Source organism: Escherichia sp. MOD1-EC5189 (assembly GCF_002966045.1).
Classification (GTDB): domain Bacteria; phylum Pseudomonadota; class Gammaproteobacteria; order Enterobacterales; family Enterobacteriaceae; genus Escherichia; species Escherichia coli_F.
In genome coordinates, this window is record NZ_PTRX01000017.1 from 1 (window position 1) to 115,343 (window position 115,343).

Annotated in this window: 105 protein-coding genes, 5 tRNA genes and 2 pseudogenes (1 of these 112 running past the window's edge); 76 read left to right on the top strand and 36 right to left on the bottom strand. The window is 51.2% G+C overall.

The annotated features are described in order from the left end of the window. Positions 1-58 precede the first annotated feature (58 nt). Both ATB02_RS15185 and ATB02_RS15190 read right to left on the bottom strand, forming a co-directional pair. Positions 59-262, bottom strand: a pseudogene (locus ATB02_RS15185) (DcrB-related protein); the annotation flags it as partial. An 806-nt stretch (positions 263-1,068) separates the two neighbouring features. After that, positions 1,069-1,275, bottom strand: coding sequence for a YbfA family protein (locus ATB02_RS15190; RefSeq protein WP_000424924.1), 207 nt, complete (start codon positions 1,273-1,275; stop codon positions 1,069-1,071). Between the two features lie 312 nt (positions 1,276-1,587). Here ATB02_RS15190 and kdpF point away from each other — a divergent pair, with 312 nt between their 5' ends. The 10 genes from kdpF (at position 1,588) to potE (ending at position 13,557) form a co-directional block, all read left to right on the top strand. Next, complete coding sequence (gene kdpF, locus ATB02_RS15195; protein WP_001272653.1) at positions 1,588-1,677, top strand: K(+)-transporting ATPase subunit F; 90 nt, start codon at positions 1,588-1,590, stop codon at positions 1,675-1,677. Further along, entirely contained in the window at positions 1,677-3,350 is a 1,674-nt protein-coding gene (gene kdpA, locus ATB02_RS15200; RefSeq protein ID WP_105271844.1) for a potassium-transporting ATPase subunit KdpA, read from the top strand. The genes kdpF and kdpA overlap by 1 nt, the downstream gene beginning before the upstream one ends. A 22-nt stretch (positions 3,351-3,372) precedes the next feature. Beyond that, complete coding sequence (kdpB, locus tag ATB02_RS15205; RefSeq protein ID WP_105271845.1) at positions 3,373-5,421, top strand: potassium-transporting ATPase subunit KdpB; 2,049 nt, start codon at positions 3,373-3,375, stop codon at positions 5,419-5,421. 8 nt (positions 5,422-5,429) lie between these two features. Next, the gene (gene kdpC / locus ATB02_RS15210) at positions 5,430-6,002 is read left to right on the top strand and encodes a K(+)-transporting ATPase subunit C (RefSeq protein ID WP_001353357.1); all 573 of its coding nucleotides are present in this window, start codon (positions 5,430-5,432) and stop codon (positions 6,000-6,002) included. Beyond that, on the top strand, positions 5,995-8,679 hold the full coding sequence (kdpD, locus tag ATB02_RS15215; RefSeq protein WP_105271846.1) for a two-component system sensor histidine kinase KdpD: 2,685 nt from the start codon (positions 5,995-5,997) through the stop codon (positions 8,677-8,679). Before kdpC ends, kdpD begins: the two co-directional genes overlap by 8 nt. Further along, complete coding sequence (gene kdpE / locus ATB02_RS15220; protein ID WP_105271847.1) at positions 8,676-9,353, top strand: two-component system response regulator KdpE; 678 nt, start codon at positions 8,676-8,678, stop codon at positions 9,351-9,353. Before kdpD ends, kdpE begins: the two co-directional genes overlap by 4 nt. 164 nt (positions 9,354-9,517) lie before the next feature. Then, positions 9,518-9,649, top strand: a complete 132-nt coding sequence (locus ATB02_RS26995; RefSeq protein WP_103253904.1) for a TonB-dependent receptor — start codon at positions 9,518-9,520, stop codon at positions 9,647-9,649. Beyond that, entirely contained in the window at positions 9,628-9,732 is a 105-nt protein-coding gene (gene speFL / locus ATB02_RS26150; RefSeq protein ID WP_001312672.1) for a leader peptide SpeFL, read from the top strand. The genes ATB02_RS26995 and speFL overlap by 22 nt, the downstream gene beginning before the upstream one ends. Before the next feature lie 310 nt (positions 9,733-10,042). Further along, positions 10,043-12,241 (top strand): ornithine decarboxylase SpeF, encoded by a 2,199-nt coding sequence (gene speF / locus ATB02_RS15230; RefSeq protein ID WP_105271848.1) that lies wholly within the window; start codon positions 10,043-10,045, stop codon positions 12,239-12,241. Continuing rightward, a complete protein-coding gene (gene potE, locus ATB02_RS15235; protein ID WP_105271849.1) occupies positions 12,238-13,557 on the top strand; it encodes a putrescine-ornithine antiporter in 1,320 nt (439 codons plus the stop codon). Before speF ends, potE begins: the two co-directional genes overlap by 4 nt. Before the next feature lie 223 nt (positions 13,558-13,780). Here the strand turns inward: potE and pgm are convergent, their stop codons facing one another. Both pgm and seqA read right to left on the bottom strand, forming a co-directional pair. Continuing rightward, a complete protein-coding gene (gene pgm, locus ATB02_RS15240) occupies positions 13,781-15,421 on the bottom strand; it encodes a phosphoglucomutase (alpha-D-glucose-1,6-bisphosphate-dependent) (RefSeq protein WP_105271850.1) in 1,641 nt (546 codons plus the stop codon). A gap of 25 nt (positions 15,422-15,446) precedes the next feature. Beyond that, a complete protein-coding gene (seqA, locus tag ATB02_RS15245; protein WP_002431422.1) occupies positions 15,447-15,992 on the bottom strand; it encodes a replication initiation negative regulator SeqA in 546 nt (181 codons plus the stop codon). Positions 15,993-16,176: 184 nt separating this feature from the next. Between seqA and ybfF the strand changes: the two genes are divergently transcribed. The 5 genes from ybfF to fur all read left to right on the top strand — a co-directional run bounded on the left by ybfF (position 16,177) and on the right by fur (position 18,779). Beyond that, on the top strand, positions 16,177-16,941 hold the full coding sequence (gene ybfF / locus ATB02_RS15250) for an esterase (RefSeq protein WP_105271851.1): 765 nt from the start codon (positions 16,177-16,179) through the stop codon (positions 16,939-16,941). Between the two features lie 139 nt (positions 16,942-17,080). Beyond that, complete coding sequence (ybfE, locus tag ATB02_RS15255; protein ID WP_001300829.1) at positions 17,081-17,374, top strand: LexA regulated protein; 294 nt, start codon at positions 17,081-17,083, stop codon at positions 17,372-17,374. Positions 17,375-17,513: 139 nt separating this feature from the next. Then, positions 17,514-18,044: a flavodoxin FldA gene (gene fldA, locus ATB02_RS15260; RefSeq protein WP_001018618.1), complete on the top strand. Its 531-nt coding sequence runs from the start codon at positions 17,514-17,516 to the stop codon at positions 18,042-18,044. Positions 18,045-18,253: 209 nt separating this feature from the next. Then, a complete protein-coding gene (gene uof, locus ATB02_RS15265) occupies positions 18,254-18,340 on the top strand; it encodes a fur leader peptide (protein ID WP_001406816.1) in 87 nt (28 codons plus the stop codon). Further along, complete coding sequence (gene fur / locus ATB02_RS15270; protein ID WP_000131702.1) at positions 18,333-18,779, top strand: ferric iron uptake transcriptional regulator; 447 nt, start codon at positions 18,333-18,335, stop codon at positions 18,777-18,779. Before uof ends, fur begins: the two co-directional genes overlap by 8 nt. Positions 18,780-18,862: 83 nt before the next feature. Here fur and chiQ read toward each other — a convergent pair whose 3' ends face one another. From chiQ to nagE, 4 genes are all read right to left on the bottom strand, one after another. After that, positions 18,863-19,189 carry a ChiQ/YbfN family lipoprotein gene (chiQ, locus tag ATB02_RS15275; RefSeq protein WP_105271852.1) on the bottom strand — a complete coding sequence of 109 codons (327 nt, stop codon included), beginning with the start codon at positions 19,187-19,189 and terminating at the stop codon, positions 18,863-18,865. Between the two features lie 49 nt (positions 19,190-19,238). Further along, positions 19,239-20,645, bottom strand: a complete 1,407-nt coding sequence (chiP, locus tag ATB02_RS15280) for a chitoporin ChiP (RefSeq protein ID WP_105271853.1) — start codon at positions 20,643-20,645, stop codon at positions 19,239-19,241. A gap of 579 nt (positions 20,646-21,224) precedes the next feature. Further along, positions 21,225-22,889 (bottom strand): glutamine--tRNA ligase, encoded by a 1,665-nt coding sequence (glnS, locus tag ATB02_RS15285; RefSeq protein ID WP_039021216.1) that lies wholly within the window; start codon positions 22,887-22,889, stop codon positions 21,225-21,227. A 267-nt stretch (positions 22,890-23,156) separates the two neighbouring features. Beyond that, on the bottom strand, positions 23,157-25,103 hold the full coding sequence (nagE, locus tag ATB02_RS15290; RefSeq protein ID WP_001023131.1) for a PTS N-acetyl glucosamine transporter subunit IIABC: 1,947 nt from the start codon (positions 25,101-25,103) through the stop codon (positions 23,157-23,159). A gap of 333 nt (positions 25,104-25,436) precedes the next feature. Between nagE and nagB the strand changes: the two genes are divergently transcribed. The 5 genes from nagB to asnB all read left to right on the top strand — a co-directional run bounded on the left by nagB (position 25,437) and on the right by asnB (position 31,536). Continuing rightward, the gene (gene nagB, locus ATB02_RS15295; RefSeq protein WP_001237072.1) at positions 25,437-26,237 is read left to right on the top strand and encodes a glucosamine-6-phosphate deaminase; all 801 of its coding nucleotides are present in this window, start codon (positions 25,437-25,439) and stop codon (positions 26,235-26,237) included. A 60-nt stretch (positions 26,238-26,297) separates the two neighbouring features. Then, positions 26,298-27,446 carry an N-acetylglucosamine-6-phosphate deacetylase gene (gene nagA, locus ATB02_RS15300; RefSeq protein WP_000271153.1) on the top strand — a complete coding sequence of 383 codons (1,149 nt, stop codon included), beginning with the start codon at positions 26,298-26,300 and terminating at the stop codon, positions 27,444-27,446. Between the two features lie 8 nt (positions 27,447-27,454). Beyond that, positions 27,455-28,675, top strand: coding sequence for a DNA-binding transcriptional regulator NagC (gene nagC, locus ATB02_RS15305; protein ID WP_032183659.1), 1,221 nt, complete (start codon positions 27,455-27,457; stop codon positions 28,673-28,675). Between the two features lie 47 nt (positions 28,676-28,722). Next, positions 28,723-29,475, top strand: coding sequence for a ribonucleotide monophosphatase NagD (nagD, locus tag ATB02_RS15310; RefSeq protein WP_000153129.1), 753 nt, complete (start codon positions 28,723-28,725; stop codon positions 29,473-29,475). A 396-nt stretch (positions 29,476-29,871) separates the two neighbouring features. Then, a complete protein-coding gene (gene asnB, locus ATB02_RS15320; RefSeq protein WP_000337081.1) occupies positions 29,872-31,536 on the top strand; it encodes an asparagine synthase B in 1,665 nt (554 codons plus the stop codon). Between the two features lie 41 nt (positions 31,537-31,577). On the opposite strand, the gene ATB02_RS26155 is transcribed toward asnB, so the two are convergent. Continuing rightward, positions 31,578-32,015 carry a hypothetical protein gene (locus tag ATB02_RS26155; protein WP_032183630.1) on the bottom strand — a complete coding sequence of 146 codons (438 nt, stop codon included), beginning with the start codon at positions 32,013-32,015 and terminating at the stop codon, positions 31,578-31,580. 331 nt (positions 32,016-32,346) lie between these two features. Here ATB02_RS26155 and ATB02_RS15335 point away from each other — a divergent pair. The 5 genes from ATB02_RS15335 (at position 32,347) to ATB02_RS15355 (ending at position 32,829) form a co-directional block, all read left to right on the top strand. Then, a tRNA-Met gene (locus ATB02_RS15335) sits at positions 32,347-32,423 on the top strand. Between the two features lie 8 nt (positions 32,424-32,431). Then, positions 32,432-32,516, top strand: a tRNA-Leu gene (locus ATB02_RS15340). Between the two features lie 23 nt (positions 32,517-32,539). Further along, a tRNA-Gln gene (locus ATB02_RS15345) sits at positions 32,540-32,614 on the top strand. A gap of 15 nt (positions 32,615-32,629) precedes the next feature. Continuing rightward, a tRNA-Met gene (locus ATB02_RS15350) sits at positions 32,630-32,706 on the top strand. 48 nt (positions 32,707-32,754) lie between these two features. Continuing rightward, positions 32,755-32,829: transfer RNA gene (locus ATB02_RS15355), tRNA-Gln, on the top strand. Positions 32,830-32,982: 153 nt separating this feature from the next. Here ATB02_RS15355 and ubiF read toward each other — a convergent pair. Beyond that, positions 32,983-34,158 (bottom strand): 3-demethoxyubiquinol 3-hydroxylase, encoded by a 1,176-nt coding sequence (gene ubiF, locus ATB02_RS15360; RefSeq protein ID WP_105271854.1) that lies wholly within the window; start codon positions 34,156-34,158, stop codon positions 32,983-32,985. A gap of 145 nt (positions 34,159-34,303) precedes the next feature. On the opposite strand from ubiF, the gene miaB reads away from it, so the two are divergent. From miaB to hscC, 11 genes are all read left to right on the top strand, one after another. Further along, entirely contained in the window at positions 34,304-35,728 is a 1,425-nt protein-coding gene (miaB, locus tag ATB02_RS15365; RefSeq protein ID WP_000162740.1) for a tRNA (N6-isopentenyl adenosine(37)-C2)-methylthiotransferase MiaB, read from the top strand. Between the two features lie 152 nt (positions 35,729-35,880). Next, positions 35,881-36,921, top strand: a complete 1,041-nt coding sequence (locus ATB02_RS15370; RefSeq protein WP_001018040.1) for a PhoH family protein — start codon at positions 35,881-35,883, stop codon at positions 36,919-36,921. Beyond that, entirely contained in the window at positions 36,918-37,385 is a 468-nt protein-coding gene (gene ybeY / locus ATB02_RS15375) for an rRNA maturation RNase YbeY (protein WP_032250167.1), read from the top strand. Before ATB02_RS15370 ends, ybeY begins: the two co-directional genes overlap by 4 nt. Positions 37,386-37,474: 89 nt before the next feature. Continuing rightward, positions 37,475-38,353, top strand: a complete 879-nt coding sequence (gene corC / locus ATB02_RS15380) for a CNNM family magnesium/cobalt transport protein CorC (protein ID WP_001278605.1) — start codon at positions 37,475-37,477, stop codon at positions 38,351-38,353. Positions 38,354-38,377: 24 nt separating this feature from the next. Next, positions 38,378-39,916 carry an apolipoprotein N-acyltransferase gene (gene lnt, locus ATB02_RS15385; protein WP_000853010.1) on the top strand — a complete coding sequence of 513 codons (1,539 nt, stop codon included), beginning with the start codon at positions 38,378-38,380 and terminating at the stop codon, positions 39,914-39,916. Between the two features lie 396 nt (positions 39,917-40,312). Next, complete coding sequence (gene gltI / locus ATB02_RS15390; protein ID WP_001177085.1) at positions 40,313-41,221, top strand: glutamate/aspartate ABC transporter substrate-binding protein GltI; 909 nt, start codon at positions 40,313-40,315, stop codon at positions 41,219-41,221. Between the two features lie 169 nt (positions 41,222-41,390). Continuing rightward, positions 41,391-42,131 (top strand): glutamate/aspartate ABC transporter permease GltJ, encoded by a 741-nt coding sequence (gene gltJ, locus ATB02_RS15395; RefSeq protein WP_000020941.1) that lies wholly within the window; start codon positions 41,391-41,393, stop codon positions 42,129-42,131. Next, complete coding sequence (gltK, locus tag ATB02_RS15400; protein WP_000272807.1) at positions 42,131-42,805, top strand: glutamate/aspartate ABC transporter permease GltK; 675 nt, start codon at positions 42,131-42,133, stop codon at positions 42,803-42,805. Before gltJ ends, gltK begins: the two co-directional genes overlap by 1 nt. Then, on the top strand, positions 42,805-43,530 hold the full coding sequence (gene gltL / locus ATB02_RS15405) for a glutamate/aspartate ABC transporter ATP-binding protein GltL (protein ID WP_000631384.1): 726 nt from the start codon (positions 42,805-42,807) through the stop codon (positions 43,528-43,530). The genes gltK and gltL overlap by 1 nt, the downstream gene beginning before the upstream one ends. Positions 43,531-43,647: 117 nt before the next feature. Beyond that, the gene (gene rihA, locus ATB02_RS15410) at positions 43,648-44,583 is read left to right on the top strand and encodes a pyrimidine-specific ribonucleoside hydrolase RihA (protein ID WP_105271855.1); all 936 of its coding nucleotides are present in this window, start codon (positions 43,648-43,650) and stop codon (positions 44,581-44,583) included. An 83-nt stretch (positions 44,584-44,666) separates the two neighbouring features. Next, positions 44,667-46,337, top strand: coding sequence for a molecular chaperone HscC (gene hscC / locus ATB02_RS15415; RefSeq protein WP_105271856.1), 1,671 nt, complete (start codon positions 44,667-44,669; stop codon positions 46,335-46,337). A 59-nt stretch (positions 46,338-46,396) separates the two neighbouring features. Here hscC and djlC read toward each other — a convergent pair whose 3' ends face one another. Then, complete coding sequence (djlC, locus tag ATB02_RS15420) at positions 46,397-47,848, bottom strand: co-chaperone DjlC (RefSeq protein ID WP_105271857.1); 1,452 nt, start codon at positions 47,846-47,848, stop codon at positions 46,397-46,399. Beyond that, positions 47,845-48,552 (bottom strand): DUF1266 domain-containing protein, encoded by a 708-nt coding sequence (locus tag ATB02_RS15425; protein ID WP_105271858.1) that lies wholly within the window; start codon positions 48,550-48,552, stop codon positions 47,845-47,847. Before ATB02_RS15425 ends, djlC begins: the two co-directional genes overlap by 4 nt. Positions 48,553-48,652: 100 nt before the next feature. Between ATB02_RS15425 and ATB02_RS15430 the strand changes: the two genes are divergently transcribed. Further along, entirely contained in the window at positions 48,653-49,207 is a 555-nt protein-coding gene (locus ATB02_RS15430) for a tetratricopeptide repeat protein (protein ID WP_105268407.1), read from the top strand. A 9-nt stretch (positions 49,208-49,216) separates the two neighbouring features. Here the strand turns inward: ATB02_RS15430 and ATB02_RS15435 are convergent, their stop codons facing one another. Both ATB02_RS15435 and ATB02_RS15440 read right to left on the bottom strand, forming a co-directional pair. Then, positions 49,217-50,644 (bottom strand): J domain-containing protein, encoded by a 1,428-nt coding sequence (locus tag ATB02_RS15435; RefSeq protein WP_105271859.1) that lies wholly within the window; start codon positions 50,642-50,644, stop codon positions 49,217-49,219. Continuing rightward, a complete protein-coding gene (locus tag ATB02_RS15440; protein WP_105271860.1) occupies positions 50,641-51,348 on the bottom strand; it encodes a DUF1266 domain-containing protein in 708 nt (235 codons plus the stop codon). Before ATB02_RS15440 ends, ATB02_RS15435 begins: the two co-directional genes overlap by 4 nt. A 163-nt stretch (positions 51,349-51,511) precedes the next feature. On the opposite strand from ATB02_RS15440, the gene ybeQ reads away from it, so the two are divergent. Beyond that, positions 51,512-52,489: a Sel1 family TPR-like repeat protein YbeQ gene (gene ybeQ, locus ATB02_RS15445; protein ID WP_105271861.1), complete on the top strand. Its 978-nt coding sequence runs from the start codon at positions 51,512-51,514 to the stop codon at positions 52,487-52,489. 69 nt (positions 52,490-52,558) lie between these two features. Here the strand turns inward: ybeQ and ATB02_RS15450 are convergent, their stop codons facing one another. Further along, positions 52,559-53,041 (bottom strand): zinc ribbon-containing protein, encoded by a 483-nt coding sequence (locus ATB02_RS15450; protein ID WP_001044880.1) that lies wholly within the window; start codon positions 53,039-53,041, stop codon positions 52,559-52,561. A gap of 235 nt (positions 53,042-53,276) precedes the next feature. Here ATB02_RS15450 and leuS point away from each other — a divergent pair, with 235 nt between their 5' ends. The 15 genes from leuS (at position 53,277) to lipA (ending at position 68,811) form a co-directional block, all read left to right on the top strand. Then, positions 53,277-55,859, top strand: coding sequence for a leucine--tRNA ligase (gene leuS, locus ATB02_RS15455; RefSeq protein WP_105271862.1), 2,583 nt, complete (start codon positions 53,277-53,279; stop codon positions 55,857-55,859). Positions 55,860-55,873: 14 nt separating this feature from the next. After that, positions 55,874-56,455 (top strand): LPS assembly lipoprotein LptE, encoded by a 582-nt coding sequence (lptE, locus tag ATB02_RS15460; protein WP_105271863.1) that lies wholly within the window; start codon positions 55,874-55,876, stop codon positions 56,453-56,455. Further along, complete coding sequence (gene holA / locus ATB02_RS15465; RefSeq protein WP_032183615.1) at positions 56,455-57,486, top strand: DNA polymerase III subunit delta; 1,032 nt, start codon at positions 56,455-56,457, stop codon at positions 57,484-57,486. Before lptE ends, holA begins: the two co-directional genes overlap by 1 nt. Before the next feature lies 1 nt (position 57,487). After that, positions 57,488-58,129 (top strand): nicotinate-nucleotide adenylyltransferase, encoded by a 642-nt coding sequence (nadD, locus tag ATB02_RS15470; protein WP_032183614.1) that lies wholly within the window; start codon positions 57,488-57,490, stop codon positions 58,127-58,129. A 23-nt stretch (positions 58,130-58,152) separates the two neighbouring features. Next, complete coding sequence (locus ATB02_RS15475) at positions 58,153-58,764, top strand: adenosylcobalamin/alpha-ribazole phosphatase (RefSeq protein ID WP_105271864.1); 612 nt, start codon at positions 58,153-58,155, stop codon at positions 58,762-58,764. A 259-nt stretch (positions 58,765-59,023) separates the two neighbouring features. Further along, positions 59,024-59,341 carry a ribosome silencing factor gene (gene rsfS / locus ATB02_RS15480; protein WP_001161664.1) on the top strand — a complete coding sequence of 106 codons (318 nt, stop codon included), beginning with the start codon at positions 59,024-59,026 and terminating at the stop codon, positions 59,339-59,341. Positions 59,342-59,344: 3 nt separating this feature from the next. Next, positions 59,345-59,812 carry a 23S rRNA (pseudouridine(1915)-N(3))-methyltransferase RlmH gene (gene rlmH / locus ATB02_RS15485; protein ID WP_000776104.1) on the top strand — a complete coding sequence of 156 codons (468 nt, stop codon included), beginning with the start codon at positions 59,345-59,347 and terminating at the stop codon, positions 59,810-59,812. A gap of 30 nt (positions 59,813-59,842) precedes the next feature. Next, on the top strand, positions 59,843-61,744 hold the full coding sequence (gene mrdA / locus ATB02_RS15490; protein ID WP_000776191.1) for a peptidoglycan DD-transpeptidase MrdA: 1,902 nt from the start codon (positions 59,843-59,845) through the stop codon (positions 61,742-61,744). A gap of 2 nt (positions 61,745-61,746) precedes the next feature. Next, the gene (mrdB, locus tag ATB02_RS15495; protein ID WP_000131719.1) at positions 61,747-62,859 is read left to right on the top strand and encodes a peptidoglycan glycosyltransferase MrdB; all 1,113 of its coding nucleotides are present in this window, start codon (positions 61,747-61,749) and stop codon (positions 62,857-62,859) included. 10 nt (positions 62,860-62,869) lie between these two features. Continuing rightward, the gene (rlpA, locus tag ATB02_RS15500) at positions 62,870-63,958 is read left to right on the top strand and encodes an endolytic peptidoglycan transglycosylase RlpA (RefSeq protein WP_001231428.1); all 1,089 of its coding nucleotides are present in this window, start codon (positions 62,870-62,872) and stop codon (positions 63,956-63,958) included. 139 nt (positions 63,959-64,097) lie between these two features. After that, complete coding sequence (dacA, locus tag ATB02_RS15505; protein ID WP_001092082.1) at positions 64,098-65,309, top strand: D-alanyl-D-alanine carboxypeptidase DacA; 1,212 nt, start codon at positions 64,098-64,100, stop codon at positions 65,307-65,309. Between the two features lie 109 nt (positions 65,310-65,418). Continuing rightward, a complete protein-coding gene (gene ybeD / locus ATB02_RS15510) occupies positions 65,419-65,682 on the top strand; it encodes a DUF493 family protein YbeD (RefSeq protein WP_000850550.1) in 264 nt (87 codons plus the stop codon). A 100-nt stretch (positions 65,683-65,782) separates the two neighbouring features. Next, positions 65,783-66,424, top strand: coding sequence for a lipoyl(octanoyl) transferase LipB (lipB, locus tag ATB02_RS15515; protein ID WP_105271865.1), 642 nt, complete (start codon positions 65,783-65,785; stop codon positions 66,422-66,424). A 259-nt stretch (positions 66,425-66,683) separates the two neighbouring features. Continuing rightward, entirely contained in the window at positions 66,684-67,637 is a 954-nt protein-coding gene (locus ATB02_RS15525) for a YbeF family transcriptional regulator (RefSeq protein WP_105271866.1), read from the top strand. Between the two features lie 208 nt (positions 67,638-67,845). Further along, on the top strand, positions 67,846-68,811 hold the full coding sequence (lipA, locus tag ATB02_RS15535) for a lipoyl synthase (protein WP_000042632.1): 966 nt from the start codon (positions 67,846-67,848) through the stop codon (positions 68,809-68,811). Between the two features lie 100 nt (positions 68,812-68,911). On the opposite strand, the gene tatE is transcribed toward lipA, so the two are convergent. Both tatE and ATB02_RS15545 read right to left on the bottom strand, forming a co-directional pair. Continuing rightward, positions 68,912-69,115 carry a twin-arginine translocase subunit TatE gene (gene tatE, locus ATB02_RS15540; protein ID WP_000503931.1) on the bottom strand — a complete coding sequence of 68 codons (204 nt, stop codon included), beginning with the start codon at positions 69,113-69,115 and terminating at the stop codon, positions 68,912-68,914. A gap of 128 nt (positions 69,116-69,243) precedes the next feature. Beyond that, the gene (locus tag ATB02_RS15545; protein ID WP_001305561.1) at positions 69,244-70,032 is read right to left on the bottom strand and encodes a deaminated glutathione amidase; all 789 of its coding nucleotides are present in this window, start codon (positions 70,030-70,032) and stop codon (positions 69,244-69,246) included. A gap of 95 nt (positions 70,033-70,127) precedes the next feature. Between ATB02_RS15545 and crcB the strand changes: the two genes are divergently transcribed. After that, positions 70,128-70,511, top strand: coding sequence for a fluoride efflux transporter CrcB (gene crcB, locus ATB02_RS15550; RefSeq protein ID WP_032183608.1), 384 nt, complete (start codon positions 70,128-70,130; stop codon positions 70,509-70,511). 53 nt (positions 70,512-70,564) lie between these two features. Here the strand turns inward: crcB and cspE are convergent, their stop codons facing one another. Continuing rightward, positions 70,565-70,774: a transcription antiterminator/RNA stability regulator CspE gene (gene cspE / locus ATB02_RS15555; RefSeq protein WP_000034825.1), complete on the bottom strand. Its 210-nt coding sequence runs from the start codon at positions 70,772-70,774 to the stop codon at positions 70,565-70,567. Positions 70,775-70,948: 174 nt separating this feature from the next. Continuing rightward, complete coding sequence (pagP, locus tag ATB02_RS15560) at positions 70,949-71,509, bottom strand: lipid IV(A) palmitoyltransferase PagP (protein ID WP_032183607.1); 561 nt, start codon at positions 71,507-71,509, stop codon at positions 70,949-70,951. A 588-nt stretch (positions 71,510-72,097) separates the two neighbouring features. Here pagP and dcuC point away from each other — a divergent pair. Further along, positions 72,098-73,483 carry an anaerobic C4-dicarboxylate transporter DcuC gene (dcuC, locus tag ATB02_RS15570; RefSeq protein ID WP_105271867.1) on the top strand — a complete coding sequence of 462 codons (1,386 nt, stop codon included), beginning with the start codon at positions 72,098-72,100 and terminating at the stop codon, positions 73,481-73,483. 40 nt (positions 73,484-73,523) lie between these two features. Here dcuC and dpiA read toward each other — a convergent pair whose 3' ends face one another. Both dpiA and dpiB read right to left on the bottom strand, forming a co-directional pair. Further along, on the bottom strand, positions 73,524-74,204 hold the full coding sequence (gene dpiA / locus ATB02_RS15575) for a two-component response regulator DpiA (RefSeq protein WP_000126500.1): 681 nt from the start codon (positions 74,202-74,204) through the stop codon (positions 73,524-73,526). Beyond that, positions 74,173-75,831 carry a sensor histidine kinase DpiB gene (dpiB, locus tag ATB02_RS15580; RefSeq protein WP_105271868.1) on the bottom strand — a complete coding sequence of 553 codons (1,659 nt, stop codon included), beginning with the start codon at positions 75,829-75,831 and terminating at the stop codon, positions 74,173-74,175. The genes dpiA and dpiB overlap by 32 nt, the downstream gene beginning before the upstream one ends. Before the next feature lie 379 nt (positions 75,832-76,210). On the opposite strand from dpiB, the gene citC reads away from it, so the two are divergent. The 11 genes from citC to uspG all read left to right on the top strand — a co-directional run bounded on the left by citC (position 76,211) and on the right by uspG (position 85,294). Then, a complete protein-coding gene (citC, locus tag ATB02_RS15585) occupies positions 76,211-77,269 on the top strand; it encodes a [citrate (pro-3S)-lyase] ligase (protein WP_000467704.1) in 1,059 nt (352 codons plus the stop codon). 14 nt (positions 77,270-77,283) lie between these two features. Then, positions 77,284-77,580 carry a citrate lyase acyl carrier protein gene (gene citD, locus ATB02_RS15590; RefSeq protein WP_000700703.1) on the top strand — a complete coding sequence of 99 codons (297 nt, stop codon included), beginning with the start codon at positions 77,284-77,286 and terminating at the stop codon, positions 77,578-77,580. Beyond that, a complete protein-coding gene (gene citE / locus ATB02_RS15595; RefSeq protein ID WP_000622357.1) occupies positions 77,577-78,485 on the top strand; it encodes a citrate (pro-3S)-lyase subunit beta in 909 nt (302 codons plus the stop codon). The genes citD and citE overlap by 4 nt, the downstream gene beginning before the upstream one ends. Before the next feature lie 10 nt (positions 78,486-78,495). Further along, positions 78,496-80,028 (top strand): citrate lyase subunit alpha, encoded by a 1,533-nt coding sequence (gene citF / locus ATB02_RS15600; RefSeq protein ID WP_000192245.1) that lies wholly within the window; start codon positions 78,496-78,498, stop codon positions 80,026-80,028. 3 nt (positions 80,029-80,031) lie between these two features. Next, positions 80,032-80,583, top strand: a complete 552-nt coding sequence (gene citX, locus ATB02_RS15605; RefSeq protein ID WP_000550422.1) for a citrate lyase holo-[acyl-carrier protein] synthase — start codon at positions 80,032-80,034, stop codon at positions 80,581-80,583. Further along, positions 80,558-81,436 carry a triphosphoribosyl-dephospho-CoA synthase CitG gene (gene citG, locus ATB02_RS15610; RefSeq protein ID WP_000062467.1) on the top strand — a complete coding sequence of 293 codons (879 nt, stop codon included), beginning with the start codon at positions 80,558-80,560 and terminating at the stop codon, positions 81,434-81,436. Before citX ends, citG begins: the two co-directional genes overlap by 26 nt. A 50-nt stretch (positions 81,437-81,486) precedes the next feature. Then, positions 81,487-82,950: a citrate/succinate antiporter CitT gene (gene citT, locus ATB02_RS15615; RefSeq protein WP_000050323.1), complete on the top strand. Its 1,464-nt coding sequence runs from the start codon at positions 81,487-81,489 to the stop codon at positions 82,948-82,950. 113 nt (positions 82,951-83,063) lie between these two features. Beyond that, entirely contained in the window at positions 83,064-83,870 is an 807-nt protein-coding gene (rna, locus tag ATB02_RS15620) for a ribonuclease I (protein ID WP_032183602.1), read from the top strand. A gap of 229 nt (positions 83,871-84,099) precedes the next feature. Further along, positions 84,100-84,510, top strand: a complete 411-nt coding sequence (gene rnk / locus ATB02_RS15630; RefSeq protein WP_000089731.1) for a nucleoside diphosphate kinase regulator — start codon at positions 84,100-84,102, stop codon at positions 84,508-84,510. A gap of 142 nt (positions 84,511-84,652) precedes the next feature. Then, positions 84,653-84,742, top strand: a complete 90-nt coding sequence (yldA, locus tag ATB02_RS27085) for a small membrane protein YldA (RefSeq protein WP_349813939.1) — start codon at positions 84,653-84,655, stop codon at positions 84,740-84,742. Between the two features lie 123 nt (positions 84,743-84,865). Then, the gene (gene uspG / locus ATB02_RS15635; RefSeq protein WP_077166794.1) at positions 84,866-85,294 is read left to right on the top strand and encodes a universal stress protein UspG; all 429 of its coding nucleotides are present in this window, start codon (positions 84,866-84,868) and stop codon (positions 85,292-85,294) included. Between the two features lie 121 nt (positions 85,295-85,415). Here the strand turns inward: uspG and ahpF are convergent, their stop codons facing one another. Then, positions 85,416-86,981: an alkyl hydroperoxide reductase subunit F gene (gene ahpF / locus ATB02_RS15640; RefSeq protein ID WP_032183601.1), complete on the bottom strand. Its 1,566-nt coding sequence runs from the start codon at positions 86,979-86,981 to the stop codon at positions 85,416-85,418. Positions 86,982-87,151: 170 nt separating this feature from the next. Beyond that, positions 87,152-87,715, bottom strand: a complete 564-nt coding sequence (ahpC, locus tag ATB02_RS15645; protein ID WP_000052796.1) for an alkyl hydroperoxide reductase subunit C — start codon at positions 87,713-87,715, stop codon at positions 87,152-87,154. Between the two features lie 372 nt (positions 87,716-88,087). Here ahpC and dsbG point away from each other — a divergent pair, with 372 nt between their 5' ends. From dsbG to ATB02_RS15665, 4 genes and pseudogenes are all read left to right on the top strand, one after another. Further along, a complete protein-coding gene (dsbG, locus tag ATB02_RS15650; protein ID WP_105271869.1) occupies positions 88,088-88,834 on the top strand; it encodes a thiol:disulfide interchange protein DsbG in 747 nt (248 codons plus the stop codon). A 207-nt stretch (positions 88,835-89,041) separates the two neighbouring features. Next, on the top strand, positions 89,042-89,944 hold the full coding sequence (gene citR, locus ATB02_RS15655) for a DNA-binding transcriptional repressor CitR (RefSeq protein ID WP_001353365.1): 903 nt from the start codon (positions 89,042-89,044) through the stop codon (positions 89,942-89,944). A gap of 144 nt (positions 89,945-90,088) precedes the next feature. Beyond that, positions 90,089-91,308: pseudogene (locus tag ATB02_RS15660) on the top strand (phosphoadenosine phosphosulfate reductase). Further along, positions 91,281-91,910 carry an IbrB-like domain-containing protein gene (locus ATB02_RS15665; RefSeq protein WP_000528558.1) on the top strand — a complete coding sequence of 210 codons (630 nt, stop codon included), beginning with the start codon at positions 91,281-91,283 and terminating at the stop codon, positions 91,908-91,910. The pseudogene ATB02_RS15660 and the gene ATB02_RS15665 overlap by 28 nt, the downstream one beginning before the upstream one ends. Here the strand turns inward: ATB02_RS15665 and ybdL are convergent, their stop codons facing one another. Beyond that, positions 91,911-93,071: a methionine-oxo-acid transaminase gene (gene ybdL, locus ATB02_RS15670; RefSeq protein ID WP_105271871.1), complete on the bottom strand. Its 1,161-nt coding sequence runs from the start codon at positions 93,069-93,071 to the stop codon at positions 91,911-91,913. Between the two features lie 108 nt (positions 93,072-93,179). On the opposite strand from ybdL, the gene hcxA reads away from it, so the two are divergent. Then, complete coding sequence (gene hcxA, locus ATB02_RS15675; protein WP_105267479.1) at positions 93,180-94,268, top strand: hydroxycarboxylate dehydrogenase HcxA; 1,089 nt, start codon at positions 93,180-93,182, stop codon at positions 94,266-94,268. A gap of 9 nt (positions 94,269-94,277) precedes the next feature. Here the strand turns inward: hcxA and ATB02_RS15680 are convergent, their stop codons facing one another. The 7 genes from ATB02_RS15680 to entC form a co-directional block, all read right to left on the bottom strand. Continuing rightward, the gene (locus tag ATB02_RS15680) at positions 94,278-94,475 is read right to left on the bottom strand and encodes a YbdD/YjiX family protein (RefSeq protein ID WP_000460431.1); all 198 of its coding nucleotides are present in this window, start codon (positions 94,473-94,475) and stop codon (positions 94,278-94,280) included. Positions 94,476-94,617: 142 nt separating this feature from the next. Then, on the bottom strand, positions 94,618-96,723 hold the full coding sequence (cstA, locus tag ATB02_RS15685) for a pyruvate/proton symporter CstA (protein WP_001043156.1): 2,106 nt from the start codon (positions 96,721-96,723) through the stop codon (positions 94,618-94,620). A 180-nt stretch (positions 96,724-96,903) separates the two neighbouring features. Next, complete coding sequence (gene entH, locus ATB02_RS15690; protein WP_000637953.1) at positions 96,904-97,317, bottom strand: proofreading thioesterase EntH; 414 nt, start codon at positions 97,315-97,317, stop codon at positions 96,904-96,906. A 2-nt stretch (positions 97,318-97,319) separates the two neighbouring features. After that, complete coding sequence (gene entA / locus ATB02_RS15695; protein WP_000347644.1) at positions 97,320-98,066, bottom strand: 2,3-dihydro-2,3-dihydroxybenzoate dehydrogenase EntA; 747 nt, start codon at positions 98,064-98,066, stop codon at positions 97,320-97,322. Then, on the bottom strand, positions 98,066-98,923 hold the full coding sequence (gene entB, locus ATB02_RS15700; RefSeq protein WP_001007113.1) for an enterobactin biosynthesis bifunctional isochorismatase/aryl carrier protein EntB: 858 nt from the start codon (positions 98,921-98,923) through the stop codon (positions 98,066-98,068). The genes entA and entB overlap by 1 nt, the downstream gene beginning before the upstream one ends. A gap of 13 nt (positions 98,924-98,936) precedes the next feature. Further along, positions 98,937-100,547 carry a (2,3-dihydroxybenzoyl)adenylate synthase EntE gene (gene entE / locus ATB02_RS15705; protein ID WP_105271872.1) on the bottom strand — a complete coding sequence of 537 codons (1,611 nt, stop codon included), beginning with the start codon at positions 100,545-100,547 and terminating at the stop codon, positions 98,937-98,939. 9 nt (positions 100,548-100,556) lie between these two features. Further along, positions 100,557-101,732, bottom strand: coding sequence for an isochorismate synthase EntC (gene entC, locus ATB02_RS15710; protein WP_002431411.1), 1,176 nt, complete (start codon positions 101,730-101,732; stop codon positions 100,557-100,559). Positions 101,733-101,920: 188 nt separating this feature from the next. On the opposite strand from entC, the gene fepB reads away from it, so the two are divergent. Beyond that, positions 101,921-102,877 carry a Fe2+-enterobactin ABC transporter substrate-binding protein gene (fepB, locus tag ATB02_RS15715; RefSeq protein ID WP_001234337.1) on the top strand — a complete coding sequence of 319 codons (957 nt, stop codon included), beginning with the start codon at positions 101,921-101,923 and terminating at the stop codon, positions 102,875-102,877. Between the two features lie 3 nt (positions 102,878-102,880). On the opposite strand, the gene entS is transcribed toward fepB, so the two are convergent. After that, positions 102,881-104,131 carry an enterobactin transporter EntS gene (gene entS / locus ATB02_RS15720; RefSeq protein ID WP_105271873.1) on the bottom strand — a complete coding sequence of 417 codons (1,251 nt, stop codon included), beginning with the start codon at positions 104,129-104,131 and terminating at the stop codon, positions 102,881-102,883. 110 nt (positions 104,132-104,241) lie between these two features. Here entS and fepD point away from each other — a divergent pair, with 110 nt between their 5' ends. Genes fepD through fepC form a run of 3 tightly spaced genes read left to right on the top strand, consistent with a single transcriptional unit; the run spans position 104,242 to position 107,047 of the window. Next, entirely contained in the window at positions 104,242-105,246 is a 1,005-nt protein-coding gene (fepD, locus tag ATB02_RS15725; RefSeq protein ID WP_001295314.1) for a Fe(3+)-siderophore ABC transporter permease, read from the top strand. Continuing rightward, the gene (gene fepG, locus ATB02_RS15730; RefSeq protein ID WP_105271874.1) at positions 105,243-106,235 is read left to right on the top strand and encodes an iron-enterobactin ABC transporter permease; all 993 of its coding nucleotides are present in this window, start codon (positions 105,243-105,245) and stop codon (positions 106,233-106,235) included. Before fepD ends, fepG begins: the two co-directional genes overlap by 4 nt. Next, entirely contained in the window at positions 106,232-107,047 is an 816-nt protein-coding gene (gene fepC, locus ATB02_RS15735; protein ID WP_039021062.1) for an iron-enterobactin ABC transporter ATP-binding protein, read from the top strand. Before fepG ends, fepC begins: the two co-directional genes overlap by 4 nt. Here the strand turns inward: fepC and wzz(fepE) are convergent. The 4 genes from wzz(fepE) to fes form a co-directional block, all read right to left on the bottom strand. Further along, positions 107,044-108,177, bottom strand: a complete 1,134-nt coding sequence (wzz(fepE), locus tag ATB02_RS15740; RefSeq protein ID WP_000096729.1) for an LPS O-antigen length regulator Wzz(fepE) — start codon at positions 108,175-108,177, stop codon at positions 107,044-107,046. The two genes, fepC and wzz(fepE), sit on opposite strands and share 4 nt — an antisense overlap. Before the next feature lie 215 nt (positions 108,178-108,392). Continuing rightward, positions 108,393-112,274, bottom strand: coding sequence for an enterobactin non-ribosomal peptide synthetase EntF (gene entF / locus ATB02_RS15745; RefSeq protein WP_105271875.1), 3,882 nt, complete (start codon positions 112,272-112,274; stop codon positions 108,393-108,395). Then, on the bottom strand, positions 112,271-112,489 hold the full coding sequence (locus tag ATB02_RS15750; protein WP_000885808.1) for an MbtH family protein: 219 nt from the start codon (positions 112,487-112,489) through the stop codon (positions 112,271-112,273). The genes entF and ATB02_RS15750 overlap by 4 nt, the downstream gene beginning before the upstream one ends. 2 nt (positions 112,490-112,491) lie before the next feature. Then, the gene (gene fes / locus ATB02_RS15755; protein ID WP_105271876.1) at positions 112,492-113,694 is read right to left on the bottom strand and encodes an enterochelin esterase; all 1,203 of its coding nucleotides are present in this window, start codon (positions 113,692-113,694) and stop codon (positions 112,492-112,494) included. A gap of 242 nt (positions 113,695-113,936) precedes the next feature. On the opposite strand from fes, the gene fepA reads away from it, so the two are divergent. Then, positions 113,937-115,343, top strand: the 5' portion of a protein-coding gene (gene fepA / locus ATB02_RS15760) for a siderophore enterobactin receptor FepA (RefSeq protein ID WP_001034928.1). 834 nt of this gene lie beyond the right edge of the window; 1,407 of the gene's 2,241 nt are visible here — the first part of the coding sequence; it begins with the start codon at positions 113,937-113,939; the stop codon falls past the right edge of the window.

The window sequence follows — 115,343 nt, forward strand, 5'->3', positions numbered from 1 at the left end:
GGGCATCACCCTGCCTTGCCGCCCAGAATGCCTCTTCCATGTCCCGTTCCCTGTGTGATTAATTCGTCCCGGCTTCCTGCCGCATCCTGAAGCGCAGATTCTTTTTAATTTCAGCCCAGCGCGTCATATCTGGCGGGGTCAGCGGTGTGGTTCTGGCATAGGTGAAGGCCATCATGACCCGCTCACCCGGCAATACAAATGCCACCTGACACTGGTACACCTGCTCGTTACCCCGGAGAAACTGGCTCTGTATTTCAAAACCGCCTCATTGAGATAATATTCCGTCATAATAGAAGTCGTCCTTTTTAATAAATGAATTATTTATTGACAGGTTCTGTTTTTTAATCATGAATGTAATATCTATCACCGCTTTACAGCACTCTTTATCTTTCAAGCCGTAATCATTAATAACATTAAGCAATTACCCATATTTACAATGACCGGAACTGATATGCCGTTATGTATTTAACAATCCCAACATATTCACCATACCAATAAAATCACGAGTAACAAACACACTACCGCCTCCATATAAAAATGGACAGCTTATAAAATTGCATCTTGCATAGAAAGGGCTGAGATATCGAGTGTATTTTAATTATCAACCATAAATCTTGAATATTTTCATTAACAGAAACACATCTTATCCCATTAGATATGTTAACAATCAATTATTCTTAACATATCACTAAAGTATATATTACTCTCTTTACTATCTTTTTTTATTGCGGTAGCGATATTAATAGCAAAATTCGGAATTTATTTAGATGCTGGAATAAGAAAAAGTGATGGCGGCTTTCTCACCTTACCCTGAAGTTTCAGGAAAGTGTGTAAGGAAGGATGCAACCTAACTGGAGATTTCTGATGATCTAGTTGCTTAGAGCGACAATGAAGGTGAACGCATCCTGGGTAGCCCTATGAAAGGATACTATTGAAACTTGATGCTAAAACAGTGATGAAATGAATAACAAGATGGAAACGTCTTCCATGTTAATTATCATGGAAGACGTTGATGTTGAACACCTAAACCAGCCCCCTGATACGAGGCTGGCTTAAGCGCGCAGGCTATCAGTAAAAATCACCGGTTGCCTTTTCGGCCTGATCCATCCACACCGGTTTATCGCTGGTTTTCGACCAGACGCGATGCAAGTAGCTGTAAAAGCGGGCGCGGTCTTTCCAGAAAAGCATGAAAGGCAGCGCCAGGACGCCCGCTGCAACCGCATAAGTACGGCGTAAAAAGATAAGCCATGCAGGATATTCTCTGTAGAGTTCCATACTTTTCTCCCCCTTTTGTATCTACCCGGTGAATGGCACCGGAAAAATGAATTTGTTTATCTGATGAAAATAGTACCGCCTTTTGTGTAATTTTACTACTCATCCGACCACTTATTTTTGCTTATTGATGGTTTATTTACATTCACCCTGTAATTAAGTTACACAAAAGTTAAATTAATACTAAACATTAGTTAAATCATGGCTTTTGCCATTTTTATACTTTTTTTACACCCCGTCCGCAGATTTTTGCGAAATCTTTGCAGCCAGAATTCTACCCTTCCGGTATCACTTTTAGGCCACTGGAGGTGCACTGTGAGTGCAGGCGTGATAACCGGCGTATTGCTGGTGTTTTTATTACTGGGTTATCTGGTTTATGCCCTGATCAATGCGGAGGCGTTCTGATGGCTGCGCAAGGATTCTTACTGATTGCCACGTTTTTACTGGTATTAATGGTACTGTCGCGTCCTTTAGGCAGCGGGCTGGCGCGGCTGATTAATGACATACCTCTTCCCGGTACAGCGGGCGTTGAGCGCGTACTTTTTCGTTTACCTGGCGTCTCTGACCGTGAGATGAACTGGAAGCAATATCTCTGTGCCATTCTCGGCCTGAACATGCTGGGGCTGGCGGTGCTGTTTTTCATGCTGCTCGGTCAGCACTATCTACCGCTTAATCCACAGCAGTTGCCGGGGCTGTCATGGGATCTGGCGCTGAATACCGCCGTCAGTTTTGTCACGAATACCAACTGGCAATCTTACAGCGGTGAAACCACGTTGAGCTATTTCAGCCAGATGGCAGGCTTAACGGTGCAAAACTTTCTTTCTGCCGCCAGCGGGATTGCGGTGATTTTTGCCCTCATTCGTGCATTTACCCGCCAGAGCATGAGCACACTCGGGAATGCCTGGGTCGATCTGCTACGCATCACGTTATGGGTGCTAGTCCCTGTGGCGTTGTTGATCGCACTATTTTTTATTCAACAAGGTGCGCTGCAAAACTTTCTGCCCTATCAGGCGGTGAATACCGTTGAAGGAGCGCAACAGCTGTTACCCATGGGGCCTGTAGCTTCTCAGGAAGCGATCAAGATGCTCGGTACTAACGGCGGTGGCTTCTTTAATGCCAACTCGTCGCATCCGTTTGAAAACCCAACCGCACTGACCAACTTCGTGCAGATGCTGGCGATCTTCTTGATCCCAACAGCGCTGTGCTTTGCCTTTGGTGAAGTGGCAGGCGATCGCCGCCAGGGGCGCATGTTGCTGTGGGCGATGTCGGTGATTTTTGTCATCTGCGTAGGCGTGGTGATGTGGGCAGAAGTTCAGGGTAATCCTCATCTGCTGGCACTGGGCGCGGACAGCAGCATCAATATGGAAGGTAAAGAGAGCCGTTTCGGCGTGCTGGTCAGTAGCCTGTTTGCGGTCGTGACCACGGCGGCTTCCTGCGGTGCAGTGATTGCGATGCATGATTCGTTTACCGCTCTCGGTGGCATGGTACCGATGTGGTTGATGCAAATTGGTGAGGTGGTATTCGGCGGCGTCGGTTCTGGTCTTTACGGCATGATGCTGTTCGTTCTGCTGGCGGTGTTTATTGCCGGGCTGATGATTGGTCGTACGCCGGAATATCTGGGTAAAAAAATCGACGTACGCGAGATGAAACTGACCGCACTGGCGATTCTGGTCACCCCAACGCTGGTACTGATGGGCGCAGCACTGGCGATGATGACCGACGCCGGACGTAGCGCCATGCTCAACCCTGGCCCGCATGGTTTTAGCGAAGTGCTGTACGCCGTGTCGTCCGCCGCTAACAACAACGGCAGCGCCTTTGCCGGATTAAGCGCCAACTCTCCATTCTGGAACTGTTTGCTGGCGTTCTGCATGTTTGTCGGTCGCTTCGGGGTAATTATCCCGGTGATGGCAATTGCCGGTTCGCTGGTGAGTAAAAAGAGCCAGCCCGCCAGCTCCGGCACGCTGCCAACGCACGGCCCGCTGTTTGTTGGCCTGTTAATCGGCACCGTGTTGCTGGTTGGCGCACTGACCTTTATCCCTGCCCTGGCGCTTGGTCCGGTGGCGGAATATCTCTCCTGATGATATTGAGTGAGCACTGAATATGAGTCGTAAACAACTGGCGCTATTCGAACCAACACTTGTCGTTCAGGCGCTGAAAGAAGCGGTGAAAAAATTAAACCCGCAGGCGCAATGGCGCAATCCGGTGATGTTTATCGTCTGGATCGGCAGTCTGCTGACCACCTGTATTAGCATCGCGATGGCAAGCGGTGCGATGCCTGGCAATGCGCTGTTTAGCGCGGCAATTAGCGCATGGCTGTGGGTCACCGTACTGTTCGCAAATTTCGCCGAAGCGCTGGCTGAAGGCCGCAGTAAAGCGCAGGCTAACAGTCTGAAAGGAGTGAAAAAAACCGCCTTTGCCCGCAAACTGCGCGAACCGAAATATGGCGCTGCGACAGACAAAGTTCCTGCCGATCAGCTGCGTAAAGGCGATATCGTGCTGGTAGAAGCGGGCGATATTATCCCCTGCGATGGCGAAGTTATTGAAGGTGGTGCATCGGTCGATGAAAGCGCCATCACTGGGGAATCGGCACCAGTGATCCGTGAATCCGGTGGCGATTTTGCCTCCGTCACTGGCGGCACGCGTATTCTTTCTGACTGGCTGGTGATTGAGTGCAGCGTTAACCCCGGCGAGACATTTCTGGATCGAATGATCGCGATGGTGGAAGGCGCACAGCGACGCAAAACGCCAAACGAGATTGCCCTGACCATCCTGCTGATTGCCCTGACTATCGTCTTTTTACTGGCAACCGCCACGCTGTGGCCATTTACCGCCTGGGGCGGCAACGCGGTCAGCGTAACGGTACTGGTGGCGCTGCTGGTCTGTCTGATCCCAACCACCATCGGCGGCCTGTTGTCAGCTATCGGCGTCGCCGGGATGAGCCGGATGCTGGGCGCGAATGTGATTGCCACCAGCGGGCGTGCAGTTGAAGCGGCGGGCGACGTGGACGTCCTGCTGCTGGATAAAACCGGTACCATCACCCTCGGTAACCGTCAGGCATCAGAGTTTATCCCTGCGCAGGGCGTAGAGGAAAAAACGCTGGCCGACGCAGCACAACTGGCTTCGCTGGCCGACGAAACGCCGGAAGGCCGCAGTATTGTGATCCTCGCCAAGCAGCGTTTTAACCTGCGCGAGCGCGATGTGCAGTCGCTTCACGCCACTTTTGTACCGTTTACTGCGCAAAGTCGAATGAGCGGGATCAATATCGACAACCGTATGATCCGTAAAGGTTCTGTCGATGCCATTCGCCGCCATGTTGAGGCTAACGGTGGTCACTTCCCTGCCGATGTTGATCAAAAAGTCGATCAGGTTGCGCGTCAGGGAGCCACGCCGCTGGTGGTGGTGGAAGGTTCTCGTGTGCTGGGCGTTATTGCGCTGAAAGATATCGTCAAAGGCGGTATTAAAGAGCGCTTCGCCCAACTGCGCAAAATGGGCATTAAAACGGTGATGATTACCGGTGATAACCGTCTGACTGCCGCCGCCATTGCTGCGGAAGCGGGCGTCGATGATTTTCTCGCTGAAGCGACACCGGAGGCCAAGCTGGCATTGATCCGTCAGTATCAGGCGGAAGGCCGTTTGGTGGCGATGACCGGCGACGGCACCAACGATGCTCCGGCGCTGGCGCAGGCAGATGTCGCGGTGGCGATGAACTCTGGTACTCAGGCGGCGAAAGAAGCGGGCAATATGGTGGATCTCGACTCTAACCCGACCAAGTTGATCGAAGTGGTGCATATTGGCAAACAGATGCTGATGACCCGTGGCTCGCTGACCACCTTCAGCATTGCCAACGATGTGGCGAAATACTTCGCCATTATTCCGGCGGCGTTCGCGGCAACGTATCCGCAGTTAAATGCGCTGAACATCATGCGCCTGCATTCGCCCGACTCCGCCATTCTCAGTGCGGTCATTTTCAACGCCTTGATTATCGTCTTTTTGATTCCCCTGGCGTTAAAAGGCGTGAGTTATAAACCGCTTACCGCTTCTGCCATGTTGCGCCGTAACTTATGGATTTACGGTCTGGGTGGGCTGCTGGTGCCGTTTATTGGTATCAAAGTCATTGATTTACTGCTGACCGTTTGCGGTCTGGTGTGAGGTTTACCATGCGTGGATTACGTCCGGCATTATCAACATTTCTCTTTTTGTTACTGATTACTGGCGGTGTTTACCCGCTGCTGACCACCGCGCTGGGGCAATGGTGGTTTCCCTGGCAGGCCAATGGTTCGTTGATTCGCGAAGGTGATACGGTGCGCGGCTCGGCATTAATCGGGCAGAATTTTACCGGCAACGGCTATTTTCATGGTCGCCCGTCGGCAACGGCAGAAATGCCCTATAATCCACAGGCTTCTGGCGGGAGCAATCTGGCGGTCAGTAACCCTGAGCTGGATAAACTAATAGCCGCACGCGTTGCTGCATTACGGGCCGCTAACCCGGATGCCAGCGCGAACGTTCCGGTTGAACTGGTGACGGCGTCGGCAAGCGGGCTGGACAATAACATCACCCCGCAAGCGGCGGCCTGGCAGATCCCACGCGTGGCGAAAGCGCGTAATCTCAGCGTTGAACAGCTCACGCAGCTGATCGCAAAATATAGCCAACAACCGCTGGTGAAATATATCGGCCAGCCGGTCGTCAACATTGTCGAACTCAATCTGGCGCTGGATAAGCTTGATGAATAACGAACCCTTACGTCCCGACCCCGATCGTCTGCTGGAACAAACTGCCGCGCCGCATCGGGGGAAGCTGAAAGTTTTTTTCGGTGCCTGTGCAGGCGTCGGGAAGACCTGGGCGATGCTGGCAGAAGCCCAGCGACTGCGGGCGCAAGGGCTGGATATTGTGGTTGGCGTGGTTGAAACTCACGGACGGAAAGATACCGCCGCAATGCTGGAAGGGCTGGCTGTTCTGCCGCTAAAACGCCAGGCGTACCGTGGGCGGCATATCAGCGAGTTTGATCTCGATGCCGCCCTCGCCCGCCGTCCGGCGCTGATCTTAATGGACGAACTGGCGCACAGTAATGCGCCAGGTTCTCGTCATCCTAAACGCTGGCAGGACATCGAAGAGCTGCTGGAAGCGGGCATTGATGTTTTCACGACCGTCAACGTTCAACATCTGGAAAGCCTGAACGATGTGGTCAGCGGCGTCACCGGAATTCAGGTGCGGGAAACCGTGCCCGATCCCTTTTTTGATGCTGCCGACGACGTAGTGCTGGTGGACTTGCCCCCGGACGATCTGCGTCAACGGCTGAAAGAAGGCAAAGTCTATATTGCCGGGCAGGCGGAGCGCGCCATTGAACATTTTTTCCGCAAAGGCAATCTGATCGCCCTGCGCGAACTGGCACTGCGCCGTACTGCCGATCGCGTAGATGAGCAAATGCGCGCCTGGCGGGGGCATCCTGGCGAAGAGAAAGTCTGGCACACGCGCGACGCGATTCTTTTATGTATTGGGCATAACACCGGCAGTGAGAAACTGGTCCGCGCGGCGGCGCGGCTGGCATCGCGCCTTGGGAGCGTCTGGCACGCGGTGTATGTTGAAACCCCTGCCCTGCATCGCTTACCGGAGAAAAAACGTCGGGCAATTCTCAGCGCCTTACGTCTGGCGCAGGAGCTGGGCGCGGAGACAGCAACACTTTCTGATCCGGCGGAAGAAAAAGCCGTAGTGCGTTATGCCCGTGAACATAATCTCGGCAAGATTATTCTCGGTCGCCCGGCCTCGCGCCGCTGGTGGCGTCGGGAAACGTTTGCTGACCGACTGGCGCGCATCGCCCCCGATCTCGATCAGGTGCTGGTCGCGCTTGATGAACCACCCGCCCGCCCGCTTAATAACGCGCCGGATAGCCGCTCTTTTAAAGACAAATGGCGGGTACAGATTCAGGGATGCGTGGTTGCCGCCGCGTTATGCGCCGTTATCACCTTAATTGCCATGCAGTGGCTGATGGCGTTTGATGCCGCCAACCTGGTGATGCTGTATCTGCTTGGCGTGGTGGTGGTGGCGCTATTTTATGGACGCTGGCCCTCGGTGGTTGCTACCGTCATTAATGTGGTGAGTTTCGATCTCTTTTTTATCGCCCCACGCGGCACGCTCGCCGTCTCTGATGTGCAGTATCTGCTGACTTTCGCGGTGATGTTAACCGTCGGGCTGGTGATCGGGAATCTTACTGCTGGCGTACGTTATCAGGCGCGGGTAGCCCGTTACCGCGAGCAACGCACACGACACTTATATGAAATGTCGAAAGCTCTGGCTGTGGGACGCAGTCCGCAGGACATCGCCGCCACCAGCGAACAATTTATTGCTTCCACGTTTCATGCCCGCAGTCAGGTGTTGTTGCCCGATGACAACGGCAAATTGCAGCCGTTGACACATCCGCAAGGAATGACGCCGTGGGACGATGCCATCGCGCAGTGGAGTTTTGATAAAGGCCTGCCTGCGGGCGCGGGCACCGACACGTTACCCGGTGTGCCATACCAGATTTTGCCGTTAAAAAGCGGCGAGAAAACCTACGGACTGGTGGTGGTGGAACCGGGGAATCTGCGCCAGTTGATGATCCCGGAACAGCAACGCCTGCTGGAGACGTTCACGCTGTTAGTTGCCAATGCCCTGGAACGCCTGGCGCTGACCGCCAGCGAAGAACAGGCGCGGATGGCAAGCGAACGAGAACAGATCCGCAACGCCCTGCTGGCGGCGCTTTCGCATGATTTACGCACGCCGCTTACGGTGCTGTTCGGTCAGGCAGAAATCTTAACGCTCGATCTGGCAAGCGAAGAATCGCCTCACGCCCGCCAGGCCAGCGAGATTCGTCAGCATGTGCTGAACACGACCCGACTGGTGAATAATCTACTGGATATGGCGCGAATTCAGTCCGGCGGCTTTAATTTGAAGAAAGAGTGGTTAACGCTGGAAGAAGTGGTCGGCAGCGCGCTGAAAATGCTGGAACCGGGTTTATCCTCGCCCATCAATCTTTCTCTGCCAGAACCGCTGACCTTAATCCACGTTGACGGGCCACTCTTTGAACGGGTGCTGATTAATCTGCTGGAGAACGCGGTGAAATACGCGGGTGCGCAGGCCGAAATTGGTATCGATGCCCACGTTGAGGGCGAAAATCTACAACTGGATGTCTGGGATAACGGCCCCGGTCTTCCACAAGGCCTGGAGCAGACGATATTCGATAAGTTTGCTCGTGGAAATAAAGAGTCGGCAGTGCCGGGCGTCGGGCTTGGGCTGGCAATTTGTCGGGCGATTGTGGATGTACACGGCGGCACCATTACCGCGTTCAACCGACCGGAAGGTGGTGCCTGTTTTCGTGTTACACTTCCCCAGCAAACTGCCCCTGAACTTGAAGAATTTCATGAGGATATGTGACAAACGTTCTAATTGTTGAAGATGAACAGGCTATTCGTCGCTTTCTGCGCACGGCGCTGGAGGGTGACGGTATGCGCGTTTTTGAAGCCGAAACGCTGCAACGGGGGCTGCTGGAAGCGGCAACCCGTAAGCCAGATTTGATTATTCTCGATCTCGGCCTGCCAGACGGTGATGGGATTGAGTTTATCCGCGACCTGCGCCAGTGGAGCGCGGTGCCAGTAATTGTGCTTTCCGCCCGCAGCGAAGAGAGCGACAAAATCGCTGCGCTGGATGCTGGAGCGGATGATTATCTGAGTAAACCATTTGGCATTGGTGAATTGCAGGCGCGTCTGCGCGTCGCCTTACGCCGCCACTCTGCTACCACCGCGACCGATCCGCTGGTGAAATTTTCTGATGTTACCGTCGATTTAGCCGCCCGCGTGATTCACCGCAGTGAGGAAGAGGTGCATCTCACCCCGATTGAATTCCGCCTGCTGGCGGTGCTGCTCAACAATGCCGGAAAAGTGCTCACCCAGCGCCAGCTTCTCAACCAGGTGTGGGGACCAAACGCGGTCGAACACAGCCACTATTTGCGTATTTATATGGGGCATCTGCGACAAAAACTGGAGCAAGATCCCGCCCGCCCTCGCCATTTTATTACTGAAACCGGTATTGGGTATCGGTTTATGCCATGAATTATTATTCAATAAATACGCTTAACTAATTATTAATTTATTATTAAACCTGCCCCGAAAATTATTATTTGGCAGGTTTAATTTCTTAATGAAAATATAACCTACGAAATTGCAACATTTAAACAACAAAACAGCATCTAATATGGCGCTATTCATAATTAACGATTTATTATTTGGGGTGTGATCGTTTTTTGTTGATCTTCTTCACAGTTTATAGCCTTTTCATGGATAGAATAACTCTACCTTCAACTGACACAGCAAAAGGTAAAGGTAAATGGAAAATAATAACCGCTTAATGCCTCATATAAGGCGGACAACCCATATCATGAAGTTTGCCCATCGTAATAGTTTTGACTTTCATTTCTTTAATGCCCGTTAGTCTTCTGACTAAAGGGCACCCCAGCGTACAGGTCTCCCTGACTTTAAGCATTACAGGTTAATACCTGTATCCCTCGGTGCTCATATACTGCTAACCCTTTTAAACTCTAAATAATTCAAGTCGCAGCACTAGCAACTTGAAGTATGACGAGTATAGCCAGTTACCGGGCTGGTCTGGGTTATTGCATCTGCAAAAAGCAAACTACTGATTTATTTATCAGCGGTGGAGTTTTGCTTTTTTTCCGGCGTGATCGATTTCTCCTTTGAGAAATTGAGGACCTGCTATTACCTGAAATAAAGAGATGAACAAAATGTCAGAATTAAAAATTGCCGTTAGTCGTTCTTGCCCGGATTGTTTTTCCACTCATCGTGCATGCGTGAATATTGACGAAAGTAATTATATTGACGTTGCCGCCATTATTTTATCAGTCAATGATGTTGAACGTGGAAAACTCGATGAAATAGACGCTACTGGCTATGGCATTCCTGTTTTTATTGCAACGGAAAATGAAGAACGTGTACCAGCAGAATATCTGCCACGTATTACTGGTGTCTTCGAGCATTGCGAATCACGGAAAGAATTTTACGGACGTCAGTTAGAAACCGCCGCCAGCCATTATGAAACGCAGCTGCGCCCGCCCTTCTTCCGCGCACTGGTCGATTATGTCAATCAGGGCAATAGCGCTTTTGACTGCCCGGGTCATCAGGGGGGTGAGTTTTTCCGTCGCCATCCGGCAGGCAATCAGTTCGTGGAATATTTTGGCGAAATGCTCTTCCGCTCCGACTTGTGTAATGCCGACGTAGCAATGGGCGATCTACTGATTCATGAAGGTGCGCCATGCATTGCACAGCAACATGCAGCTAAAGTGTTTAATGCCGATAAAACGTACTTTGTTTTAAACGGCACCTCCTCTTCCAACAAAGTGGTTTTAAACGCCCTGCTAACACCGGGTGATCTGGTGCTGTTTGACCGCAATAACCATAAGTCTAACCACCACGGGGCCTTGCTACAGGCTGGTGCAACACCGGTTTATCTGGAAACAGCACGTAACCCGTATGGTTTTATCGGTGGTATTGATGCGCACTGCTTCGAAGAAAGTTATCTGCGTGAACTGATTAGAGAAGTTGCACCGCAACGGGCAAAAGAGGCGCGTCCGTTCCGCCTCGCTGTGATTCAGTTAGGCACCTACGACGGTACTATTTATAACGCCCGCCAGGTGGTGGATAAAATCGGTCATCTGTGTGACTACATCCTGTTTGACTCAGCATGGGTCGGCTATGAACAGTTTATTCCGATGATGGCGGACTGTTCGCCGCTGCTACTGGAGCTTAATGAGAACGATCCGGGTATTCTGGTTACGCAATCTGTACATAAGCAGCAGGCTGGTTTTTCTCAGACTTCACAAATTCATAAAAAAGACAGCCATATCAAAGGGCAACAGCGTTATGTACCGCACAAACGCATGAACAACGCCTTTATGATGCACGCCTCCACCAGCCCGTTCTATCCGCTGTTTGCCGCACTGGATATTAACGCCAAAATGCATGAAGGTGTCAGCGGTCGTAATATGTGGATGGATTGTGTGGTTAACGGTATTAATGCCCGCAAATTGATCCTCGATAACTGCCAGCACATTCGTCCGTTCGTTCCTGAACTGGTGGATGGTAAACCCTGGCAATCGTATGAAACAGCGCAAATTGCGGTTGATCTGCGCTTCTTTAAATTTGTACCCGGTGAGCACTGGCATTCTTTTGAAGGTTACGCAGAGAATCAATACTTTGTCGATCCGTGCAAACTGTTGCTGACAACCCCAGGTATTGATGCACGTAACGGCGAATACGAAGCGTTCGGTGTACCCGCGACGATTCTTGCTAACTTCCTGCGCGAAAATGGCGTAGTGCCGGAAAAATGCGATCTTAACTCCATCCTCTTCCTGCTGACTCCGGCAGAAGATATGGCCAAACTGCAGCAACTTGTTGCCCTGCTGGTACGCTTCGAAAAACTACTGGAAGCTGATGCGCCTCTGGCGGAAGTATTGCCTTCCATCTACAAACAGCATGAAGAGCGCTACGCCGGTTATACCCTGCGTCAGTTGTGCCAGGAAATGCATGATTTGTATGCCCGTCACAACGTGAAACAACTGCAAAAAGAGATGTTCCGTAAGGAACACTTCCCACGCGTCAGCATGAATCCACAGGAAGCCAACTATGCCTACTTACGCGGTGAAGTGGAATTGGTTCGTCTGCCGGATGCAGAAGGCCGTATCGCAGCCGAAGGTGCGCTTCCTTATCCTCCGGGTGTGCTGTGTGTTGTTCCGGGTGAAATCTGGGGTGGTGCTGTTCTGCGTTACTTCAGCGCTCTGGAAGAAGGGATCAACCTGCTGCCAGGTTTTGCACCGGAGCTGCAGGGTGTCTATATCGAAGAACATGATGGTCGTAAGCAAGTTTGGTGCAATGTCATCAAGCCTCGTGATGCGCAAAGCACCCTGTTGAAAGGGGAAAAATTATGAGTCAGGCTAAATCGAACAAAATGGGCGTCGTTCAGTTAACCATACTGACGATGGTCAACATGATGGGCTCCGGCATCATCATGCTGCCGACAAAGCTTGCCGAAGTTGGGACAATCTCAATAATCTCCTGGCTGGTGACAGCCGTAGGCTCAATGGCGCTGGCATGGGCATTCGCAAAATGCGGTATGTTCAGCCGTAAATCAGGCGGTATGGGCGGTTATGCCGAGTATGCTTTCGGTAAATCCGGTAACTTTATGGCGAACTATACCTACGGCGTCTCGCTGCTGATTGCTAACGTGGCGATTGCTATTTCGGCAGTTGGTTACGGCACCGAACTGCTTGGCGCGAGTTTGTCGCCAGTGCAGATTGGTCTGGCGACCATCGGAGTGCTGTGGATTTGTACCGTGGCTAACTTTGGTGGTGCGCGCATTACCGGGCAAATCAGTAGCATTACCGTGTGGGGAGTCATTATTCCGGTGGTAGGCCTGTGCGTTATCGGCTGGTTCTGGTTTAGCCCGACACTTTACGTTGATTCCTGGAATCCGCATCATGCACCGTTCTTCAGTGCGGTAGGTTCTTCCATCGCCATGACGCTGTGGGCTTTTCTTGGTCTGGAGTCTGCGTGTGCGAATACTGATGTAGTGGAAAACCCGGAACGTAATGTGCCAATCGCGGTACTCGGCGGTACGTTAGGTGCGGCGGTGATTTATATCGTCTCCACCAACGTGATTGCCGGGATTGTGCCCAATATGGAGCTGGCAAATTCAACGGCACCATTTGGTCTGGCCTTCGCGCAAATGTTCACACCGGAAGTGGGTAAAGTCATTATGGCGCTGATGGTGATGTCCTGCTGCGGTTCGCTACTTGGCTGGCAGTTCACCATTGCCCAGGTGTTTAAATCTTCATCTGATGAAGGCTACTTCCCTAAAATTTTCTCCCGTGTAACCAAAGTGGATGCACCGGTTCAGGGGATATTGACCATTGTGATTATTCAGAGTGGATTGGCACTGATGACCATTAGCCCGTCACTGAACAGCCAGTTCAACGTGCTGGTTAACTTGGCCGTGGTGACCAATATCATCCCATATATTCTGTCGATGGCGGCATTAGTCATTATTCAGAAGGTCGCCAATGTGCCACCCTCAAAAGCGAAAGTAGCAAACTTTGTTGCCTTTGTTGGTGCGATGTACAGTTTCTATGCGCTGTACTCATCCGGGGAAGAAGCCATGCTGTACGGTTCCATCGTGACCTTCCTTGGTTGGACACTGTATGGTCTGGTATCACCACGCTTTGAACTGAAAAACAAACACGGTTAAAAAAAGCGAAATAAAAAAGGGCGATTGAATGATCGCCCTTTCAGATTATTAACAAAGTGCTCGTTGTTCATGCCGGATGCGGCGTGAACGCCTTATCCGTCCTACAAAATAGTGCAAATTCAATATATTGCACCATCCTCGTAGGCCTGATGAACGTAGCGTATCAGGCTATCATAAGTAAAAAGGGCGATCTTCCGACCGCCCTTTTTCTTATTTAATGTGTTTACGCGTTTTTCAGAACTTCGCTAACAATCTCAACCGCTTCTTTCTCAATCTGCTTGCGATGTTCTTCACCAAGGAAGCTTTCGCAGTAGATTTTGTATGCGTCTTCTGTGCCTGACGGACGCGCGGCGAACCAACCGTTGTCAGTCATCACTTTCAGACCGCCAATAGAAGCACCGTTGCCCGGTGCCACCGTCAGGCGCGCGGTGATCGGGTCACCAGCCAGGGTGCTGGCGCTCACCATTTCCGGAGACAGCTTAGACAGCGCCGCTTTTTGTGCGGAAGTCGCAGCTGCCTGCAAACGGTTATAGCTCGGCGCACCAAAGCGTTTTGCCAGTTCGTTGTAGTGTTCCTGCGGGTTCTTACCGGTGACCGCGGTGATTTCTGCCGCCAGCAGACACATGATGATGCCGTCTTTATCAGTAGACCACGGCGTGCCGTCGAAACGCAGGAAGGAAGCCCCTGCGCTCTCTTCGCCGCCAAAGCCGAAGCTGCCGTCGAACAGACCATCAACAAACCATTTGAAGCCTACCGGGACTTCTACCAGCTTACGGCCCAAATCATTGACCACACGGTCGATCATCGCAGATGAAACCAGCGTTTTACCGACAGCAACATCTTTGCCCCACTGCGGACGATGCTGGAACAGGTAGTTGATCGCCACTGCCAGGTAATGGTTAGGATTCATCAAACCTGCCGGAGTGACGATACCGTGACGGTCATAATCCGGGTCGTTAGCAAATGCCAGATCGAACTTATCACGCAGTGCCAGCAGGCCCGCCATTGCACACTCGGAGGAACAGTCCATACGGATCGCGCCGTCTTTATCGAGGTGCATAAAGCGGAAGGTTTGATCGACCTGATCGTTAACGATGGTCAGGTTAAGGTTGTAATACTCGCCAATACGCTTCCAGTATTCGATACCGGAACCGCCCAGCGGATCAACGCCCAGCGTCAGGCCCGCTTTCTGAATCGCCGCCATATCAACGATATCGGCCAGACCTTCCACAAACGGCTGCACCAGATCCTGCTCTTTCACATGACCGGATGCCATCGCTTCGTCGAGGGAGATACGCTTCACACCTTTCAGGCCATCGGCCATCAGTGCGTTGGCCCTGTCTTCCACCACTTTGGTGACGTTAGTATCAGCCGGGCCACCATTTGGCGGATTGTACTTAATACCACCATCTTCCGGCGGGTTATGGGACGGTGTAATCACGATACCGTCTGCCAGCGGACCACCTTTTTTATTGTGAACCAGAATGGCATTGGAAACGGCAGGCGTCGGAGTGAAGCCATTGTTTTCCTGCACAATGACATCAACACCGTTCGCTGCCAGCACTTCCAGTACGGAAATGAACGCAGGCTCGGACAGAGCGTGAGTATCTTTACCCACATAGCAAGGGCCAGTGATGCCGTTTTTCGCACGTTCTTCAGCAATTGCCTGAGCGATCGCCAGAATGTGCGGCTCGTTAAAGCTGTGGCGCGCTGCACTGCCACGGTGACCGGAAGTACCGAATTTCACCGCGTGCTCCGCATTCCCTGCTTCTGGTTTCAGTACATAATATTGCGCCGTCAGTTGGGCGACGTTAATCAAATCACTCTGTTGTGCAGGTTGGCCTGCACGGTTGTGGATAGCCATTGCTTTGTCCTTTATTTGCAACGTTTTAGATAGTTCCGCAAACCTTCTCAATCAATTCCGCCGGGAATTGCATCGACTGCATGATGTGTTCGATCATGCTGCATTTACGGCCGGTGTTGGTGTTGGTGATCACCCAATATGGCGTGCCTGGCACATGTTTCGGCTTGGTCTGATTACCATTTTTCAGCAGCGTTTGTTCATCTGCCGCAAAGTAAACGCGTGTACGACCGTGCAACGATTCCGTGGCCTCGGCAAACGCCTGGGCGTCAAGAGAATATAGTGTAGACAACAGCAGCATGAAGCGATTGACCGCTCGCTTTTGCTCTGCGTATTCATCCGAAAGCAGAAGTTCACGCATTGCGCGAACCTTGTCTTTAATCGTTTTGACCGGCTTCGCTTCGACGATAACAGGTGACGCAACGCGAACCTCTTTCGTCACCGGAGCAGCAGGCTGTGATGCGGCGGAAAATTTCAACATACGCCGTAAAATGTCGGATGCGCTCTCGCCGATATGCTTAGTGTGGCTGGCAATATAGCTGTAGAGTTCATCATCAACTTCAATCGTTTTCATCTTAATCCAGTGCAGTGTCTTAGCTGAATACAAGTCGCCAGGAGTATATGAATAAATCCCGGCAGCGGATAGCGTCAAGCCTGGCTTGCAGAAAAACTCGGATTAAACCTTATTTGTTGCAGCCCTGTGGCACAATGGTCAACATAATACCCTAACCCGACAACGCGAAAAAAAGAACTTTGCCATGAAATTGAATATCCGCGCGCAAACTGCACAAAACCAGCACAATAATTCTCCCATCGTTCTTGTCCATGGTCTGTTTGGCAGCCTCGACAACCTTGGCGTACTGGCTCGCGATCTGGTAAACGATCACAATATCATCCAGGTTGATATGCGTAACCACGGTCTTTCACCGAGAGATCCGGTGATGAATTACCCGGCGATGGCGCAGGATCTTGTTGATACCCTGGATGCACTGCAGATCGATAAAGCGACATTTATTGGACACTCAATGGGCGGCAAAGCGGTGATGGCACTGACTGCACTGGCCCCCGATCGCATCGATAAACTGGTGGCGATTGATATCGCGCCGGTCGACTATCACGTACGCCGTCATGATGAGATTTTCGCGGCTATCAACGCAGTCAGTGAATCCGACGCGCAAACTCGCCAGCAAGCAGCGGCAGTAATGCGCCAGCATCTTAATGAAGAAGGGGTGATTCAGTTTCTGTTGAAATCTTTTGTTGACGGGGAGTGGCGCTTTAACGTGCCGGTATTGTGGGATCAGTATCCGCATATTGTGGGTTGGGAGAAAATCCCGGCATGGGATCACCCTGCCCTGTTTATCCCTGGTGGCAATTCTCCGTATGTTAGCGAGCAGTATCGTGATGATTTACTGACACAATTTCCACAGGCACGAGCGCATGTGATTGCTGGCGCGGGTCACTGGGTCCATGCTGAAAAACCGGATGCTGTATTACGCGCTATCCGTCGCTATCTCAATGATTAACGTAACTGATTAAAAACCCAGCGTCCGCGTCGCTTTCCGCGCGTGGGCGTTGGCGTGACTCATCGCGCTGATGTATTATGGCGCGCTATCCATCCGGGCAGGCGCCTGGCTGATTGTTTCCCCCGAAGTCACCAAGATCATGGCCAAAGAACAAACGGACCGTACGACATTAGATCTGTTCGCGCACGAGCGTCGACCGGGACGACCGAAAACTAATCCGCTTTCGCGCGATGAACAGCTGCGTATTAATAAACGCAACCAGCTAAAACGCGACAAAGTACGTGGCCTTAAGCGTGTCGAACTGAAGCTGAACGCGGAAGCTGTCGAGGCGCTGAACGAGCTGGCGGAATCGCGCAATATGAGCCGTAGCGAACTGATCGAAGAGATGTTAATGCAGCAACTGGCGGCGCTGCGTAGTCAGGGCATCGTTTAAATTTCCACTTTCATGTAGCACAGTGTGCAGTCCTGCTCGTTTGCTGATTCCGCAAGACTGCCTGTTCTGCTATGATTGCCTTTATCCGTGGGCAATTTTCCACCCCCATTTCAATAAGTTTCAAGAGGTTATTTCACTCATGGCTATCACTGGCATCTTTTTCGGCAGCGACACCGGTAATACCGAAAATATCGCAAAAATGATTCAAAAACAGCTTGGTAAAGACGTTGCCGATGTCCATGACATTGCAAAAAGCAGCAAAGAAGATCTGGAAGCATATGACATTCTGCTGCTGGGCATCCCAACCTGGTATTACGGCGAAGCACAGTGTGACTGGGATGACTTCTTCCCGACTCTCGAAGAGATTGATTTCAATGGTAAACTGGTTGCGCTGTTTGGTTGTGGCGACCAGGAAGATTACGCTGAATATTTCTGCGATGCATTGGGCACCATCCGCGACATCATTGAACCGCGCGGCGCAACTATCGTTGGTCACTGGCCAACTGCGGGCTACCACTTCGAAGCGTCAAAAGGTCTGGCAGATGACGACCACTTTGTCGGACTGGCTATCGACGAAGATCGTCAGCCGGAACTGACCGCTGAACGTGTAGAAAAATGGGTTAAACAGATTTCTGAAGAGCTGCATCTCGACGAAATTCTCAATGCCTGATGTAATACGGCGTAGACTCATGTCTACGCCGTATTAATAGATAATGCCAATCAAAATAATTGCTACAAATTTGTAACTTTTGCCGTGGTACCTGTACAATGTTCCGGTGTTCAAGTGGCCTTGCCGTTGTAAATGTAAGCTGAGCCACGTTTTTATTAACAATATTTGCCAGGGACTTGTGGTTTTCATTTAGGCGTGGCAATTCTATAATGATACGCATTATCTCAAGAGCAAATTCTGTCACTTCTTCTAATGAAGTGAACCGCTTAGTAACAGGACAGATTCCGCATGACTGATAACAATACCGCCCTAAAGAAAGCTGGCCTGAAAGTAACGCTTCCTCGCTTGAAAATCCTGGAAGTTCTTCAGGAGCCGGACAACCATCACGTCAGTGCGGAAGATTTATACAAACGTCTGATCGATATGGGTGAAGAAATTGGTCTGGCTACGGTTTATCGCGTACTGAACCAGTTCGACGACGCTGGCATCGTCACCCGCCACAATTTTGAAGGCGGTAAATCCGTATTTGAACTGACACAGCAACATCACCACGATCACCTGATCTGCCTCGACTGCGGCAAGGTTATCGAGTTTAGTGATGATTCCATCGAAGCGCGTCAGCGTGAAATTGCCGCAAAACATGGCATTCGCCTGACTAACCACAGTCTCTATCTTTACGGTCACTGTGCCGAAGGCGATTGCCGCGAAGATGAGCACGCGCACGAAGGCAAATAAGCCAGTCTGAACGAGAAAAGCCAACCTGCGGGTTGGCTTTTTTATGCAAGGGAAATAAGAAAAGCGAGAGTTACAGCTCTCACTTATTTGTTATTACTGCGAATTTCCTGCCAGACTTTATCACAATAGGCTTTCACCGCCTGATCATTTCCGGTTTGCGTTGCACGCAGACACTGCTGATAATCCAGTACGCGTACACTTTCCTGCTCGGCAAACTGCTGATGTTGTTTCTCTTTCTTCAGCACGTTTAACACGCTCTGACAGGCTTCAATTTTTTCCGGCGAACCTTGCGCGGTGTTGATACAGGCGCTGTAAGCTTCTTTCAGATGGCTGTCTTCCTGTGGCGCGGTGGATTGTGCACAAGCCACCAGCCCCGATGCCATCATGGCGATGAGAATCAGTTTTTTCATTGCAAATTCCTCAAACGTGCGGCAGGCACAAAACCTGCCGCGTCGGGCATCAGAAGATGGTGAATGGTGCGATTACCATAAATTTCACGTCACGCTCATCCTGGAAGATGTTACCGTAACCACCGCCCCAGCTTGGGATGTCGGAGTGGTTGTCGTATTCGGTGAAGTGCAGTTTGAACATCGTGCCTTTAGCACGACCGTCCTGAATGGTGTAGACCGCATCCAGGCTGTATGCAGACTCTTCAATAGTCCGGTTTTTGTCGTAGTACGCATCCGGATTGCTCTGCCAGGTAGCGGGTTTAGCATCCCATGCGTAAACGTAGGAAGCGCCGATGGCGAAGCCTGGAAGATTCCAGTTTTTCAGGTCATACATCGCACCGAAGAAGACCGCTTTTTCGCCGTTAGCGTTGAAGTCAGAACGGTTATCCCACCAGATATCCAGGCGACCGTTCGAGGAAGCGTAGGTTGGAGTCATACGTTGCAGGAGGTATCCCTGCTGACCGTCAGCCTTAACCCAGGTGCCTTCGAGGCGCAAATCCACTACATCAGCCGCCCGGTAACCAAAGGTCAACGCTTGCAGCCAGGCAGTACCGTCGTAAAGGTCGTTGACGCTGCGATCGTCAACTTTATCGCGCGTACCATAGAACTGGTAGCTGGTGGTTAACGGGCTACCGGCGATATCAAATTTGTAGCTGGCTTTGGCAAAATATTGATCTATATACCCTTCTGCCTGACCAAATGCCGCTTCCAGTACAAAGTTATTTTTGAAGTCGTACTTCGCACCGATGGAGTGCAGATAATCAACTTTGGTGGTTTTATCGTTCTGATAAAACTCATCCATTTCCAGATGCCACGGCGCTTTATATTCGTTGGTCCACATGTAGGAGAAACTCAACGCACCAGCATCGCCGTAATCAAAATTCGCCCCCGCTTCCGCCCCCTGATAAGTACCCGGCATAAAGCTCCAGTGCGGCGCTAACAGCGTCTGACCGGTTGGCTGAATATAACCTGCCCGCGCCCACACCGGACCGTATTTAAATTTGGCCGCTGCTTTATACAGGCTTATACCGCTTTTATCGCCGGACCAGTCTTCGTCATAGGCTTTATTGCTTTTTGAAAACGCGATTTCGTTCGGGTGAGAACTGTCGCCGTTTTCCGCCATTTCAATCGCCGTAAACGCCGCAATATCAAGGCCGAACATATCAGCAGCATAACCAGACTGAAAATCGAGGTTGGCATTCCAGGTGGAGTGAGAAAGGTTGGTTTTGTATTTGTCGCCGTCGGTAACGTCTTTACGGTCGCGTTCACGCTGCCAGTAATAGATACCGCCGGTTAAGGTTGAATCGTCGATGAATCCTTCGGCGCGAGCCTCCGGCATTGCCATAAAGCCCGACATTGCTGTAACACTGGCGATAGCCAGCGCCAGCGTACTACGTTTGCCACTAAACGTACGCATGGGTTAATCCTCTTTGACGTATAAATTGCTGCACCAAAGGTGAACAGCGAAAAAAATAAAAATTAAAAAAGTAGCGTTGAGAAAAGTCTCGCTGACTACAGGAACAGACTATTTTTCGCGACGCGAATTATCAATCTCTTTCTGTAACCAGAATGTAAGAACATGAGCAACCGCACATATTTTGATGATTTTTGTTACAAGGCTTAAGTTTGCAGTTGAAAGGCTTGCAGAAGAATAAAAGCGTGAATTTCCAGCAAGATGAAAACGGTTACATTTTATTTAATTATGGTTTGTGATTTTAAATTTGTTTTATGGATAAATTGCGAAGCGGAATTAATTCGCGAAGAAAAGTAGAAAAAAACGCCGCAGAGCGCGGCGTTTTGGATTTGTTTGCTATTTCTTGCCGGATGCGGCGTGAACGCCTTATCCGGCCTACAAAAGCACGCAAATTCAATATATGGCAGAGATCATGTAGGCCTGATAAGCGTAGCGCATCAGGCAATTTAGCGTTTGAAACTGTTTCTATGTTTCTTGCCGGATGCGACGTAAACGCCTCACCCGGCCTGGTAGAACTTAAAATTACTCGCCTACTTTCGCCCAGGTATCACGCAGCCCAACGGTGCGGTTAAATACCGGTTTTTCCGCCGTAGAATGGCGGCTGTCGAGGCAGAAATAACCTTCACGCTCAAACTGGAATGCTTTACCCGCTACCGCATCTTTCAGCGAAGGTTCAGCAAAGCCCTGTTTGATCACCAACGATTCCGGGTTAATCACCGACAGGAAATCATCCGCAGCACCTGGGTTCGGCACGCTGAACAGACGATCGTACAGACGAATTTCTACCGGCAGCGCATGTGCCGCGCTCACCCAGTGAATAACACCTTTGACTTTACGACCATCTGCCGGATCTTTGCTTAAGGTGTCAGCATCATAAGTACAGAAGATAGTGGTGATATTGCCTTCGGCATCTTTCTCCACGCGCTCTGCCTTAATAACGTAAGCATTACGCAGACGCACTTCTTTACCCAGCACCAGACGTTTGTACTGCTTGTTAGCTTCTTCGCGGAAATCGGCGCGATCGATCCAAATCTCACCGCTAAACGGCACCTGACGGCTACCCATTTCCGGTTTGTTTGGATGGTTCGGCATGGTAACCATTTCGCCTTCGCCCTGGTAGTTTTCGATAACCAGTTTCACCGGATCGATAACCGCCATTGCGCGCGGGGCGTTTTCGTTGAGATCTTCACGAATGCAGGATTCCAGCGACGCCATCTCAATGGTGTTGTCCTGCTTGGTCACGCCAATGCGTTTGCAGAACTCACGAATAGAAGCCGCCGTGTAACCACGACGACGCAGACCGGAAATAGTCGGCATACGCGGATCATCCCAGCCTTCAACGTGCTTGTCGGTCACCAGCAGGTTCAGCTTACGCTTGGACATCACGGTGTATTCCAGATTCAGGCGCGAGAATTCGTACTGGCGCGGATGAACAGGAATGGTGATGTTGTCCAGTACCCAGTCATACAGACGACGGTTGTCCTGGAACTCCAGCGTACACAGAGAGTGTGTAATACCTTCCAGCGCATCGCTGATGCAGTGGGTGAAGTCGTACATCGGGTAGATGCACCACTTGTTACCGGTCTGGTGGTGTTCAGCAAATTTAATGCGGTACAGCACCGGATCGCGCATTACGATAAATGGCGACGCCATGTCGATTTTCGCACGCAGGCAGGCTTTACCTTCTTCAAAACCGCCGGTACGCATTTTTTCGAACAGCGCCAGGTTCTCTTCAACGCTGCGGTCGCGGTACGGGCTGTTTTTACCCGGCTGCGTCAGGGTGCCGCGGTATTCGCGGATCTGTTCCGGCGTCAGCTCATCAACATACGCCAGGCCTTTATTGATCAGTTCAACAGCATAGGCGTGGAGCTGATCAAAATAATCGGAGGAGTAACGGACGTTACCAGACCAGTGAAAACCTAACCACTCTACGTCGTTTTTGATCGAATCGACATACTCGATATCTTCTTTTACCGGGTTAGTGTCGTCGAAACGCAGGTTGCACTGGCCTTTATAGTCCTGGGCGATCCCGAAGTTCAGGCAGATAGATTTCGCATGGCCAATATGCAGATAGCCATTCGGCTCCGGCGGGAAACGGGTGTGTACTGTGGTGTGCTTACCACTGGCCAGATCTTCATCGATGATCTGACGGATAAAGTTAGTCGGGCGGGCTTCTGCCTCACTCATCGTGGATTCCTCAAAGCGTAAACAACGTATAACGGCGTATGATCTTATAAGCGGGACAGGCTGACAACTGTTAGTTAGTGAAAATCGAAAATCTCACTGAGATTATGGGGATGATTGATGAAAAAAAAAGCGGCAGAGAAGATCTCCACCGCTTTTGCCAGTCCTGCGTCATTGTTGGATGCGACGCTTAAGCGTCTTATCCAACCTGGACTGAGCTTTTGTAGGCCTGATAAGACGCGTCATGCGTCGCATCAGGCATGAAGCAGATTACTTTTTGATTTCATACAGCGGCGTTTGACCCGCCACAACATGACCCTGAGCTTTAATGATAAGGCCGCTGAAATCGTCGATATTGCTGCAAACCACCGGGCTAATCATCGAACGGGCGTTAGCGTTCAGGTAATCCAGATCCATTTCCAGAATCGGTTGCCCTGCGCTTACTTGCGCCCCCTCTTCCACCAAACGTTTAAAGCCTTTGCCTTCCAGCGCTACGGTGTCGATACCCATATGGACGACAATCTCAGCGCCTTTTTCGGTTTCCAGGCAGAACGCGTGATTGGTGTTGAAGATTTTTACGATTGTCCCTGCGGCTGGCGATACGACGATTTTATCCGTCGGTTTCACCGCCACACCGTCACCCACCGCTTTGCTGGCAAATGCTTCGTCAGGAACCTGATCCAGCGCCACAACATCACCGGTAATCGGCGATACCAGCTCCGCGACAGACACCGCGTTTGGTACGGCCTGCGGTTTTGCTACAGGCACGGTAGTTGCAGGCGCAGTTTCAGCAGAGGCGGCTGCTACCGGACCACGGGCAACGACTTTCTTCATTGCATCGCCAATGGATTCCGCTTTCGCGCCAACAATCACCTGAATAGTCTGTTTGTTCAGTTTTACCACCCCAGAAGCACCCAGACGTTTACACATCGCATCGTTGACGCGAGCTGAGTCAGCCACCGTCAGGCGCAGACGAGTAATACAGGCGTCAATGGCTTTCAGGTTGTCAGTGCCGCCAACCGCAGCAATATAGTTGGTCGCCAGTTGATTGAGACCTTCTTCAGTGTTGCTGTTGGCTTCTTCAGTAACGATCTCGTCTTCTTTATCTTCGCGACCCGGCGTTTTCAGATTGAACATGCGGATAACCACACTGAACACCACGAAGTAGATAGCGAAGAACACAACCCCCATCACCAGCAGCATCCAGACGTTCTGGCTGGCGGCCGGCAGGTTATACATCAACGCGTAGTCGATAGCCCCCGCAGAGAAGGAGAAGCCAGCATGGATACCCAGCAGCGTTGCCACAAACAGGCTGATACCCGTCAGCAGTGCGTGCAGGAGGTACAGCAGCGGTGCAAGGAACATGAACAGGAATTCCAGCGGCTCAGTCACACCGGTCAGGAACGCAGTAACAGCAACAGAAAGCAGCATACCGCCAACCATCGGACGACGCTCTTTCGGTGCTGCGAAGTACATCGCCAGCGCCGCGCCCGGCAGACCGAACATCATAATCGGGAAGAAGCCGGACATGAACATCCCTGCCGTGCCGTCACCGGCATAGAAGCGGTTGATGTCGCCGTGGAAAACCGTACCCGCCGCGTTGGTGAATTCACCAATCTGGAACCAGGCGATGGTGTTCAGCACCTGATGCAGACCGGTTGGGATCAGCAGACGGTTGATGAAACCAAAGATACCGGAACCCAGCGCGCCCGCAGAAACGATCCATTCGCCGCCTGCATGGATAGCGTGCTGTACCGGTGGCCAGACGTAACCAAAAATGGCCGCCAGCACCAGGCAGAAGAAGCCGGTGGCGATCGGCACAAAACGTTTGCCGCCGAAGAAGCTCAGGAAGTCCGGCAGTTTAATATCGGACCAACGGTTATAGGCAGCACCACCGACCAGACCGGTAATGATACCCGCCAGTACACCCATGTTAATTTCTGGGTTGATGGTCACCATCGCTTTGGTTAACACAAAGTAACCGACCGCACCCGCCAGCGCCGCCGCACCTGCGCTGTCTTTCGACCAGCTGGATGCCACACCGATGGCGAAGATTAATGCGAGGTTATCAAAAATCGCACCGCCCGCCTGGGCAATAAACGCAACGTTAAGTAAATCTGGCTGACCGAATCGCAGCAACAGCGCCGCCACCGGCAGCACCGCGATAGGGAGCTGTAACGCCCTACCGAGTCGCTGGAAAAAACCTAAAATATTCATCTTATTCCCCCTACGAGAACCCTATTTGGCTCGTTTAAAGCCGTATTTTTATTTTGCTGCAAATTGTACTGCCGATGTTCTGTAATCAGATTGTTAGATCATCTGCTACAGAGTGTGTGAAAATTTAATTCGTATCGCAAATTAAACGCGTGTCTTTTGTGAGTTTTGTCACCAAATATCGTTATCATCACTCCCTTTTACTGGCTAAACCAGAAAACTTATTTTATCATTCAAAAAATCAGGTCGGATTGACGCCTGTCTGCGCAAATCCAGGTTACGCTTAAAGATGCCTAATCCGCCAACGGCTTACTTTTTACTTACTTGAGGTGAATAATGAGACTGATCCCCCTGACTACCGCTGAACAGGTCGGCAAATGGGCTGCTCGCCATATCGTCAATCGTATCAATGCGTTCAAACCGACTGCCGATCGTCCGTTTGTTCTGGGCCTGCCGACTGGCGGCACGCCGATGACCACCTATAAAGCGTTAGTCGAAATGCATAAAGCAGGCCAGGTCAGCTTTAAGCACGTTGTCACCTTCAACATGGACGAATATGTCGGTCTGCCGAAAGAGCATCCGGAAAGCTACTACAGCTTTATGCACCGTAACTTCTTCGATCACGTTGATATTCCAGCAGAAAACATCAATCTTCTCAACGGCAACGCCCCGGATATCGACGCCGAGTGCCGCCAGTATGAAGAAAAAATCCGTTCTTACGGAAAAATTCATCTGTTTATGGGCGGTGTAGGTAACGACGGTCATATTGCATTTAACGAACCAGCGTCTTCTCTGGCTTCTCGTACTCGTATCAAAACCCTGACTCATGACACTCGCGTCGCGAACTCTCGTTTCTTTGATAACGATGTCAATCAGGTGCCAAAATATGCCCTGACTGTCGGTGTTGGTACATTGTTGGATGCCGAAGAAGTAATGATTCTGGTGCTGGGCAGCCAGAAAGCACTGGCGCTGCAAGCCGCCGTTGAAGGTTGCGTGAACCACATGTGGACCATCAGCTGTCTGCAACTGCATCCGAAAGCCATCATGGTGTGCGATGAACCTTCCACCATGGAGCTGAAAGTTAAGACTTTAAGATATTTCAATGAGTTAGAAGCAGAAAATATCAAAGGTCTGTAATTATTATCCCTGCCCTGACGCATTGCTCAGGGCAATATTTTTTTTAAATCGGGGGTCAGAATGTATGCATTAACCCAGGGCCGAATCTTTACCGGCCACGAATTTCTTGATGACCACGCGGTTGTTATCGCTGATGGCCTGATTAAAAGCGTCTGTCCGGTAGCGGAACTGCCGCCAGAGATCGAACAACGTTCACTGAACGGGGCCATTCTCTCCCCCGGTTTTATCGATGTGCAGTTAAACGGCTGCGGCGGCGTGCAGTTTAACGATACTGCTGAAGCAGTCAGCGTAGAAACGCTGGAAATCATGCAGAAAGCCAATGAGAAATCAGGCTGTACTAACTATTTGCCGACGCTTATCACCACCAGCGACGAGCTGATGAAACAGGGCGTGCGCGTTATGCGCGAGTACCTGGCAAAACATCCGAATCAGGCGTTAGGTCTGCATCTGGAAGGTCCGTGGCTGAATCTGGTAAAAAAAGGCACCCATAATCCGAATTTTGTGCGTAAGCCTGATGCCGCGCTGGTCGATTTCCTGTGTGAGAACGCCGACGTCATTACCAAAGTGACGCTGGCACCGGAAATGGTTCCTGCGGAAGTGATCAGTAAACTGGCAAATGCCGGGATTGTAGTGTCTGCTGGTCACTCAAACGCGACGTTAAAAGAAGCGAAAGCTGGTTTCCGCGCGGGGATTACCTTTGCCACCCATCTCTATAACGCGATGCCTTATATCACCGGTCGTGAACCGGGTCTGGCGGGCGCGATCCTCGACGAAGCTGACATTTATTGCGGTATTATCGCTGATGGCCTGCATGTTGATTACGCCAATATTCGTAACGCTAAACGTCTGAAAGGCGACAAACTGTGTCTGGTTACCGACGCCACTGCGCCAGCCGGTGCCAACATTGAACAGTTCATTTTTGCGGGTAAAACAATATACTACCGTAACGGACTTTGTGTGGATGAGAATGGTACGTTAAGCGGTTCATCCTTAACCATGATTGAAGGCGTGCGTAATCTGGTCGAACATTGCGGTATCGCACTGGATGAAGTGCTGCGTATGGCGACGCTCTATCCGGCGCGTGCGATTGGCGTTGAAAAACGTCTCGGCACGCTCGCCGCTGGTAAAGTAGCCAACCTGACTGCATTCACACCTGATTTTAAAATCACCAAGACCATCGTTAACGGTAACGAGGTCGTAACTCAATAAGAGAAAGTATGACACCAGGCGGACAAGCTCAGATAGGTAATGTTGATCTCGTAAAACAGCTTAACAGCGCGGCGGTTTATCGCCTGATTGACCAGTACGGGCCAATCTCGCGGATTCAGATTGCCGAGCAAAGCCAGCTTGCCCCCGCCAGCGTAACAAAAATTACGCGTCAGCTTATCGAACGCGGGCTGATTAAAGAAGTTGATCAGCAGGCCTCCACCGGGGGCCGCCGCGCTATCTCTATCGTCACCGAAACCCGCAATTTCCACGCAATCGGCGTACGGCTTGGTCGTCACGACGCCACCATCACCCTGTTTGATCTCAGTAGCAAAGTGCTGGCAGAGGAACATTACCCGTTGCCTGAACGCACTCAGCAAACGCTGGAACATGCCCTGCTGAATGCCATTGCTCAGTTTATTGATAGCTACCAGCGCAAACTGCGCGAGCTGATCGCCATTTCCGTGATCCTGCCAGGGCTTGTTGACCCGGACAGTGGCAAAATTCATTACATGCCGCATATTCAGGTAGAAAACTGGGGACTGGTAGAAGCACTGGAAGAACGTTTTAAAGTGACCTGTTTTGTCGGCCACGATATCCGCAGTCTGGCACTGGCAGAGCACTACTTCGGTGCAAGCCAGGATTGCGAAGACTCCATTCTGGTGCGTGTGCATCGCGGAACCGGGGCAGGGATTATCTCTAACGGGCGCATTTTTATCGGGCGCAACGGCAACGTCGGTGAAATTGGTCATATTCAGGTCGAACCGTTGGGTGAACGCTGCCACTGCGGCAACTTTGGCTGCCTGGAAACTATCGCCGCCAACGCTGCCATTGAACAACGAGTGTTAAATCTGTTAAAGCAGGGCTACCAGAGCCGTGTGCCACTGGACGACTGCACCATCAAAACTATCTGCAAAGCCGCGAACAAAGGCGACGGTCTGGCGTCGGAAGTGATTGAATATGTTGGTCGTCATCTGGGTAAAACCATCGCCATTGCTATCAACTTATTTAATCCGCAAAAAATTGTTATTGCCGGTGAAATCACCGAAGCCGATAAAGTGCTGCTCCCTGCTATTGAAAGCTGCATTAATACCCAGTCGCTGAAGGCGTTTCGTACTAATCTGCCGGTGGTACGTTCTGAGCTGGATCACCGCTCGGCAATCGGCGCTTTTGCGCTGGTAAAACGCGCCATGCTCAACGGTATTTTGCTCCAGCATTTGCTGGAAAATTAATGTGCTTTTATAGTGGCGCTTATTGTTGTCAATATTCTGGGTAGTCCATGACCATTAAAAATGTAATTTGCGATATCGACGGCGTGCTGATGCACGATAACGTCGCCGTACCGGGTGCAGCGGAATTTTTGCACGGGATTATGGATAAAGGCCTGCCGCTGGTGTTGCTGACCAACTATCCTTCGCAGACCGGGCAAGATCTGGCGAACCGCTTTGCCACTGCGGGTGTCGATGTGCCGGACAGCGTGTTTTATACCTCCGCGATGGCGACCGCCGATTTCCTGCGTCGCCAGGAAGGTAAGAAAGCGTATGTGGTGGGCGAAGGCGCACTGATTCATGAACTGTACAAAGCCGGTTTCACTATTACCGATGTGAACCCTGATTTTGTGATTGTTGGCGAAACGCGTTCCTACAACTGGGACATGATGCATAAAGCAGCCTATTTCGTCGCTAACGGTGCACGCTTTATCGCCACCAACCCGGACACCCACGGGCGCGGTTTTTATCCGGCCTGTGGCGCGCTATGCGCGGGGATCGAAAAAATCTCCGGACGTAAACCGTTCTATGTTGGTAAGCCGAGTCCGTGGATCATCCGCGCAGCATTAAACAAAATGCAGGCGCATTCGGAAGAAACGGTGATTGTCGGCGATAACTTGCGCACCGACATTCTGGCGGGCTTCCAGGCCGGTCTGGAGACGATTCTGGTGCTTTCTGGTGTTTCATCGCTCGACGATATCGACAGTATGCCGTTCCGCCCAAGCTGGATTTACCCGTCAGTCGCTGAAATCGACGTTATCTGAATACCACCCACGTCTGCGGACGTGGTTGGCTCTGATGACAAACGCCAAACTGCCTGATGCGCTACGCTTATCAGGCCTACGCAGCTCCTGCAATATATTAAATTTTCATGCTTTTGTAGGCAGGATAAGGCGTTCACGCCGCATCCGGCATGAACAAATCGCACTTTGTCAGCAATTTGGCCCCCGTAAAATATAACCATTTAATAAAACCCGCTAAAAATTATCGATTCATCAATAAATACATCCTCACACCAGACCTTTTTTCACCAATCGACAATCACCATTACGTTTTTTATTCCCCCCCTGCCAAATCGCTTGCGCACAGTGCTGCTTTGCGGCATTTTTTTAAACAAGCAAACACAACAAGCAACAAATACCAGGTTAACGGAGAAGGTTATGTGTTCAATTTTTGGCGTATTCGATATCAAAACAGACGCAGTTGAGCTGCGTAAGAAAGCACTCGAGCTGTCACGCCTGATGCGTCATCGTGGCCCGGACTGGTCCGGTATTTATGCCAGCGATAACGCCATTCTCGCCCACGAACGTCTGTCCATTGTTGACGTTAACGCGGGGGCGCAACCTCTCTACAACCAACAAAAAACTCATGTGCTGGCAGTAAACGGTGAAATCTACAACCACCAGGCATTGCGCGCTGAATATGGCGATCGTTACCAGTTCCAGACCGGGTCTGACTGTGAAGTGATCCTCGCGCTGTATCAGGAAAAAGGGCCGGAATTTCTCGACGATTTGCAGGGCATGTTCGCTTTTGCCCTATACGACAGCGAAAAAGATGCGTATCTGATTGGTCGCGACCATCTGGGGATCATCCCACTGTATATGGGCTATGACGAACATGGTCAGCTGTATGTGGCCTCAGAAATGAAAGCCCTGGTGCCGGTATGCCGCACGATTAAAGAGTTCCCGGCGGGAAGCTATTTGTGGAGTCAGGACGGCGAAATCCGTTCTTATTATCACCGCGACTGGTTCGACTACGATGCGGTGAAAGATAACGTGACCGACAAAAACGAGCTGCGTCAGGCACTGGAAGATTCCGTTAAAAGCCATCTGATGTCTGATGTGCCTTACGGTGTGCTGCTTTCTGGTGGTCTGGATTCCTCAATTATTTCCGCGATCACCAAGAAATACGCCGCCCGTCGCGTGGAAGATCAGGAACGCTCTGAAGCCTGGTGGCCGCAGCTGCACTCCTTTGCTGTAGGTCTGCCGGGTTCACCGGATCTGAAGGCAGCCCAGGAAGTGGCAAACCATCTGGGCACTGTGCATCATGAAATTCACTTCACTGTACAGGAAGGTCTGGACGCCATCCGCGATGTTATTTACCACATTGAAACCTATGATGTGACCACTATTCGCGCTTCAACACCGATGTATTTAATGTCGCGTAAGATCAAAGCGATGGGCATTAAAATGGTACTGTCCGGTGAAGGTTCTGATGAAGTGTTTGGCGGTTATCTCTACTTCCACAAAGCGCCGAACGCTAAAGAACTGCATGAAGAGACGGTGCGTAAACTGCTGGCCCTGCATATGTATGACTGCGCGCGTGCCAACAAAGCGATGTCAGCCTGGGGCGTGGAAGCACGCGTTCCGTTCCTCGACAAAAAATTCCTTGATGTGGCGATGCGCATTAACCCGCAGGATAAAATGTGCGGTAACGGCAAGATGGAAAAACACATCCTGCGTGAATGTTTTGAGTCGTACCTGCCTGCAAGTGTGGCCTGGCGTCAGAAAGAGCAGTTTTCCGATGGCGTCGGTTACAGCTGGATAGACACTCTGAAAGAAGTGGCGGCGCAGCAGGTTTCTGATCAACAGCTGGAAACTGCCCGTTTCCGCTTCCCGTACAACACGCCGACCTCAAAAGAAGCGTATCTGTACCGGGAGATCTTTGAAGAACTGTTCCCGCTACCGAGCGCCGCTGAGTGTGTACCGGGCGGCCCGTCCGTCGCGTGTTCTTCCGCTAAAGCGATTGAGTGGGATGAGGCGTTCAAGAAAATGGACGATCCGTCTGGTCGTGCGGTTGGTGTTCACCAGTCGGCGTATAAGTAAGAAATGCGGTACTGCCCCGGAGAAATCCGGGGCTGTTTCAGTTATTGATCTGCTTGTTGATTCTGATATGCAGTAAGGAAATGTTCCGGGTTTGCCACATCACTGTTTGACAACTCATCACTGTAGGCCACCGACCAGGTCGCCTGCTCATCCGGAATATGCAGGCTGCCATTCCCCTCTTTCAGGCGTAATAACTCAAAAGATTTGCCCTTAATTACGGCGGTATAGGATTTTTCACCTTCCTGTAATGCTTTCACTTTGCAGCGAAAAATCTGGCCATCGATGTCATTATCAACATGCGATACCTGAATGAGGGCTTCATTAGAGGCTTTCGGCCCTATCCGCATCATCCACACCACAGCGCCTTCCTGCCCACGATAGCCAAAAACATATTTACCGATTTCCGGTTTGACCGTATCGGCAAACGCAGATTGCATGAGTAATAACGCCCCCATCAGCGCCGTCATAAAACGCAGCATAGTATTCCCTCAATAAATCGCCTGAAGTGGTAGCAGAGATGCAGGCGTAGCGATCCCTGCCCTGTCCTGTTGCAACGGGCCAGTATTTCATAGATTAATTTCTTACCACCATTGTTGAATTCCGAATTTCATCCTGTATGACAAAAGAATGGCTGTAGGGTGGGGAAAAAACACAAAGTAAACAATAATTGACGAATATAGCGCCACGCTGTTCGCAACCTAACCAAACAGTCACTTTCGAGCAATTTTCCTTGAAAAAGAGGTTGACGCTGCAAGGCTCTATACGCATAATGCGCCCCGCAACGCCGATAAGGTATCGCGAAAAAAAGATGGCTACGTAGCTCAGTTGGTTAGAGCACATCACTCATAATGATGGGGTCACAGGTTCGAATCCCGTCGTAGCCACCATCTTTTTTGCGGGAGTGGCGAAATTGGTAGACGCACCAGATTTAGGTTCTGGCGCCGCAAGGTGTGCGAGTTCAAGTCTCGCCTCCCGCACCATTCACCAGAAAGCGTTGTACGGATGGGGTATCGCCAAGCGGTAAGGCACCGGTTTTTGATACCGGCATTCCCTGGTTCGAATCCAGGTACCCCAGCCATCGAAGAAACAATCTGGCTACGTAGCTCAGTTGGTTAGAGCACATCACTCATAATGATGGGGTCACAGGTTCGAATCCCGTCGTAGCCACCAAATTCTGAATGTGTCGAATGCGTTCGGCAAATTCACAAACCAATTTGTTGGGGTATCGCCAAGCGGTAAGGCACCGGATTCTGATTCCGGCATTCCGAGGTTCGAATCCTCGTACCCCAGCCACATTAAAAAAGCTCGCTTCGGCGAGCTTTTTGCTTTTCTGCGTATATTCAATGTCGAATGCGATGTTGACACGTCTTATTCTTCAAAGTCGGATGCGACGCTGATGCGTCTTATCCGACCTACAGTTGGCATGCATCCGGCAATGTTGTAAGGCTATAACCCTAACGCATATTTCAGCGCCTGCCGTTTCAACACGCCAGCACGCTCCGCCGCCATCAAACCAAGATTACGCACAAAACGCAGTGGCGGCAGATTATTGCTGAATCCGGCATAAAACAGATCCATACCGCTTTGCATAATGAAGTTATCTGCCATACGCCGCATCTGGTAACGCTTGAGGACAGGATAACTGGCCCACGCTTCGCCGTAGCTGCGGGCATTCACCAGAACGTCAATCAGGGCATCGACATCACGATAACCAAGATTCACCCCCTGCCCCGCCAGCGGATGAATGGTGTGCGCCGCATCGCCCACCAGCGCAAGCCCTGGCTGCACATACTGCAACGCATGGCGGCGCGTAAGCGGAAACGCACCAGCAGCAAGCGGCGTTACATAACCCAGACGTGACGGGAAATGCTTCGCGATTTCCGCCTGGAGCTGCGCCATATTCATATTCTGCAACTGGCGAATACGCGCTGGTGAATCGTACCACACCAGCGATGCCCAGTTATCAAACAGCGGCAGAAACGCGCGCGGCCCGTCCGGAGTAAACTGCTGCCAGGTGCTGTCGCCGGGATCATTCTCGCACTGTACGCTAATCAACATACACGACTGCGCATACTGCCAGGCATGAACGCCAATTCCCGCCATTTGCCGCACCTGCGAATTTGCACCGTCAGCGCCAATCACCAGCTTCGCCTGGATCACTTCGCCCCCCTTCAGTTCCAGTTCCTGAAGATCATTATGGCGATGCAGAGCAATCAGTGAGCCTGGCACACGTAACGTTACTTTCGGATGCGCTTCCAGCGCCTGCCACAGCGCCTGTTGCAGGACAGTGTTTTCCACCATATAGCCAAGCAACGGCAGCTTCAATTCGGCTGCATCAAACACCACATGCGCCGTTTCCCACTCCCACGTTTCCAGTCTGCGATAAGGATGGCAACGCATGGCCTGTACTGCGTCCCAGACGCCTAAACCTTTAAGCAATGATACCGAAGCCGCGCTGATCGCCGAGATCCGCACGTCAGGCTGGCTGTCAGCGACAAACGGTGCAGGTTGGGCATGTTCGATAACCGTTACCGAAAATCCGTGCTGAGCCAGTCCCAGCGCCAGTGCGCCGCCGACCATTCCTCCGCCGACAATGGCAATTTCCGTTGGTTGATTTGTCATGGTCAATCATCCTGTTAGCAATATGCTTTAAGTTTACAGGATTTTTACCCCCAAGGGCTGATAACGCTCATACTGGTCACAACGGCAGCAAAGCATTACACTATGCGCCCTGCATTCCTGGCTACTATTTCGCAAGAGCAAGTCGATGACCAAAAAACTCCATATTAAAACCTGGGGCTGTCAGATGAACGAGTACGATTCATCGAAGATGGCCGATCTGCTGGATGCCACCCACGGCTATCAACTGACCGACGTGGCGGAAGAAGCGGATGTGCTGCTGCTGAACACCTGCTCAATCCGCGAGAAGGCTCAGGAAAAAGTCTTCCATCAGTTGGGTCGCTGGAAACTGTTAAAAGAGAAGAATCCAGACCTGATTATCGGCGTCGGCGGCTGCGTGGCATCGCAAGAAGGCGAGCACATTCGCCAGCGCGCCCACTATGTCGATATTATTTTTGGGCCGCAAACGCTGCACCGTCTACCAGAGATGATCAACTCCGTACGCGGCGACCGCAGCCCGGTTGTAGATATCAGCTTCCCGGAAATCGAGAAGTTTGACCGTCTGCCGGAACCGCGTGCCGAAGGACCGACCGCGTTTGTCTCCATCATGGAAGGCTGCAATAAATATTGCACCTACTGCGTAGTGCCTTACACCCGTGGTGAAGAGGTAAGCCGTCCTTCCGACGATATTCTGTTTGAGATTGCCCAGCTTGCTGCTCAGGGCGTGCGTGAAGTTAACCTGCTCGGCCAGAACGTGAACGCCTGGCGCGGTGAGAACTACGACGGCACCACCGGATCGTTTGCCGATCTGCTGCGTCTGGTTGCTGCGATCGACGGGATCGATCGTATTCGCTTTACCACCAGCCATCCGATCGAATTCACCGACGATATCATCGAAGTGTATCGCGACACGCCGGAGCTGGTGAGCTTCCTGCACCTGCCGGTACAGAGCGGTTCCGATCGCATTCTGAACCTGATGGGACGTACCCATACAGCGCTGGAGTACAAAGCGATCATCCGTAAACTGCGTGCGGCGCGTCCGGATATTCAGATCAGTTCTGACTTCATTGTCGGCTTCCCGGGCGAAACCACCGAAGACTTCGAAAAAACGATGAAGCTGATTGCCGACGTCAATTTCGACATGAGCTACAGCTTTATCTTCTCCGCTCGTCCAGGAACGCCTGCCGCCGATATGGTTGATGATGTTCCGGAAGAAGAGAAGAAGCAGCGTCTGTATATTCTGCAAGAGCGCATTAATCAGCAAGCGATGGCATGGAGCCGCCGTATGCTCGGCACCACCCAGCGTATTCTGGTAGAAGGTACATCGCGTAAGAGCATCATGGAGCTTTCCGGTCGTACTGAAAATAACCGCGTGGTCAACTTCGAAGGTACGCCGGATATGATCGGTAAATTCGTCGATGTAGAAATTACCGACGTCTACCCGAACTCTCTGCGCGGTAAAGTGGTGCGTACTGAAGATGAAATGGGTCTGCGCGTGGCAGAAACACCGGAATCGGTGATTGCCCGTACCCGCAAAGAAAATGATCTGGGCGTGGGTTATTATCAGCCGTAATTCTCAGGCCCGCCGTTCCGGTGGGCCTTGTTTTTTCTCTCTTTATCCCCATCTTTATCGCAATGCTTGCGCCTTTTTCCTATGGCGTGAATAATTTCCTTATAGGCCGGTGAATGTTCAGCTTCCGGCGGCATACAGATAAGAGGAACGGTTTGAACATAGACACTCGCGAAATCACTCTGGAGCCAGCAGACAACGCACGTCTGTTGAGCCTGTGCGGCCCGTTTGATGACAACATCAAACAACTCGAACGCCGTCTCGGCATCGAAATCAATCGCCGCGATAACCACTTTAAACTGACCGGCCGTCCGATTTGCGTCACCGCTGCGGCAGACATTCTGCGTAGCCTGTATGTCGATACCGCCCCGATGCGCGGTCAGATTCAGGATATCGAGCCGGAACAGATCCACCTGGCGATTAAAGAAGCACGCGTGCTGGAACAAAGTGCGGAGAGCGTGCCGGAGTATGGCAAAGCGGTCAATATCAAGACCAAACGCGGTGTAATTAAACCGCGCACGCCAAACCAGGCGCAGTACATCGCCAATATTCTCGACCATGACATTACCTTCGGCGTTGGCCCGGCGGGTACGGGTAAAACCTACCTGGCAGTGGCTGCGGCAGTTGATGCCCTGGAGCGTCAGGAAATTCGCCGTATTCTGCTGACTCGTCCGGCGGTAGAAGCCGGTGAGAAACTGGGCTTCCTGCCTGGCGATTTAAGTCAGAAAGTGGACCCGTATCTGCGCCCGCTATATGACGCGCTGTTTGAAATGCTGGGCTTTGAAAAAGTCGAGAAGCTGATTGAGCGCAACGTTATTGAAGTCGCACCACTGGCCTATATGCGTGGTCGTACGCTGAACGACGCGTTTATCATTCTCGATGAAAGCCAGAACACCACCATCGAACAGATGAAGATGTTCCTGACTCGTATCGGTTTTAACTCAAAAGCGGTTATTACCGGCGATGTCACGCAGATCGACTTACCGCGTAATACTAAATCAGGTTTACGTCACGCTATCGAAGTGTTAGCCGATGTCGAAGAGATCAGCTTTAACTTCTTCCACAGCGAAGACGTGGTTCGTCACCCGGTGGTAGCGCGTATCGTTAACGCTTATGAAGCCTGGGAAGAAGCCGAACAAAAACGAAAAGCGGCGCTGGCAGCAGAACGCAAGCGCGAAGAACAGGAACAAAAATGAGTCAGGTGATCCTCGATTTACAACTGGCATGTGAAGATAATTCCGGGTTACCGGAAGAGAGCCAGTTTCAGACATGGCTGAATGCGGTGATCCCGCAGTTTCAGGAAGAATCGGAAGTGACTATTCGCGTGGTCGATACCGCCGAAAGCCACAGCCTCAATCTGACCTATCGCGGTAAGGATAAGCCGACCAACGTGCTCTCCTTCCCGTTTGAAGTACCGCCTGGCATGGAGATGTCGCTGCTGGGCGATCTGGTTATCTGCCGCCAGGTCGTTGAGAAGGAAGCACAGGAGCAAGGCAAACCACTGGAAGCGCACTGGGCGCATATGGTGGTGCACGGCAGTCTGCATTTGTTAGGTTACGATCACATCAAAGACGACGAAGCAGAAGAAATGGAAGCCCTCGAAACAGAGATTATGCTTGCTCTGGGCTATGAGGATCCGTACATTGCCGAGAAAGAATAATTTGCCAGGCATTTGACTGGCAGACGTCCCCGCCGTTGGTGATTAACGACGGCGTTTTGATTAACTAACATGAGAACCCATACGACGCCATGAGCGACGACAATTCACACAGTAGTGACACGATAAGCAACAAGAAGGGATTTTTCTCCCTGTTACTCAGCCAACTTTTCCACGGTGAACCGAAAAACCGTGACGAACTGCTGGCGCTGATCCGTGATTCCGGGCAGAACGACCTTATCGACGAAGATACGCGCGATATGCTCGAAGGGGTGATGGACATCGCAGACCAACGCGTTCGCGACATCATGATCCCCCGCTCCCAGATGATTACCCTGAAACGCAACCAGACGCTGGACGAATGCCTTGATGTCATCATCGAGTCCGCCCACTCACGTTTCCCGGTGATTAGCGAAGACAAAGATCACATTGAAGGGATTCTGATGGCGAAAGACTTGCTGCCGTTTATGCGCAGCGATGCAGAAGCCTTCAGCATGGACAAAGTGTTACGTCAGGCGGTTGTCGTTCCTGAAAGTAAGCGCGTAGACCGGATGCTGAAAGAGTTTCGCTCTCAGCGTTACCACATGGCGATCGTCATTGACGAATTCGGTGGGGTTTCCGGTCTGGTGACCATTGAAGATATCCTGGAACTGATTGTTGGTGAGATTGAAGACGAGTATGACGAAGAAGATGATATCGACTTCCGTCAGCTGAGTCGTCATACCTGGACCGTGCGCGCACTGGCTTCCATCGAAGATTTCAACGAAGCCTTCGGCACCCACTTTAGCGATGAAGAAGTCGACACCATCGGAGGTCTGGTGATGCAGGCATTTGGGCATCTCCCGGCGCGTGGCGAAACCATCGACATCGACGGTTACCAGTTCAAAGTGGCGATGGCTGACAGTCGGCGTATTATTCAGGTTCATGTCAAAATCCCGGATGACTCACCCCAGCCAAAGCTGGATGAATAAAACCGAAACTGGATAGATAACTACATGGCTTTTGCCTCATTAATTGAACGCCAGCGCATTCGCCTGCTGCTGGCGTTATTATTCGGTGCCTGCGGAACGCTGGCCTTCTCTCCTTACGATGTCTGGCCTGCGGCGATTATTTCGCTGATGGGGCTTCAGGCGCTGACCTTTAACCGCCGTCCACTCCAGTCTGCCGCTATTGGCTTTTGCTGGGGATTTGGCCTGTTTGGCAGCGGTATTAACTGGGTCTATGTCAGCATCGCGACCTTTGGCGGAATGCCTGGCCCGGTTAACATCTTCCTGGTGATACTGCTGGCAGCGTATTTGTCGCTGTATACCGGACTGTTTGCTGGCGTGCTGTCGCGTCTGTGGCCGAAAACCACCTGGCTACGCGTGGCGATTGCCGCCCCTGCTCTCTGGCAAGTGACCGAGTTTCTGCGCGGTTGGGTGCTGACTGGCTTCCCGTGGTTGCAGTTCGGCTATAGCCAGATTGACGGTCCGTTAAAAGGACTGGCACCGATAATGGGCGTGGAAGCCATTAACTTCCTGCTGATGATGGTAAGCGGCCTGCTGGCACTGGCGTTGGTCAAACGCAACTGGCGTCCGCTGGTGGTGGCCGTCGTGCTGTTTGCCCTTCCCTTCCCGCTACGTTACATCCAGTGGTTTACCCCGCAACCGGAGAAAACCATTCAGGTTTCGATGGTTCAGGGCGACATTCCGCAATCGCTGAAGTGGGATGAAGGCCAGCTTCTCAATACGCTGAAGATTTACTACAACGCAACGGCACCGCTGATGGGCAAGTCATCGCTGATTATCTGGCCTGAGTCGGCGATAACCGACCTGGAAATTAATCAGCAGCCGTTCCTCAAAGCACTGGACGGTGAGTTGCGTGATAAAGGTAGCTCGCTGGTCACCGGGATTGTCGACGCGCGTCTCAATAAGCAGAATCGCTACGATACCTACAACACCATCATCACGCTGGGTAAAGGTGCACCGTATAGCTACGAATCAGCCGATCGCTATAACAAAAACCATCTGGTACCGTTTGGCGAGTTTGTCCCGCTGGAGTCGATTCTGCGTCCGTTAGCACCGTTCTTTGATCTGCCGATGTCGTCATTCAGCCGTGGACCATATATCCAACCACCGCTGTCGGTAAATGGTATTGAGCTTACTGCGGCTATTTGCTACGAGATCATTCTCGGCGAGCAAGTGCGCGATAACTTCCGCCCGGATACCGACTATCTGCTGACTATCTCCAACGATGCGTGGTTTGGTAAGTCTATTGGCCCATGGCAGCACTTTCAGATGGCGCGAATGCGTGCGCTGGAGCTGGCGCGCCCGCTGCTGCGTAGCACCAACAACGGCATTACGGCGGTGATTGGCCCGCAGGGTGAGATTCAGGCGATGATCCCGCAATTCACCCGCGAGGTGTTAACCACTAATGTGACGCCGACCACCGGACTCACACCGTACGCACGTACCGGCAACTGGCCGCTGTGGGTACTGACGGCACTGTTTGGTTTTGCCGCTGTGTTGATGAGTCTGCGTCAACGACGTAAATAATCCCTTCTTATCGTGCCGGAATACATCCCGTATTACGGCACGCTCGCCGGATGTGGTATCAGTGCGTTATCCGGATGACAAAATTCCCCTATCCAACTTTGGCACATCTATTGCTTTGTTATACAAGGCAAAGCTTGAACCCGCGTCAGTACAACCCGGTTGCACCACAGCAATCCACCGGTAGCACCAAAAGAGTGCATTTTAAGAATTTTGCTTCGGAATGGTGCGGCGCATCTCGCAAAAACAAACAATAAAACATCAATATCTTTACATTTAGCCAAACTAAATGTTACCTAACAAATACAACACTGCACAATAAAGTTGCAGATGATAACAACACAAACACTCACAACGGGTATCCATGCGTTCTTAACGCAGAAGATAAAGGAGTTGGATATGCAATTACGTAAACCTGCCACAGCAATCCTGGCCCTGGCGCTTTCCGCAGGCCTGGCACAGGCAGATGACGCCGCCCCGGCAGCGGGCAGTACGCTGGACAAAATCGCCAAAAACGGTGTGATTGTCGTCGGTCACCGTGAATCTTCAGTACCTTTCTCTTATTACGATAATCAGCAAAAAGTGGTGGGTTACTCGCAGGATTACTCCAACGCCATTGTTGAAGCAGTGAAAAAGAAACTCAACAAACCGGACTTGCAGGTGAAACTGATTCCGATCACCTCACAAAACCGTATTCCTCTGCTGCAAAACGGCACTTTCGATTTTGAATGTGGTTCAACCACCAACAACGTCGAACGCCAAAAACAGGCGGCTTTCTCTGACACTATTTTCGTGGTCGGTACGCGCCTGCTGACCAAAAAGGGCGGCGATATCAAAGATTTTGCCGACCTGAAAGGCAAAGCCGTAGTCGTTACTTCCGGCACTACCTCTGAAGTTTTGCTCAACAAACTGAATGAAGAGCAAAAAATGAATATGCGCATCATCAGCGCCAAAGATCACGGTGACTCTTTCCGCACCCTGGAAAGCGGTCGTGCCGTTGCCTTTATGATGGATGACGCTCTGTTAGCCGGTGAGCGAGCGAAAGCGAAGAAACCAGACAACTGGGAAATCGTCGGCAAGCCGCAGTCTCAGGAAGCCTACGGTTGCATGTTGCGTAAAGACGATCCGCAGTTCAAAAAGCTGATGGATGACACTATCGCTCAGGTGCAGACCTCCGGTGAAGCGGAAAAATGGTTTGATAAGTGGTTCAAAAATCCAATTCCGCCGAAAAACCTGAACATGAATTTCGAACTGTCGGACGAAATGAAAGCACTGTTCAAAGAACCGAATGACAAGGCACTGAACTAATTACAAGAACCAGGGGCGGAAATTCCAGCCCTCTCGATTGTTACGTAGCACGGACAGACTATACGCCTGATGGTCGTTCCCCATCGGGCCTGAAAACCGCAATACGCTGGGTAACAATCTTCGAGGGTAGCAGTTAACGCTGCTACCCTCTTTTTTCTGGAGTAGATTTATGTCTATAGACTGGAACTGGGGTATTTTTTTACAACAAGCCCCGTTCGGCAACACCACCTATCTTGGTTGGATCTGGAGTGGTTTTCAGGTGACGATCGCTTTGTCGATCTGCGCCTGGATTATCGCTTTCCTCGTCGGTTCATTTTTCGGCATTTTACGTACCGTTCCAAACCGTTTTCTCTCCGGTCTGGGTACGTTGTATGTCGAACTGTTCCGCAACGTGCCGTTGATTGTGCAATTCTTTACCTGGTATCTGGTTATCCCTGAACTGTTGCCGGAAAAAATCGGCATGTGGTTTAAGGCAGAACTAGACCCCAATATTCAGTTTTTCCTCTCCTCCATGCTCTGTCTGGGACTGTTTACTGCAGCTCGTGTTTGCGAACAAGTACGCGCCGCGATTCAGTCGCTGCCGCGTGGGCAAAAAAATGCCGCGCTGGCGATGGGTCTGACGCTACCGCAGGCTTACCGCTACGTACTGTTGCCTAACGCTTATCGCGTTATCGTCCCGCCAATGACCTCTGAGATGATGAACCTGGTGAAAAACTCCGCCATCGCCTCGACTATCGGTCTGGTGGATATGGCGGCGCAGGCCGGTAAATTGCTCGATTACTCAGCCCACGCCTGGGAGTCATTTACCGCCATTACGCTGGCGTATGTGTTGATTAACGCTTTTATCATGCTGGTGATGACGCTGGTTGAACGTAAAGTTCGCCTGCCCGGCAACATGGGGGGCAAATAATGTACGAGTTTGACTGGAGTTCCATTGTTCCTTCCCTGCCATATCTGCTCGACGGGCTGGTGATCACCCTGAAAATCACCATCACGGCGGTGGTCATTGGTATTTTGTGGGGTACGATGCTGGCAGTGATGCGCTTGTCCAGCTTTGCGCCGATTGCCTGGTTTGCCAAAGCCTACGTTAACGTGTTCCGTTCGATCCCGTTAGTCATGGTTTTGCTATGGTTTTACCTGATTGTGCCGGGATTTCTGCAAAACGTGCTGGGATTATCGCCAAAAAATGATATCCGTTTAATTTCGGCGATGGTGGCGTTTTCGATGTTTGAAGCGGCCTACTATTCAGAGATTATCCGTGCCGGTATTCAAAGTATTTCCCGTGGGCAGTCGAGCGCCGCGCTGGCGTTGGGGATGACTCACTGGCAGTCGATGAAACTGATTATTCTGCCGCAGGCGTTCCGCGCGATGGTGCCGCTGCTGCTCACTCAGGGCATCGTACTTTTCCAGGATACCTCGCTGGTGTATGTGTTATCTCTGGCCGATTTCTTCCGTACCGCCTCAACCATTGGTGAGCGTGATGGTACACAGGTCGAAATGATTCTGTTTGCCGGGTTTGTTTATTTCGTTATTAGCCTTAGCGCATCGTTGTTGGTCAGCTACTTGAAAAGAAGGACAGCATAATGATTACCCTGAAAAATGTTTCAAAATGGTATGGTCACTTTCAGGTGCTGACCGACTGCTCAACCGAAGTGAAAAAAGGTGAAGTAGTGGTGGTTTGTGGCCCGTCAGGCTCCGGCAAATCAACACTGATTAAAACCGTCAACGGCCTCGAACCGGTGCAGCAAGGTGAAATCACCGTCGATGGCATCGTGGTTAATGATAAGAAAACCGATCTGGCAAAGCTGCGTTCCCGCGTCGGGATGGTGTTCCAGCATTTCGAGCTGTTCCCTCATTTGTCGATTATTGAAAACCTGACCCTGGCGCAGGTAAAAGTGCTTAAACGCGATAAAGCGCCCGCTCGTGAAAAAGCCCTGAAATTACTGGAGCGCGTGGGACTTTCCGCACATGCCAATAAGTTTCCGGCGCAGCTTTCCGGCGGTCAGCAGCAGCGTGTGGCGATCGCTCGCGCATTGTGCATGGATCCTATCGCGATGCTGTTCGACGAACCGACATCGGCGCTTGACCCGGAGATGATCAACGAAGTGCTGGACGTGATGGTCGAACTGGCGAACGAAGGAATGACCATGATGGTGGTGACCCACGAAATGGGCTTTGCCCGCAAAGTGGCGAATCGGGTGATCTTTATGGATGAAGGTAAAATTGTCGAAGACTCACCGAAAGACGCTTTCTTCGATGATCCGAAATCGGACCGCGCAAAAGACTTCCTCGCGAAAATCCTGCACTAATCCTTCTGGCGCGCATACCGAGGTGCGCGCCATCTCACGCTTTATCGTTTCGGCCCTCGTATCTGTTACATCCTGGCGGTACCCTTGTCGCAAAGAAGCACACAACAAGGAGCAACAATGGCACTGCCAATTCTGTTAGATTGCGACCCAGGTCATGACGACGCTATCGCAATAGTTCTCGCCCTCGCCTCACCAGAGCTTGATGTCAAAGCAATTACGTCTTCCGCCGGAAACCAGACACCAGAAAAAACCTTACGCAATGTTCTGCGTATGCTGACCTTGCTTAATCGCACCGATATTCCGGTAGCAGGCGGCGCGGTAAAACCGTTAATGCGTGAGTTGATTATCGCGGACAATGTGCACGGCGAAAGCGGTCTCGACGGCCCGGCATTACCGGAACCGACGTTCGCACCGCAAAACTGTACGGCGGTGGAGCTGATGGCGAAAACGCTGCGTGAAAGTGCGGAACCTGTCACGATTGTTTCTACCGGGCCGCAAACTAACGTTGCCTTGCTGCTCAATAGCCATCCGGAACTGCATAGAAAAATCGCCCGTATCGTGATTATGGGCGGCGCAATGGGGCTTGGTAACTGGACGCCAGCCGCCGAGTTTAATATTTATGTTGACCCGGAAGCGGCAGAAATTGTTTTCCAGTCAGGGATCCCGGTGGTGATGGCCGGTCTGGATGTTACCCACAAAGCACAAATCCACGTTGAAGACACCGAGCGTTTCCGCGCGATTGGCAACCCTGTTTCAACCATTGTTGCCGAACTGCTGGATTTCTTCCTCGAATATCATAAAGACGAAAAATGGGGCTTTGTGGGCGCACCGCTGCATGACCCATGCACCATCGCCTGGCTGTTAAAACCGGAGTTGTTTACCACTGTTGAGCGCTGGGTTGGCGTGGAAACACAGGGGAAATATACTCAGGGCATGACGGTTGTTGATTATTATTATCTGACAGGCAATAAACCGAATGCCACTGTAATGGTCGATATTGATCGTCAGGGCTTTGTTGATTTACTGGCTGAGCGTCTGAAATTTTACGCTTAACACACCACATTGATTAAGATCACCACGCTTTCACAGGGTGGTCTTAATCTGTTTATCTCTTTTTCTTTCAAGATATAAATGCAATGGATAATGCAGAACTCGCCATTGGTATCGATCTCGGCACTACCAATAGTTTAATTGCCGTCTGGAAAGACGGTGCCGCGCAATTAATTCCAAATAAGTTCGGTGAATATTTAACACCATCCATAATTAGCATGGATGAAAATAATCATATTTTAGTCGGAAAACCCGCTGTATCACGGCGCACTTCGCATCCGGATAAAACGGCAGCGTTATTTAAACGTGCAATGGGCAGTAATACCAACTGGCGGTTAGGCAGCGACACATTTAACGCACCAGAACTGTCCTCTTTGGTATTACGCTCATTAAAAGAAGATGCCGAAGAATTTCTGCAACGTCCGATTAAAGATGTGGTGATCTCCGTTCCGGCTTATTTCAGCGATGAACAACGCAAGCATACCCGTTTAGCAGCGGAGTTAGCCGGGTTAAATGCGGTACGCTTAATTAATGAACCCACAGCAGCTGCGATGGCATATGGCCTGCATACGCAACAAAATACCCGCTCGCTGGTTTTTGATCTCGGTGGCGGCACGTTTGACGTCACGGTGCTCGAATACGCCACGCCGGTGATTGAAGTTCACGCCTCCGCTGGCGACAACTTTCTTGGCGGCGAAGATTTTACTCATATGCTGGTGGATGAAGTTTTAAAACGCTCCGCAGTGGCTAAAAACATGCTCAACGAAAGTGAGCTGGCAGCCCTGTACACCAGCGTGGAAGCGGCAAAATGCAGCAATCAATTACCGCTGCAAATTAGCTGGCAGTATCAGGAAGAAACGCGTGAGTGCGAATTTTACGAGAACGAACTGGAAGATTTGTGGTTGCCGCTGCTCAATCGCTTGCGAGTGCCGATTGAACAGGCGTTGCGCGATGCACGTCTGAAGCCAAGTCAAATCGACAGTCTGGTGCTGGTTGGTGGCGCATCACAAATGCCGCTGGTGCAGCGAATCGCCGTGCGTCTGTTTGGCAAATTACCATATCAAAGTTACGATCCGAGTACTATTGTCGCGCTGGGCGCAACGATCCAGGCCGCCTGCCGCTTACGCAGCGAAGACATTGAAGAAGTGATCCTCACCGATATTTGCCCCTACTCCTTAGGTGTTGAAGTTAACCGCCAGGGCGTTTCCGGCATTTTCTCACCGATTATTGAACGAAACACCACTGTACCGGTGTCGCGTGTAGAAACTTACTCGACCATGCACCCGGAACAGGATTCAATTACGGTTAACGTCTATCAGGGAGAAAACCACAAAGTTAAAAATAACATTCTGGTGGAATCCTTCGATGTGCCGTTGAAGAAAACCGGGGCTTATCAGTCGATTGATATTCGCTTTAGTTATGATATCAACGGGTTGCTTGAAGTTGACGTGCTTCTGGAAGACGGCAGCGTTAAGTCCAGAGTCATTAATCACAGTCCTGTAACATTGAGCGCACAGCAGATTGAAGAGAGTCGGACGCGGTTATCCGCATTGAAAATTTATCCGCGCGATATGCTCATCAACCGCACCTTTAAGGCCAAACTGGAAGAGTTGTGGGCGCGGGCGCTGGGTGACGAGCGAGAAGAGATCGGCCGGGTGATCACCGATTTTGATGCGGCGTTGCAGTCAAACGATATGGCCCGCGTCGATGAAGTTCGGCGACGGGCGAGCGATTATTTGGCTATTGAGATCCCTTAAACACGGCTGCCGGATGCGGCATAAACGCTGCATCCGGCATCGGCGCAAAAAACACATCCTCAGCTAAACAACATCGCGATTTTTCCGAGAGCATAACCTATCACCAGCACCGTTAAGCTGATTTTGATAATGCTGGTAATGCTCTGTGGTTTTTCATCCTCATCATTTTTTTCTTCGTGGTTTTCAGGTGTTGGCTCATCGACATCTTCATCCTCCGGCTCGAGTTTCACTTTCGTCAACAGCATCCGCGTGATAATAGCCTCTAATGGATGAGCATCTCCACCTCCCAGCCTTGTATTAAGACGGGCCAGCATCTCTTGTTTCGGGAACGCTTCCAGCACAACCTGTTCCGCTACCCGATACAAATCCAGTAACGGTGAATCTTGTTCTGTCTCGCTACCGACTCTCGATTTCCACCATGCCCATGCTTTGCGCTTGAAGAATAACGACTCAATAAACGATTGACCTAACGGCGATAATTTTCCGCTATGTAAAATTTCCGCCCATAACAGACTCGTCCGGGCGCTCTCACCAGGAACATATTTCAGCGGCTTGCCTTGCGCATCAACCATGCTTCGCGCTTCGATAACCATCACTAACAGCGCGAAGTAATCCGGGCAATGTTGCGCACTCCACTGCAGTAATAAATTATCGGCTTGTGTAGATGGATAACTTTCCCAGTAACCACAGAGATCGGCAAGCATGCTTTCACCCTCGCCGCAGTATAACCGTTGCGCACACTGGTAATATCGGGCATCTTCACTTTCTGGTTCTTCCGTTTGCCACTGTTGCGCTACAGAAATGAGTTCCGCCATACCTGTTTGCACCGAGCTATACCAGCGCAACAATTTGCGATGCAACTTCGCATCATCGGGAATGAACCACGGACCTTCCATCGCCAAAAACGCAGTGACATAGTCAGGGTGATAACGGCAGCAGCGTTCCAATGCGAAGTAATACTCAACAGTCTGGTTCTGCAACGCGACGGGATATTCCAGAAGGCTTAGAAAATCGAAACAATCACCAGCCTGAATGGCCTCAAGAAAAGCCTCCCTTTCTTCCTCATCCATTCCTTCGCTGTCATTAAACGAATGCCAGTTCAAACGCTCTGCCAGCAAAGAAGCACAATTTAATGAAAGATATCGCGCTTCTATAGCGACTGCACACAGCGGCCAGCGTAATTGATCGACATCCTCCATGTTCCAGGTATTTAATTGCTGAATAAATTTCTGCCAGGCGGAGGGCTGAAAACGATCACTTTCAGAATCCAGTAATGCCCTGAATGCACGTAGTATTTCATGTTCAGCGGCGGCATCTTTTTCTTCATCATCTGCTTCCTCGACAGGATTTACCGCCAGTCGCAGCGCCTCTTCATAGGCCTGGCGTAATGCTTTAAACCCCTGCGGATCGGTTTCGGGATGACACAACGGTAAGCGAGCAAGATAAGCCTGGCGGATAATGTCTATTTGCGTCGTGCTTTCAATTTCGAGGATTTGCCAACATGTTTTCATAGGTCGCTCACATCCTTAAGCGTTACCGGGCATTCAGGCTGGACAATTAATGGCTGCCAGGGAAGCGTGGCATAGAAACGATCGCTTCCCGCTGCCAACTCCTCGAACATCCGACTCCCGGCGTTATCGTATTTGTACAGGGTTAGCGCCTCGCGTAGCGAAGCGTTGTCTTCACACTGGGAAGATTGCCAGTAGAGACGTCCTAATGAATAGGCGGCAAAATAGTGAATCCAGCTGTGATAATAATGGTGAGCTCGTACATAAACGCGCGATTGCAGCCATAAACTCTCTTCTTCCGTCAGCCAATTGTTGAGCACACCGACCCGCGATAAAAACCCCATCCGCACATAATCCCAGGCTTTGATTCCCCCTTCCCCACAACACATAGCGGTTTGCGCAACAAATTGGGTATAAATCAGCCCTCTATCAGAGCCACCAGCAATTAATGCTTTCCACTCTTCAGGGGAAAAGCGATGCCATGTCAGATATAAGCCAGCTAAATCATTTGCGTGACCATCATCGGTCATTTGGTAAATAGTCTGAATTAAATCATCACGATTATTTATTCCCCAGGATGATGACAGATCAAATTCTTTTATTCCGGTATACATTTTTGGCGAGTCATGTGCAGGCTTGCATCCCTGATTAAGTATTTCCATGGGTGCAGAAAGCGCAAAAAGAAGATATTGTTCTTCCTTATTCATTTGTTAATAATCCCTTAAGTGCATTAACTGACTACTTTTTTATTATCGATGAGTATAAACTTGACGTTTTCAAAATAAAAGAAAATAGAAGTATTCATGCATGAATAAAAAATTAATATATATATTCGCAATATTTATAGTTGCGGCAATTACCTGTATTAGCCAACCCAACAAAACGACCCTGCGCGATAAAGCTATGGCGAATTATGTCTTTGATTATTTAAGCTCACCGGGCAGTCTTCCGTTTACCACGGCAGCAACAGAGCTTTCCGCCATTCATGGTCACTCAACGTCGCAATATAGACTTGGCGAATTTTATCTTCATGGTAGCGATGGTAAGCCTCTGGATTATACAAAGGCGAGATACTGGTATGAGCAATCAGCGGAACAGGAAAATCCACGCGCGCAAAGTCAACTGGGATGGATCTACCTGAAAGGTTTGGGAGTCAATCCCGATACCCGTAAAGCAATTCTCTGGTATAAGGAAGCAGCTGAACAAGGGCATGTTCATGCACAATACACGTTGGGTTTGATCTACAGAAACGGCACGGGCATTAGCACCAACAATTATGAAGCTCGCAAATGGTTAGAACTGGCGGCAGAGCAACATTATAAAAATGCGGAAAGATTACTTGCAGAGCTTCCCGCACATTAACGTCGACTGTCACCCGAACAGATGGAGTATTTTCCCTATCAAACCGGCAAAGATAAAAATGTAGAAAATAATTTTGATGACGCCCAGGCAGCCCGGCCCACCATCGTCAACGGGCATTGGCTGCGGTTGCGGCTCCGGCTCGATGGTTTGTTGCCCGGCAAAATTCGCCGACTGAATTAATAATCGTCGAATTATTAATGCTTCCAGAGGACAACGATCTTCTGCATCAAGGCGGGCGACGATCGGCATCAATGATTCTTCTGTAGGTTGGCTGGTCTGCACTAATTGTTTAGCAACTAAATATAATGTCCATAAGGGATGCTGTGTATCACGCGTGAGTGAGATTCGCGGCTTACGCCCTTTGTGCAAAACCATCTCGACCAGAGAACGCCCCAGCGCAGAGAGTTTTTCATCACTGAGTATTTCGTATAAATGAAAACGCGTACGAGCACTGTCACCAGGGACATAAAGTAGCGGTTTTCCCTGATCGTTAACCAGATCACGCGCTTCAATCATCATCACCACTAACGGGTAATAATCGACCCGATGCTGACGGCACCATTGCAACATTAAAGCATCCGCCTGGGTGGAGGGATACTCGCGCCAGTAGTCACAAAGTTCTGCCAGCAGGCTTTCGCCTTCTCCACAATAGACGCGTTGCGCGTATTCATAATAACGCGCATCTTCATTATCAGGTTCAGCTTCCCGCCACGACCGGGCGTAATCCAGAAGTTCGGGGATATCCAGACGGCTTGTGCTATACCAGCGGAGTAAATTTCTGTGCAAATTTGCATCATCGGGGATAATCACTGCGCGATGTTGCGCTAAATGCAATGTCAGCCATTCTGGATGCGATGACCAAATCCGCGCGAACATTTGGTAAAAATCAATGGTTTCATTTTGCACGGCAACAGGCAGATGCAGAATGGTCTGGAAGTTAAAAACATTCCCCTTCGCAATGGCATATAAAAAGGATTCCAGTTCTTCTTCGTCTATTTCCCCGACGTTTTCCTCCTGCAACCACCGCAATCTTTCTGCTAATAACACCACGCACTCGAAGGATAAATGGGCAGTGTTCATGGCTATTGTGCACAGCGACCAGCGTAATTCATCAATATCTTCCATCGAGCAATAATTTAATTGCTGAATGAATCGCTGCCAGGCAGAGGGCAGAAAACGTTCGCTATCAGAGGCGAGTAACGCACGAAAGGCGAGCAGAATTTCATGTTCTGCAACTTCATGTTCTTCTGGTTGCCAAACAGATTTAGCAGGCGACTGCGCAATCCGTAGCGCGTCCTCATACGCCTGACGAAGTTGTTTAAAACCCTGCGGATCGGTTTCTGGATGAAAGGACGGTAACAGCGCCAGATAAGCGCGGCGGATAATATCGACGTCAGTCGTTTCCTCTATGCCGAGGATATTCCAGCAATTTTTCATAGGTCGCTCATATCCTTAAGCGTTTCCGGACATGTGGGGTAGTCAGCCAGTGGTTGCCAGGGTAAGGTCGCGTAATATGCATCGTCACTGGCAAGTAATTGATAAAACATATCATTGCCGGAATCGTCGTATTCTTTGCGTGCCAATGTTTCCCGCAATAACGGTAAATTGTCATCATCAGGAGACTGCCAGTATTGCCGGCCAAAGGTATAACCGGCAAAATACTGCCGCCAGCTGGTATAATAACGTAGAGCCCGTAGATGAATGCGCGACTGGATCCACAGGCTTTCTTCTTCACTCAACCAGTTATTAAGTACGCCCATTCGGCCTAAAAAACCCATCCGGACATAATCCCAGGCTTTAATTCCTCCCTCACCACAGCATTCGGCGGTGCTGGCGACAAATTGCGCATAAGCCTGACCTTGCTCATTTAGTTCAGCAAGATAGTCACGCCATTCACATGGAGAATAACGAAACCAGCGGTGATAAAAACCAGCCAACCGCGCAGCATGACCGTTATCCATCATTCGATGAATTGTCCGCAACAGGTCTTCACGGTCATCAATTCCCCATGAGGAAGAAAGGTCAAAAAAGCATGTACCTAAATACATTTTGGGGGATGAATGCGAAGGTAAACAGCATTCATTGCGTATTTCCATCGGAGTGGAAAGTGCAAACAATATTTTTTGCGACTCCATGTCCATATAATTTATCCTTAAACATTCATTTAATGAATGTAAACTACATTGCGAGACTCAGTTATTTATACTTTTCTGACGCAACATAATACGCATAAAATAAGGCTTAAGCAAAAATGGAATACATAAAAATATAATATGTTTTATCTACAACCATAAGGAAATGATAATGATTTTTACGTCAAGTTGCTGCGATAATTTATCAATAGATGAGATTATCGAACGTGCTGAAAAAGGCGATTGCGAGGCTCAATATATTGTTGGGTTTTATTATAATCGCGATAGCGCAATTGACTCTCCGGACGACGAAAAGGCCTTTTACTGGCTGAAGCTGGCCGCTGAGCAAGGTCATTGTGAAGCACAATATTCCTTAGGGCAAAAGTATACCGAGGATAAAAGCCGTCATAAAGATAATGGGCAAGCCATCTTTTGGCTGAAAAAAGCTGCCCTACAAGGCCATACTTTCGCTTCCAACGCCCTTGGCTGGATACTGGATCGTGGAGAAGACCCCAACTATAAAGAAGCGGTTGTCTGGTATCAGATAGCCGCGGAGAGCGGAATGTCTTATGCGCAAAATAATCTTGGGTGGATGTACAGAAATGGCAAAGGAGTCGCACAAGACTATGCGCTGGCATTTTTCTGGTACAAACAAGCTGCATTGCAAGGCCATAGTTACGCACAAGACAATCTGGCCGATCTTTATGAAGACGGTAAAGGTGTTGCCCAAAACAAAGCTCTTGCCGCATTCTGGTATTTGAAAAGCGCACAGCAAGGTAATCGGCACGCTCAATTTCAAATTGCGTGGGATTATAACTCTGGCGAAGGGGTTGACCAGGACTATAAGCAAGCAATGTACTGGTATCTGAAGGCTGCCGCTCAGGAAAGCGTCGGCGCTTACGTTAACATCGGCTATATGTATAAACACGGTCAAGGCGTTGAGAAGGATTATCAGGCCGCCTTTGAATGGTTTACGAAAGCCGCTGAATGCGATAATGCCACTGCCTGGTATAACCTTGCCATTATGTATCATTACGGAGAAGGAAGACCTGTCGATCTCCGACAGGCTCTCGATCTGTATCGTAAAGTTCAGTCATCCGGTACCAGGGATGTCAGTCAAAAAATCCGTGAGATTGAAGATTTACTGTAGAGATAAAAACAAGGGCCGGGGAATTTTATTCGGCCCATATTCTCTTTATTGCTGTTTGAAATCGGACCATTAAGGCTCGAACGGGCGTCTCTGGAACTGATCATGACCACATTTCGGGCATAGCGTCAGCACTTCCGGTGTGTAGATTGGGAGATGGAAGTGACATTTCTCGCAGACCAGATTCCCCAGACCTACGACTTCCCCGCTGTGATAAACCCCGTGATGATTGAGGTCCTGGAAAACTTCGCGCCATTCAAGCTGCGTTTTATCGGTGATGTCTGCCAGTTCCTGCCACAAGCTTTCTTTAATCACCCGCATAAAGACGCTGTCAGACTCTTCTTTCAGGCTCTCTTCATAGCTCATGGCGAACTCTTCCAGGTCACGTCTGACAGCTCGCGTCAGCTCATCGACCTCGGTTCGCGTTAACTCCCCTGTTTTTATTACGCGCTCGCGCGCCTGTTCCACCAGTGCGTCGATATCACGTTCGCCATTACGCAGGCGTTCGCTCAGTGACGCGACCAGTTCACGGTAATATTGAGCAACCTTGTTCATCGTTTCATCTCCCGGGTCGTTAACTGACTATAATAATAGACGTTCTTTGTTCCTTGCTTTGCTATTACGCCCACAAACTCTGTAAATTAATGTATGAATAATCCGGGCATCATTTCAACGTCGAGTGCGCGAAAGGCTGTTTTGACGCGGACGTTTGGGCTATGCTATGCGGATCTGAAAAACCACCTCTAACGCTACTTTTGTAGCCGTATTGAAAACAGGACCACTGGCTGCCATGCAAGAGCAATACCGCCCGGAAGAGATAGAATCCAAAGTACAGCTTCATTGGGATGAGAAGCGCACATTTGAAGTAACAGAAGACGAGAGCAAAGAGAAGTATTACTGCCTGTCTATGCTTCCCTATCCTTCTGGTCGACTACACATGGGCCACGTACGTAACTACACCATCGGTGACGTGATCGCCCGTTACCAGCGCATGCTGGGCAAAAACGTTCTGCAGCCGATCGGCTGGGACGCGTTTGGTCTGCCTGCGGAAGGCGCAGCGGTGAAAAATAACACCGCGCCAGCACCGTGGACGTACGACAACATCGCGTACATGAAAAACCAGCTCAAAATGCTGGGCTTTGGTTATGACTGGAGCCGCGAGCTGGCAACCTGTACACCGGAATACTACCGTTGGGAACAGAAATTCTTCACCGAGCTGTATAAAAAAGGCCTGGTATATAAGAAGACTTCTGCGGTCAACTGGTGCCCGAACGACCAGACCGTACTGGCGAACGAACAGGTTATCGACGGCTGCTGCTGGCGCTGCGATACCAAAGTTGAGCGTAAAGAGATCCCGCAGTGGTTTATCAAAATCACCGCTTACGCTGACGAGCTGCTCAACGATCTGGATAAACTGGATCACTGGCCAGACACCGTTAAAACCATGCAGCGTAACTGGATCGGTCGTTCCGAAGGAGTGGAAATCACCTTCAACGTTAACGACTATGACAACACGCTGACCGTTTACACTACCCGCCCGGACACCTTTATGGGTTGTACCTACCTGGCGGTAGCGGCAGGTCATCCGCTGGCACAGAAAGCGGCGGAAAATAATCCTGAACTGGCCGCCTTTATTGACGAATGCCGTAACACCAAAGTTGCCGAAGCTGAAATGGCGACGATGGAGAAAAAAGGCGTCGATACTGGCTTTAAAGCGGTTCACCCATTAACGGGCGAAGAAATTCCCGTTTGGGCAGCAAACTTCGTATTGATGGAATACGGCACGGGCGCAGTTATGGCGGTTCCGGGTCACGACCAGCGCGACTACGAGTTTGCCTCTAAATACGGCCTGAATATCAAACCGGTTATCCTGGCAGCTGACGGTTCTGAGCCAGATCTTTCTCAGCAAGCCCTGACTGAAAAAGGCGTGCTGTTCAACTCTGGCGAGTTCAACGGTCTTGACTATGAAGCGGCCTTCAACGCCATCGCCGATAAACTGACTGCGATGGGCGTTGGCGAGCGTAAAGTGAACTACCGCCTGCGCGACTGGGGTGTTTCCCGTCAACGTTACTGGGGCGCGCCGATTCCGATGGTGACGCTGGAAGACGGTACTGTAATGCCGACCCCGGACGACCAACTGCCGGTGATCCTGCCGGAAGATGTGGTGATGGACGGCATTACCAGCCCAATCAAAGCTGATCCTGAGTGGGCGAAAACCACCGTTAACGGTATGCCTGCGCTGCGTGAAACCGATACTTTCGACACCTTTATGGAGTCCTCCTGGTACTATGCGCGCTACACTTGCCCTGAGTACAAAGAAGGTATGCTGGATTCCGAAGCGGCCAACTACTGGCTGCCGGTGGATATCTACATTGGTGGTATCGAACACGCCATTATGCACCTGCTCTACTTCCGCTTCTTCCATAAACTGATGCGTGATGCAGGCATGGTGAACTCTGACGAACCAGCAAAACAGTTGCTGTGTCAGGGTATGGTGCTGGCGGATGCCTTCTACTATGTTGGCGAAAACGGCGAGCGTAACTGGGTTTCCCCAGTTGATGCTATCGTTGAACGTGACGAGAAAGGCCGTATCGTAAAAGCGAAAGACGCGGCAGGCCATGAACTGGTTTATACCGGCATGAGCAAAATGTCCAAGTCGAAGAACAACGGTATCGACCCACAGGTGATGGTTGAACGTTACGGCGCGGACACCGTTCGTCTGTTTATGATGTTTGCTTCTCCGGCGGATATGACTCTCGAATGGCAGGAGTCTGGCGTGGAAGGGGCTAACCGCTTCCTGAAACGTGTCTGGAAACTGGTTTACGAGCACACTGCAAAAGGTGATGTTGCAGCACTGAACGTCGACGCGTTGACTGAAGATCAGAAAGCACTGCGTCGCGATGTTCATAAAACTATCGCTAAAGTGACCGATGATATCGGCCGTCGTCAGACCTTCAACACCGCGATTGCGGCAATTATGGAGCTGATGAACAAACTGGCGAAAGCACCGACCGATGGCGAGCAGGATCGCGCCCTGATGCAGGAAGCACTGCTGGCGGTAGTCCGTATGCTTAACCCGTTCACCCCGCACATCTGCTTCACGCTGTGGCAGGAGCTGAAAGGCGAAGGCGATATCGACAACGCGCCGTGGCCGGTTGCAGACGAGAAAGCGATGGTAGAAGATTCCACCCTGGTGGTAGTGCAGGTTAACGGTAAAGTCCGTGCCAAAATCACTGTTCCGGTGGACGCAACGGAAGAACAGGTTCGCGAACGTGCTGGCCAGGAACATCTGGTAGCAAAATATCTTGATGGCGTTACCGTGCGTAAAGTGATTTACGTACCGGGTAAACTCCTCAATCTGGTCGTTGGCTAAGCGCGGGAGGAAGCGTGCGATATCTGGCAACATTGTTGTTATCTCTGGCGGTGTTAATCACCGCCGGGTGTGGCTGGCATCTGCGTGATACTACGCAGGTTCCTTCCACTATGAAGGTCATGATCCTGGACTCAGGCGATCCGAACGGGCCATTAAGCCGTGCGGTGCGTAACCAGTTACGTCTGAATGGTGTCGAGTTGCTTGATAAAGAAACCACGCGTAAGGACGTTCCATCCCTGCGTTTGGGTAAAGTGAGCATCGCGAAAGATACCGCATCGGTATTCCGTAACGGTCAAACAGCAGAGTATCAGATGATCATGACGGTCAATGCGACCGTGTTGATCCCCGGCCGTGACATCTACCCGATTAGCGCCAAAGTCTTCCGTTCGTTCTTCGATAACCCGCAAATGGCGTTAGCGAAAGATAACGAACAAGACATGATCGTAAAAGAGATGTACGACCGTGCTGCCGAACAGCTGATTCGTAAGCTGCCAAGCATCCGTGCTGCGGATATTCGTTCCGACGAAGAACAGACGTCGACCACAACGGATACTTCGGCAACGCCTGCACGCGTCTCTACCACGCTGGGTAACTGATGATTCGGTTGTACCCAGAACAACTCCGCGCGCAGCTCAATGAAGGGCTGCGCGCGGCGTATCTTTTACTTGGTAACGATCCTCTGTTACTGCAGGAAAGCCAGGACGCTATTCGTCAGGTCGCTGCGGCACACGGATTCGAAGAACACCACACTTTCTCAATTGATCCCAACACAGACTGGAATGCGGTCTTTTCGTTATGCCAGGCCATGAGTCTGTTTGCCAGTCGACAAACGCTTTTGCTGTTGTTACCAGAAAACGGACCGAATGCGGCGATCAATGAACAACTTCTCACACTCACCGGACTTCTGCATGACGATCTGCTGTTGATCGTCCGCGGTAATAAATTAAGCAAAGCGCAAGAAAATGCCGCCTGGTTTACTGCTCTTGCTAATCGAAGCGTGCAAGTGACCTGTCAAACACCGGAGCAGGCTCAGCTTCCCCGCTGGGTTGTTGCGCGTGCAAAACAGCTCAACTTAGAACTGGATGACGCGGCAAACCAAGTGCTCTGCTACTGTTATGAAGGTAACCTGCTGGCGCTGGCCCAGGCACTGGAGCGTTTATCGCTACTCTGGCCAGACGGCAAACTGACATTACCTCGCGTTGAACAGGCGGTGAATGATGCCGCGCATTTCACCCCTTTTCATTGGGTTGATGCTTTGTTGATGGGAAAAAGTAAGCGCGCGTTGCATATTCTTCAGCAACTGCGTTTGGAAGGCAGCGAACCGGTTATTTTGTTGCGCACATTACAACGTGAACTGTTGTTACTGGTTAACCTGAAACGCCAGTCTGCCCATACGCCACTGCGTGCATTGTTTGATAAACATCGCGTTTGGCAGAACCGCCGGGGCATGATGGGCGAGGCGCTAAACCGCTTAAGCCAGCCGCAGTTACGTCAGGCCGTGCAACTCCTGACACGAACGGAACTCACCCTCAAACAAGATTACGGTCAGTCAGTGTGGGCAGAGCTGGAAGGGTTATCTCTTCTGTTGTGCCATAAACCCCTGGCGGACGTATTTATCGACGGTTGATATGAAATCTTTACAGGCTCTGTTTGGCGGCACCTTTGATCCGGTGCACTATGGTCATCTTAAACCCGTGGAAACGCTGGCGAATTTGATTGGTCTGACGCGGGTCACAATCATCCCTAATAATGTTCCTCCGCATCGTCCCCAGCCGGAAGCAACCAGTGTGCAGCGTAAACACATGCTTGAACTGGCGATTGCCGACAAGCCACTGTTTACCCTTGATGAACGCGAGCTAAAGCGCAATGCTCCCTCTTACACTGCACAAACACTGAAAGAATGGCGGCAGGAACAAGGGCCAGATGTGCCGCTGGCATTTATTATTGGCCAGGATTCACTGCTCACCTTTCCAACCTGGTACGAATACGAAACGATACTCGACAATGCACATTTGATCGTCTGTCGGCGTCCCGGTTACCCACTAGAAATGGCGCAACCGCAATACCAGCAATGGCTGGAAGATCATTTGACACATAACCCGGAAGATCTCCATCTTCAGCCTGCCGGTAAAATTTATCTGGCTGAAACGCCATGGTTTAACATCTCGGCGACCATCATCCGCGAACGGTTGCAAAACGGTGAATCGTGTGAGGATTTATTGCCGGAACCGGTACTGACTTACATTAACCAACAAGGCTTGTATCGCTGATACCTGTCGTTACGGAGGGCATGATGCGACTGTGGTTAATTCGTCATGGCGAAACGCAAGCGAATGTCGATGGTCTGTACAGCGGTCATGCGCCCACGCCCCTGACCGCACGCGGTATTGAGCAAGCGCAAAATCTGCATACGCTGCTACATGGTGTTTCCTTTGACCTGGTTTTATGCAGTGAACTGGAACGGGCACAGCATACCGCGCGACGGGTTCTCAGTGACCGCCAGATCCCCGTGCAAATCATCCCTGAACTCAACGAAATGTTTTTTGGCGACTGGGAGATGCGACATCATCGCGACCTCATGCAAGAAGATGCCGAAAACTATAGCGCATGGTGCAATGACTGGCAGCATGCTATCCCCACGAACGGTGAAGGATTTCAGGCATTTTCACAACGTGTGGAACGGTTTATCGCAAGGCTTAGTGAATTTCAGCACTATCAGAATATTTTAGTCGTCAGCCATCAGGGTGTACTGAGTCTGTTAATCGCTCGTTTAATTGGCATGCCTGCCGAGGCTATGTGGCATTTTCGCGTTGACCAGGGGTGTTGGAGCGCCATTGATATCAACCAAAAATTCGCGACGCTACGCGTCCTCAATAGCCGTGCCATCGGGGTCGAGAATACATGACTTTTCTGTTTTTTTACGGGTAAGCCGCAACGACCATTGACAGCCCCGGGCAGGCTGATATTCTCCGCAGCCAGACTTTTTTCGCCAGACACGACTTTGTAGAAATTGTTTTACAAAAATGGCGATGCAATCTGCGGCGCGGGGTGGGATGATAGCCCACTTTCGAAAGCCGATTCGGCGACAATTGTCCCGAAATCGCCTCTGGTTCAGGTATACTGACAGACCATTTTTATCTATTTGATTCACCCAGGGGGAAAACTTGCAGGGTAAAGCACTCCAGGATTTTGTTATCGACAAAATTGATGACCTCAAAGGTCAGGACATCATCGCCTTAGACGTTCAGGGCAAATCCAGCATCACCGACTGCATGATCATCTGTACGGGTACGTCCAGCCGTCATGTTATGTCCATTGCTGACCACGTTGTGCAGGAGTCTCGCGCAGCGGGCCTGTTACCGCTCGGCGTAGAAGGTGAAAACAGCGCCGACTGGATTGTCGTGGATTTGGGCGATGTGATTGTCCATGTCATGCAGGAAGAGAGCCGTCGCCTGTATGAACTGGAAAAACTCTGGAGTTAATGCGTGAAGCTGCAACTTGTCGCCGTGGGAACGAAAATGCCGGACTGGGTACAAACCGGTTTTACCGAGTACCTGCGTCGTTTTCCGAAAGATATGCCCTTCGAGCTGATTGAAATTCCGGCCGGAAAACGCGGCAAGAATGCGGACATCAAGCGCATACTCGACAAAGAGGGTGAGCAGATGTTGGCGGCCGCAGGCAAAAACCGCATTGTCACCCTCGATATTCCAGGCAAGCCCTGGGATACGCCGCAGTTAGCCGCTGAGCTGGAACGCTGGAAACTGGATGGTCGCGACGTCAGTCTACTGATTGGCGGGCCTGAAGGGTTGTCGCCTGCCTGCAAAGCGGCGGCGGAGCAGAGCTGGTCGCTGTCGGCGCTTACCCTTCCCCATCCGCTGGTTCGCGTGCTGGTCGCAGAGAGTCTGTACCGGGCGTGGAGCATCACCACCAACCATCCTTATCACCGTGAGTGATAAGGGAGCTTTGAGTAGAAAACGCAGCGGATGAAACTACAGAACTCTTTTCGCGACTATACGGCAGAGTCCGCGCTGTTTGTGCGCCGGGCGCTGGTCGCCTTTTTGGGGATTTTGCTGCTGACCGGCGTGCTTATAGCCAACCTGTATAATCTGCAAATTGTTCGCTTTACCGATTACCAGACCCGATCTAATGAAAACCGCATTAAGCTGGTGCCTATCGCGCCCAGCCGCGGCATTATCTACGACCGTAACGGTATCCCTCTGGCACTTAACCGCACTATCTACCAGATAGAGATGATGCCGGAGAAAGTCGATAACGTGCAGCAAACGCTGGACGCTTTGCGCAGCGTGGTTGATCTGACCGATGACGATATTGCTGCATTCCGAAAAGAGCGCGCACGTTCACACCGTTTCACCTCCATTCCGGTGAAAACTAACCTGACTGAAGTACAAGTGGCACGCTTTGCCGTCAATCAGTACCGTTTTCCGGGTGTCGAAGTTAAAGGCTATAAGCGTCGTTACTATCCTTACGGTTCGGCGTTGACCCACGTCATCGGCTATGTGTCGAAAATCAACGATAAAGACGTCGAACGCCTGAATAATGACGGCAAACTGGCCAACTATGCGGCAACGCATGATATCGGTAAGCTGGGCATTGAGCGTTACTATGAAGACGTGCTGCACGGTCAGACCGGTTATGAAGAGGTTGAAGTTAACAACCGTGGGCGTGTTATCCGCCAGTTAAAAGAAGTGCCACCGCAAGCCGGACACGATATTTACCTGACGCTGGATCTCAAACTCCAGCAATATATTGAAACGCTGCTGGCGGGTAGCCGCGCAGCGGTGGTAGTCACCGATCCGCGTACAGGTGGGGTGCTGGCGCTGGTTTCCACGCCTAGTTATGACCCAAACCTGTTTGTTGACGGTATCTCCAGCAAAGATTATTCCGCCTTGCTGAACGACCCAAATACACCGCTGGTGAACCGCGCCACACAGGGGGTTTATCCTCCCGCGTCTACAGTTAAACCCTATGTAGCGGTTTCGGCATTGAGCGCAGGAGTGATCACGCGTAATACGACGCTGTTTGACCCAGGCTGGTGGCAACTGCCAGGTTCGGAAAAACGTTATCGTGACTGGAAAAAATGGGGCCACGGGCGTCTGAATGTCACAAGATCGCTGGAAGAATCTGCGGATACCTTCTTCTATCAGGTGGCCTACGATATGGGAATCGATCGCCTCTCCGAATGGATGGGTAAATTCGGTTATGGTCATTACACCGGTATCGACCTGGCGGAAGAACGTTCCGGCAACATGCCTACCCGCGAATGGAAACAGAAACGCTTTAAAAAACCGTGGTATCAGGGTGACACCATTCCGGTTGGTATCGGTCAGGGTTACTGGACAGCGACCCCAATCCAGATGAGTAAGGCACTGATGATCCTGATTAATGACGGTATCGTGAAAGTTCCACATTTGCTGATGAGCACCGCTGAAGACGGCAAACAGGTGCCATGGGTACAACCGCATGAACCGCCCGTCGGCGATATTCATTCCGGTTACTGGGAGCTGGCAAAAGACGGTATGTACGGTGTTGCTAACCGCCCTAATGGTACGGCGCATAAATACTTTGCCAGCGCACCGTACAAAATTGCAGCAAAATCCGGTACGGCTCAGGTCTTCGGCCTGAAAGCGAACGAAACCTATAATGCGCACAAAATTGCCGAGCGTTTACGTGACCACAAACTGATGACCGCCTTTGCGCCATACAACAATCCGCAAGTCGCTGTCGCCATGATTCTGGAGAACGGCGGTGCGGGTCCGGCGGTTGGTACGCTGATGCGCCAGATCCTCGACCACATTATGTTGGGTGATAACAACACCGATCTGCCTGCGGAAAATCCAGCGGTTGCCGCAGCGGAGGACCATTAATCATGACGGATAATCCGAATAAAAAAACATTCTGGGATAAAGTCCATCTCGATCCCACAATGCTGCTGATCTTACTGGCATTACTGGTTTACAGCGCCCTGGTTATCTGGAGCGCCAGCGGTCAGGATATTGGCATGATGGAGCGTAAAATAGGCCAAATCGCGATGGGCCTGGTCATCATGGTGGTGATGGCGCAAATTCCTCCACGCGTTTATGAAGGCTGGGCCCCCTATCTCTATATCATCTGTATTATTTTGCTGGTGGCAGTAGATGCTTTTGGTGCCATCTCTAAAGGCGCTCAACGCTGGCTGGACCTCGGTATCGTTCGTTTTCAGCCGTCGGAAATTGCCAAAATAGCCGTACCACTGATGGTAGCGCGCTTTATCAACCGCGACGTTTGCCCGCCGTCGTTGAAGAACACAGGCATCGCGCTGGTGCTGATATTTATGCCCACGCTGCTGGTGGCTGCGCAGCCTGACCTGGGGACATCAATCCTCGTTGCGCTTTCCGGTCTGTTTGTACTGTTCCTCTCTGGCCTTAGCTGGCGTCTGATTGGCGTCGCAGTAGTGCTGGTGGCGGCGTTCATTCCTATTCTGTGGTTCTTCCTGATGCATGATTACCAGCGCCAGCGCGTAATGATGCTCCTGGACCCGGAATCAGACCCACTCGGCGCGGGCTATCATATTATTCAGTCTAAAATTGCTATTGGCTCCGGCGGATTACGCGGCAAAGGCTGGCTGCACGGTACTCAGTCACAGCTTGAATTTCTCCCCGAACGCCATACTGACTTTATTTTCGCGGTACTGGCGGAAGAGCTGGGATTAGTGGGCATTTTGATTCTGCTCGCCCTCTACATTCTGCTGATCATGCGCGGGCTGTGGATAGCCGCCAGAGCGCAAACCACCTTTGGTCGCGTCATGGCTGGCGGCTTAATGCTGATATTATTCGTTTATGTCTTCGTAAATATTGGTATGGTAAGCGGTATTCTGCCGGTTGTAGGGGTTCCGCTCCCACTGGTCAGTTATGGAGGATCGGCACTAATTGTGCTGATGGCTGGGTTTGGGATTGTTATGTCAATCCACACCCACAGGAAAATGTTGTCGAAAAGCGTGTAAGAGGTGCGCAATGCGTAAGCAGTGGCTCGGGATCTGCATCGCGGCAGGAATGCTCGCGGCATGTACAAGCGATGATGGTCAGCAACAGACGGTAAGTGTACCGCAGCCTGCGGTATGTAACGGCCCCATAGTTGAAATTAGCGGGGCGGACCCGCGTTTCGAACCACTGAACGCGACGGCAAATCAGGATTACCAGCGCGATGGTAAAAGCTACAAAATCGTGCAGGATCCATCTCGATTTAGCCAGGCGGGACTGGCCGCAATCTATGACGCCGAACCAGGCAGTAACCTGACGGCCTCTGGCGAAGCATTCGATCCGACACAGCTGACAGCGGCCCATCCAACGCTTCCGATCCCCAGCTACGCCAGAATCACTAACCTGGCTAACGGGCGAATGATCGTGGTGCGCATTAATGATCGCGGTCCTTACGGCAACGACCGCGTTATTTCGCTTTCTCGCGCGGCAGCTGACCGTCTTAACACGTCAAACAACACCAAAGTTCGTATCGATCCGATTATTGTCGCCCAGGATGGTTCGCTTTCTGGTCCTGGTATGGCCTGTACCACAGTTGCCAAACAGACTTACGCCCTGCCTGCCCCTCCCGATTTAAGCGGTGGCGCGGGAACAAGTTCAGTGTCTGGCCCGCAGGGTGACATTCTTCCGGTCAGTAATTCGACGCTAAAAAGCGAAGATCCGACCGGCGCGCCGGTAACCAGCAGCGGTTTCCTCGGTGCACCAACGACGTTAGCGCCTGGTGTGCTGGAAGGCAGCGAACCAACACCTGCGCCACAGCCCGTTGTTACAGCTCCCTCGACAACGCCTGCAACCTCGCCTGCAATGGTGACACCGCAAGCCGCCTCGCAAAGCGCTAGCGGCAACTTTATGGTGCAAGTTGGGGCCGTAAGCGATCAGGCGCGTGCGCAACAGTACCAACAGCAACTGGGACAGAAGTTCGGCGTCCCCGGTCGCGTAACTCAAAATGGCGCGGTCTGGCGGATCCAGCTTGGCCCATTCGCCAGCAAAGCCGAAGCCAGTACCTTGCAGCAACGTTTGCAAACCGAAGCCCAATTACAGTCATTTATTACCACCGCGCAGTAGCGTAAAGCAGGCATCTGATGTGTCAATTTCTGTAAATGACGTTAACAAAGTCACGCGGAAAGTCAGATGCCTGCCGGTAGTGCATTTGCTATAGTAGGGCACTTTTTTTAATTCCATCACGGATGTCGTAGTTCAGACCATGAATACCATTTTTTCCGCTCGTATCATGAAGCGCCTGGCGCTCACCACGGCTCTTTGCACAGCCTTTATCTCTGCTGCACATGCCGATGACCTGAATATCAAAACTATGATCCCGGGTGTACCGCAGATCGACGCGGAGTCCTACATCCTGATTGACTATAACTCCGGCAAAGTGCTCGCCGAACAGAACGCAGATGTCCGCCGCGATCCTGCCAGTCTGACCAAAATGATGACCAGTTACGTTATCGGCCAGGCAATGAAAGCCGGTAAATTTAAAGAAACTGATTTAGTCACCATCGGCAACGACGCATGGGCCACCGGTAACCCGGTATTTAAAGGTTCTTCGCTGATGTTCCTCAAACCGGGCATGCAGGTTCCGGTTTCTCAGCTGATCCGCGGTATTAACTTGCAATCGGGTAACGATGCTTGCGTCGCCATGGCCGATTTTGCCGCTGGTAGCCAGGACGCTTTTGTTGGCTTGATGAACAGCTACGTTAACGCACTGGGCCTGAAAAACACTCACTTCCAGACCGTGCACGGTCTCGACGCTGACGGTCAGTACAGCTCCGCGCGAGATATGGCGCTGATCGGCCAGGCGTTGATCCGTGACGTACCGAATGAATACTCGATCTATAAAGAAAAAGAATTTACGTTTAACGGTATTCGCCAGCTGAACCGTAACGGCCTGTTATGGGATAACAGCCTGAATGTCGACGGCATCAAAACCGGACACACTGACAAAGCAGGTTACAACCTTGTTGCTTCTGCGACTGAAGGCCAGATGCGCTTGATCTCTGCGGTGATGGGCGGACGTACTTTTAAAGGCCGTGAAGCCGAAAGTAAAAAACTGCTAACCTGGGGCTTCCGTTTCTTCGAAACCGTTAACCCACTGAAAGTAGGTAAAGAGTTCGCCTCTGAACCGGTTTGGTTTGGTGATTCTGATCGCGCTTCGTTAGGTGTTGATAAAGACGTGTACCTGACCATTCCGCGTGGCCGCATGAAAGATCTGAAAGCCAGCTATGTGCTGAACAGCAGTGAATTGCATGCGCCGCTGCAAAAGAATCAGGTCGTCGGTACTATCAACTTCCAGCTTGATGGCAAAACGATCGAACAACGCCCGCTGGTTGTGCTGCAAGAAATCCCGGAAGGCAACTTCTTCGGCAAAATCATTGATTACATTAAATTAATGTTCCATCACTGGTTTGGTTAAAAATCGAACACTTGAAAGTGTAATTTCCGTCCCCATATACTAAGCATCAGTAAAAAACTCCCGCCTTCTGGCGGGAGTTGCTATTTAATTACGTTACGCCGGAGCTGACATGAAAACCAAACTTAACGAACTGCTTGAATTCCCTACTCCTTTTACTTACAAAGTTATGGGGCAGGCGTTACCTGAGCTGGTTGATCAGGTGGTTGAAGTGGTACAGCGCCATGCGCCAGGTGACTACACTCCAACGGTAAAACCAAGCAGCAAAGGCAACTACCACTCGGTATCTATCACTATCAACGCGACTCATATCGAACAGGTTGAAACACTGTATGAAGAACTGGGCAAAATCGATATTGTCCGCATGGTTCTGTAACTCGCTTCTCCGTTACCCGGCTCCTGGTCGGGTAACTCCCCTCTCCTCGCTGTGATATACTTTTCCCCCACTTTTACTCATTCTCCACGGAGATGCCGTTTTGTATCAGGATAAAATTCTTGTCCGCCAGCTCGGTCTTCAGCCTTACGAGCCAATTTCCCAGGCTATGCATGAATTCACCGATACCCGCGATGAAAGTACCCTTGATGAAATCTGGCTGGTCGAGCACTATCCGGTATTCACCCAAGGGCAGGCAGGAAAAGCGGAGCACATTTTAATGCCGGGCGATATTCCGGTGATCCAAAGCGATCGCGGTGGGCAGGTGACTTATCACGGGCCGGGGCAACAGGTGATGTATGTGTTGCTTAACCTGAAACGCCGTAAACTCGGTGTGCGTGAACTGGTGACCTTGCTCGAGCAAACAGTGGTGAATACCCTGGCTGAACTGGGTATAGAAGCACATCCTCGGGCTGACGCGCCTGGTGTCTATGTCGGGGAAAAGAAAATTTGCTCACTTGGCTTACGTATTCGGCACGGTTGTTCATTCCACGGTCTGGCATTAAACGTCAATATGGATCTTTCGCCATTTTTACGTATTAATCCTTGTGGGTATGCCGGAATGGAAATGGCTAAAATATCACAATGGAAACCCGAAGCGACAACTAATAATATTGCACCGCGTTTGCTAGAAAATATTTTAGTGCTACTAAACAATCCCGACTTCGAATATATTACCGCTTAATTACATACATCAATGGCCCAATTTACACTGGGTCATTACTCATAATACCTGCTAATGCTTTACTTCTCCTTCGCGTTTGTATATTTTCTTTATCACTTGCAGAAATGCGATGCAATGCTTCGCTCCGTAACTCACCCCATTGATTAACTTATTGAAATAGTTGACTATGGTGAGCAAAAGCGTTCCATTCAAATTAGATATAAGATTATTGTAATTTTTTTAAATATTATTTTTCCATGAATAAAATTGGAGTAAGTGCGTGGATAGTAATAATCAAATTGAACCCTGTTTAAGCAGAAAGTCGTCAGAAGGTAAACCACAAATATTTACAACCTTACGAAATATTGATCTTAATCTTCTGACTATTTTTGAAGCTGTATATGTGCATAAAGGGATCGTTAATGCAGCGAAAGTGCTTAATCTGACACCCTCGGCAATCAGTCAGTCTATTCAGAAACTGCGCGTTATATTCCCTGACCCATTGTTTATTCGCAAAGGCCAGGGCGTCACTCCTACTGCATTTGCAATGCATTTGCATGAGTATATCAGTCAGGGCCTTGAATCCATTCTCGGCGCGCTGGATATCGAAGGAAGCTATGATAAGCAACGAACGATAACTATCGCGACCACCCCCTCGGTCGGAGCCCTGGTCCTTCCTGTCATCTATCGCGCGATTAAAACTCATTATCCGCAGCTTTTACTGCGCAACCCCCCTATCAGCGACGCGGAAAGCCAACTCAGTCAGTTTCAAACCGATCTCATCATTGATAACATGTTCTGCACCAATCGTACGGTACAACATCATGTTCTGTTCACCGACAATATGGTGTTAATTTGCCGCGAGGGAAATTCGCTACTCTCCTTACAAGATGACAGAGAGACTATCGAAAACGCTGCACATGTACTCCTGTTACCGGAAGGGCAAAATTTCAGCGGTTTGCGGCAGAGAGTTCAAGAGATGTTTCCGGACCGACAAATCAGTTTTACCAGCTACAACATTCTCACAATCGCTGCACTGGTTGCCAACAGTGACATGTTAGCGATTATTCCCAGCCGTTTTTATAATCTGTTTAGCCGTTGCTGGCCGCTGGAAAAGCTGCCTTTTCCGTCCTTAAATGAGGAGCAAATTGATTTCTCTATCCACTACAACAAATTCAGCCTGCGCGATCCCATCCTGCACGGGGTAATAGATGTTATCCGTAATGCATTTTGAAAAAGTATTGTTACAGCCAGATCACAGCGAAGAACGAAAAAATGGCACAATCCAACAACAATTTTACATTTTCGCGACCGCTTTGGCTGCTTTCAGGTCCGTTTCAATGATATACTGCCAGTCGTTAATTCAAAAATAGTTGATAATTACAACAATCTATTGAATTGAAACGCTTTCCTTCGTAATTCGCAACTGGAACACGCACGCTATGAGTAAACCCATTGTGATGGAACGCGGTGTTAAATACCGCGATGCCGATAAGATGGCCCTTATCCCGGTTAAAAACGTGGCAACAGAGCGCGAAGCCCTGCTGCGCAAGCCGGAATGGATGAAAATCAAGCTTCCAGCGGACTCTACACGTATCCAGGGCATCAAAGCCGCAATGCGCAAAAATGGCCTGCATTCTGTCTGCGAGGAAGCCTCCTGCCCTAACCTGGCGGAATGCTTCAACCACGGCACAGCAACGTTTATGATCCTCGGCGCTATTTGTACCCGCCGTTGTCCGTTCTGTGACGTTGCCCACGGTCGCCCGGTAGCTCCGGATGCCAATGAACCAGTGAAACTGGCGCAGACCATTGCCGATATGGCGCTGCGTTATGTGGTTATCACCTCCGTTGACCGTGATGACCTGCGCGATGGCGGTGCCCAGCACTTTGCGGATTGCATTACTGCCATTCGGGAAAAAAGCCCGCAAATCAAAATTGAAACTCTGGTGCCGGATTTCCGCGGTCGTATGGATCGTGCTCTGGATATTCTGACCGCCACACCACCAGATGTGTTCAACCATAACCTGGAAAACGTACCGCGTATTTACCGTCAGGTACGGCCTGGTGCAGATTACAACTGGTCGCTGAAGCTGCTGGAACGCTTTAAAGAAGCGCATCCGGAAATCCCGACCAAGTCTGGTCTGATGGTGGGTCTGGGTGAAACCAATGAAGAAATTATTGAGGTAATGCGCGACCTGCGCCGTCATGGTGTGACGATGCTAACGCTGGGGCAATATTTGCAGCCAAGCCGCCATCACCTGCCTGTTCAACGTTACGTTAGCCCGGATGAGTTCGACGAAATGAAAGCCGAAGCGCTGGCGATGGGCTTTACCCATGCTGCATGCGGTCCGTTTGTCCGCTCGTCTTACCACGCCGATTTGCAGGCGAAAGGGATGGAAGTTAAGTAATCCTGTAATAATTACTTACATCTGTCTGATAAAAAACCCGCTGTTTGAAGCGGGTTTTTTGTATCGAACAAGATATTGAGGGAGCGTCCTGCTCGCCACGTCACTCTTTATGAGAGAGCTTTTCAGCCTGAAGATCAACGTCTGCGCCTTTTTTCGCCGCAGCATCGTCATCATTCATCGCCTTCTTGAACCCTTTAATGGCCGCTCCAAGGTCTCCGCCCAGCGTACGTAACTTCTTAGTCCCAAACAGCAGAACGACCAGCGCCGCAACTACCAGCAGTTTGGTAATACTAATCTCACCCATAGATACCTTCTTGACATATAACCGGCAACAGAACGCGCCTTAAAAACCAGAGAATATTAACGGTCATTCGACGCGCGCACACAATAGCAATCTGTAACAAGGTGAATCAAGCGCCGAGTAAAAAAACATCATAATAATTGCGGCGGCGCAAAGCGACGGTTGTTTAAGACGGGCAGTTGCGCGCGCACCTGACGCACACGTTCGGGCGTCACTTCCGCCATAATGAGTGCAGGCATTTCTGACGCTGCCGCAATGGTGACGCCAAAGGGATCTATAATCCGGCTTTGCCCGATATTTTTGTTCCCGCACTCCCCCGCCGCCACCATATAACAGGTGGTATCCAGCGCACGAGCGGCAAGCAACGTTGACCAGTGATGCTCTTTGAGCGGCCCGCGAACCCAGGCGGCAGGAAGTACCAGGATTTCAGCTCCCTGTAATGCCTGTGCCAGCGCCAGCTCTGGAAAGCGTAAGTCATAACAGGTCATCAGACCGACCTTCATCCCTTCCACCTCCAGTAACGGAGCTATTTCATTACCAGCATCAACATGGCGTGATTCCTGAATGGCAAATGCATCATAGAGATGCAGTTTGGCGTAACGGGCGACGATGTTTCCTGCCTGTAGCGCCACCAGCATATTCCATGCGCGCCCCGGCGTTGAAGGAACATGAATCGTCAGAATTGTCGTCATCATGTTACGTTTACTTTCTCGCCGTAAACGTCCGAGAAATTCGCCTTCCAGCAGCTGTGCTGATTTAACCGATAGATCTGCATCATGATCATCACGCGCCAACAATGCTTCCGGCAGGACAAACAGCGAAACGTCGTTTTCCGCCGCCTGCGCCATCAACGAGGCACAAATCTCAGCGTTCTTTTCCCACACAGATGTAACAGCAAACTGTCCTGCGGCAACCAGCATTGCCACCTCCTCCTGTCAGAGTCGTAAAATTCGCCAACGGCGATTATTCGGCGTTACACTTATCACTCATACAAATCAAATAGCAGGATTTTGCAGTGTTACAACTTCTTTTAGCAGTTTTTATTGGCGGTGGTACGGGAAGCGTGGCGAGATGGCTGTTAAGTATGCGATTTAACCCGCTGCATCAGGCGATTCCGATGGGGACGCTGGCTGCAAACCTGATTGGGGCATTCATCATAGGAATGGGATTCGCCTGGTTTAGCAGGATGACGAACATTGATCCAGTGTGGAAAGTATTAATCACCACCGGATTTTGTGGCGGTCTAACAACCTTCTCAACATTTTCGGCAGAAGTGGTGTTTTTGTTACAAGAGGGCCGCTTTGGCTGGGCATTACTGAACGTTTTCGTCAACCTTCTGGGGTCTTTTGCCATGACCGCACTGGCTTTCTGGCTGTTTTCGGCCTCAACCGCACACTAAAGACCAAAAAAAACCCGCTGATTAAGCGGGTTTTGAATTCTTGCTGACGTATCTTACAGAGCGATTACGTTTGCAGCAGAAGGGCCTTTGGCACCGTTAGTGATTTCGAACTCTACGCGCTGACCTTCAGCAAGAGTTTTAAAACCATTAGTCTGGATTGCAGAGAAGTGTACGAACACGTCTTTGCTGCCGTCTTCCGGAGTAATGAAACCGAATCCTTTGGACTCATTAAACCACTTAACGTTACCTTTAATCTTAGACATCAAAATTACCTTTACATGAAAAATAGACACAAATGCTGTGTCGGTTACCAGTACACCAATTGTGGTACGCTTTGTCCAGTGCAACTTTACTAAAAAGTGATAAAAGTCGCGTTATTTTTGATGTTAATTATTTTAGTCATTGATTTTAAAGAAGTTACTAAAATTTCATTTGTCTCAAAACTGAAAGCGCATCCAGGCAAAGTACACATTGCCATTGTTATAGGTACCCGGAATGTAGGTCATCTGAAAAGTCACTGGACCATAACCCACAGAGGCCAATGGCAGTAGAACCGGGAGAGGGATGTAATTCCAGTTATCGCGTGCCGTTACGCCAGCGGTGAATCCCAGTCCTAAATGAAAATTGTCATCCGCCAGCGGTCGCCAGGTACTTTCCCATCCGTATCCGGCAATCGGTTCCCATTTGTTCCACGAGTCCTTAAATGCCATGGCATACAGGCCATGCCAGTTTCCTTTTTCATCCCAACGCGACTGACCAAAACCGCCCCCCCACGGTCGCTCGTTATAGCGATCGGTTTTTTCTTTGTCGTAAGCGAAACGAGCATGCCAGGTGATGGCAGGAATATATAAATCATAATGTTCAGGCTGTTGCCAGGTTTGTGTAATATTTTCTCCAAACGTTGTCATCCACTCATCTGCGTTAGCTAAAACTTTACCAACGCTGATTAACTGAATAAAAACAAAGGAAAATATAGAGACATATTTACTCACGTTCATTTGTGACCATAAAACATTTATCAAAAATCTACTATTAGCATAGCAAAGCTACAATTAACATAACCTTAATAGCCCCAACATGAAGAATAATCTGAATAGCTGTTCTATTTATTTCCGCTTGTTCAAGATAAATATTTCCGCGCATCTATTAAAGATGATGCGTCGTTTTCTGCGATGGGAATAGTCATAAAAGAAAAAGCAAGTTGTTTCTGATAACAAAATGCAACCAAGAAAAAATTAACTTATTTTTTAATAAGATACAAAAAACATCTTAATGAAGAATATATTATATATTGTCAACCCACGCCCATTGTAGATTGTTTTTTGAGCACGCAACCGCGGCTAACACCATTGCAATTAACAAATTTGCATCAATCCACCATCAATTTACACACATTATTATGTGATAATTGCCAACCGCTAAATATGCGTTTTGTTATCTATGTATAAAAACAGCAACTTCAATGTCTTAATGGCAGTTTTTCTTGATTTTAATCAGCATTCACCGCCAATTTATTGGGCATATTTTTTCCTTAAGCTTTAGGAATTTTTTATTATTTACTTTGGGGCCTGGAGACAGGAAAAATTATGCTGACATTCATTGAACTCCTTATTGGGGTTGTGGTTATTGTGGGTGTAGCTCGCTACATCATTAAAGGGTATTCCGCCACTGGCGTGTTATTTGTCGGTGGCCTGTTATTGCTGATTATCAGTGCCATTATGGGGCACAAAGTGTTACCGTCCAGCCAGGCTTCAACAGGCTACAGCGCCACGGATATCGTTGAATACGTTAAAATATTGCTAATGAGCCGCGGCGGCGACCTCGGCATGATGATTATGATGCTGTGTGGCTTTGCCGCTTACATGACCCATATCGGCGCGAATGATATGGTGGTCAAGCTGGCGTCAAAACCATTGCAGTATATTAACTCCCCTTACCTGCTGATGATTGCCGCCTATTTTGTCGCCTGTCTGATGTCTCTGGCCGTCTCTTCCGCAACCGGTCTGGGTGTTTTGCTGATGGCAACCATGTTTCCGGTGATGGTGAACGTTGGTATCAGCCGTGGTGCAGCTGCTGCTATTTGTGCCTCCCCGGCGGCGATTATTCTCGCACCGACTTCAGGGGATGTGGTGCTGGCGGCGCAGGCTTCCGAAATGTCGCTGATTGATTTCGCCTTCAAAACGACGCTACCTATCTCAATTGCTGCAATTATCGGCATGGCGATCGCCCACTTCTTCTGGCAACGTTATCTGGATAAAAAAGAGCACATCTCTCATGAAATGTTAGATGTCAGTGAAATCACCACCACTGCTCCTGCGTTTTATGCCATTTTGCCGTTCACGCCGATCATCGGAGTGCTGATTTTTGACGGCAAATGGGGGCCGCAATTACACATCATCACTATTCTGGTGATTTGTATGCTGATTGCCTCCATTCTGGAGTTCATTCGCAGCTTTAATACCCAGAAAGTGTTCTCGGGCCTGGAAGTGGCTTACCGCGGGATGGCAGATGCATTTGCTAACGTGATGATGCTGCTGGTTGCCGCTGGGGTATTCGCTCAGGGGCTTAGCACCATCGGCTTTATTCAAAGTCTGATTTCTATCGCCACTTCGTTTGGTTCGGCGAGTATCATCCTGATGCTGGTATTGGTGATCCTGACAATGCTGGCAGCAGTCACGACCGGTTCAGGCAATGCGCCGTTTTATGCGTTTGTTGAGATGATCCCGAAACTGGCGCACTCTTCCGGCATTAACCCGGCGTATTTGACTATCCCAATGCTGCAGGCGTCAAACCTCGGTCGTACCCTGTCACCCGTTTCTGGCGTAGTCGTTGCGGTTGCCGGGATGGCGAAAATCTCACCATTTGAAGTCGTAAAACGCACCTCGGTGCCGGTGCTTGTTGGGCTGGTGATTGTTATCGTTGCTACAGAGCTGATGGTGCCGGGAACGGCAGCCGCGGTCACAGGCAAGTAAATAGTCATGCCGGAGGCAAGCTTCCTCCGGCTTTATCATGTCACCCACTGTGGTATATGCGTTGCGGTCTGCCAACTTTGCCGTGAACAATTTCAGCAATAATCAGATGGCGGCTGGCGCAATATTCAAGATAACGTCTGGCAGTGGTGCGGCTGATAGTCAGTGCCTGCGCCACCGTTTCTGCCGTATGTTGCACACCAGGCTCTTTAAACAGTTTTCGCACCGCGTTTAGCGTCAAGGGGTCAATGCCGGTCGGCAGTTCGTCTTTGGGTTCACCGCGAGCATAGGCATTAAACATCTCATCGATTTGCTTCTGGCTGGCGCTATCAATACTTTCCAGCATATGTTTACGCTGGCGGAAACGGGTTAGCGTTTGCCCCAGCCGTTCATAGGCAATTGGCTTAATGAGATAATCAAATACACCACAACGTACGGCTTCAGACACCGTTTCCATATCACTGGCTGCAGTGGTAAACACCACGTCGCCGGGATAATGCGCCTGCACCAGTTCATGCAGTAAATTAATCCCTCTACCGTCAGGAAGATAGTTATCGAGCAAGATTAGCCCCGGCTTAAAACGCTCGATCATCATTCGGGCCTGCGCCAGGTTTCCCGCCAGTAATATCTGACTGAATCCGGGAATGTGACGAATATATTCCGCATGCATCTCTGCCAGCGGCGTTTCGTCCTCAACGATCAATAGGGTTAATGGAGCTGTCATTAGGTTTCACTTTCGGAATATAGATTGAAAATAAGGTACCGCAGGGATCATTATCTTCGAGAGTGATAACACCACCGCAGCGCGTTACGTAGCTGGCAATCAAGTACAACCCAATGCCATGTTCGCCGGGCTCGTCAGCACGCGTACTGACACCCTGCTCAAATATTTTGTCTCGTAGAGACTCTGGAACGCCGCAGCCCTGATCGGCGACTTCAATCACCACATCATCGCCTTCATCGCTGAGGAATAATTCAACGATCTTGTTTCCTTCATCGCTACGCAGGCTGGCTTCGAAGGCGTTATCAAGTAAATTGCCAACAATGGCTGCAAACTCGGTGCTGTCCAGTCCTGGCGGCAGTTGCGAAAGCTGACTTCCGGGGACGATGACCATTTTTAGCCCCAGTTCGCGGGCGCGCTGCACTTTACCAAAAAGCAGCCCCGCCACCTGGCGATCGGCAAACGCCTCGCGCAGGCTATCAATAAGCTGTTGCTGGGCCTGAGACTCCCCCTGCACCATCGCCAACACGCGATCATACTCTTTCATCTGCAACAGACCATTGAGCGTCGACATCCAATTGAGATGCTCGTGTCGCAATGTGCGCAGGCTCTCGACGTATTGTTTAATTTGCGTCAGTTGTGCATTGAGGGTGGATATTTCGTCTTTACTACGAAAGCTGATAATGGCCCCCAGCAAATCATCACCAGAACGAATAGCTTCCCGGTTGGCAATAACGCTCAGACCGTTAAAGTTCGCCACCACATCCTGACGTTTTTCATCAATCTGTTTGGTAAAGAAATCGGCGGGCCTGACCACTTCAGCAATGGGTTTACCCAACCATTGCCGTCCGGGGGAACTTAGCCCCAGCATCTTTCTTGCGTTACGATTGATGGCGGTAATGTAACCGTGCGGATCCACCGCAATCAGCCCTTCATAAACCGAACTAAACAGCGCCTCTTGCTGACGGACCACGCGTGCGATTTGCTTTGGCTCCATGCCCATCATTTGCCGACGGATATGCGCGGCCAGGAACCACGACAGCAACATCAGAATCCCTAACAGCACGACAAACACGCCAGCCATCGGTAATAAAAACTCAGCCCGCCAGCTATCGATTTTACTCACCAGGTAGCCAATCGACACCACGCCGATGACTTTTCCATCGTCATCAAAGATTGGCGTTTTGGCACGCATCGCCATGCCAATTGACCCTTTCCCGGTGATAAAGTAGCTCTCCCCTTTCTCCAGCGCGCCCGGTTTGGTGAACTGCATAGGATAACCAATTTTCTCCGGATTTGGATGGTAAAGACGAATCGAGTGCCGATCGCCAATCACCACATAATCGAAATCAGTATCTCTTTGTAATTTGTCAGCGATGGTCGCCAGCCTCTTGTAGTCACGCGTTTTCACTGCGCTGATGATACTGTCATTAGAAGCAATAATTTTTGCCTGATTCATTGCCATGTCGCGCACATGAAGCGTTAAATAGTCCTCAAAACTGGCCGTAAAATATTGCGCCAGGGCTGCAATGACAAATATTGAGAACACCAGAATCAGCAAAAAGATACGCAGCGGAAATGCCAGTCTTTGGAAAAATGCAAACTGTTTATTCTCGTTAAGCTGCAACATTGTTTTCCTTGCGGGTTGTCCCGAGCCTCTTTGACGGATGTAATTAAAATGTTGAATCAAAATACATAGATATTAAATATAATCGTGGCAAATTTTATTCATTAAATCAATTAAATCACTTAAACCTGCGGGTCATTTCGTAATTACATTAATTAAAAAACTTAAAACCATTAAATAAATAAAAAACCACTAACTCTATGTGAAATAAATCAAAATTTCACGCTGCAATACTCCTTAGGATGTATAGCGAAAGGAGAAAAAGATATACCTCGATCGCCCCCCTTTCTCCCAAGTGAAAATAAAAGGTTATCAGTTTGCAACATCGAACAACATTCGTTGCAAATCGATAACAACATGCACCTTCAGGATACTATTTATTATGTTCGGCAATGATATTTTCACCCGTGTAAAACGTTCAGAAAATAAAAAAATGGCGGAAATCGCCCAATTCCTGCATGAAAATGATTTGAGCGTTGACACCACAGTCGAAGTATTTATTACCGTAACCCGCGATGAAAAGCTTATCGCGTGCGGTGGAATTGCCGGAAATATTATTAAATGCGTTGCTATCAGTGAATCCGTTCGCGGTGAAGGACTGGCGCTGACATTAGCCACTGAATTGATAAACCTCGCCTATGAGCGGCACAGCACGCATCTGTTTATTTATACCAAAACCGAATACGAGGCGCTGTTCCGCCAGTGCGGTTTTTCCACGCTGACCAGTGTACCCGGCGTGATGGTGCTGATGGAAAACAGCGCCACGCGACTGAAACGCTATGCCGAATCGCTGAAAAAATTTCGTCATCCAGGGAACAAGATTGGCTGCATTGTGATGAACGCCAATCCCTTTACGAATGGTCACCGTTATCTGATTCAACAGGCTGCAGCACAGTGCGACTGGTTGCATCTGTTTTTAGTTAAAGAAGATTCTTCACGCTTTCCCTATGAAGACCGGCTGGATCTGGTGTTAAAAGGCACCGCCGATATTCCACGCCTGACTGTGCATCGCGGCTCCGAATACATCATCTCCCGCGCTACGTTCCCTTGCTACTTCATTAAAGAACAGAGCGTCATTAACCATTGTTACACCGAAATTGATCTGAAGATTTTCCGTCAGTACCTCGCTCCCGCGCTGGGTGTAACTCACCGCTTTGTCGGTACTGAACCCTTTTGTCGCGTTACCGCCCAGTACAACCAGGATATGCGCTACTGGCTGGAAACGCCGACTATCTCCGCACCGCCCATCGAACTGGTTGAAATTGAGCGGCTGCGTTACCAGGAGATGCCGATATCCGCTTCCCGGGTACGTCAACTGCTGGCGAAAAACGATCTCACGGCTATCGCGCCGCTGGTCCCTGCAGTCACGCTGCATTATTTGCAGAACCTGCTTGAGCACTCCCGCCAGGACGCGGCAGCTCGTCAAAAGCCCCCCGCATGAGAAACAGGTGAAAAATGAAAATAAACCAGCCCGCCGTTGCAGGCACCCTTGAGTCTGGGGATGTGATGATACGCATCGCCCCACTCGATACGCAGGATATCGACCTGCAAATCAACAGCAGCGTTGAAAAACAGTTTGGTGATGCCATTCGCACCACCATTCTGGACGTTCTCGCCCGCTACAACGTGCGCGGCGTACAGCTGAATGTCGATGACAAAGGCGCACTGGACTGCATTTTACGTGCACGACTGGAAGCCCTGCTGGCACGCGCCAGCGGTATCCCGGCTCTGCCATGGGAGGATTGCCAATGATTTCCGCTTCGCTGCAACAACGTAAAACTCGCACCCGCCGCAGCATGTTGTTTGTGCCTGGTGCCAATGCCGCGATGGTCAGCAACTCATTCATCTACCCGGCTGATGCCCTGATGTTTGACCTCGAAGACTCCGTAGCATTGCGTGAAAAAGACACCGCCCGCCGCATGGTTTACCACGCGCTGCAACATCCGCTGTATCGCGATATTGAAACCATTGTGCGTGTAAACGCGCTGGATTCCGAATGGGGTGTCAACGACCTGGAAGCCGTCGTTCGCGGTGGTGCGGACGTTGTGCGTCTGCCGAAAACCGATACCGCTCAGGATGTTCTGGATATCGAAAAAGAGATCCTGCGTATCGAAAAAGCCTGTGGTCGTGAACCCGGCAGTACCGGCTTGCTGGCGGCGATTGAATCTCCGCTGGGCATTACCCGCGCAGTGGAAATCGCTCACGCTTCCGAGCGTTTGATCGGTATCGCCCTCGGTGCAGAAGACTATGTGCGCAACCTGCGTACAGAACGCTCCCCGGAAGGAACTGAACTGCTGTTCGCTCGCTGCTCCATTTTGCAGGCCGCGCGATCTGCGGGTATTCAGGCGTTCGATACCGTCTATTCTGACGCAAACAACGAAGCCGGATTCCTGCAAGAAGCCGCCCACATCAAACAGCTGGGCTTTGACGGCAAATCGCTGATCAACCCGCGTCAGATTGATCTGCTGCACAACCTCTACGCACCGACCCAGAAAGAAGTGGATCACGCCCGCCGCGTCGTAGAAGCCGCTGAAGCCGCCGCTCGCGAAGGCCTCGGCGTGGTTTCCCTGAACGGCAAGATGGTGGACGGTCCGGTTATCGATCGCGCCCGTCTGGTGCTCTCCCGTGCAGAACTTTCCGGCATCCGCGAAGAATAAGGCAATCAAAATGACGCAGAAAATTGAACAATCTCAACGACAAGAACGGGTAGCGGCCTGGAATCGTCGCGCTGAATGCGATCTTGCCGCTTTCCAGAACTCGCCAAAGCAAACCTACCAGGCTGAAAAAGCGCGCGATCGCAAACTGTGCGCCAACCTGGAAGAAGCGATTCGTCGCTCTGGTTTACAGGACGGCATGACGGTTTCCTTCCATCACGCTTTCCGTGGTGGTGACCTGACCGTCAATATGGTGATGGACGTCATCGCGAAGATGGGCTTTAAAAACCTGACTCTGGCCTCCAGCTCCCTGAGTGATTGCCATGCGCCGCTGGTAGAACACATTCGCCAGGGCGTGGTTACCCGCATTTATACCTCTGGCCTGCGCGGTCCACTGGCGGAAGAAATCTCCCGTGGTCTGCTGGCGGAACCGGTGCAAATCCACTCTCACGGCGGACGTGTGCATCTGGTACAGAGCGGCGAACTGAATATCGATGTGGCTTTCCTCGGCGTCCCGTCCTGTGATGAATTCGGTAATGCCAACGGCTACACCGGTAAAGCCTGCTGCGGCTCCCTCGGCTATGCAATGGTTGATGCCGACAACGCAAAACAGGTCGTGATGCTTACCGAAGAACTGCTGCCTTATCCGCATAATCCGGCAAGCATTGAGCAAGATCAGGTTGATCTGATCGTCAAAGTTGATCGCGTTGGCGATGCTGCAAAAATCGGCGCTGGTGCTACCCGTATGACCACTAACCCGCGCGAACTGCTTATTGCCCGTAGCGCTGCGGATGTGATTGTTAACTCTGGCTACTTCAAAGAAGGTTTCTCCATGCAGACCGGCACCGGCGGCGCATCGCTGGCGGTAACCCGTTTCCTGGAAGACAAAATGCGTAGCCGCGATATTCGCGCTGACTTCGCCCTCGGTGGTATTACCGCAACGATGGTTGATCTGCACGAAAAAGGTCTGATCCGCAAACTGCTGGATGTGCAGAGCTTTGACAGCCACGCTGCACAATCGCTGGCCCGTAACCCCAATCACATCGAAATCAGCGCCAACCAGTACGCTAACTGGGGTTCAAAAGGTGCATCGGTTGATCGTCTCGACGTGGTGGTACTGAGCGCGCTGGAAATTGACACCCAGTTCAACGTTAACGTGCTGACCGGCTCTGACGGCGTACTGCGTGGCGCTTCCGGTGGTCACTGCGATACCGCGATTGCCTCTGCACTTTCCATCATCGTCGCACCGCTGGTACGCGGTCGTATTCCGACTCTGGTGGATAACGTGCTGACCTGCATCACCCCGGGCTCCAGTGTCGATATTCTGGTCACAGACCACGGTATCGCAGTTAACCCGGCACGTCCGGAACTGGCAGAACGTCTGCAGGAAGCGGGGATCAAAGTGGTTTCTATTGAGTGGCTGCGTGAACGTGCGCGTCTGCTGACCGGTGAACCACAGCCGATTGAATTCACCGACCGCGTCGTTGCCGTTGTGCGTTACCGCGATGGCTCGGTGATCGATGTTGTGCATCAGGTGAAGGAATAAGCCATGCACCTGCTTCCTGAACTCGCCAGCCACCATGCGGTGTCAATTCCCGAGCTGCTCGTCAGCCGGGATGAAAGGCAAGCACGGCAACACGTCTGGCTCAAGCGCCATCCTGTTCCACTGGTCTCCTTTACCGTGGTTGCGCCTGGGCCGATTAAAGACAGCGAGGTCACACGCCGAATTTTTAATCATGGCGTGACAGCCTTGCGTGCCTTAGCCGCAAAACAGGGCTGGCAAATTCAGGAGCAGGCTGCACTGGTTTCCGCCAGCGGGCCGGAGGGCATGTTGAGCATTGCCGCCCCGGCTCGCGACCTCAAGCTCGCCACCATTGAGCTTGAACATAGTCATCCTCTCGGGCGGTTATGGGATATCGATGTCCTGACACCCGAAGGCGAAATTCTCTCCCGCCGCGACTATTCACTGCCGCCTCGCCGCTGCCTGTTGTGCGAGCAAAGCGCAGCTGTTTGCGCGCGTGGAAAAACCCATCAACTGACCGATTTACTCAACCGCATGGAGGCGCTGCTGAACGATGTCGATGCCTGCAACGTCAACTAAAACCACAAAGCTTGCGACGTCATTAATCGATGAGTACGCCCTGCTGGGCTGGCGCGCCATGCTGACTGAAGTCAATCTGTCACCGAAACCAGGCCTCGTGGATCGGATTAACTGCGGTGCGCACAAAGATATGGCGCTGGAAGATTTTCACCGCAGCGCGCTGGCGATTCAGGGCTGGTTACCCCGTTTCATTGAATTTGGTGCCTGTAGTGCTGAAATGGCACCAGAAGCGGTACTCCACGGATTACGCCCAATTGGTATGGCTTGCGAAGGTGATATGTTCCGCGCCACTGCGGGCGTAAACACCCATAAAGGCAGCATTTTTTCTTTAGGGCTACTGTGTGCGGCAATTGGCCGTTTGCTTCAACTCAACCAGTCGGTAACGCCAATAACCATTTGTGCGACGGCGGCAAGTTTCTGCCGTGGCCTGACCGATCGCGAACTGCGTACCAATAATTCACAACTGACGGCAGGTCAACGGTTGTACCAGCAGCTAGGCCTTACCGGTGCACGCGGTGAAGCCGAAGCGGGTTATCCACTGGTGATCAACCACGCCCTGCCGCATTACCTCACTCTGCTGGATCAGGGGTTAGATCCTGAACTGGCATTGCTCGATACCTTACTCCTACTGATGGCGATCAACGGCGATACCAACGTTGCATCGCGCGGTGGCGAGGGGGGCCTGCGCTGGCTACAGCGCAAGGCGCAAACATTATTGCAAAAAGGGGGCATCCGAACCCCCGCCGATCTCGATTATCTCCGGCAGTTCGACAGGGAGTGTATCGAACGAAATCTCAGTCCAGGCGGCAGTGCCGACCTGCTGATCCTTACCTGGTTTTTAGCACAGATTTAATTATTTAAGCACTTGATAAATTTGGAAATATTAATTTTCGGAGAACCCGTATGTCTTTAGCAAAAGATAATATATGGAAACTATTGGCCCCACTGGTGGTGATGGGCGTCATGTTTCTTATCCCTGTCCCCGACGGTATGCCACCGCAGGCATGGCATTACTTCGCTGTGTTTGTGGCAATGATTGTCGGCATGATCCTCGAGCCAATTCCGGCAACAGCGATCAGTTTTATTGCGGTTACTATTTGCGTTATTGGCAGTAATTATCTTCTCTTTGATGCCAAAGAATTAGCTGACCCAGCGTTTAATGCGCAAAAACAGGCGCTGAAATGGGGTCTGGCTGGTTTTTCCAGCACCACGGTATGGCTGGTATTTGGCGCATTTATTTTTGCATTAGGGTATGAAGTTTCCGGGTTAGGTCGTCGCATTGCCCTTTTCCTGGTGAAATTCATGGGCAAACGCACGCTGACGTTAGGTTATGCGATAGTCATTATCGACATTCTGCTGGCACCGTTTACACCGTCCAACACCGCGCGTACCGGGGGTACGGTTTTTCCGGTCATTAAAAACCTGCCGCCGCTGTTTAAATCATTCCCGAACGATCCGTCCGCGCGTCGTATTGGCGGCTACTTAATGTGGATGATGGTTATCAGTACCAGTCTGAGTTCTTCCATGTTTGTCACCGGTGCGGCACCGAACGTGCTGGGCCTGGAATTCGTCAGCAAAATTGCCGGCATCCAGATTAGCTGGTTACAGTGGTTCCTCTGCTTCCTGCCTGTTGGGGTTATCTTGCTTATCATTGCGCCGTGGCTTTCCTACGTGCTGTACAAACCGGAAATCACACACAGTGAAGAGGTGGCAACCTGGGCGGGTGATGAACTAAAAACCATGGGTGCGCTGACACGCAGAGAGTGGACGCTGATTGGCCTTGTATTGCTCAGCTTAGGTTTGTGGGTATTTGGCAGTGAAGTCATTAATGCTACTGCGGTAGGTCTGCTGGCAGTTTCGCTAATGCTGGCCCTGCACGTTGTGCCGTGGAAAGACATTACCCGCTATAACAGCGCATGGAACACGCTGGTCAACCTGGCAACTTTGGTTGTGATGGCTAATGGCCTGACTCGTTCTGGCTTTATTGACTGGTTCGCCGGTACCATGAGTACGCACCTGGAAGGATTCTCACCAAACGCAACGGTGATTGTACTGGTTCTGGTGTTCTACTTTGCGCACTACCTGTTTGCCAGCCTGTCTGCGCACACCGCAACCATGCTGCCGGTTATTCTGGCCGTCGGTAAAGGTATTCCGGGCGTACCAATGGAACAACTGTGTATCCTGCTGGTGCTGTCTATCGGTATCATGGGCTGTCTGACGCCGTATGCAACCGGTCCTGGGGTGATTATTTACGGCTGCGGCTATGTGAAATCAAAAGATTACTGGCGACTTGGTGCAATCTTCGGGGTGATTTACATCTCTATGTTGCTGTTGGTTGGCTGGCCGATTCTCGCCATGTGGAACTAATACGTTCGCCAAACGCTGAATAAATCATCACGCCCGCCAGGTAAGCCCACCTGGCGGGCTTTTTTATGATTTAATAGATAGTATTCAGTGTATGTATGAGTTCCACACCCATTATGAAAGCATTCTGGCGTAACGCCGCGTTGCTCGCGGTTTCTCTGCTTCCCTTCTCTTCTGCCAACGCCGTGGCGTTGCAGGCAAAACAGTATGGCGATTTTGATCGCTATGTCCTGGCCCTCTCCTGGCAAACCGGATTTTGCCAGAGTCAACACGATCGAAATCGTAACGAACGAGATGAATGTCGCCTGCAAACCGAAACGACCAACAAAGCTGATTTTCTGACCGTACATGGTCTATGGCCAGGATTGCCTAAATCGGTTGCTGCCCGTGGTGTTGATGAACGCCGCTGGATGCGCTTCGGTTGCGCTACTCGCCCAATCCCGAATCTGCCAGAAGCACGCGCCAGCCGGATGTGTTCATCGCCGGAAACTGGGTTATCACTGGAAACGGCAGCTAAACTAAGTGAAGTCATGCCAGGAGCTGGCGGACGTTCCTGCCTGGAACGCTACGAATATGCCAAACACGGTGCCTGCTTTGGTTTTGATCCAGACGCATACTTCGGCACGATGGTACGCCTGAATCAAGAAATTAAAGAGAGCGAAGCCGGAAAATTCCTTGCGGATAACTACGGTAAGACAGTGAGCCGCCGTGACTTTGACGCCGCCTTTGCCAAAAGCTGGGGAAAAGAGAACGTGAAAGCAATTAAGCTAACGTGCCAGGGTAACCCTGCGTATTTGACTGAAATTCAGATCTCGATCAAAGCTGACGCCATCAACGCTCCGCTTTCTGCAAACTCATTCTTGCCACAACCACACCCAGGCAACTGTGGCAAAACCTTTGTGATTGATAAAGCAGGTTATTAATCCTCTGATTTACAAAAGACGCTAATTCGTCTTCCATAAACTATGACGATTAAGATTTATACATAATGCGCTGCATTGAGGAATTCCCTGAATGTGACGCAAATCACTTCAAAGAGTGAGCAACAGTCAGTATCATCATGTGAGTTAAACCCTCGCCGCCTGACGGTGAGGGTTTTCTTTTGGGTATGTTTATCTGCGACACTCGCAGTACCGACGACATGGAGTAAAAATGTCCAGACCAACTATCATCATTAACGACCTGGATGCCGAACGCATCGATATTCTGCTGGAGCAACCCGCCTATGCTGGTTTGCCAATCGCCGACGCGTTAAACGCAGAGTTGGATCGCGCCCAAATGTGTTCGCCAGAAGAGATGCCACACGACGTGGTGACAATGAACAGCCGGGTTAAATTCCGCAATCTTAGCGATGGCGAAGTGCGTGTGCGCACGCTGGTGTATCCGGCAAAAATGACCGATAGCAATACTCAGCTTTCCGTTATGGCTCCGGTAGGTGCCGCACTGCTGGGGCTGCGCGTTGGCGATTCCATTCACTGGGAACTTCCGGGCGGCGTTGCAACCCACCTTGAAGTGCTGGAACTCGAATACCAGCCAGAAGCTGCTGGCGACTACCTGCTTTAATCCCATCTGCACAAGCGACAACTCGCTTTGCCCAGAGGATGCACTCGCATCCTCTTTCCGCTCAAATATCAACCAGATTTATCATTTTGCTCTTCAGCACAGCATTCTAATCTGAACTGGTTATTCATCTGCGGAACCCCATATGAGCGAAGCTCTCAGTATCACTGCGTTTTATATATTCATAGCAGCTATTATTGTTGCTGCAGTGCTATACCTTGAACAACGCTGGTAGTACCTGGTTTTATTTGTTTTCCAGATCAATCGCAAATTCAGATCGAATCAGCCTCGCAAATCATAGATTCATAATCAATAATGTGCTGTTATGTATACATGCAAAAACAAGGAGAGAATGCTTATGTACAAAACAATCATTATGCCAGTGGATGTATTTGAAATGGAATTGAGCGACAAAGTTGTTCGCCACGCTGAATTCCTCGCCCAGGATGATGGAGTTATTCATCTACTTCACGTGCTACCAGGCTCAGCCAGCCTGAGCCTGCACCGTTTTGCCGCTGATGTGCGCCGTTTTGAAGAGCATCTGCAACATGAAGCAGAAGAACGTCTGCAAACGATGGTAAGCCACTTCACCATCGATCCTTCCCGCATTAAACAACATGTCCGTTTTGGTAGCGTGCGGGATGAAGTCAATGAGTTGGCAGAAGAACTGGGGGCTGATGTTGTCGTTATCGGTTCGCGCAACCCATCGATTTCGACCCATCTGTTAGGTTCTAACGCCTCAAGCGTTATCCGCCACGCCAATCTGCCGGTGCTGGTCGTTCGCTAATAGATAAAAGTATTTATGTCGCCCTGCCCGGAGCCATCCCGGCGGGGCTTTTTATTGCAATAAAAAAGCCGCCAGGTTTGACCCCGGCGGCTAAGCAATTGCAGGTGAATCTTACTTCTTCTTATGCTGTTTTGGTGCGAATCAGGTAGTCAAAAGCACTCAGAGAGGCTTTGGCACCTTCGCCAGTGGCGATGATGATCTGCTTGTACGGAACCGTTGTACAGTCACCCGCAGCGAACACGCCTTTGACGTTGGTTTCGCATTTCGCATCAATGATAATCTCGCCCATGCGGTTACGTTCGACTGCGCCTTCGAGCCAGTTGGTGTTCGGCAGCAGACCAATCTGCACGAAAATACCGGCCAGTTCGATGTTGTGAATATCGCCGCTGACACGATCGCGATATTCCAGACCAACAACTTTGCTGCCGTCGCCTTTCACTTCCGTGGTTTGCGCATTCAGAATAATGTCGACGTTTTTCAGGCTGCGCAGTTTGTCCTGCAGAACCTGGTCGGCTTTCATTTCTGGCGCAAATTCCAGCAGAGTTACGTGTTCAACGATACCCGCCAGGTCGATTGCCGCTTCCACGCCGGAGTTACCACCGCCGATAACCGCTACGCGTTTGCCTTTAAACAGCGGGCCGTCGCAGTGCGGGCAGTAGGTCACGCCTTTGGTACGATACTGATCTTCTCCCGGAACATTCATGTTGCGCCATTTTGCACCGGTCGCCACGATAATGCTGCGTGCTTTCAGTACCGCGCCAGAAGCTGTTTCAATCTGATGCAGGCCACCTTCAACCGCTGCCGGAATCAGTTTGCTGGCGCTCTGGCTGTCGATCACATCAACGTCGTATTCATCAACGTGAACTTTCAGCGCACCTGCCAGCTTCTGCCCTTCGGTCTTCGGTACAGAAATGTAGTTTTCGATATCAACGGTATCGAGGATCTGACCACCAAAACGTTCGCCCATCAGACCGGTACGGATGCCTTTACGTGCGGAGTAAATTGCTGCCGCTGCACCCGCCGGGCCGGAACCGACGATTAATACGTCATAAGCATCACGCTTGTTCAGCTCTTCTGCCGCACGTTTTTCCGCGCCAGTATCAATTTTGGCGACGATTTCGGAAATAGTCATGCGGCCCTGACCAAACTCTTTCCCATTTACGAACACTGCCGGAACGCCCATCACGTTGCGATCGGTGATTTCGTTCTGGAAGGTGCCGCCGTCAATTGCCGTATGCTTAATACGCGGATTCAGTACGCTCATCAGGTTCAGCGCCTGCACTACGTCCGGGCAGTTGTGGCAAGAGAGCGAGTAATAGGTTTCGAATTCAAAATCACCGTCAATATGGCGAATCTGCTCCAGCAAAGACTGCGCTTCTTTCGACGGATGACCACCGGTCCACAACAACGCCAGTACCAGCGAGGTAAACTCGTGGCCCAGCGGGGAACCTGCAAAACGTGGCCCCTGGTTGGAACCTGGGTTAGTGATCAGGAAAGACGGCTTACGCACCGGCAAGCTGTTATCTTCTTTAAAGGTGACTTTGTCTGACAGTTCTGCGATTTCAGCCAACAGTTCCTTGATTTCTGCCGATTTAGCGCTGTCATCCAGCGTGGCAATTAACTCAACAGGCTTGGTCAATTTCTCAAGGTAAGCCTTGAGTTGAGTTTTCATATTTGTGTCGAGCATGTTTATCTCCTGGGCTTTAAACATCATCATGCAAGCGGCCTCTGCGGCTACCTGGATGCAGCTTGCATCATGGTGCGGGGAAGAAAATCGGGTGCCGCAGCACCCGATTAATTAGGTGAATTTCCGAACTATTTCGCGCCGGAGTTGGTAGCGCGAAAGACGAAGGAAATTTAGATTTTACCAACCAGGTCCAGAGACGGAGCCAGAGTTGCTTCACCTTCTTTCCATTTAGCCGGGCAAACTTCACCTGGGTGAGAAGCTACGTACTGTGCTGCTTTGATTTTACGCAGCAGGTCAGACGCGTCACGGCCAATGCCTTCAGCGGTAACTTCGATTGCCTGGATGATACCCTGCGGGTCAACAACGAAGGTCGCACGGTCAGCCAGACCTTCATCTTCACGCATGTTGTCGAAGTTACGGGTCAGGGCGCCAGTCGGGTCGCCGATCATCGCATATTTGATTTTAGCGATGGTTTCAGAGCTGCTGTGCCATGCTTTGTGGGTGAAGTGAGTATCGGTAGATACTGCGTATACATCTACGCCCAGTTTCTGCAGTTCTTCGTAGTGGTCAGCAACGTCACCCAGTTCGGTCGGGCATACGAAAGTAAAGTCAGCCGGGTAGAAGAAGAAGACGCTCCAGCGGCCTTCGGTATCTTTTTCGGTGATTTCGATGAATTCGCCGTTTTTGAATGCCTGGTTTTTAAAAGGTTTAATTTTGGTGTTAATCAAGGACATCTATACTTCCTCCGTGTTTTCGATGAGATGTAAGGTAACCAATTTTTGCCGATTCGGCTAATGCGTTTCCATTATCAAATCGATAAGTTTTACCTTACAACCGTCGTAAGACAACTTTGTGAACTTTGCACCGCCAGTGGCGATAAAAAGTAAAATGGGCCCCCTTTCCAGGTGACCGTGTAATCTGAACTACCCTTTGGTATCTTCAGCGCCTGCCTGCAGGCTGTGGTGTTGCCCTTACAAATGCAACAACGACATGGATTACAACACCCTCATAAACAAAGGGCAATCACCTGATCTAAGCTCTTACCTATGACAGTGATAGGTTATGCCTTTTACTCCATTTTTGCACTGACTGAAAAGGACAAATTAATGTTAAAAAAGATACTTTTACTGGCTCTGCTTCCTACAATCGCCTTTGCAGAGGAACTTCCTGCTCCGGTAAAAGCGATTGAAAAACAGGGCATTAAGATCATCAAAACGTTCGATGCCCCCGGCGGAATGAAAGGTTATCTCGGCAAGTATCAGGATATGGGCGTCACCATCTACCTGACTCCAGATGGTAAGCACGCTATCTCTGGTTACATGTACAACGAGAAAGGTGAAAACCTGAGTAACATGCTTATCGAAAAAGAAATTTATGCGCCAGCCGGACGCGAAATGTGGCAACGGATGGAACAATCGCACTGGCTCCTCGACGGTAAAAAAGACGCGCCAGTCATAGTCTACGTTTTCGCCGATCCGTTCTGCCCATATTGTAAACAATTCTGGCAGCAGGCGCGCCCGTGGGTTGATTCTGGCAAAGTACAGTTGAGAACATTGTTGGTTGGGGTTATCAAACCAGAAAGTCCGGCGACAGCCGCGGCAATTCTGGCCTCTAAAGATCCCGCAAAAACCTGGCAAGAATATGAAGCCTCTGGCGGCAAACTTAAGCTAAATGTGCCTACAAACGTAAGTACAGAGCAAATGAAAGTGTTAAGCGACAACGAGAAACTCATGGACGATCTGGGGGCAAATGTCACACCGGCTATCTATTACATGAGTAAGGAAAATACGCTGCAACAGGCCGTGGGGTTGCCCGATCAGAAAACGCTTAATATCATTATGGGAAATAAATAGAAGATAATTCATGGGTGGTTGAAATACATCCTTGCTTTTCAACCATTCTAAAAACGCATGAATTGCTTCTTCCCCTCCAGACAACTGTGTTACTTTAGAAAAACTTAATCCAGAGTTAAGTAATAAAACATAACAAATATAAATAAAACAGTAGAATCATTGATTACAAGAATGATTTATGGAAAAGATAATATAACGGAGTATGTTATGGCTAATCTTTATGATTTAAAAAAATTCGACCTCAATTTACTGGTCATATTTGAGTGCATTTATCAACACCTCAGCATTAGCAAAGCAGCAGAATCATTATATATAACGCCATCTGCCGTGAGTCAGTCGTTACAACGTTTACGCGCGCAATTTAATGACCCGTTATTCATCCGCTCAGGGAAAGGTATCGCGCCGACTACAACAGGGTTAAATCTGCATCACCATCTTGAGAAAAATCTCCGAGGCCTTGAACAAACGATCAATATCGTTAATAAGTCTGAGCTGAAGAAAAATTTTATTATCTACGGTCCTCAGCTTATTTCTTGTAGTAATAACAACATGCTAATCCGCTGTCTAAGACAAGATACTTCAATCGATATAGAATGCCATGACATACTGCTTTCAGCTGAAAACGCCGAAGAATTGTTAGTTCAACGCAAAGCTGACCTGGCAATCACGCTACAGCCGGTGATTAGCCGCTCCGTCATCTGTATGCCATTACACACCATTCGCAATTCTCTTATTTGTAGCAATAAACATCCTCGTATTACTGATACCAGTACCCATGAACAAATTATGGCCGAAGAATTCACCCTGCTAATATCTAAATCAGCAGGAATTGATGAAATTCAAGTAGACATAGACGAACGATTTATGAACCGTAAAATTTCGTTTCGCAGCTCCTCTTTACTCACCATAATAAATAGCATTTCTGTTACTGACTTATTGGGAATTGTCCCTACCGAGCTGTACGATTTACATCGCAATTTCCTGAAACTAAAAGAAATAAAGTTGAAGCATCCTCTTCCTGCGGTCAAGCTTTATATTTCCTATAACAAATACTCGTTAAATAATCTGGTCTTCTCCCGTTTCATAGACCGCTTAAATGATAGCTTCTGATTAATCATCAATGGATAATATTATATTTATACAATGAATTCATTGTATAAATATAAAATAATGTGCTCTATCTTGCTTCGTTTACCCTATAATTAGCGGATTCATCTCACGAGTCACCCAGTAACGTTCAGAGAGCGTTTTCAGATGTCTATTTATAAAATCCCGCTTCCACTGAATATTTTAGAAGCTGCACAGGAACGTATTACCTGGACACTTAACACCTTGCCCCGTGTTTGCGTTTCTTTTTCGGGGGGTAAAGATTCCGGATTAATGCTGCATCTTACCGCCGAACTTGCCAGAAAATTGGGAAAAAAATCTGCGTTTTGTTTATCGACTGGGAAGCACAGTTCTCTTGTACCATCGACTATGTACAGTCGTTACGCGAGTTGTATACCGACGTTATTGAAGAGTTTTACTGGGTAGCACTCCCACTCAAGACGCAAAATTCCCTTTCACAATACCAACCAGAATGGCAGTGCTGGGAATCTGATGTCGAATGGGTGCGTCAGCCCCCGCAAGAAGCGATAACCGATCCTGACTTTTTCTCCTTTTACCAGCCAGGCATGACCTTCGAACAATTTGTACGTGAGTTTGCCGAATGGTTTTCACAAAAACGTCCGGCGGCGATGATGATCGGCATCCGTGCGGATGAGTCCTACAACCGTTTTGTCGCCATCGCCAGTTTAAGTAAACAACGTTTTGCCGATGATAAGCCCTGGACCACAGCCGCACCAGGCGGTCACAGCTGGTACATTTACCCCATCTACGACTGGAAAGTAGCTGATATCTGGACCTGGTATGCTAATCATAAAGCCCTATGTAACCCATTGTATAATATCATGTATCAGGCAGGCGTCCCCCTGCGTCATATGCGAATTTGCGAACCTTTTGGCCCGGAGCAACGGCAAGGATTATGGCTCTATCACGTTATCGAACCGGATCGCTGGGCTGCTATGTGCGCACGAGTTAGCGGGGTAAAAAGTGGCGGCATTTACGCCGGACATGACAATCATTTTTATGGTCATCGGAAAATCCTCAAACCAGAGCATTTAGACTGGCAAGAGTATGCATTATTGCTGCTTGATAGCATGCCGGAGAAAACGGCTGAGCATTACCGCAACAAAATTGCCATTTACTTGCATTGGTATCAGAAAAAAGGTGTCGAGGTGCCACAGACCCAGCACGGGGACATTGGCGCGAAAGATATCCCCTCCTGGCGGCGAATTTGCAAGGTGTTACTGAATAACGATTACTGGTGTCGGGCATTATCATTTAGCCCAACCAAAGCGAAGAATTATCAGCGTTATAACGAACGGATAAAAGTAAAACGTCAGGAGTGGGGAATACTATGCAACAACAATTAACGCAGGATTTAACCCAATTTCTCGCCAGCTTGCCGGAAGACGATCGCATCAAAGCGATTAACGAAATCCGCCTGGCGATCCATCAGGTTAGCCCCTTTCGTGAAGAGCCAGTAGATTGTGTTCTGTGGGTTAAAAACAGCCAACTTATGCCAAATGATTACAACCCAAACAATGTGGCACCGCCCGAGAAAAAACTGTTACAAAAATCCATTGAGATAGATGGTTTTACCCAACCTATTGTGGTCACGCACACAGATAAAAATGCTCTGGAAATCGTGGATGGCTTTCACCGTCATGAAATTGGTAAAGGCTCTAACACGTTAAAAATGCGATTAAAAGGATATTTACCGGTTACCTGTCTGGAAGGAACACGTAACGAACGCATCGCCGCGACTATTCGTCATAACCGCGCTCGTGGACGCCACCAAATCACAGCCATGTCAGAAATCGTTCGTGAACTCAGCCAGTTGGGATGGGACGACAATAAAATCGGCAAAGAGCTGGGTATGGACAGCGACGAAGTGTTGCGCCTGAAACAAATTAACGGCCTGCAAGAGTTATTTGCTGACCGTCAATATTCCCGCGCCTGGACAGTAAAATAATTACAGCTGGCGCAGGCGTTCAGCTGCCGCCAGCAACGTCGATTCCTTCTTGGCAAAACAGAGACGAATGAGCTTATGGGGGAAGGGATCGGCGCAAAATACCGACAGCGGGATCGCCGCCACGCCATGCTCCCGCGTCAGCCACTGGCAAAACTCAACGTCATCCAGCGAAGAAACCGCGCTGTAATCCACCAGCAAAAAGTAAGTGCCTTCGCAGGGTAAAATCTCCAGCCGACTCTCACTTAAGGCGTTCACCAGAATATCGCGCTTCTGGCGATAAAAGTCCGGTAACGCAAGATAGTGTTCAGGTTCTGCTCGCAGCATATCGGCAAGGGCCAGCTGCGCCGGGGTATTCACCGAAAAAGTCAGATACTGATGCACTTTGCGGATCTCGGCGCTGATGGGCGCAGGCGCAACACAATAACCCACTTTCCAGCCGGTCATATGATAAGTCTTGCCAAACGATGACACCACCACCGCCCGCTCACGCAGTTGCGGATGCGCCAGCACACTGGCATGGCCCTGCTGTGAAAAGTTGATATGCTCGTAAACTTCATCGCTAATAACAAAAATCTCGTGCCCGGCAATTGCCTGCCACAAAGCGGAAAAATCAGTCTGCTGCCAGACAGTAGCACTGGGGTTATGCGGGGTGTTAAGGATCACCAGTCGGGTGCGCTCGCTTAACAATGCGGCAAATTCCTGCCAGTCCACGCGAAAATGCGGTGGTTGCAGTGCAATACGTTTCACTATTCCACCCGCAAGCATGATGGCGGGGGCGTAACTGTCATAGCTGGGATCAAAGCAAATCACTTCATCGCCATTGCGCACCAATGCAGTAATCGCTGCGTACAGCGCTTCCGTCGCCCCTGCTGTTACGGTGATATCGCTGTCGACATCTGGTTGATAGCCATACAGCCGTTCCGTTTTCTGAACAATCGCCTCGCGTAATGCCGGCACGCCGGTCATGGGTGCGTATTGGTTTGCTCCCTGGGCAACGTGGTACGCCAGCCGTTCCTGCAAATAGCGCGGACCATCAAAATCAGGAAAGCCTTGCGACAGGTTAATCGCCTGGTGTTGCTGCGCCAGTGCGCTCATCTGGGTGAAAATAGTGGTGCCAAGTTGTGGAAGTTTGCTTTGTGGAATCAGAGAGTTATTTGTCATTTTTATTGTGCCTGACAAAGTTGCGTGTTGAAGCCACTATAACACGATGCTAGTATTTGGCAATCAAGACGTTTAGATGTCTAAATAAAACAATAAGGACAACACAACATGCCTCACAATCCTATCCGCGTCGTCGTTGGCCCTGCTAACTACTTTTCTCATCCCGGCAGTCTCAATCACCTGCATGATTTTTTCACTGATGAACAGCTTTCTTGCGCAGTGTGGATCTACGGTGAACGTGCACTTGCCGCGGCGCAAACCAAACTTCCAACGGCGTTTGAACTGCCAGGAGCAAAGCATATTTTGTTTCGCGGTCATTGCAGTGAAAGCAATGTGCAACAACTGGCGGCTGAGTCCGGTGACGATCGCAGCGTGGTGATTGGCGTCGGCGGCGGCGCACTGCTCGACACCGCGAAAGCCCTCGCCCGCCGTCTCGGTCTGCCGTTTGTTGCCGTTCCAACGATTGCCGCTACCTGCGCTGCCTGGACACCACTCTCTGTCTGGTACAACGATGCCGGACAGGCGCTACATTATGAGATTTTTGACGACGCCAATTTTATGGTGCTGGTGGAACCGGAGATAATCCTCAATGCGCCGCAAGAATATCTGCTGGCAGGAATCGGTGACACGCTGGCGAAATGGTATGAAGCGGTGGTGCTGGCTCCTCAGCCAGAAACGTTGCCACTAACCGTGCGGCTGGGAATCAATAATGCGCAGGTCATTCGCGACGTCTTGTTAAACAGTAGCGAACAGGCGCTTGCCGATCAGCAAAATCAGCAGTTAACGCAATCATTTTGCGATGTGGTCGATGCGATTATCGCCGGAGGCGGAATGGTCGGTGGTCTGGGCGATCGTTTTACGCGTGTGGCGGCGGCCCATGCCGTGCATAACGGTCTGACTGTACTGCCACAAACCGAGAAATTTCTCCACGGCACCAAAGTCGCTTACGGTATTCTGGTACAAAGCGCCTTGCTGGGTCAGGATGATGTGCTGGCGCAATTAACCGGGGCGTATCAGCGTTTTCATCTGCCGACCACGCTGGCGGAGCTGGAAGTGGATATCAATAATCAGGCAGAGATCGACAAAGTGATTGCGCACACCTTGCGTCCGGCGGAATCCATTCATTACCTGCCGGTCACGCTGACACCAGATACGTTGCGTGCAGCGTTCGAAAAAGTGGAATCGTTTAAAGCCTGACGTACAAATTTAGCAGCAGCGCGCGCCGCCTTTTCCACCGTAGCGCGCGTCCTGCCGCTCACGGAAAAACTCCTCGTAGGTCATCGGCGTTTGATCGGGATGGTTAACCCGCATATGTTCGACATAGTTGTCGTAATCAGGCATACCAATCATCAGCTTCGCCGCCTGACCTAAATATTTTCCGGCTTTTGCCAGTGAATCAAACATCAATACCTCCGGTAATCAGGTTGCTGAGAGAGTGCATTAATAGCTATCAACGCGCTCGGTCAGTCCCCTCGCCCCACCGGGGAGAGGGTTAGGGTGAGGGGGAACCCCAGGCACTACGCCAACATCCCCCCTCACTCTGACTTTAGTGCGCGCCTTTCGCCTGCGCCACGATCTCCTCGACATTTTCCGGCATTGGCTCATACGGCGTTTCTTTCGCCGTTGGCTTCGGATCTTTCAATGCTGCCAGTGCCGTCTTAATCGAGAACAGCGCCAGAACCACCACAACCACCATAAAGAAGATGGTTAATCCGGCATCCAGACGGTTGTTGAACACCAGTTGCGCCAGTTGTGACTCAGTATACTGCGACGGAATATTGCCGCTGTCGATCATTGCCTGGAACTTGTTAGCAATCGCCAGAAAACCGACTTTCGCATCCGGGCTAAACGCTTTCTGCCAGCCTGCGGTCAGGGTACAAATCAGCAGCCAGGCCGTTGGTACCAGCGCCACCCAGGCGTAACGTTGACGTTTCATCTTGAACAACACCACGGCACAGAGCATCAGCGCCATCCCTGCCAGCATCTGGTTGGCAATACCAAACAGCGGCCACAGAGTGTTAATACCGCCCAGCGGATCGACCACGCCCTGATGCAGAAAGTAACCCCAAGCCAGCACGCACAGCGCCGTTGCCAGCAGGTTAGCAGGCAGTGAATCGGTCCGTTTCAGGCCCGGAGAAACCACGCCCAGCAGATCCTGCAACATAAAGCGCGCAGCACGCGTACCCGCATCCACCGCCGTCAGAATAAACAGTGCTTCAAACAGAATGGCGAAGTGATACCAGAACGCCACATCCATCATGCCACCCAGCGCGCCGTGCAGAATGTAGGCCATCCCCACTGCCAGGGTCGGCGCACCGCCCGCACGGGAAATGATCGACTGTTCACCCACTTCGCTGGCAATCTGATTTAACGTATCTGGCGTAATGCTAAAGCCCCAGCTACTCACTACCTGCGCAGCAGATGCCACTACATCCGCCGTCCCCGCCGGAGCCAGCACCGCCATCGGGCTGTTCATCGCGAAGTACACGCCCGGATCGATGATACAGGCAGAAACCAGTGCCATAATCGCCACGAAGGATTCCATCAACATCCCACCGTAGCCGATAAAGCACGCCTGACCTTCGTTCGCCAGCATCTTCGGTGTGGTGCCGGAAGAGATCAGCGCATGGAAGCCAGACACCGCGCCACAGGCGATAGTAATAAACAGGAACGGGAACAGATTACCGGTCCATACCGGACCAGTGCCATCTACAAATTTGGTCAGCGCAGGCATGGTCAGCGTCGGACGCATAATCAAAATGCCTACCGCCAGACCGACGATAGTCCCGATTTTCAGGAAGGTAGAGAGGTAGTCACGCGGAGCCAGCAGCAACCACACCGGCAGAACCGCCGCCACAAAACCGTAACCCACCAGCATCCAGGTCAGCTGCACGCCGGTAAAGTCAAAGTACGGTGCCCAGGTCGGGCTTTCTGCCACCCAGCCGCCAGAGATAATGGCGAAAATAAGGAATACCAGGCCAATCACCGACACTTCCCCAATGCGGCCCGGACGCAGATAGCGCAGGTAAATCCCCATGAACAGCGCCAGCGGAATGGTGAACGCAACGGTATACGTTCCCCACGGGCTATGAGTCAGGGCTTTCACCACGATCATCGCCAGTACTGCAAGGATAATGACCATGATCATAAAGCAGGCCACCAGCGCAATCACCCCGGCGGTTGGCCCCATCTCTTCTTTAACCAGCTCGCCCAGCGAGCGACCGTCACGGCGCGTGGAAACAAACAGCACCATGAAATCCTGCACCGCACCGGCAAGAACCACCCCGGCAAGCAGCCAGATCATCCCCGGCAGGTAACCCATTTGCGCTGCCAGTACCGGCCCCACCAACGGGCCTGCTCCGGCAATGGCCGCAAAATGGTGACCGAACAGCACTTTCTTGTCCGTCGGCACATAGTCCAGCCCGTCGTTATGGCGCACCGCTGGCGTCATACGCGTCGGGTCAACCGCCAATACATTTTTGGCGATATAAAGACCATAAAAACGGTAAGCGATCAGATAGATACAGACCGACGCCACCACAATCCACAGCGCGTTGATCTGTTCCCCACGATTTAAAGCAATGTATCCCAGAGCAAATGCTCCCATTACAGAGAGCACTGTCCAGACGAGGTATTTCCCTGATTTGTTCATAGTTGTTATCCGTGTGCGTGTCCATAGAGATGTTACATTTTGTTTCTATAACATCTTTGTGCAATTTAACAACACAGCAACTATGTAAATCGGAGTTGAAACCAATATTTAACTTAACAATGTTAACTTGATCACTTCGTTAACTGAGTTTTCCTGCAATCTCATTTAATTCTGTCGTGTTCATCCCAAAACCGCCGTACCCAGCCGACAAGTGCAGCAACGCCGCCCCTGCTCATCGAAAACAACGATTTCCCAGCTCTGATTTTGCCGCCCAAGATGCAGCGGCTGGCAGACGCCGCGTACCTTTCCCTCAGACACTGGGCGATGATGTGTGGCGTTAAGCTCCGTGCCCACCACGCACTGTCCGTCGCGAGTCATCATAAATCCGGCCATCGATCCCAGGGTTTCCGCCAGCGCCGCCGACGCGCCGCCATGTAGTAAACCGAACGGTTGATGAGTACGGGTATCAACCGGCATTTCGGCTTCCAGCACATCATCGCCCAGACGGGTATAAACAATTCCCAGATGCGCCACCATTGTGTTATCGCTGGTGGCGTTCAGTTCGTCGAGCGTTAAATGGCGTTTCCAGATCATGCTTATGCCCCCAGTGTTGAGCCGCCATCTACCACAATATCCTGTAGGGTGATATGGCTGGCGAGGTCAGAGGCGAGGAACAAAATCGTGTTGGCGATCTCTTGTGGACGGGCGATTTTCCCCAGCGGAATGCCGAGTTTAAACTGCTCGCCAAAGCCGCGAATACGCTGCTCTTCGGCGTCATCACTCACCCACAGCGTGCGTTGCATATCGGTGTCGGTGGACCCCGGGGAAACCACATTACAGCGTACACCGCTACCCGCCAGTTCCAGCCCGACGCTCAACGCCAGGCTTTTCAGCGCCGCTTTCGACGCACCGTAAGCGCTCATACCAATACGCGGCGTGTGTGCAGCGTCGGACGCCACAGTAACAATCGCCCCGCCCCGCTGACGACGAAACTGGTTCATGGTCTGCTGGAACAGGTTAAACGCACCGCCGACGTTAACCGCAAAAGTCTGCTGCCAGTCCTCCTTGCTGAGCTGATCGGTCGCGCCCATGCGCAAAATTCCCGCCGCATTGACCAGCACGTCCAGTCGCTCCGTTTGCGCTAACAGTCGCTGACACACTTGCGCCACCTGCGCAGCGTCGGCTACATCCATTACTTCGGTCGCAAAGGGATATTGCTCCAGAGTGAACGCTTGATCAAAACCTGTAACTTTCGCTCCGGCCTCAACAAATGCCAGCGCCGTGGCGTAGCCAATACCTTTCCCCGCGCCGGTTACCCAGACATTTTTGCCGCTGAAATCCATCATTTCACCTCGCGGGAGAGTAGCTTCCACCAGGCGTCGATGGTCGGATTTTTCGCCAGCATGACAAAATCGATATCGCCATGCACTTTGCGCCAGCGCGCCGCCAGCGCCATCATGCGCACCGAATCCAGACCGTAATCAATTAGGTTGTCGTCATCGAAGGGTTCATCGGACTCGTCCAGCAACGGCAGGATCACCTCACGCAGCGCCGATTTGCTGGCGGGGATAGGTGCTGGCAGCAATTCTTCGGTCATCACCACCCGGCCAGAACGTCCGGCCACATATTTCAGCGACATCAAATGCTCGTCACGGCTGAAATCGGCCAGCGCATCCGCCACCATAAACGGTTTAATATCGCGCATAAATGCGTCGGTTGCGGTGGTCATACAGCCAATGTGGGCGTACACCCCGGTTATAATCAGTTGGTTACGTCCACTCTCTTTGAGCATTTGCTCCAGCGGAGAACGATGAAACGCGCTGTAACGCCACTTCACCAGCACCGTGTCGTCGGCATCTGGCGTCAGGCGATCCACCACCTTTTGCTGTTCCGGTGAGCGGGTCAGGCCCGGTCCCCACATATCATTCAACAGCGCCCGATCTTCATCGCTCTGCTCTTTCGGCTGGGCGGTGTAATAAACCGGGATATTGTGCTGTTTGCAGTAGTCGCGTAGTGCCGCAATATTCGCGATCACCTGCTCCATCATCGGACAGTTCTCGCCCCAGAAGCTGACAAAATAGTCCTGCATATCATGGATTAACAACGCGGCACGTTGCGGCTCAAAGGCCCAGTTGACTTTATTGTGCGGAATATCGTGAGACTCCGGCAGTGCGTAAGCCTGTAATTTTGGAATAGCCATCGTGTTCTCTCCTTCAGGCTGATGCGCGTGACGCCAGCCACTGACGTAATTGTTTTTTATCGACTTTCCCGACCGCCGTCAGCGGAAGTGAATCTACGCACTCCACGCGATCCGGTAATTTAAATTCGGCAATACCCTGTTCACGCAGGAAACGACGCACCTGTACCGCACGCAGTGGTTCTTTTACCACCAGATAAGCACAGCTTTTTTCGCCCATCAGCTCATCTTCCATACTCACCAGGGCGGCGTAGATCACCGCCGGATGGCGCAGTAACAGGTTTTCGATCTCTTCGGCAGCGATCTTCTCGCCGCCACGGTTGATCTGATCTTTCTCGCGCCCCTGCACGGTGATGTACCCCTCTGGATCAATAGAGATCAGATCGCCGGAACAGTAAAAACCGTTGGCATCAAAGGCGCTGGCATTGTGCTGTGGACTTTTGTAATAGCCGCGGAAGGTGTACGGCCCGCGCGTCATCAGGCGTCCAACTTCCCCTTGCGGCAGTGGATTTCCGTCAGCATCGGCAACCCACACTTCATCATCCGGACACATTGGATAGCCCTGGGTATGGATAATTTTCTCCGCGCTATCATCAAGACGGGTGTAGTTCACCAGCCCTTCCGCCATGCCGAATACCTGCTGTAACTGGCAGCCAATCTCTGCGGGAATACGCGCCGCAAGCGTGGCAGAAAGACGTGCGCCACCGACCTGTAACAGTTTCAGCGAGGCAAGCTGCGCCCGGCTTTCACCTTCGGTCAGCGCCTGTAACCACAGGCTGACTGCTGGTGGCACCAGCGCAGTGACGTTCACCTGATGTTTTGCAATCAATGGGAAGCAGAGCGTGGCGCTAGGGTCGGCAGCCAGAACGACCGTGCCGCCAGCGAGAAAGACGCCCAGCGATCCTGGCGAACTCATGGCGTAGTTGTGGGCCGCAGGAATCGCGCACAGGTAGCGTGTCTGTTGCGTGAACTGACAAATCTCGACGCTACGACGTACGCTGTAGTAATAGTCATTGTGAGTGCGTGGGATCAGTTTCGGTGTGCCGGTGGTACCGCCAGAAAGCTGAAAATAGGCCACTTCATCGGCAGGTGACGGTGTGGCAGTAAAATCCTCTGCCGGATGGTTAATCGCATCCTGCAAGTTATGCTCACCGCTGTCGTTCAGCAGCTGCACCACGCGAATAGAGGAGTGCTCTGCAACAAATGTATTGAGGAAATCATCCCCGCTAAACAGCGCATGTTGGCGATCGGCAATCAGTAACACCGGTTTAATCTGGCTGGCGTATGCGTTCATTTCACTACGCTGATGACTGAACAGCGCCAGCACCGGTGCAACGCCCAGTTTTAACAGCGCAAAAAAGGTAATATACAATTCAGCGACGTTACCCAGTTGTACCAGTGCGGTTTCACCGGGTTTAATGCCCTGACGACGCAAGCTACAGGCGAGATTATCCGCCGCCTGATTCAGTTCCCGGTAACTCAACTGACGCTCGCCGTCGATGACCGCGATGCTGTCGCTTGCGGCATGACGAGTCAGAATGTCGGTCAGCGGCAAATCCTGCCAGTAGCCTTTTTCCCGATAGCGACGGGCAAACTCTTCCGGCCAGCGGGTGAATGGAATGCTCATCCTCGCTCCTTAATGCAATCCAAAAACGTTCAACATGGTAGAAAGTTTGACGCCCGTTTCGCGCCATTCACCCAACGGTGAGGACGCAGGCACAATCCCCGCTCCGGCAAACAGACGCACCTGATTTTCCCGCAGCTTCGCGCAGCGGATGGTCACCACCCACTCGCCGTTACCTTCGCTGTCACACCAACCGACAATGCCGCCAAACAGTTCGCGGTCGAACGGTTCCAGCTCAGCAATCACCTGGGTCGCGGCCTGATGCGGGAAACCGCTCAGCGCGGGGGTCGGATGCAGCAGACAGGCCAGAGTCAGTGCGTTTTCTTGCGAATTCGCTTTGCCTTCAAAGGGTGTTGCGAGATGCCACAGCGTCGGCGTGGTGATCAATTGTGGGGAGGATGGAACGTGTAACTCACTACTGCGTTCGCGCAGTACCTCTTTCATTGCCTGAGTCACCAGTTCATGTTCATGGCGATCTTTTTCTGACGCCAACAGACGATTACCCGCTTCGCGATCAAGCACGTCATCCGGCTGACGACGCGCGGAACCGGCTAACGGAATGGAGCTAAAACGCTCGCCGTCTTTACGCAGCAGCAGTTCCGGGCTGGCTCCCAGCAGGACGCCACCATCAGCTAACGGCACATGGAAGTTGTAACTAACCGGGTTTTGCGCAATCAACCGTTCCAGCAATACGCCACTATCAATGGCGGCGTCAGTGGTGATATCAATCAACCGTGACAACACCACTTTGTCGACTTGCGGCGTGGCGGTCAGTGCGGCGGCGCGGGCAACCATCTGTTCAAACGTAGTTTGTTCCGGAATTGCCTGACGTTCCACCACGTTCAGCGACTGGCTGCGAGTAAAACGGCGGGCTGAAGTCTGTTTTTCCTGCCGGGAGAACGACTGCCAGGATTCGGGAATATACAGCGACGAAGGCTGACGTGGATCGAAGGGAATCGCCCCAACCATCACCGGATTTTTAATGCCCTGCGCTTTGGCATCGGCAAACAGCGCGGTGAGTTTTTGCTGGAAGGGACTGTCGGGCGAATCCCCGTTCACAGCCGGTTCATCAAAGCGGGCGAAACATCCTGACGTCGTAAAACTGCGGTACGGCGACATAAAGAAAAAGCGATTGGGCGCAAGTGTTGCCATGGTCTGCTGTACTTCCTCAGCCAGTGACGTATCCATATCATCCTCCACAAAATGATAAAGGCTTTAATAATGATTATCATTTATATTTTCGGTCGCTAACCTAAAAGCAAACGAGCACTATGTCAACTCTTGAGGCAATGCAATCTGCAAGTCGGGGTTGCATCTGCTTGTGGTTACAATGAAAATGAGAAGCATTAACTTCATTAATAACAGGAAGCTGATTTGTGAGACTCGCCCCGCTCTACCGCAACGCCCTTCTTTTAACCGGACTTTTGCTTTCAGGAATATCTGCAGTTCAGGCTGCCGACTGGCCGCGTCAGATTACTGACAGTCGTGGTACTCATACCCTGGAAAGCCAGCCGCAGCGTATTGTTTCCACCAGCGTCACCCTGACCGGCTCACTGCTGGCGATTGATGCACCAGTGATCGCTAGCGGCGCGACCACGCCGAATAACCGCGTAGCGGATGACCAGGGTTTTTTACGCCAGTGGAGCAAGGTAGCGAAAGAACGCAAACTGCAACGTCTCTATATCGGCGAACCGAACGCCGAAGCAGTAGCCGCACAAATGCCGGATCTGATTTTAATTAGCGCGACCGGCGGCGATTCAGCGCTAGCGCTATACGATCAGCTTTCCACTATCGCACCAACGTTAATCATCAATTACGACGATAAAAGCTGGCAGTCGCTGTTAACGCAACTTGGCGAAATTACCGGGCATGAGAAACAAGCGGCAGAGCGGATTGCACAGTTTGATAAGCAACTGACGGCGGCGAAAGAGCAAATCAAATTACCGCCGCAGCCGGTCACTGCCATTGTCTATACCGCCGCCGCGCACAGTGCCAATCTCTGGACAGCTGAATCAGCACAAGGACAGATGCTGGAACAACTCGGCTTTACGCTGGCCAGGTTGCCCGCAGGCTTAAACGCCAGCCAAAGCCAGGGCAAACGCCATGACATCATTCAGCTTGGTGGGGAAAATCTGGCGGCAGGGTTAAATGGCGAGTCGCTATTCCTGTTCGCCGGTGATCAGAAAGACGCCGATGCGATTTATGCCAATCCACTGCTCGCGCACCTGCCTGCAGTACAAAACAAGCAGGTTTATGCGCTGGGAACCGAGACGTTCCGACTGGATTACTACAGCGCCATGCAAGTGCTGGATCGGCTTAAGGCGCTGTTCTAAGCATTAACTGTCAGACGCTGTCACCTGCGGCGGCGTCTGGCGAAAACGACGCAACTCCACCAGTACCAGCAACAACAACACGCCGATAATCAACAAACCAAAACCACTCGCGCTTGCGGAGGCCACCGGCGTCATCATCGCCCCCAGACCGCCCAACACCGCCGCGCCTATGGCATCACCCGTCACGTTTTGTGCCGTCCACAAACCGTTAATCCGCCCTAACATCGCTTCCGGGGTTTGCGTTTGCAGCATTGTGTATTGCAGCAATGAACTAACCGCGCTCAGCCAGCCGAACAGCGCCAGGCAAACCACGCCTAAAATCCACATCGGCATCAGGCCAAACAAACCAATGGCGAGGAACGATCCCAGCGTGGAGAGCAGCATCAATAACCCTGGTCGCGCACTATGTGCCAGCTTCCCGCTGGTTAACGCGCCAATAGCTGCACCGAGCGGGATCGCCGCATAGAGAAAACCAATCTGTGCCGCCGACATCTGCCAGTTGTCAGCCAGCGCCGGATACAGTACCCGTACCGCGCTCGCCATCGTCAATAATCCCCCCAGCAGTGCAATCCCTCCCACCAGCGGGCTGGCGAGCAGAAAACGAAATCCTGCCAGTAATGATTTCAACGGATGCTCACGCGGTTGCGGTGGCGGAGGTAGCGCCGGAAGGCTTAACAACGGTAGCAAGGTAATAAACGTGCCCGCCGCCGCCAGCCCGTAGTTCCAGGCTACGCCGCCAGTCGCCAGCAGTAAGCCGCCAATCATGGGCGAAATTACCGATCCCAGCCGCACGGTCAACATGGTGATTGCCCCGGCCTGCATTAAATTTTCACGCCCAACTAATGCCGGAGTCGCCGCCAGCAGCGCCGTAACGCCAAGTGACGCGAAAAAGCCATCCCATAATCCGAGTAAATAGATTGCCAGCAAAGACGGCTCCGGCAGCAACGCGTTCAGGCACAGACCAATGAAGCCAATGCCACAGGTGCCGCGCGCCAGCAAAATCACTTTTTTGCGCTCATAGCGATCCGCCAGCACACCGCCGACCATCAAGCCGACAAACATCGCCCCGCCGGTCAGCGTCACCGAAAGCCCCACCTGCCAGGTAGAATGCGTCATCATCTGGATCTGCACTGGCACCGCGACGCCGAGCAAACCCAGAGAAACAATAGAGATAAAACGAGCGAGGAATACTGCGCGAAACGCCGGGTGCGTTTTCAACAGGCTGAGGTTAAGCAGCCAGGATTGTTTATTCATTACAATGCCTTGCCATCAAATATTTTAAATACCTATTCTTAGGCTGCACATGCTAACATATCCAAATAAGATCGATAACGATAATTAATTTCATTATCATGGAAGTTCGTATGTCTGGTTCTGTTGCCGTGACACGCGCCATTGCCGTGCCCGGATTGCTGTTATTACTGATTATCGCGACAGCATTAAGCCTGCTCATTGGAGCAAAATCACTCCCCGCTTCCGTAGTGCTGGAGGCCCTCTCCGGCACCTGCCAGAGCGCCGACTGCACCATCGTGCTCGACGCGCGACTGCCGCGTACCCTTGCCGGTTTACTGGCAGGCGGCGCGCTTGGCCTTGCCGGGGCGTTAATGCAAACCCTCACCCGAAACCCACTTGCCGACCCCGGCTTGCTTGGCGTGAACGCCGGAGCCAGCTTTGCCATTGTGCTGGGCGCGGCGCTGTTTGGTTACTCATCCGCGCAGGAACAACTGGCGATGGCCTTCGCCGGGGCGCTGGTGGCCTCGTTGATTGTTGCCTTTACTGGCAGCCAGGGCGGTGGGCAGTTAAGTCCGGTGCGTTTAACTCTGGCGGGCGTGGCGCTGGCGGCAGTGCTGGAAGGGCTGACCAGCGGCATCGCCCTGCTTAATCCCGACGTCTACGATCAACTGCGTTTCTGGCAAGCCGGTTCGCTGGATATTCGAAATTTACACACCTTAAAAGTGGTGCTGATCCCTGTGCTGATCGCCGGAGCAACTGCGCTATTACTGAGCCGCGCACTGAACAGTTTAAGCCTCGGCAGTGACACCGCGACGGCGCTGGGCAGTCGCGTAGCACGCACGCAGTTGATTGGCCTACTGGCGATTACCGTGCTTTGTGGTAGCGCGACGGCGGTAGTTGGCCCGATTGCCTTTATTGGCCTGATGATGCCGCATATGGCGCGCTGGCTGGTAGGTGCCGATCATCGCTGGTCGCTGCCCGTCACGCTGCTCGCCACACCTGCCCTGCTGCTGTTTGCCGATATTATCGGGCGGGTGATTGTTCCCGGCGAACTGCGCGTTTCTGTAGTCAGTGCCTTTATTGGCGCACCAGTGCTGATCTTCCTTGTACGACGTAAAACGCGAGGTGGCGCATGATTTACGTCTCTCGTCGATTAATTATCACCTGTCTGCTGTTGCTAATAGCTTGTGTGATGGCAAGCGTGTGGGGATTACGCAGCGGTGCCGTCACGCTGGAAACCTCTCAGGTATTTGCCGCGCTGATGGGTGACGCACCGCGCAGTATGACAATGGTGGTCACCGAATGGCGTTTACCGCGGGTACTAATGGCACTGTTGATTGGTGCGGCACTGGGCGTCAGCGGCGCGATTTTTCAGTCGTTGATGCGTAACCCACTCGGCAGCCCTGACGTAATGGGCTTTAACACCGGAGCGTGGAGCGGCGTGCTGGTAGCGATGGTGCTGTTTGGTCAGGACCTGACGGCTATCGCACTGGCAGCAATGGCGGGCGGCATTGTCACTTCGCTGTTAGTCTGGCTGCTTGCCTGGCGTAACGGTATCGACACCTTTCGGTTGATTATTATCGGCATCGGTGTTCGCGCCATGCTGGTGGCCTTTAATACCTGGCTGTTGCTGAAAGCGTCATTAGAAACGGCGCTAACAGCGGGTTTGTGGAATGCCGGATCGCTCAATGGCCTGACGTGGGCAAAAACCTCGCCCTCCGCGCCCATCATTATATTGATGCTAATTGCCGCCGCCTTACTGGTAAGGCGGATGCGCTTGCTGGAGATGGGTGATGACACCGCGTGTGCGTTAGGCGTCAGCGTCGAACGTTCACGGCTGTTAATGATGCTGGTCGCCGTAGTACTTACCGCAGCTGCCACTGCCCTGGCGGGGCCGATTTCCTTTATTGCTTTAGTCGCGCCACACATTGCCCGCCGTATCAGCGGCACCGCTCGCTGGGGTCTAACCCAGGCAGCGCTGTGCGGTGCGCTGTTACTGCTGGCAGCCGATCTCTGTGCTCAACAACTGTTTATGCCGTATCAACTTCCGGTTGGCGTTGTTACCGTCAGCCTCGGCGGTATTTACCTTATCGTCTTGTTAATTCAGGAGTCTCGCAAAAAATGACCGAATCAGTAGCCCGTTTGCGCGGCGAACAGTTAACCCTCGGATATGGCAAATATACCGTTGCGGAAAATCTGACTGTAGAAATTCCTGATGGTCACTTCACAGCGATTATCGGGCCAAATGGCTGCGGTAAATCCACGTTACTGCGTACCTTAAGCCGCCTGATGACGCCTGCTCACGGGCATGTCTGGCTGGATGGCGAGCACATTCAACATTACGCCAGTAAAGAGGTCGCACGCCGGATTGGTTTACTGGCGCAAAACGCCACCACGCCGGGAGATATCACCGTGCAGGAGTTAGTAGCGCGCGGGCGTTACCCGCATCAACCGCTGTTTACCCGCTGGCGTAAAGAAGATGAAGAAGCGGTAACGAAAGCGATGCAGGCCACAGGAATAACTCATCTGGCAAATCAAAGCGTTGATACCCTCTCCGGTGGGCAACGTCAGCGAGCGTGGATCGCGATGGTGCTGGCCCAGGAAACGGCAATTATGCTACTCGACGAACCCACCACCTGGCTGGATATCAGTCATCAGATTGATTTGCTGGAATTGTTAAGCGAACTGAACCGCGAGAAAGGCTATACCCTGGCGGCGGTACTGCACGATCTTAATCAGGCCTGTCGGTACGCTAGCCATTTGATTGCATTACGTGAAGGGAAAATTGTCGCTCAAGGAGCACCAAAAGAAATAGTCACTGCTGAACTGATTGAGCGTATTTATGGTTTGCGTTGCATGATCATTGACGATCCGGTAGCCGGAACTCCGCTTGTGGTGCCGCTCGGACGAACGGCACCTTCAACCGCGAAGATTTAAACTAAGTGGTCTGCCATCATGGCATCCTGTTTTCTGGATGCCATGGCATGGCGCAACAGCACGCTACCACAAGCCACCATACCGCCGATCAACGCAGAAAGGATCACGATAATCGCCTTACCCGGACCGTCTTTTTTTACCGGTAATGACGGACGCAACTGATATTTAAACGGCGTAAAATTCACATCGTTGACATTTGTTTTTGTTAATTGCTCGACGAGATACTGACGATTACGTAATTCACCATTCAGCTCCGCAACGTCAGTGACCGCTTTTTCAATTTCCAGTTTACGTTCAATACCGTCTGCGCCGAGAGAAATAGAAAAGTCGGGGTCATCTTTAACTGCCTGACCATTGCTATAAACGGGCTTTTTAATTCCTGCCGCGTTGGCAATGTCGAGTGAATAATTGAGGCGCTGAATGTTTGCATCAAGTTGGTTTTTCGTTTTAATGCGATCCTGAGCCAGTTTTTCTTTTTCAAACTGGGTTTTGATTTCCAGTTTATTACGGACGTTTTCTAGCGACTCTTTCACCACCAACGCAGAGATATAATCGATATACCCGCTCAAAACGGTCTGCGCCTCTTCACTGGTTGGCGCGGTGAAACTTAGCGTCCAGGAGGCATACAGTGACGGTTCATCTTTTTTCTTACTGGCATTGTCATCAACCGCTTTCATTTTTTCGCTCAATGCGACGATAGCGCGATGCAAATCCAGTTCGTCGATTTTCGCCTCTTTTAATTGGTCCATCACATAAGGTGATGAGCGCAGGTACTCTTCCAGCAAGCTAACCGACTGAAACTTCTTGATAAACAGGTTAAATGCTTCTGTACGATCAATTTTGATATCCAGATCCAGCACACGAAGCTTAGTGAATGTTTTCTCAAGCGCCTGCCACTGAACAGGTTCTGGAGGCGTGACAACCGCCGCGCTGGTCCATTTTTGCGGCAGGATGAAAGAGATCAGTAAACCTGCGCAGGCAAACGCAAAAACGACCGCCATGACCGTTTTTTTGGCCCGCCATAAAACTTCAATTAGATTAAGTAAATCAATTTCATTATTACTGGGCGACGCCAGAGGATACTCGGGAAAATGAGCGTCACTTCCCTGTTTAATATTCAGTGATGACATGGGGTATAACCTGAAAATGAGTCCAATAGGGGGAAATCTCCACGGCGCTCACTTTACCAGTTGGTGAGAATTATCCGAAGCTGAAGTTTGTAAATTCCTCCCACTGAATGCAACATTCACTCTATTTCAGAGAAATATCCGTTAAATTGATAAATTAAATAAATAATAAACCCATAATCATTTATTGTAATTATGGGTTTATAGATAATATAAATTTACTTATTTAGCGTCGAACGAATAATTGGCCCTATTTTTTCAAACGCCATCGGCGAGATAATATCCACATGCGCGCAATCATGACGATAGATATCCAGCTCCGCAATCCATGGTGCCCAGGCCCGTTCGGGAGTCATCCCCTCCTGAAGCGTGCGTTCGGCAACAAACAGCGTCGCTTTTCCATCAAACGGAACACTATGGGCAGTGGTCAACAAGCGCACTGCATCAGCGTAGTTGCCTTCAATGGTGGTAAACAGCTCCGTTGAAGTATTTCCCTGCTGTGCCGCCAGGAAAGCTTCACGTTCGCGGTTAATCTCCGCCAACACTTCCGGGTCCAGACCATTAGCTTCTTTTTCCTGCCAGTTCTGCGTTTCTGGCGGCCAGGTATCCAGCAAGCCAAGAAATGCCACCTGTTCGCCACGGGCACGCAGCCGTGCCGCAATCCCCTGCGCCAGCGTACCGCCCAGCGAATACCCCAGCAGGTAATAAGGGCCGTGCGGTTGTTGTTCAAGTAACGTTGCCAGATGTGCTTCGCAGACTTCATCCAGGTTTGCCGCCGTCTGCATGGGGCCATGAGGGCGCGGAGACTGGATGCCAATAATCGACCATTGAGGATCGAGATAACGCGAGAGCACGCTAAACTGCCAGGCAAAACCAGATGCTGGATGGAAACAAAACAGCGTCGGGCCATTACCTTCACGCAACGGCAGGATGGTTTCAAATCCCATGCGCTGGGTGCTGTCTTCTTCACCATCAATAACCGTTGCCAGTTTGGCGACGGTTGACGCGACCATCACCTGCCCCGGCGTCACCTGACGGGCAAACTGTCGACTAAGTTGTGCTGCCAGTTTCATTGCCAGTAGCGAATGACCGCCAAGCGCGAAGAAATCAGCGTCAGCATCCTGCACGTCACAACCCAGCAATGACGAGAACGCCGCGGCGATAATCGTTTCACTGCCCGCTTTCGGCGCACGCCCCGACGCTTGTGCCTTCAGTTCCGGCAACGGTAAGGCTTTGCGATCCAGCTTACCGTTGGCGCTAAGTGGTAACTGCGGCAGTTGCAGCAGAACCACGGGCACCATATGCGGTGGCAATTTTTCGCGAAGCTGCGCCTGCAATGCGCTGGTATCCAGCGGCAGGCCCGATTGCGACACCAGATAGCCCACCAATTGACGCGCATCCCCTCCGGTGGCTGCCGCCTGATTAATCACACAAGCGTGGGTAACTGCTTGCTCGACATCCGGCAGCGCCTGCATCACACGATCGATTTCGCCCAGTTCAATCCGCTGACCACGAATTTTTAGCTGATCATCACTACGCCCGAGATACTCCACCGCGCCGTTATCCAGCCAGCGGGCAACATCTCCGGTACGGTACATGCGTTCACCGGGCGCGAAAGGATCGGCAATAAAGCGGCTGGCTGTCAGATCGGGTCGTCCAAGATACCCCTGCGCCAGTTGAATACCGGTGAGATAGAGATCGCCTGCCACACCCGGCGGCACCGGATGCATCATCGCATCGAGAATGCGCAGGCCCGTGTTCCACACCGGGTAGCCAATCGGCACACTGCTGCCGCGTACCGCTGCAAATTCAGCACCAAAGGCTGGATACCAGCTCACATCCACCGCCGCTTCCGTCGGGCCATAAAGATTATGTAACGGCGCGCCGGTTAACTGCTGCCATTCGCGACATAAATCGGCTGGTAAGGCTTCTCCGCTACAGAAAACCTGTTTCAACGTCGCGCAACTCTGGCGAGCGGTTTCCGGCGTCAACGAAGCAACAAACGCCGCCAGCATCGACGGTACAAAATGCGTGGTCGTTACGCCATATTCGGCAAAGAATTGCTGCATAGCGAGCGGATCGCGGTGCGCTTCCGGTTCAGCCATCACCAGTTTCGCCCCGGCAATAAACGGCCAGAAAAACTCCCACACCGAGACATCAAAACTGCACGGCGTTTTTTGGGCAACAACATCTTCGCCTGTGAGCGGGTAGTGGTTTTGCATCCATAACAGGCGGTTAACGATAGCCGTCTGCCCGACCATCACCCCTTTCGGCCTGCCGGTGGAACCGGAGGTAAAGATGATATAAGCCGTGTGGTGCGGTTGTGAAAGTTGCAGCGGCGCACTGCCCTGCGGTGTAAGCGGGGCGTTATAGCAAAGACTGGTTAAATTGGGGATATCGCTAAAGCGCGGCAGTTGATCATCGGTGGTGATTAACAGTGACGGACGCGCATCTTCCAGCATCATTTTCAGGCGATCGTCCGGATAGCCCGTATCCAGCGGTAGCCAGGCCGCACCTGCTTCAACTATCGCATGTAGCGCCATAGTCAAAAAGACCGAGCGCGGTAGTGCCACCGCTACGCTGTCGCCAGGTTTAACGCCGCGCTCACGCAGCAGATTCGCCAGCGCCACCACCTGCTCGCGCATTTCCCGATAGCTAAACTGGTAACGCGCATCTGCCAGCGCCGGAGCATCCGGTGTTTTTGCCGCTTGTTCTGCCACCAGCGCGCTAAGCGTAGTTTCTGGAATCTCAACCTGAGTGGCGTTGATCTGCGCCAGCTGTGCATACTCTTCTGGCAGCAGAATATCGACATCGCCGCACAACCGCGCCGGATCCGCGGCAAACTGCGCCGTCAGCATTTTCAGCCGTTCAGCATGCTGGATTAACGTTGGCTCATCGTAACGCTGATTATTGGCGAGGATCTCAATACTCAAATCACCGTTTTCATCCGGGAAAAGGGCCAGTTCAAGGTCATTAACCGGACCGGTTGCCAGGGTATGGGTTTGCGCCTGTACCCCCGGAATATCTAACTGATAATCAAATACTTTAATATTGAGCACCGGACCGAACAGCGGTTCCTCTCCCGCCGCGCGCCCGCTGTCACGGACAATTTGTTCGGCATCGTAACGTTGATGACGACGCATTTTTTTCAGTTGTGCCGCTAGTCGTGCTGCCAGTTGCGGCAATGTTTCTTGTGCCTCAATGTGAATACCCAACGGCAACACGTTGAGCACGGGTCCGGTAGCCGTCAGCGCCGCTGAGCCCAGTCGACGCATAAAGATAAATCCGGCGGCGTAGTCCATGCGGCTGCACAATCGCCCCAGCCACAAAGCCGCCAGCGCAAGGGCTATATCGGTACGCTGCACACCTGAAAGTTGCGTAGCCAACTGGCGGAATTCCCCGCCGTTAAATTCCAGTTTCAGACGAAAAATATCTGCCGAGGCGCTGCGCCCCGGTAAAGGGGCTGGAGAAAGTGACGCGGGCGGTGGTAGTTGACGACGTTGCTCCGCCCAGAATGCCGCATCACGCTGCCAGGCTTCGCTTTCGCGGTACTGCTGGTACTCTTCCACTACCTCAGCGAAAGGCGTAAACGGCGAAGCAGGCGTTGGTTCGCCACACCCCCATGCACAGTAAATGTTGGCGATCTGGCGGGTAATGGCCGGGAAACTGAAGCCATCGACCAGCAAATGGTGGTAACGCTGATACCAGTACCAGCGGTTATCTGCCACCTGTATCAGTTGATGAAAAACCAGAGGTTTACCGCTATCGACGCGCAGATCTTGTTGCAAATCCGCCTGCATTAATGCCTGCGCAGTACCGTGCGGATCAATGTTGGTTCGCAGGTCGATAATTTCTGGCAGTTCGAACGTCAGCGCATCATCGACCCATTGCCAGACTTCGCCGTTATCTTCCGTAAAACGCATCCGCAGCGTATCTGCTTGCGCAAATCCCGCAACCACCGCGCGAGCCAGTAATGGCGCATCAATCTCTCCGGTTAACTCAACGTAATGCGCCACGCTCCAGGCGGAGGGTAAATCCGACAGTTTTTCTGCCATCCAGATGCCGGGCTGTGCGGCGACCAAAGGTAAATGCTGACTCATTGCGCCTCCTGCTGCTGGATGAAATTCGCCGGTGTCAGAGTACGCCAGTGGGCGTCCAGCCACTGCTGGCAGGACGCCTGTGACTGCGGCTGACACACAACATCCCAGCCTGCCGGTAAGGCGCACTGTTGCGGCCACAGACTGAATTGCCCCTGCGCATTGCGTAAAATGTAAAACACGCCCTGCGGATCATCGAAGGGATTACTGAATGCCATATTCAACTCCTGTCATGGAAAAGTGGTTGCCAGAGGTCGATTAGCCCCTGCATCAAGCCACCGCGCCAACAAAGCGCATCATGTCCGCCGTCAACCTGACGCCAGAAAATGGATTCTTTTAGGGGGGCTAATTGCGCATACAGCGCCTGATTGGCCCGCATGATCATCGGCTCGCGAAGACCCGCTTCCAGCACAATGCGCAGACCTTCGGCGCTAACTTCACCAGCTTTGAGCTGTTCAAGTAACACGCCCTCTTGCTGCCCGCCCCGATGCGGCCACCAGTACGATCCCGACTGGCTTAATACACAGCCAAAGCGTTCAGGCCAGTGCAGTCCGGCATACAGCGCGGAAAGTCCACCAAAACTCTGCCCTGCGACCACGGTGCGATCGGCGTGATCGCTAAAGGGGGCGATAGTTTTCACCTGGGGTAATAACTCTTGCTGTACTGCCAGCCAGAAATCCGCATTACACGGCAGTTCGTGGGCACGTTGCGTGGTGTCGATAGCGTCGATCAACACGTACACGGCGGGAGGAAGTTGCTGACGATGGGTCAACGAAGTCAGCACAGGCCAGACGGGCATACTCTGCGCCCAAAATTCGCCATCAAGTAAAACTGCCAGCGGACGTTCTTCTGCTGTTGCATCGCCGGTGGTAAAAATCCATACACGGCGTGAATTTTTCAACCGTTCACTTTTCCAGATAATTTCTTTGGCAGGCGTTTCTGGCGCTTGCGGACAATCCCATCCTGGTTGCAGGGGCGCTTGCGGCATTTCGAGTGCAGAAACAGCGTGCCCTCGCCCGCCTTTCCAGCTTTGTGGATTTAGCGGATCGGCTATCGCCTGGGGTAATAGTTTTCGCCAGCCTTCGCGCAATTCGAGGCGATCAGGTGATGGTGCAGAAAAAATGTCATCACGTTCGGTAGGAATAAAACAGTAGCTGCCGCGCCAGTTGGCATTGAGTTGTGTCGTCCACTGCCAGACATCGGTCCCTGCAATTCGCTGCATCGACTGGGGCTGGCTGTTCTGATGGTGATCGGTCACGCCAGTGATATAGACCCATACGCGCTTTATCGTCGAGTGGTCTTCAGAACCTTGTGGATCACGCCACCAGAAAGTGACCTGATACATTTCGTCATTCAGACGCTGACATTCCGGGCCATGTTTCGACTGCCACCAGCTCTCACTTCCTACTTTTAACGCCGTCACACCATAACCCCATGTTTACTGTGCAATTTTTCATTGATTGCAGAAATATATTGATAATATTATTGATAACTATTTGCATTTGCAATAGCGTAATGGCGCGCCGTGGGAAGCGCGGACATTAATTAACCAACTGCACTGCGTGTCTTTCAGGATCAAAGGTTTTCGCGGTAGCGGGATACGTCGTATTGATGACGACTACGCCCGACAGTTGCAATTCGTGGCAAAAATGCAGGAATAAAACAATGAACAAGAAGATTCATTCCCTGGCCTTGTTGGTCAATCTGGGGATTTATGGGGTAGCGCAGGCACAAGAGCCAACCGATACTCCTGTTTCACATGACGATACTATTGTCGTTACCGCCGCCGAGCAGAACTTGCAGGCGCCTGGCGTTTCGACCATCACCGCAGATGAAATCCGCAAAAACCCGGTTGCCCGCGATGTATCGGAGATCATTCGTACCATGCCTGGCGTTAACCTGACCGGTAACTCCACCAGTGGTCAGCGTGGTAATAACCGCCAGATTGATATTCGCGGCATGGGTCCGGAAAATACGCTGATTTTGATTGACGGTAAGCCTGTCAGCAGCCGTAACTCGGTGCGTCAGGGCTGGCGTGGCGAGCGTGATACCCGTGGTGATACCTCCTGGGTGCCGCCTGAAATGATTGAACGTATTGAAGTTCTGCGTGGTCCGGCAGCTGCGCGTTATGGCAACGGCGCGGCGGGCGGCGTGGTTAACATCATTACCAAAAAAGGCAGCGGCGAGTGGCACGGCTCCTGGGATGCTTATTTCAATGCGCCAGAGCATAAAGAGGAAGGTGCCACCAAACGCACCAATTTCAGCTTGACCGGTCCGCTGGGCGACGAATTCAGCTTCCGTTTATATGGCAACCTCGACAAAACTCAGGCTGATGCGTGGGATATTAACCAGGGCCATCAGTCAGCGCGTGCCGGAACGTATGCCACGACGTTACCAGCCGGGCGCGAAGGGGTGATCAACAAAGATATCAATGGCGTGGTGCGTTGGGACTTCGCCCCTATGCAATCACTCGAACTTGAAGCGGGCTACAGCCGCCAGGGTAACCTGTATGCAGGTGATACCCAAAACACCAACTCCGATTCCTATACGCGCTCGAAATATGGCGATGAAACCAACCGCCTGTATCGCCAGAACTACTCGCTGACCTGGAACGGTGGCTGGGATAACGGCGTGACCACCAGCAATTGGGTGCAGTACGAACACACCCGTAACTCGCGTATACCGGAAGGTTTGGCGGGCGGCACCGAAGGGAAATTTAACGAAAAAGCGACACAAGATTTCGTCGATATCGATCTTGATGACGTGATGTTGCACAGCGAAGTTAACCTGCCGATTGATTTCCTCGTTAACCAGACGCTGACGCTGGGGACTGAGTGGAATCAGCAGCGGATGAAGGACTTAAGTTCCAACACCCAGGCGCTGACCGGAACGAATACCGGCGGTGCTATTGATGGTGTAAGTGCCACTGACCGTAGCCCATATTCAAAGGCAGAAATTTTCTCGCTATTTGCCGAAAACAACATGGAGCTGACTGACAGCACCATCGTAACGCCGGGGCTGCGTTTCGATCATCACAGCATTGTCGGCAATAACTGGAGTCCGGCGCTGAAT

What these genes read in the sequence shown, in the direction of transcription:
- ATB02_RS15190 (WP_000424924.1), bottom strand. Translation starts at nt 1,275, where the DNA reads ATGGAACTCTACAGAGAATATCCTGCATGGCTTATCTTTTTACGCCGT.
- hscC (WP_105271856.1), top strand. Translation starts at nt 44,667, where the DNA reads ATGGATAATGCAGAACTCGCCATTGGTATCGATCTCGGCACTACCAAT.
- kdpB (WP_105271845.1), top strand. Translation starts at nt 3,373, where the DNA reads ATGAGTCGTAAACAACTGGCGCTATTCGAACCAACACTTGTCGTTCAG.
- cspE (WP_000034825.1), bottom strand. Translation starts at nt 70,774, where the DNA reads ATGTCTAAGATTAAAGGTAACGTTAAGTGGTTTAATGAGTCCAAAGGA.
- nagB (WP_001237072.1), top strand. Translation starts at nt 25,437, where the DNA reads ATGAGACTGATCCCCCTGACTACCGCTGAACAGGTCGGCAAATGGGCT.
- gltJ (WP_000020941.1), top strand. Translation starts at nt 41,391, where the DNA reads ATGTCTATAGACTGGAACTGGGGTATTTTTTTACAACAAGCCCCGTTC.
- ATB02_RS15545 (WP_001305561.1), bottom strand. Translation starts at nt 70,032, where the DNA reads ATGCTGGTTGCCGCAGGACAGTTTGCTGTTACATCTGTGTGGGAAAAG.
- uspG (WP_077166794.1), top strand. Translation starts at nt 84,866, where the DNA reads ATGTACAAAACAATCATTATGCCAGTGGATGTATTTGAAATGGAATTG.
- dcuC (WP_105271867.1), top strand. Translation starts at nt 72,098, where the DNA reads ATGCTGACATTCATTGAACTCCTTATTGGGGTTGTGGTTATTGTGGGT.
- ATB02_RS15430 (WP_105268407.1), top strand. Translation starts at nt 48,653, where the DNA reads ATGAATAAAAAATTAATATATATATTCGCAATATTTATAGTTGCGGCA.
- kdpD (WP_105271846.1), top strand. Translation starts at nt 5,995, where the DNA reads ATGAATAACGAACCCTTACGTCCCGACCCCGATCGTCTGCTGGAACAA.
- dacA (WP_001092082.1), top strand. Translation starts at nt 64,098, where the DNA reads ATGAATACCATTTTTTCCGCTCGTATCATGAAGCGCCTGGCGCTCACC.
- citT (WP_000050323.1), top strand. Translation starts at nt 81,487, where the DNA reads ATGTCTTTAGCAAAAGATAATATATGGAAACTATTGGCCCCACTGGTG.
- citR (WP_001353365.1), top strand. Translation starts at nt 89,042, where the DNA reads ATGGCTAATCTTTATGATTTAAAAAAATTCGACCTCAATTTACTGGTC.
- ahpC (WP_000052796.1), bottom strand. Translation starts at nt 87,715, where the DNA reads ATGTCCTTGATTAACACCAAAATTAAACCTTTTAAAAACCAGGCATTC.
- entE (WP_105271872.1), bottom strand. Translation starts at nt 100,547, where the DNA reads ATGAGCATTCCATTCACCCGCTGGCCGGAAGAGTTTGCCCGTCGCTAT.
- yldA (WP_349813939.1), top strand. Translation starts at nt 84,653, where the DNA reads ATGAGCGAAGCTCTCAGTATCACTGCGTTTTATATATTCATAGCAGCT.
- nadD (WP_032183614.1), top strand. Translation starts at nt 57,488, where the DNA reads ATGAAATCTTTACAGGCTCTGTTTGGCGGCACCTTTGATCCGGTGCAC.
- gltL (WP_000631384.1), top strand. Translation starts at nt 42,805, where the DNA reads ATGATTACCCTGAAAAATGTTTCAAAATGGTATGGTCACTTTCAGGTG.
- chiP (WP_105271853.1), bottom strand. Translation starts at nt 20,645, where the DNA reads ATGCGTACGTTTAGTGGCAAACGTAGTACGCTGGCGCTGGCTATCGCC.
- leuS (WP_105271862.1), top strand. Translation starts at nt 53,277, where the DNA reads ATGCAAGAGCAATACCGCCCGGAAGAGATAGAATCCAAAGTACAGCTT.
- cstA (WP_001043156.1), bottom strand. Translation starts at nt 96,723, where the DNA reads ATGAACAAATCAGGGAAATACCTCGTCTGGACAGTGCTCTCTGTAATG.
- nagE (WP_001023131.1), bottom strand. Translation starts at nt 25,103, where the DNA reads ATGAATATTTTAGGTTTTTTCCAGCGACTCGGTAGGGCGTTACAGCTC.
- ATB02_RS15440 (WP_105271860.1), bottom strand. Translation starts at nt 51,348, where the DNA reads ATGGACATGGAGTCGCAAAAAATATTGTTTGCACTTTCCACTCCGATG.
- dpiA (WP_000126500.1), bottom strand. Translation starts at nt 74,204, where the DNA reads ATGACAGCTCCATTAACCCTATTGATCGTTGAGGACGAAACGCCGCTG.
- citC (WP_000467704.1), top strand. Translation starts at nt 76,211, where the DNA reads ATGTTCGGCAATGATATTTTCACCCGTGTAAAACGTTCAGAAAATAAA.
- fepC (WP_039021062.1), top strand. Translation starts at nt 106,232, where the DNA reads ATGACCGAATCAGTAGCCCGTTTGCGCGGCGAACAGTTAACCCTCGGA.
- entH (WP_000637953.1), bottom strand. Translation starts at nt 97,317, where the DNA reads ATGATCTGGAAACGCCATTTAACGCTCGACGAACTGAACGCCACCAGC.
- ATB02_RS26155 (WP_032183630.1), bottom strand. Translation starts at nt 32,015, where the DNA reads ATGCTGCGTTTTATGACGGCGCTGATGGGGGCGTTATTACTCATGCAA.
- ybeQ (WP_105271861.1), top strand. Translation starts at nt 51,512, where the DNA reads ATGATTTTTACGTCAAGTTGCTGCGATAATTTATCAATAGATGAGATT.
- dsbG (WP_105271869.1), top strand. Translation starts at nt 88,088, where the DNA reads ATGTTAAAAAAGATACTTTTACTGGCTCTGCTTCCTACAATCGCCTTT.
- nagC (WP_032183659.1), top strand. Translation starts at nt 27,455, where the DNA reads ATGACACCAGGCGGACAAGCTCAGATAGGTAATGTTGATCTCGTAAAA.
- rihA (WP_105271855.1), top strand. Translation starts at nt 43,648, where the DNA reads ATGGCACTGCCAATTCTGTTAGATTGCGACCCAGGTCATGACGACGCT.
- pgm (WP_105271850.1), bottom strand. Translation starts at nt 15,421, where the DNA reads ATGGCTATCCACAACCGTGCAGGCCAACCTGCACAACAGAGTGATTTG.
- ybeD (WP_000850550.1), top strand. Translation starts at nt 65,419, where the DNA reads ATGAAAACCAAACTTAACGAACTGCTTGAATTCCCTACTCCTTTTACT.
- dpiB (WP_105271868.1), bottom strand. Translation starts at nt 75,831, where the DNA reads ATGTTGCAGCTTAACGAGAATAAACAGTTTGCATTTTTCCAAAGACTG.
- speFL (WP_001312672.1), top strand. Translation starts at nt 9,628, where the DNA reads ATGGAAAATAATAACCGCTTAATGCCTCATATAAGGCGGACAACCCAT.
- tatE (WP_000503931.1), bottom strand. Translation starts at nt 69,115, where the DNA reads ATGGGTGAGATTAGTATTACCAAACTGCTGGTAGTTGCGGCGCTGGTC.
- ATB02_RS15450 (WP_001044880.1), bottom strand. Translation starts at nt 53,041, where the DNA reads ATGAACAAGGTTGCTCAATATTACCGTGAACTGGTCGCGTCACTGAGC.
- rnk (WP_000089731.1), top strand. Translation starts at nt 84,100, where the DNA reads ATGTCCAGACCAACTATCATCATTAACGACCTGGATGCCGAACGCATC.
- ybdL (WP_105271871.1), bottom strand. Translation starts at nt 93,071, where the DNA reads ATGACAAATAACTCTCTGATTCCACAAAGCAAACTTCCACAACTTGGC.
- potE (WP_105271849.1), top strand. Translation starts at nt 12,238, where the DNA reads ATGAGTCAGGCTAAATCGAACAAAATGGGCGTCGTTCAGTTAACCATA.
- mrdB (WP_000131719.1), top strand. Translation starts at nt 61,747, where the DNA reads ATGACGGATAATCCGAATAAAAAAACATTCTGGGATAAAGTCCATCTC.
- citE (WP_000622357.1), top strand. Translation starts at nt 77,577, where the DNA reads ATGATTTCCGCTTCGCTGCAACAACGTAAAACTCGCACCCGCCGCAGC.
- speF (WP_105271848.1), top strand. Translation starts at nt 10,043, where the DNA reads ATGTCAGAATTAAAAATTGCCGTTAGTCGTTCTTGCCCGGATTGTTTT.
- fepD (WP_001295314.1), top strand. Translation starts at nt 104,242, where the DNA reads ATGTCTGGTTCTGTTGCCGTGACACGCGCCATTGCCGTGCCCGGATTG.
- djlC (WP_105271857.1), bottom strand. Translation starts at nt 47,848, where the DNA reads ATGAAAACATGTTGGCAAATCCTCGAAATTGAAAGCACGACGCAAATA.
- entS (WP_105271873.1), bottom strand. Translation starts at nt 104,131, where the DNA reads ATGAATAAACAATCCTGGCTGCTTAACCTCAGCCTGTTGAAAACGCAC.
- entB (WP_001007113.1), bottom strand. Translation starts at nt 98,923, where the DNA reads ATGGCTATTCCAAAATTACAGGCTTACGCACTGCCGGAGTCTCACGAT.
- uof (WP_001406816.1), top strand. Translation starts at nt 18,254, where the DNA reads ATGATACGCATTATCTCAAGAGCAAATTCTGTCACTTCTTCTAATGAA.
- ATB02_RS15425 (WP_105271858.1), bottom strand. Translation starts at nt 48,552, where the DNA reads ATGAATAAGGAAGAACAATATCTTCTTTTTGCGCTTTCTGCACCCATG.
- entA (WP_000347644.1), bottom strand. Translation starts at nt 98,066, where the DNA reads ATGGATTTCAGCGGCAAAAATGTCTGGGTAACCGGCGCGGGGAAAGGT.
- ahpF (WP_032183601.1), bottom strand. Translation starts at nt 86,981, where the DNA reads ATGCTCGACACAAATATGAAAACTCAACTCAAGGCTTACCTTGAGAAA.
- citG (WP_000062467.1), top strand. Translation starts at nt 80,558, where the DNA reads ATGTCGATGCCTGCAACGTCAACTAAAACCACAAAGCTTGCGACGTCA.
- holA (WP_032183615.1), top strand. Translation starts at nt 56,455, where the DNA reads ATGATTCGGTTGTACCCAGAACAACTCCGCGCGCAGCTCAATGAAGGG.
- lnt (WP_000853010.1), top strand. Translation starts at nt 38,378, where the DNA reads ATGGCTTTTGCCTCATTAATTGAACGCCAGCGCATTCGCCTGCTGCTG.
- gltK (WP_000272807.1), top strand. Translation starts at nt 42,131, where the DNA reads ATGTACGAGTTTGACTGGAGTTCCATTGTTCCTTCCCTGCCATATCTG.
- glnS (WP_039021216.1), bottom strand. Translation starts at nt 22,889, where the DNA reads ATGAGTGAGGCAGAAGCCCGCCCGACTAACTTTATCCGTCAGATCATC.
- ATB02_RS15750 (WP_000885808.1), bottom strand. Translation starts at nt 112,489, where the DNA reads ATGGCATTCAGTAATCCCTTCGATGATCCGCAGGGCGTGTTTTACATT.
- mrdA (WP_000776191.1), top strand. Translation starts at nt 59,843, where the DNA reads ATGAAACTACAGAACTCTTTTCGCGACTATACGGCAGAGTCCGCGCTG.
- citX (WP_000550422.1), top strand. Translation starts at nt 80,032, where the DNA reads ATGCACCTGCTTCCTGAACTCGCCAGCCACCATGCGGTGTCAATTCCC.
- gltI (WP_001177085.1), top strand. Translation starts at nt 40,313, where the DNA reads ATGCAATTACGTAAACCTGCCACAGCAATCCTGGCCCTGGCGCTTTCC.
- asnB (WP_000337081.1), top strand. Translation starts at nt 29,872, where the DNA reads ATGTGTTCAATTTTTGGCGTATTCGATATCAAAACAGACGCAGTTGAG.
- lipA (WP_000042632.1), top strand. Translation starts at nt 67,846, where the DNA reads ATGAGTAAACCCATTGTGATGGAACGCGGTGTTAAATACCGCGATGCC.
- pagP (WP_032183607.1), bottom strand. Translation starts at nt 71,509, where the DNA reads ATGAACGTGAGTAAATATGTCTCTATATTTTCCTTTGTTTTTATTCAG.
- hcxA (WP_105267479.1), top strand. Translation starts at nt 93,180, where the DNA reads ATGCCTCACAATCCTATCCGCGTCGTCGTTGGCCCTGCTAACTACTTT.
- kdpA (WP_105271844.1), top strand. Translation starts at nt 1,677, where the DNA reads ATGGCTGCGCAAGGATTCTTACTGATTGCCACGTTTTTACTGGTATTA.
- ATB02_RS15435 (WP_105271859.1), bottom strand. Translation starts at nt 50,644, where the DNA reads ATGAAAAATTGCTGGAATATCCTCGGCATAGAGGAAACGACTGACGTC.
- ATB02_RS15680 (WP_000460431.1), bottom strand. Translation starts at nt 94,475, where the DNA reads ATGTTTGATTCACTGGCAAAAGCCGGAAAATATTTAGGTCAGGCGGCG.
- nagA (WP_000271153.1), top strand. Translation starts at nt 26,298, where the DNA reads ATGTATGCATTAACCCAGGGCCGAATCTTTACCGGCCACGAATTTCTT.
- fldA (WP_001018618.1), top strand. Translation starts at nt 17,514, where the DNA reads ATGGCTATCACTGGCATCTTTTTCGGCAGCGACACCGGTAATACCGAA.
- rlpA (WP_001231428.1), top strand. Translation starts at nt 62,870, where the DNA reads ATGCGTAAGCAGTGGCTCGGGATCTGCATCGCGGCAGGAATGCTCGCG.
- fur (WP_000131702.1), top strand. Translation starts at nt 18,333, where the DNA reads ATGACTGATAACAATACCGCCCTAAAGAAAGCTGGCCTGAAAGTAACG.
- nagD (WP_000153129.1), top strand. Translation starts at nt 28,723, where the DNA reads ATGACCATTAAAAATGTAATTTGCGATATCGACGGCGTGCTGATGCAC.
- kdpC (WP_001353357.1), top strand. Translation starts at nt 5,430, where the DNA reads ATGCGTGGATTACGTCCGGCATTATCAACATTTCTCTTTTTGTTACTG.
- miaB (WP_000162740.1), top strand. Translation starts at nt 34,304, where the DNA reads ATGACCAAAAAACTCCATATTAAAACCTGGGGCTGTCAGATGAACGAG.
- rna (WP_032183602.1), top strand. Translation starts at nt 83,064, where the DNA reads ATGAAAGCATTCTGGCGTAACGCCGCGTTGCTCGCGGTTTCTCTGCTT.
- chiQ (WP_105271852.1), bottom strand. Translation starts at nt 19,189, where the DNA reads ATGAAAAAACTGATTCTCATCGCCATGATGGCATCGGGGCTGGTGGCT.
- entC (WP_002431411.1), bottom strand. Translation starts at nt 101,732, where the DNA reads ATGGATACGTCACTGGCTGAGGAAGTACAGCAGACCATGGCAACACTT.
- seqA (WP_002431422.1), bottom strand. Translation starts at nt 15,992, where the DNA reads ATGAAAACGATTGAAGTTGATGATGAACTCTACAGCTATATTGCCAGC.
- ubiF (WP_105271854.1), bottom strand. Translation starts at nt 34,158, where the DNA reads ATGACAAATCAACCAACGGAAATTGCCATTGTCGGCGGAGGAATGGTC.
- ATB02_RS15475 (WP_105271864.1), top strand. Translation starts at nt 58,153, where the DNA reads ATGCGACTGTGGTTAATTCGTCATGGCGAAACGCAAGCGAATGTCGAT.
- fepG (WP_105271874.1), top strand. Translation starts at nt 105,243, where the DNA reads ATGATTTACGTCTCTCGTCGATTAATTATCACCTGTCTGCTGTTGCTA.
- ybeY (WP_032250167.1), top strand. Translation starts at nt 36,918, where the DNA reads ATGAGTCAGGTGATCCTCGATTTACAACTGGCATGTGAAGATAATTCC.
- citF (WP_000192245.1), top strand. Translation starts at nt 78,496, where the DNA reads ATGACGCAGAAAATTGAACAATCTCAACGACAAGAACGGGTAGCGGCC.
- ybfF (WP_105271851.1), top strand. Translation starts at nt 16,177, where the DNA reads ATGAAATTGAATATCCGCGCGCAAACTGCACAAAACCAGCACAATAAT.
- ybfE (WP_001300829.1), top strand. Translation starts at nt 17,081, where the DNA reads ATGGCCAAAGAACAAACGGACCGTACGACATTAGATCTGTTCGCGCAC.
- citD (WP_000700703.1), top strand. Translation starts at nt 77,284, where the DNA reads ATGAAAATAAACCAGCCCGCCGTTGCAGGCACCCTTGAGTCTGGGGAT.
- entF (WP_105271875.1), bottom strand. Translation starts at nt 112,274, where the DNA reads ATGAGTCAGCATTTACCTTTGGTCGCCGCACAGCCCGGCATCTGGATG.
- corC (WP_001278605.1), top strand. Translation starts at nt 37,475, where the DNA reads ATGAGCGACGACAATTCACACAGTAGTGACACGATAAGCAACAAGAAG.